General features: G+C 67.2%; 99 protein-coding genes, 1 tRNA gene, 5 pseudogenes and 1 riboswitch. Of the genes and pseudogenes, 45 read left to right on the top strand and 60 right to left on the bottom strand.

Annotated elements, in window-relative coordinates; all coding sequences use genetic code 11:
- Positions 1-53: 53 nt before the first annotated feature.
- From AB0H61_RS30815 to mtnC, 7 genes and pseudogenes are all read left to right on the top strand, one after another.
- The gene (locus AB0H61_RS30815) at positions 54-1835 is read left to right on the top strand and encodes an NTP transferase domain-containing protein (RefSeq protein ID WP_357311240.1); all 1782 of its coding nucleotides are present in this window, start codon (positions 54-56) and stop codon (positions 1833-1835) included.
- 108 nt (positions 1836-1943) lie between these two features.
- Complete coding sequence (locus AB0H61_RS30810; protein WP_357311239.1) at positions 1944-2108, top strand: hypothetical protein; 165 nt, start codon at positions 1944-1946, stop codon at positions 2106-2108.
- 363 nt (positions 2109-2471) lie between these two features.
- Positions 2472-4206, top strand: a pseudogene (locus tag AB0H61_RS30805) (sulfatase-like hydrolase/transferase).
- A 182-nt stretch (positions 4207-4388) separates the two neighbouring features.
- Positions 4389-4739, top strand: coding sequence for a DUF1330 domain-containing protein (locus AB0H61_RS30800; RefSeq protein ID WP_357311238.1), 351 nt, complete (start codon positions 4389-4391; stop codon positions 4737-4739).
- A 92-nt stretch (positions 4740-4831) separates the two neighbouring features.
- Positions 4832-6487, top strand: coding sequence for an S-methyl-5-thioribose-1-phosphate isomerase (mtnA, locus tag AB0H61_RS30795; RefSeq protein WP_357311237.1), 1656 nt, complete (start codon positions 4832-4834; stop codon positions 6485-6487).
- Complete coding sequence (locus AB0H61_RS30790) at positions 6484-7059, top strand: cupin (RefSeq protein WP_357311236.1); 576 nt, start codon at positions 6484-6486, stop codon at positions 7057-7059. Before mtnA ends, AB0H61_RS30790 begins: the two co-directional genes overlap by 4 nt.
- Positions 7056-7739 (top strand): acireductone synthase, encoded by a 684-nt coding sequence (gene mtnC / locus AB0H61_RS30785; RefSeq protein WP_357311235.1) that lies wholly within the window; start codon positions 7056-7058, stop codon positions 7737-7739. The genes AB0H61_RS30790 and mtnC overlap by 4 nt, the downstream gene beginning before the upstream one ends.
- A 34-nt stretch (positions 7740-7773) precedes the next feature.
- On the opposite strand, the gene AB0H61_RS30780 is transcribed toward mtnC, so the two are convergent.
- Positions 7774-8709 carry a hypothetical protein gene (locus tag AB0H61_RS30780; protein ID WP_357311234.1) on the bottom strand — a complete coding sequence of 312 codons (936 nt, stop codon included), beginning with the start codon at positions 8707-8709 and terminating at the stop codon, positions 7774-7776.
- Between the two features lie 550 nt (positions 8710-9259).
- A complete protein-coding gene (locus tag AB0H61_RS30775) occupies positions 9260-10099 on the bottom strand; it encodes a helix-turn-helix transcriptional regulator (protein WP_357311233.1) in 840 nt (279 codons plus the stop codon).
- Between the two features lie 1423 nt (positions 10100-11522).
- On the opposite strand from AB0H61_RS30775, the gene AB0H61_RS30770 reads away from it, so the two are divergent.
- Genes AB0H61_RS30770 through narI form a run of 4 tightly spaced genes read left to right on the top strand, consistent with a single transcriptional unit; the run spans position 11523 to position 18445 of the window.
- On the top strand, positions 11523-15230 hold the full coding sequence (locus AB0H61_RS30770) for a nitrate reductase subunit alpha (RefSeq protein ID WP_357311273.1): 3708 nt from the start codon (positions 11523-11525) through the stop codon (positions 15228-15230).
- Position 15231: 1 nt separating this feature from the next.
- A complete protein-coding gene (gene narH, locus AB0H61_RS30765; protein ID WP_357311232.1) occupies positions 15232-17013 on the top strand; it encodes a nitrate reductase subunit beta in 1782 nt (593 codons plus the stop codon).
- Positions 17010-17690, top strand: a complete 681-nt coding sequence (narJ, locus tag AB0H61_RS30760; protein ID WP_357311231.1) for a nitrate reductase molybdenum cofactor assembly chaperone — start codon at positions 17010-17012, stop codon at positions 17688-17690. Before narH ends, narJ begins: the two co-directional genes overlap by 4 nt.
- A complete protein-coding gene (gene narI, locus AB0H61_RS30755; RefSeq protein ID WP_357311230.1) occupies positions 17687-18445 on the top strand; it encodes a respiratory nitrate reductase subunit gamma in 759 nt (252 codons plus the stop codon). The genes narJ and narI overlap by 4 nt, the downstream gene beginning before the upstream one ends.
- A 114-nt stretch (positions 18446-18559) precedes the next feature.
- On the opposite strand, the gene AB0H61_RS30750 is transcribed toward narI, so the two are convergent.
- The 6 genes from AB0H61_RS30750 to AB0H61_RS30725 all read right to left on the bottom strand — a co-directional run bounded on the left by AB0H61_RS30750 (position 18560) and on the right by AB0H61_RS30725 (position 22136).
- On the bottom strand, positions 18560-19012 hold the full coding sequence (locus AB0H61_RS30750; RefSeq protein ID WP_357311229.1) for a VOC family protein: 453 nt from the start codon (positions 19010-19012) through the stop codon (positions 18560-18562).
- A 106-nt stretch (positions 19013-19118) separates the two neighbouring features.
- Positions 19119-19541: a cupin domain-containing protein gene (locus AB0H61_RS30745; RefSeq protein ID WP_357311272.1), complete on the bottom strand. Its 423-nt coding sequence runs from the start codon at positions 19539-19541 to the stop codon at positions 19119-19121.
- Positions 19542-19576: 35 nt separating this feature from the next.
- Positions 19577-19783 carry a type II toxin-antitoxin system VapB family antitoxin gene (locus AB0H61_RS30740; RefSeq protein WP_357311228.1) on the bottom strand — a complete coding sequence of 69 codons (207 nt, stop codon included), beginning with the start codon at positions 19781-19783 and terminating at the stop codon, positions 19577-19579.
- Between the two features lie 56 nt (positions 19784-19839).
- Positions 19840-20175 carry a TfoX/Sxy family protein gene (locus tag AB0H61_RS30735; protein WP_357311227.1) on the bottom strand — a complete coding sequence of 112 codons (336 nt, stop codon included), beginning with the start codon at positions 20173-20175 and terminating at the stop codon, positions 19840-19842.
- Positions 20176-20286: 111 nt separating this feature from the next.
- Positions 20287-21159 (bottom strand): glycosyltransferase family 2 protein, encoded by an 873-nt coding sequence (locus tag AB0H61_RS30730; protein ID WP_357311226.1) that lies wholly within the window; start codon positions 21157-21159, stop codon positions 20287-20289.
- A gap of 65 nt (positions 21160-21224) precedes the next feature.
- Positions 21225-22136 (bottom strand): NAD-dependent epimerase, encoded by a 912-nt coding sequence (locus tag AB0H61_RS30725; protein WP_357311225.1) that lies wholly within the window; start codon positions 22134-22136, stop codon positions 21225-21227.
- 129 nt (positions 22137-22265) lie between these two features.
- On the opposite strand from AB0H61_RS30725, the gene AB0H61_RS30720 reads away from it, so the two are divergent.
- Entirely contained in the window at positions 22266-23225 is a 960-nt protein-coding gene (locus tag AB0H61_RS30720; protein WP_357311224.1) for a helix-turn-helix domain-containing protein, read from the top strand.
- Between the two features lie 59 nt (positions 23226-23284).
- On the opposite strand, the gene AB0H61_RS30715 is transcribed toward AB0H61_RS30720, so the two are convergent.
- Positions 23285-23485 (bottom strand): hypothetical protein, encoded by a 201-nt coding sequence (locus AB0H61_RS30715; protein ID WP_357311223.1) that lies wholly within the window; start codon positions 23483-23485, stop codon positions 23285-23287.
- Between the two features lie 385 nt (positions 23486-23870).
- Here AB0H61_RS30715 and AB0H61_RS30710 point away from each other — a divergent pair, with 385 nt between their 5' ends.
- The 4 genes and pseudogenes from AB0H61_RS30710 to AB0H61_RS30695 form a co-directional block, all read left to right on the top strand.
- Positions 23871-25295 carry a serine hydrolase domain-containing protein gene (locus tag AB0H61_RS30710; RefSeq protein WP_357311222.1) on the top strand — a complete coding sequence of 475 codons (1425 nt, stop codon included), beginning with the start codon at positions 23871-23873 and terminating at the stop codon, positions 25293-25295.
- 42 nt (positions 25296-25337) lie between these two features.
- A complete protein-coding gene (locus AB0H61_RS30705) occupies positions 25338-26054 on the top strand; it encodes a MerR family transcriptional regulator (RefSeq protein WP_357311221.1) in 717 nt (238 codons plus the stop codon).
- A gap of 173 nt (positions 26055-26227) precedes the next feature.
- Positions 26228-26944 (top strand): annotated as a pseudogene (locus AB0H61_RS30700) (TIGR03619 family F420-dependent LLM class oxidoreductase); the annotation flags it as partial.
- Positions 26941-27042, top strand: a pseudogene (locus tag AB0H61_RS30695) (nuclear transport factor 2 family protein); the annotation flags it as partial. The pseudogenes AB0H61_RS30700 and AB0H61_RS30695, both read left to right, overlap by 4 nt.
- 77 nt (positions 27043-27119) lie before the next feature.
- Here AB0H61_RS30695 and AB0H61_RS30690 read toward each other — a convergent pair.
- The 6 genes from AB0H61_RS30690 to AB0H61_RS30665 form a co-directional block, all read right to left on the bottom strand.
- Positions 27120-27884 carry a sirohydrochlorin chelatase gene (locus tag AB0H61_RS30690; protein WP_357311220.1) on the bottom strand — a complete coding sequence of 255 codons (765 nt, stop codon included), beginning with the start codon at positions 27882-27884 and terminating at the stop codon, positions 27120-27122.
- Positions 27881-29122, bottom strand: a complete 1242-nt coding sequence (locus AB0H61_RS30685; RefSeq protein ID WP_357311219.1) for a uroporphyrinogen-III synthase — start codon at positions 29120-29122, stop codon at positions 27881-27883. Before AB0H61_RS30685 ends, AB0H61_RS30690 begins: the two co-directional genes overlap by 4 nt.
- Before the next feature lie 7 nt (positions 29123-29129).
- The gene (gene nirD / locus AB0H61_RS30680; protein WP_357311218.1) at positions 29130-29531 is read right to left on the bottom strand and encodes a nitrite reductase small subunit NirD; all 402 of its coding nucleotides are present in this window, start codon (positions 29529-29531) and stop codon (positions 29130-29132) included.
- Between the two features lie 64 nt (positions 29532-29595).
- The gene (nirB, locus tag AB0H61_RS30675) at positions 29596-32154 is read right to left on the bottom strand and encodes a nitrite reductase large subunit NirB (protein WP_357311217.1); all 2559 of its coding nucleotides are present in this window, start codon (positions 32152-32154) and stop codon (positions 29596-29598) included.
- Positions 32155-32182: 28 nt separating this feature from the next.
- On the bottom strand, positions 32183-33640 hold the full coding sequence (locus tag AB0H61_RS30670; protein ID WP_357311216.1) for a nitrate/nitrite transporter: 1458 nt from the start codon (positions 33638-33640) through the stop codon (positions 32183-32185).
- 316 nt (positions 33641-33956) lie between these two features.
- Positions 33957-35234 carry an MFS transporter gene (locus AB0H61_RS30665; protein ID WP_357311215.1) on the bottom strand — a complete coding sequence of 426 codons (1278 nt, stop codon included), beginning with the start codon at positions 35232-35234 and terminating at the stop codon, positions 33957-33959.
- A gap of 65 nt (positions 35235-35299) precedes the next feature.
- Here AB0H61_RS30665 and AB0H61_RS30660 point away from each other — a divergent pair, with 65 nt between their 5' ends.
- The 4 genes from AB0H61_RS30660 to AB0H61_RS30645 all read left to right on the top strand — a co-directional run bounded on the left by AB0H61_RS30660 (position 35300) and on the right by AB0H61_RS30645 (position 39304).
- A complete protein-coding gene (locus tag AB0H61_RS30660; protein ID WP_357311214.1) occupies positions 35300-35974 on the top strand; it encodes an FCD domain-containing protein in 675 nt (224 codons plus the stop codon).
- A gap of 235 nt (positions 35975-36209) precedes the next feature.
- Positions 36210-37694: an MFS transporter gene (locus AB0H61_RS30655; RefSeq protein ID WP_357311213.1), complete on the top strand. Its 1485-nt coding sequence runs from the start codon at positions 36210-36212 to the stop codon at positions 37692-37694.
- Between the two features lie 156 nt (positions 37695-37850).
- Positions 37851-38369, top strand: coding sequence for a GNAT family N-acetyltransferase (locus AB0H61_RS30650; RefSeq protein ID WP_357311212.1), 519 nt, complete (start codon positions 37851-37853; stop codon positions 38367-38369).
- 68 nt (positions 38370-38437) lie between these two features.
- On the top strand, positions 38438-39304 hold the full coding sequence (locus AB0H61_RS30645) for a hypothetical protein (RefSeq protein ID WP_357311211.1): 867 nt from the start codon (positions 38438-38440) through the stop codon (positions 39302-39304).
- An 11-nt stretch (positions 39305-39315) separates the two neighbouring features.
- Here AB0H61_RS30645 and AB0H61_RS30640 read toward each other — a convergent pair whose 3' ends face one another.
- The 8 genes from AB0H61_RS30640 to dacB all read right to left on the bottom strand — a co-directional run bounded on the left by AB0H61_RS30640 (position 39316) and on the right by dacB (position 49481).
- Positions 39316-40302 carry an SCO2521 family protein gene (locus tag AB0H61_RS30640; RefSeq protein ID WP_357311210.1) on the bottom strand — a complete coding sequence of 329 codons (987 nt, stop codon included), beginning with the start codon at positions 40300-40302 and terminating at the stop codon, positions 39316-39318.
- A gap of 25 nt (positions 40303-40327) precedes the next feature.
- Positions 40328-41344, bottom strand: coding sequence for an SCO2522 family protein (locus AB0H61_RS30635; RefSeq protein WP_357311209.1), 1017 nt, complete (start codon positions 41342-41344; stop codon positions 40328-40330).
- Between the two features lie 28 nt (positions 41345-41372).
- Positions 41373-42290: an SCO2523 family variant P-loop protein gene (locus AB0H61_RS30630; protein ID WP_357311208.1), complete on the bottom strand. Its 918-nt coding sequence runs from the start codon at positions 42288-42290 to the stop codon at positions 41373-41375.
- A gap of 3 nt (positions 42291-42293) precedes the next feature.
- Positions 42294-44210: an SCO2524 family protein gene (locus tag AB0H61_RS30625; protein WP_357311206.1), complete on the bottom strand. Its 1917-nt coding sequence runs from the start codon at positions 44208-44210 to the stop codon at positions 42294-42296.
- Between the two features lie 166 nt (positions 44211-44376).
- A complete protein-coding gene (locus AB0H61_RS30620) occupies positions 44377-45228 on the bottom strand; it encodes a TIGR02569 family protein (protein WP_357311204.1) in 852 nt (283 codons plus the stop codon).
- 139 nt (positions 45229-45367) lie between these two features.
- Positions 45368-46552, bottom strand: coding sequence for an adenylyltransferase/sulfurtransferase MoeZ (gene moeZ, locus AB0H61_RS30615; RefSeq protein WP_357311202.1), 1185 nt, complete (start codon positions 46550-46552; stop codon positions 45368-45370).
- 342 nt (positions 46553-46894) lie between these two features.
- Complete coding sequence (locus AB0H61_RS30610; RefSeq protein WP_357311200.1) at positions 46895-48007, bottom strand: zinc-dependent metalloprotease; 1113 nt, start codon at positions 48005-48007, stop codon at positions 46895-46897.
- A 13-nt stretch (positions 48008-48020) separates the two neighbouring features.
- On the bottom strand, positions 48021-49481 hold the full coding sequence (gene dacB / locus AB0H61_RS30605; RefSeq protein ID WP_357311198.1) for a D-alanyl-D-alanine carboxypeptidase/D-alanyl-D-alanine-endopeptidase: 1461 nt from the start codon (positions 49479-49481) through the stop codon (positions 48021-48023).
- A gap of 177 nt (positions 49482-49658) precedes the next feature.
- On the opposite strand from dacB, the gene AB0H61_RS30600 reads away from it, so the two are divergent.
- On the top strand, positions 49659-50150 hold the full coding sequence (locus AB0H61_RS30600) for an inorganic diphosphatase (RefSeq protein ID WP_357311196.1): 492 nt from the start codon (positions 49659-49661) through the stop codon (positions 50148-50150).
- A 106-nt stretch (positions 50151-50256) separates the two neighbouring features.
- Here the strand turns inward: AB0H61_RS30600 and AB0H61_RS30595 are convergent, their stop codons facing one another.
- On the bottom strand, positions 50257-50496 hold the full coding sequence (locus AB0H61_RS30595) for a hypothetical protein (protein ID WP_357311194.1): 240 nt from the start codon (positions 50494-50496) through the stop codon (positions 50257-50259).
- 295 nt (positions 50497-50791) lie between these two features.
- On the opposite strand from AB0H61_RS30595, the gene AB0H61_RS30590 reads away from it, so the two are divergent.
- Positions 50792-51970 carry a serine hydrolase domain-containing protein gene (locus tag AB0H61_RS30590; protein WP_357311192.1) on the top strand — a complete coding sequence of 393 codons (1179 nt, stop codon included), beginning with the start codon at positions 50792-50794 and terminating at the stop codon, positions 51968-51970.
- Between the two features lie 83 nt (positions 51971-52053).
- A complete protein-coding gene (locus tag AB0H61_RS30585) occupies positions 52054-53541 on the top strand; it encodes an alpha/beta fold hydrolase (protein WP_357311271.1) in 1488 nt (495 codons plus the stop codon).
- A gap of 60 nt (positions 53542-53601) precedes the next feature.
- Here the strand turns inward: AB0H61_RS30585 and AB0H61_RS30580 are convergent.
- The 5 genes and pseudogenes from AB0H61_RS30580 to AB0H61_RS30560 all read right to left on the bottom strand — a co-directional run.
- Positions 53602-53949: pseudogene (locus AB0H61_RS30580) on the bottom strand (LuxR C-terminal-related transcriptional regulator); the annotation flags it as partial.
- A gap of 289 nt (positions 53950-54238) precedes the next feature.
- Positions 54239-55024, bottom strand: a pseudogene (locus tag AB0H61_RS30575) (sensor domain-containing protein); the annotation flags it as partial.
- 62 nt (positions 55025-55086) lie between these two features.
- Complete coding sequence (locus AB0H61_RS30570; RefSeq protein WP_357311190.1) at positions 55087-56769, bottom strand: MDR family MFS transporter; 1683 nt, start codon at positions 56767-56769, stop codon at positions 55087-55089.
- Positions 56766-57290 (bottom strand): MarR family transcriptional regulator, encoded by a 525-nt coding sequence (locus tag AB0H61_RS30565; protein WP_357311188.1) that lies wholly within the window; start codon positions 57288-57290, stop codon positions 56766-56768. The genes AB0H61_RS30570 and AB0H61_RS30565 overlap by 4 nt, the downstream gene beginning before the upstream one ends.
- 68 nt (positions 57291-57358) lie before the next feature.
- Complete coding sequence (locus AB0H61_RS30560) at positions 57359-58180, bottom strand: crotonase/enoyl-CoA hydratase family protein (RefSeq protein ID WP_357311186.1); 822 nt, start codon at positions 58178-58180, stop codon at positions 57359-57361.
- A gap of 191 nt (positions 58181-58371) precedes the next feature.
- Here AB0H61_RS30560 and AB0H61_RS30555 point away from each other — a divergent pair, with 191 nt between their 5' ends.
- The 3 genes from AB0H61_RS30555 (at position 58372) to AB0H61_RS30545 (ending at position 59892) form a co-directional block, all read left to right on the top strand.
- Positions 58372-58692 carry a 2-oxo-4-hydroxy-4-carboxy-5-ureidoimidazoline decarboxylase gene (locus tag AB0H61_RS30555; protein WP_357311184.1) on the top strand — a complete coding sequence of 107 codons (321 nt, stop codon included), beginning with the start codon at positions 58372-58374 and terminating at the stop codon, positions 58690-58692.
- A gap of 49 nt (positions 58693-58741) precedes the next feature.
- On the top strand, positions 58742-59218 hold the full coding sequence (locus AB0H61_RS30550; protein ID WP_357311183.1) for a YbaK/EbsC family protein: 477 nt from the start codon (positions 58742-58744) through the stop codon (positions 59216-59218).
- Positions 59219-59340: 122 nt separating this feature from the next.
- A complete protein-coding gene (locus AB0H61_RS30545; RefSeq protein WP_357311181.1) occupies positions 59341-59892 on the top strand; it encodes a flavin reductase family protein in 552 nt (183 codons plus the stop codon).
- 85 nt (positions 59893-59977) lie between these two features.
- Here AB0H61_RS30545 and AB0H61_RS30540 read toward each other — a convergent pair whose 3' ends face one another.
- The gene (locus AB0H61_RS30540; protein ID WP_357311179.1) at positions 59978-61333 is read right to left on the bottom strand and encodes an aminotransferase class V-fold PLP-dependent enzyme; all 1356 of its coding nucleotides are present in this window, start codon (positions 61331-61333) and stop codon (positions 59978-59980) included.
- Positions 61334-61381: 48 nt separating this feature from the next.
- Positions 61382-61495: riboswitch (SAM riboswitch) on the bottom strand.
- A 129-nt stretch (positions 61496-61624) separates the two neighbouring features.
- Here AB0H61_RS30540 and AB0H61_RS30535 point away from each other — a divergent pair.
- The 3 genes from AB0H61_RS30535 (at position 61625) to AB0H61_RS30525 (ending at position 68225) form a co-directional block, all read left to right on the top strand.
- Positions 61625-62269: a LysE family translocator gene (locus AB0H61_RS30535; RefSeq protein ID WP_357311177.1), complete on the top strand. Its 645-nt coding sequence runs from the start codon at positions 61625-61627 to the stop codon at positions 62267-62269.
- Between the two features lie 518 nt (positions 62270-62787).
- Positions 62788-66870 (top strand): Pls/PosA family non-ribosomal peptide synthetase, encoded by a 4083-nt coding sequence (locus AB0H61_RS30530; RefSeq protein ID WP_357311175.1) that lies wholly within the window; start codon positions 62788-62790, stop codon positions 66868-66870.
- Positions 66870-68225: a M1 family metallopeptidase gene (locus AB0H61_RS30525; protein ID WP_357311173.1), complete on the top strand. Its 1356-nt coding sequence runs from the start codon at positions 66870-66872 to the stop codon at positions 68223-68225. The genes AB0H61_RS30530 and AB0H61_RS30525 overlap by 1 nt, the downstream gene beginning before the upstream one ends.
- Positions 68226-68247: 22 nt before the next feature.
- Here the strand turns inward: AB0H61_RS30525 and AB0H61_RS30520 are convergent, their stop codons facing one another.
- The 3 genes from AB0H61_RS30520 to AB0H61_RS30510 all read right to left on the bottom strand — a co-directional run bounded on the left by AB0H61_RS30520 (position 68248) and on the right by AB0H61_RS30510 (position 69408).
- A complete protein-coding gene (locus AB0H61_RS30520) occupies positions 68248-68436 on the bottom strand; it encodes a hypothetical protein (RefSeq protein WP_357311171.1) in 189 nt (62 codons plus the stop codon).
- 71 nt (positions 68437-68507) lie between these two features.
- Positions 68508-68984: a DUF2752 domain-containing protein gene (locus AB0H61_RS30515; RefSeq protein WP_357311169.1), complete on the bottom strand. Its 477-nt coding sequence runs from the start codon at positions 68982-68984 to the stop codon at positions 68508-68510.
- A 46-nt stretch (positions 68985-69030) separates the two neighbouring features.
- Entirely contained in the window at positions 69031-69408 is a 378-nt protein-coding gene (locus AB0H61_RS30510; protein ID WP_357311167.1) for a glyoxalase superfamily protein, read from the bottom strand.
- A gap of 87 nt (positions 69409-69495) precedes the next feature.
- Between AB0H61_RS30510 and AB0H61_RS30505 the strand changes: the two genes are divergently transcribed.
- Both AB0H61_RS30505 and AB0H61_RS30500 read left to right on the top strand, forming a co-directional pair.
- Positions 69496-69765, top strand: a complete 270-nt coding sequence (locus tag AB0H61_RS30505; protein ID WP_357311165.1) for a hypothetical protein — start codon at positions 69496-69498, stop codon at positions 69763-69765.
- Positions 69766-70027: 262 nt separating this feature from the next.
- Complete coding sequence (locus AB0H61_RS30500) at positions 70028-71083, top strand: alpha/beta hydrolase (RefSeq protein ID WP_357311163.1); 1056 nt, start codon at positions 70028-70030, stop codon at positions 71081-71083.
- Between the two features lie 102 nt (positions 71084-71185).
- Here AB0H61_RS30500 and AB0H61_RS30495 read toward each other — a convergent pair whose 3' ends face one another.
- Both AB0H61_RS30495 and AB0H61_RS30490 read right to left on the bottom strand, forming a co-directional pair.
- The gene (locus tag AB0H61_RS30495) at positions 71186-72331 is read right to left on the bottom strand and encodes an acyl-CoA dehydrogenase family protein (RefSeq protein WP_357311161.1); all 1146 of its coding nucleotides are present in this window, start codon (positions 72329-72331) and stop codon (positions 71186-71188) included.
- Positions 72332-72403: 72 nt separating this feature from the next.
- A complete protein-coding gene (locus AB0H61_RS30490; RefSeq protein ID WP_357311159.1) occupies positions 72404-73210 on the bottom strand; it encodes an SDR family oxidoreductase in 807 nt (268 codons plus the stop codon).
- Between the two features lie 380 nt (positions 73211-73590).
- On the opposite strand from AB0H61_RS30490, the gene AB0H61_RS30485 reads away from it, so the two are divergent.
- The 3 genes from AB0H61_RS30485 to AB0H61_RS30475 all read left to right on the top strand — a co-directional run bounded on the left by AB0H61_RS30485 (position 73591) and on the right by AB0H61_RS30475 (position 76228).
- Positions 73591-74628 carry a nitronate monooxygenase family protein gene (locus AB0H61_RS30485; protein WP_357311157.1) on the top strand — a complete coding sequence of 346 codons (1038 nt, stop codon included), beginning with the start codon at positions 73591-73593 and terminating at the stop codon, positions 74626-74628.
- Positions 74629-74831: 203 nt separating this feature from the next.
- Positions 74832-75623 (top strand): enoyl-CoA hydratase-related protein, encoded by a 792-nt coding sequence (locus AB0H61_RS30480; protein ID WP_357311155.1) that lies wholly within the window; start codon positions 74832-74834, stop codon positions 75621-75623.
- Between the two features lie 38 nt (positions 75624-75661).
- Positions 75662-76228, top strand: coding sequence for a PadR family transcriptional regulator (locus tag AB0H61_RS30475; protein ID WP_357311153.1), 567 nt, complete (start codon positions 75662-75664; stop codon positions 76226-76228).
- 302 nt (positions 76229-76530) lie between these two features.
- On the opposite strand, the gene AB0H61_RS30470 is transcribed toward AB0H61_RS30475, so the two are convergent.
- Both AB0H61_RS30470 and AB0H61_RS30465 read right to left on the bottom strand, forming a co-directional pair.
- Positions 76531-77259: a crotonase/enoyl-CoA hydratase family protein gene (locus tag AB0H61_RS30470; RefSeq protein ID WP_357311151.1), complete on the bottom strand. Its 729-nt coding sequence runs from the start codon at positions 77257-77259 to the stop codon at positions 76531-76533.
- A 278-nt stretch (positions 77260-77537) separates the two neighbouring features.
- Complete coding sequence (locus AB0H61_RS30465) at positions 77538-77963, bottom strand: nitroreductase/quinone reductase family protein (protein ID WP_357311149.1); 426 nt, start codon at positions 77961-77963, stop codon at positions 77538-77540.
- A gap of 114 nt (positions 77964-78077) precedes the next feature.
- Here AB0H61_RS30465 and AB0H61_RS30460 point away from each other — a divergent pair, with 114 nt between their 5' ends.
- Positions 78078-78692, top strand: a complete 615-nt coding sequence (locus AB0H61_RS30460) for a TetR/AcrR family transcriptional regulator (protein WP_357311147.1) — start codon at positions 78078-78080, stop codon at positions 78690-78692.
- A 246-nt stretch (positions 78693-78938) separates the two neighbouring features.
- Here AB0H61_RS30460 and AB0H61_RS30455 read toward each other — a convergent pair whose 3' ends face one another.
- The 3 genes from AB0H61_RS30455 to AB0H61_RS30445 all read right to left on the bottom strand — a co-directional run bounded on the left by AB0H61_RS30455 (position 78939) and on the right by AB0H61_RS30445 (position 81787).
- Positions 78939-79355: a hypothetical protein gene (locus AB0H61_RS30455; RefSeq protein WP_357311145.1), complete on the bottom strand. Its 417-nt coding sequence runs from the start codon at positions 79353-79355 to the stop codon at positions 78939-78941.
- A gap of 1060 nt (positions 79356-80415) precedes the next feature.
- A tRNA-Thr gene (locus tag AB0H61_RS30450) sits at positions 80416-80491 on the bottom strand.
- Between the two features lie 90 nt (positions 80492-80581).
- On the bottom strand, positions 80582-81787 hold the full coding sequence (locus tag AB0H61_RS30445) for a DNA polymerase III subunit delta' (RefSeq protein ID WP_357311143.1): 1206 nt from the start codon (positions 81785-81787) through the stop codon (positions 80582-80584).
- 208 nt (positions 81788-81995) lie between these two features.
- Between AB0H61_RS30445 and AB0H61_RS30440 the strand changes: the two genes are divergently transcribed.
- Entirely contained in the window at positions 81996-82541 is a 546-nt protein-coding gene (locus AB0H61_RS30440; RefSeq protein WP_357311141.1) for a DJ-1/PfpI family protein, read from the top strand.
- A 127-nt stretch (positions 82542-82668) separates the two neighbouring features.
- Here AB0H61_RS30440 and topA read toward each other — a convergent pair whose 3' ends face one another.
- Together topA and AB0H61_RS30430 are read right to left on the bottom strand one after the other, a co-directional pair.
- Positions 82669-85503 (bottom strand): type I DNA topoisomerase, encoded by a 2835-nt coding sequence (gene topA / locus AB0H61_RS30435; RefSeq protein WP_357311270.1) that lies wholly within the window; start codon positions 85501-85503, stop codon positions 82669-82671.
- A gap of 364 nt (positions 85504-85867) precedes the next feature.
- Positions 85868-86074, bottom strand: coding sequence for a cold-shock protein (locus tag AB0H61_RS30430; RefSeq protein WP_019044597.1), 207 nt, complete (start codon positions 86072-86074; stop codon positions 85868-85870).
- A 499-nt stretch (positions 86075-86573) separates the two neighbouring features.
- Here AB0H61_RS30430 and AB0H61_RS30425 point away from each other — a divergent pair, with 499 nt between their 5' ends.
- Positions 86574-88922 carry a DEAD/DEAH box helicase gene (locus AB0H61_RS30425; protein WP_357311139.1) on the top strand — a complete coding sequence of 783 codons (2349 nt, stop codon included), beginning with the start codon at positions 86574-86576 and terminating at the stop codon, positions 88920-88922.
- A gap of 300 nt (positions 88923-89222) precedes the next feature.
- On the opposite strand, the gene AB0H61_RS30420 is transcribed toward AB0H61_RS30425, so the two are convergent.
- The 7 genes from AB0H61_RS30420 to ssd all read right to left on the bottom strand — a co-directional run bounded on the left by AB0H61_RS30420 (position 89223) and on the right by ssd (position 94394).
- Positions 89223-89597: an Rv3654c family TadE-like protein gene (locus tag AB0H61_RS30420; RefSeq protein ID WP_357311136.1), complete on the bottom strand. Its 375-nt coding sequence runs from the start codon at positions 89595-89597 to the stop codon at positions 89223-89225.
- 4 nt (positions 89598-89601) lie between these two features.
- Positions 89602-89931, bottom strand: coding sequence for a TadE family type IV pilus minor pilin (locus AB0H61_RS30415; protein WP_357311134.1), 330 nt, complete (start codon positions 89929-89931; stop codon positions 89602-89604).
- A 35-nt stretch (positions 89932-89966) separates the two neighbouring features.
- A complete protein-coding gene (locus AB0H61_RS30410) occupies positions 89967-90167 on the bottom strand; it encodes a DUF4244 domain-containing protein (protein ID WP_357311269.1) in 201 nt (66 codons plus the stop codon).
- A gap of 447 nt (positions 90168-90614) precedes the next feature.
- Positions 90615-91205 (bottom strand): type II secretion system F family protein, encoded by a 591-nt coding sequence (locus AB0H61_RS30405; RefSeq protein ID WP_357311132.1) that lies wholly within the window; start codon positions 91203-91205, stop codon positions 90615-90617.
- Between the two features lie 66 nt (positions 91206-91271).
- Entirely contained in the window at positions 91272-92063 is a 792-nt protein-coding gene (locus AB0H61_RS30400) for a hypothetical protein (protein ID WP_357311130.1), read from the bottom strand.
- Positions 92060-93247, bottom strand: coding sequence for a TadA family conjugal transfer-associated ATPase (locus AB0H61_RS30395; protein WP_357311128.1), 1188 nt, complete (start codon positions 93245-93247; stop codon positions 92060-92062). Before AB0H61_RS30395 ends, AB0H61_RS30400 begins: the two co-directional genes overlap by 4 nt.
- A 37-nt stretch (positions 93248-93284) precedes the next feature.
- Positions 93285-94394, bottom strand: coding sequence for a septum site-determining protein Ssd (gene ssd, locus AB0H61_RS30390; RefSeq protein WP_357311126.1), 1110 nt, complete (start codon positions 94392-94394; stop codon positions 93285-93287).
- A 516-nt stretch (positions 94395-94910) separates the two neighbouring features.
- Here ssd and AB0H61_RS30385 point away from each other — a divergent pair.
- Positions 94911-95780, top strand: a complete 870-nt coding sequence (locus tag AB0H61_RS30385; RefSeq protein WP_357311124.1) for an HAD-IB family hydrolase — start codon at positions 94911-94913, stop codon at positions 95778-95780.
- A 505-nt stretch (positions 95781-96285) separates the two neighbouring features.
- Here the strand turns inward: AB0H61_RS30385 and AB0H61_RS30380 are convergent.
- Both AB0H61_RS30380 and AB0H61_RS30375 read right to left on the bottom strand, forming a co-directional pair.
- A complete protein-coding gene (locus tag AB0H61_RS30380; protein WP_357311122.1) occupies positions 96286-97032 on the bottom strand; it encodes an oxidoreductase in 747 nt (248 codons plus the stop codon).
- A gap of 106 nt (positions 97033-97138) precedes the next feature.
- A complete protein-coding gene (locus AB0H61_RS30375; protein ID WP_357311120.1) occupies positions 97139-97633 on the bottom strand; it encodes a MarR family transcriptional regulator in 495 nt (164 codons plus the stop codon).
- A gap of 84 nt (positions 97634-97717) precedes the next feature.
- On the opposite strand from AB0H61_RS30375, the gene AB0H61_RS30370 reads away from it, so the two are divergent.
- The gene (locus AB0H61_RS30370) at positions 97718-98581 is read left to right on the top strand and encodes an alpha/beta hydrolase (protein ID WP_357311118.1); all 864 of its coding nucleotides are present in this window, start codon (positions 97718-97720) and stop codon (positions 98579-98581) included.
- An 84-nt stretch (positions 98582-98665) separates the two neighbouring features.
- Here the strand turns inward: AB0H61_RS30370 and AB0H61_RS30365 are convergent, their stop codons facing one another.
- From AB0H61_RS30365 to AB0H61_RS30350, 4 genes are read right to left on the bottom strand one after another with little or no spacing between them, the layout of a single operon-like run.
- Entirely contained in the window at positions 98666-100357 is a 1692-nt protein-coding gene (locus tag AB0H61_RS30365) for an ABC transporter ATP-binding protein (RefSeq protein ID WP_357311116.1), read from the bottom strand.
- Positions 100358-100365: 8 nt separating this feature from the next.
- Positions 100366-101322, bottom strand: a complete 957-nt coding sequence (locus AB0H61_RS30360) for an ABC transporter permease (protein WP_357311114.1) — start codon at positions 101320-101322, stop codon at positions 100366-100368.
- A complete protein-coding gene (locus AB0H61_RS30355) occupies positions 101315-102241 on the bottom strand; it encodes an ABC transporter permease (protein ID WP_357311112.1) in 927 nt (308 codons plus the stop codon). The genes AB0H61_RS30360 and AB0H61_RS30355 overlap by 8 nt, the downstream gene beginning before the upstream one ends.
- 60 nt (positions 102242-102301) lie before the next feature.
- Positions 102302-103909, bottom strand: coding sequence for an ABC transporter substrate-binding protein (locus tag AB0H61_RS30350; protein ID WP_357311110.1), 1608 nt, complete (start codon positions 103907-103909; stop codon positions 102302-102304).
- A gap of 397 nt (positions 103910-104306) precedes the next feature.
- Here AB0H61_RS30350 and acs point away from each other — a divergent pair, with 397 nt between their 5' ends.
- The 4 genes from acs (at position 104307) to AB0H61_RS30330 (ending at position 109309) form a co-directional block, all read left to right on the top strand.
- A complete protein-coding gene (gene acs, locus AB0H61_RS30345) occupies positions 104307-106262 on the top strand; it encodes an acetate--CoA ligase (RefSeq protein ID WP_357311108.1) in 1956 nt (651 codons plus the stop codon).
- Between the two features lie 183 nt (positions 106263-106445).
- Positions 106446-107678 (top strand): Na+/H+ antiporter NhaA, encoded by a 1233-nt coding sequence (gene nhaA, locus AB0H61_RS30340; RefSeq protein WP_357311106.1) that lies wholly within the window; start codon positions 106446-106448, stop codon positions 107676-107678.
- A 106-nt stretch (positions 107679-107784) separates the two neighbouring features.
- Positions 107785-108297, top strand: a complete 513-nt coding sequence (locus AB0H61_RS30335) for a phage holin family protein (RefSeq protein WP_357311104.1) — start codon at positions 107785-107787, stop codon at positions 108295-108297.
- Positions 108298-108373: 76 nt separating this feature from the next.
- Positions 108374-109309, top strand: coding sequence for an alpha/beta hydrolase (locus AB0H61_RS30330; protein ID WP_357311102.1), 936 nt, complete (start codon positions 108374-108376; stop codon positions 109307-109309).
- Between the two features lie 100 nt (positions 109310-109409).
- On the opposite strand, the gene AB0H61_RS30325 is transcribed toward AB0H61_RS30330, so the two are convergent.
- From AB0H61_RS30325 to nth, 4 genes are all read right to left on the bottom strand, one after another.
- Positions 109410-110603 (bottom strand): MarP family serine protease, encoded by a 1194-nt coding sequence (locus AB0H61_RS30325; protein ID WP_357311100.1) that lies wholly within the window; start codon positions 110601-110603, stop codon positions 109410-109412.
- Positions 110600-111319 carry a CoA pyrophosphatase gene (locus AB0H61_RS30320; RefSeq protein WP_357311098.1) on the bottom strand — a complete coding sequence of 240 codons (720 nt, stop codon included), beginning with the start codon at positions 111317-111319 and terminating at the stop codon, positions 110600-110602. Before AB0H61_RS30320 ends, AB0H61_RS30325 begins: the two co-directional genes overlap by 4 nt.
- 70 nt (positions 111320-111389) lie before the next feature.
- Positions 111390-112010 carry a TlpA disulfide reductase family protein gene (locus AB0H61_RS30315; RefSeq protein WP_357311096.1) on the bottom strand — a complete coding sequence of 207 codons (621 nt, stop codon included), beginning with the start codon at positions 112008-112010 and terminating at the stop codon, positions 111390-111392.
- Positions 112011-112015: 5 nt separating this feature from the next.
- Positions 112016-112795 carry an endonuclease III gene (gene nth / locus AB0H61_RS30310; protein ID WP_357311268.1) on the bottom strand — a complete coding sequence of 260 codons (780 nt, stop codon included), beginning with the start codon at positions 112793-112795 and terminating at the stop codon, positions 112016-112018.
- Between the two features lie 145 nt (positions 112796-112940).
- Between nth and AB0H61_RS30305 the strand changes: the two genes are divergently transcribed.
- A complete protein-coding gene (locus AB0H61_RS30305; protein ID WP_054816820.1) occupies positions 112941-113183 on the top strand; it encodes a hypothetical protein in 243 nt (80 codons plus the stop codon).
- A gap of 162 nt (positions 113184-113345) precedes the next feature.
- Positions 113346-114020 carry a Crp/Fnr family transcriptional regulator gene (locus tag AB0H61_RS30300; RefSeq protein WP_011206875.1) on the top strand — a complete coding sequence of 225 codons (675 nt, stop codon included), beginning with the start codon at positions 113346-113348 and terminating at the stop codon, positions 114018-114020.
- A gap of 62 nt (positions 114021-114082) precedes the next feature.
- Here the strand turns inward: AB0H61_RS30300 and AB0H61_RS30295 are convergent, their stop codons facing one another.
- On the bottom strand, positions 114083-114874 hold the full coding sequence (locus AB0H61_RS30295) for an MBL fold metallo-hydrolase (protein WP_357311093.1): 792 nt from the start codon (positions 114872-114874) through the stop codon (positions 114083-114085).
- Positions 114875-115343 lie beyond the last annotated feature (469 nt).

Genomic DNA, 115343 nt, shown 5'->3' with positions numbered 1-115343 from the left:
CACCGACGAATTAGCATGTCGCCCATGCTGTACCTAGCTTCGGGTTGTTCCCGATGACCGCCACCGACGCCATTGTGCTGGCCGGTGGACGCGCCAGCCGCATGGGCGGAATCGACAAGCCCGCGATCGTCATCGGGGGCCGTTCGATGCTCGATTCGGCGCTCGCCGCGGTCGCGGCCTGCGCGCGCACGGTGGTGGTCGGGCCGCATCGGCCGGAGCTGAATCCGCGTGTTCTCCAGGTGCGGGAGGTACCGCCGGGCGCCGGTCCGGTGGCCGCCATCGAAGCCGGGTTGCGGGCGCTGAGCGCCGATGCGGCGCCGCTGGTGGTGGTGCTCGCGGCGGATATGCCGTTCCTGACCGAGGCCGCGATCGCGAAGCTGCTGCGGCACGAGGCCGAAACCGGCGCCGACGCGGTCTTCGCCGCCGACGAATCCGGCAGGCCGCAATATCTGATCGGAGTCTGGCGCCGCACCGCGCTGGTCGCCGCGCTCGACAGCCTGGACACGCTGATCAACCAGCCGATGAAGGCCCTGATTCCGGCGGATACCGTCATGGTCGGTGTCTCCGGTGTGGCCGATGTGGATACCCATGACGAGGTGCGCCGCGCGCGGACCGAGGCCGAGGCCGCAACGCGAGAGACGCAGGTGGGTACCGCGGAATCGGCCCCACTGCCGCCCCTCGAGCTGGATGAGGCCCGGCGCATCCTGCGCACCACCCTGACCCGCCTGACGGCGTATCGGACCGAATTGCGGTCGGTGCGCGGGGCCACGCTCGCGGCCCCGGTGGCCGCGCACGGACCGCTGCCCCGCTTCGATGTCTCCGCGATGGACGGCTACGCGGTCGCCGGTGACGGCCCCTGGCAGCTGCGCCAGGACATCGGCTTCGCGGGCGGCAAACGCCCGGTAGGACTGCTGCCCGGCGAGGCGGTGCGCATCGCCACCGGCGCGCATGTACCCGACGGCACCTCGGCGGTGCTGCGCGACGAGTTCGCCCGGGTAAGCCCCGAGCAGATCCTGTACCGACTCCCGGACACCCCGGCGCGCGAGGACATCCGCCGCCGGGGTGAGGACTGCGGACCGGGCGATCTCGTCGCCGCGGTGGCCACCCCCGTGACGCCCGCGCTGATCTCCGCGGCCGCCAGTGTCGAGGTCACCGAGGCGCTGGTGCGCGGCCCGGTGCGGGCCCGAATCGTGATGACCGGCGACGAGATTCGCAGCGAGGGGCCGCTGCAGATCGGTCAGACCCGGGATTCGATCGGGCCGATTCTGCCGGACATACTGTCCCACTACGGAATTCGCACCGTCGATCGAGTGCACTTGCGCGATACGCCGACCGGTTTCGATGAAGTACTCACCGCGACAACCGATATCGACCTTCTCGTCATCGTCGGCGCTACCGGCGGCGGTGCCGCGGACCAACTGCGCGCCGCGGTGGCACGCGCCGCGGCCACGCTACCGGTGCACCGCTTGCGGCTGCGTCCGGGCGGCTCCACCCTGGTCGCCGAACTGCGCACCGGCACCACGGTCCTCGGCCTGCCGGGTAATCCGTTCGCCGCCGTAGCCACCCTGATGGCGCTGGCCGCCGCCATCGTCGAGGGCCGCACCGGCGCCCAGCCCGCCCGTGCGCTCACCGGCCCGCTGCACAACGCCGCCGACATCACGGCCGCCGTCCCCCGCATCGTCCCCGCGCGCATCGCCCCGGACGGCGGATGGCTGGGCGACCCGCAGATCCGCACCGCCCACCTGGGCGGCCTGATCGATCGCGACGGTCTGGTCATCGTGCCGGCCGAGGCGGTCGACGGCGCCATCGTGGAATTCCTGCCTTTACCGGCCTGAATATCGCCGCACAATAAATATCCGCATTTCCTCTTCCGGTACTGATGTCTGCTCGCTATGGTGTTCTGGTTAGGCGAAACCAATCACCCGGAAAGGACCGAGTGGAAAATGGCTGAAAAGTCGAAGAAGACGCCTAAGAAAATGCCCAAGCAGATGCCGAGGCAGCAGCAGCAACAGCAGCAGCGCCAGGAGCAGCAGGGCATGAACCGAGCTGGCGCGAACGAAGATCAGCGCGAAAGCCAGCAGCGGCGGCCGCAGGACCGCGGCTACTAAAAGTTCGTACTACGGCCGCCGGTGACAGCAGCACCGGCGGCCGCGGCATGTTTTCCGGAATTTTCGAATAATCCGCCGATATCCGAGTATTCATGCACCGAGGCGCAATCGTTATGCCGCGACATCGGATTCAGGATCCACCTCGGCGTGCGACGATCGGGTCCGGGATCGGCACCGCGGGGCAACGCAGATGCCTCAGCCGCGCGGCGCATCACACGAACAGCAGGGCTCCGCAACGCCATCGGCGTAGGTGCGCAGGGCCGATCCGGATGTACGACGGCGAACCCAGCGGCGGGCGCACCGGTTCCGCGCAGCGTGCGTCGAATGCTGGCGAGCAAGCCCTTCTCCGGTTCTGCTGGGAGCATGGCTGTTCCATCTCATGCCCGCGGCTACGAATCCTTCGGCGGCGCGATCGGTCGCACCACCGCCGACTCCACCCCGGAGTGGACCTACCCGCCGACCGCACCGGCGGATACGCCCAACATCATCGTGGTGCTGATCCCGGCTACCCGGGCCTGCGACTGGAACTGGCCGATGACGTGCTCACGCTGCCGGAGATCCTGCGCGGCAACGGATATGCCACCTACGCGGTCGGCAAGTGGCATCTGGTGCGCGACGCCACGATGAACCCGGCGGCACATCGGGATTCGTGGCCGACGCAGCGCGGCTTCGACCGCTACTACGGTTCGCTGGAAGGACTGAACTCCTTCTACTACCCCAACCAGCTGGTGTCGGACTCCTCCGTGGTCGATGTCGAGGAGTATCCGGAGGGCTACTACCTCACCGACGACCTGACCGATAAGGCGATCGGCTATATCAAGGATCTGCGCGCACACGATTCGGCCAAGCCGTTCCTCCTGTACTACGCGCACGTCGCCATGCACGGCCCATTGCAGGCCAAGCCCGCGGATCTGGCGAAGTACCGCGGCCGCTATGCCGAGGGCTGGGACGAGCTGCGGCAGAGCCGCTTCGCCGCACAACTCGCGCAGGGCCTGTTTCCCGTTGGCACCCAGCAGAAGCCGCGCAATACCGAGCCGGGATATGAGGCAGCGGAATGGGATTCGCTGTCCGAGGACGAGCAGCGGCGCTTCGCCCGGTACATGGAGGTGTACGCGGGCATGGTCGACAGCATCGACCAGAGCTTGGGTCGCATCCTCGATGTGGTCGAACAGCTCGGCGAGCTCGACAACACCATCGTGGTCTTCACCTCCGACAACGGCGGCACCGCCGAGGGCGGCCCGGAGGGCACCCGCACCTACTTCGCCCAGTTCGCCCATATCGACGACCCGGACCGGATCGGCGACATCCCGCACGACGAGGAATTGATCGGCACGGCACGGCTCGGCGTGCACTACCCACGCGGCTGGGACCAGGCCTCCAATACCCCGTTCCGCTTCTACAAGGGACAGACCTTCGCGGGCGGGGTCCGGGTGCCGCTCATCGTGTCCTGGCCCAGGGGATTACCGCGCACCGACGGCGACAATGGCATCCGGCACGAGTACGCCTACGTCACGGATCTGGCGCCGACCCTGCTGGATCTGGCGGGATTGTCGCGGCCCACAGTACGTAACGGGCTGCCCGCCAAGGAGTTCGACGGTATCTCCGCCGCCGAGCTGCTGCGCGACCCGCACGCACCGACCCGTCACACCGAGCAGTATTCGGAGATGACCGGGCACCGTGGCTTCTACCGCGACGGCTGGAAGTTGCTGTCGTTGCATGAACCGGGCGCGGATATCGATGCCCCGAACTGGCAGCTGTTCGACGTCCGCGCCGATCCGACCGAACTGCACGACCTGTCGGCGCGGTTCCCGGAGAAGGCCGCCGAACTCGCCTGCGCCAGGACTTCCGCATCGTGATCGGCGGCGACCGGGTCGCCGAACTTCGCGACCAGGTACAGCTGGTGGGTATGTCACCGTGGACCGGCATCTCCGTCGGCGTCGACGCACGCGGCCCGGTCTCCTGGGACCTGCGCGAACGTCGCGGCCCGTTCCGCTATACCGGCGACCTGCGCGCGATCACTTACGCCCCCGGCCCGATTCGCGTCCCGCAACGCACCATCGAGTCGGTGGAGCGCGAGGCGGAGTTCATCGCGGAATGAAAGGTGCACGGGCCGAGTCGCTTACCCGCGAGGTAATTGTCCAGTGGGTGCGCCGGAGTTACGTTCGGCTGGTCGCGCCCGCCGGGCGACGGCGGCAGCCGCCGGGCCGCCCGAGGTCACACCGGCCGCCGCCTCCGGGCCCGCCGCTTCCCGCGGTGCGGCAGACACCGAAGGAGCCCGTCATGTCCGCCTACGGCTTCGCCCACCTCCGCAGTCGCCGACCACACCCCGAGATCCTGGAGTACCTGGAACGTATCCAGGCCACGCTGGATCCGTTCGACGGCCGCTTCGTCATCCACGGCCCGCCGGTCGAAGTCGTCGAGGGCGACTGGCCGGGCAGCATGGTGCTGATCGAGTTCCCGACGATCACGGCGGCGCGGGAGTGGTATCACTCGCCCGCCTACCAGGAGATCCTGCACCTGCGCGCCGATCACATCGACGGCGATCTCCTGCTGATCGAGGGTGTCGGCGCGGATTACGACCCGCGCAAACGTGCCGCCACACTGCGCACCGAGGCCAGCGCGCGAGGCTGAGGCCGACGAGCCGACTTTCGGGCACCGCTCTCGGTCGGATACCGTTTACCAGGCACAATTCAGCCCTGCTCCGCTACAAAAGGATGCGCCTGATGGACGACAGTTCCCTGATCTGGGACGACGGTGCGCTGGTCACCATCGACCAGCGCGGACTGCCGCACGAGGTGCGGGAGCTGCGCCTCACGACGGTTGACCAGATCATCGACGCCATCAAGACGCTGGCCATCCGGGGCGCCCCCGCGATCGGCATCGCGGGCGCCTTCGGCGTTGTCATCGCGACCGCCGACCACACCACCGATGGGGTGGCCGATGTGGCGGCGGTCGAGGCCGAGGCCACCCGGATCGCCGAGGCCCGGCCGACCGCGGTCAATCTGGCCTGGGCGGTGCGCCGGGTCGTCACCAAGGTGCCGCTGGGCGCGGACGCGGTACTCGCCGAAACCCTCGACATGCTGGCCGAGGACGGCAGGGTCAACCGTGCCGCCGCGACCAATGCCGCCGACCTGGTCCGGGATCTGCTCGGTGACCGGCCGGTGCGGGTACTGACGCACTGCAACACCGGCCGCCTGGCGACCAGCGCGTTCGGCACCGCCATCGGCACGCTGCGGGTACTACACGAGCGCGGCGCGCTCACCGAGGTGCTGGTCGACGAGACCCGCCCGCTATTGCAGGGCGCGCGGCTGACCGCGTGGGAGCTGGCCGAGGCGGGCATTCCGCATCGGCTCACCATCGACTCCGCCGCCGCCTGGGCCATGGCCACCGGGCAGGTGGACTGCGTACTGGTCGGCGCCGACCGCGTCACCGCCGATGGCGATGTCGCGAATAAGATCGGCACCTACATGCTGGCGCTGGCCGCCCGTCACCACGGCATCCCGTTCATCGTGGTCGCACCCGAGTCCACCCGCGACCCGGATATGGCGTCCGGTCGCGACATCGTGGTGGAGCAGCGGGCCGCCGTCGAGGTGACCGGATTCGGCGGGGTCGCGACGGCACCCGCCGGGACCGAGGTCTTCAACCCGGCCTTCGACGTGACGCCGGGCAATCTGGTGACCGCCGTCGTGACCGAGCTCGGCGTGGTGCACGGCGCCGCAGCCGGATCGTCCGGATCAGGTGCGGCCATCGCCGGAATCGCCCGCGAGCTGTACCACCGCGGCTGGATGCCGGGCACCGCGGGCAATATCTCGGTGCGGACCGGGGATTCGGTGGTCGTCACCGGTAGCGGCCTGTCCAAGGGCGAGCTCACCGCGGACGATATGGTCACCGTTCGTGTTTCGGACTCGATGCCGGTATCCGAACAGCGGCGCAGGCCCTCGGCCGAGACCACGATCCATACGGCCGTCTACCGGGCCACCGGCGCCACGGCCGTCGTGCACATCCATCCCCCGTACGCGACCACGCTGTCTACCCGCACCGGCGAACCGGACGAGATCGGCACGCTGCGGATCACCGACTACGAGCTCATCAAGGGTCTCGGCGGCACCGATCCCGGCGTGATCGACATCCCGATCTTCCCGAATTGGCGCGATGTCGCGCGCATCGGTGCGGACGTCGAGCGGTATCTGACCGAGAATCTCGACGCCCCACCGGTATTCGGCATCGCGGGTCACGGCATCACCGCCTGGGGGGACACTCTCTCCCAGGCTCGCGACCGCGCCGAATGCCTGGAGGCACTCTGCGAACTGGTGACCCGAACCGGGCGACGGCGCGCCTTCGCCGCGGACGCCGACCTTCTCGAGATTGGATTGACATGACGCTGCTGCAGGTAATGGCCGCCGACAATGCCGCCGAGGTCCGGGTGCGGACCACCGACGACGCGGTGATCGGCGCCGAATTGGCCTCGCACGGAATCGTTTTCGACCGCTGGCCGGTGGTGGAGAATGCCGCCTCGGTCTCCTCGGACGAGCTGCTGGCCCGCTACGCCGACAATGTCGCCGAGCTCAACGCGTCCGGGCGCTACAAGCATATCGATATCGCGCGCATCCACCCGGATGACACCGATCCGGAATGGCCCGCGATCGCCAAGGGCGCGCGGGAGAAATTCCTCAATGAGCACCGTCACGCCGAGGACGAGGTCCGCTACTTCGCGGCCGGGCGCGGCTGCTTCTACCTGCACCTGGGCCAGGAGGTGCTGGCGGTCGTATGCGAGGGCGGCGACCTGCTCTCGGTGCCCGCGGGCACGCTGCACTGGTTCGACATGGGCACCCGCCCCGACTTCATCGCGATCCGGTTCTTCGAGGAGGAGGACGGCTGGGTCGGCGATTTCAGCGGTGACCGGATCAGCGAGGGATTCCCGACCCTCGACGACCTGCTGACCGCATCGTGACCGTCGCGGTCGTACTCGATATCGAGGGCACCACCAGCCCGACCAGCTCGGTGCGGGAGGACCTGTACGGCTACACCCGGGCTCAGCTGCCCGAGTGGCTGGCCGACAATCACACCGGCGTCGCCGCACCCGTCATCGCGGGCACGAGGGAGCTGGCCGGGCGCCCCGACGCGGATCCGGCCGAGGTGGCCGAGATCCTGCGCGGCTGGCTCGGTTCGGATGTGAAGGCCGAGCCGTTGAAGACCGCGCAGGGCATCATCTGCGCCGAGGGCTTCCGCTCCGGAGCGCTGCACGGCGAGTTCTTCCCCGATGCACCGCCCGCACTCGCCGCCTGGCGGGCCGCCGGGCTTCGACTGTACGTCTATTCCTCGGGTTCGGTTCGCAACCAACAGGATTGGTTCGCCTTCGCCCGCGGCGGTGAGCTCGGTTCGCTGATCAGCGGCTATTTCGATCTGTCCACCGCGGGTCCCAAGCGCGAGGCCGCGTCCTACGACAAGATCGCCTCGGCGATCGGCGTCGCGGCCCCGGAGATCCTGTTCCTGTCCGATCATCCGGATGAGCTCGACGCCGCCGTCGCCGCGGGTTGGTCGGCCATCGGAATCCATCGGCCGGGGGAACCCAATCCCGCACGCCCACCGCACCGCTGGGTGGACTCCTTCGCCGAGATCGAGATCCCCTGAGCCGCTGATACGCAGCCCCGCCCTCGGGCGGGGCTCAGGACCCCGTGACCCGCACCGGCGTGCGGACGGCGCCGAGGTGCCCGTGCTGAACTGTCGCGAAGATGCGCCGCGCATGGACCGCGACGGGACTTGTCGACCAGGGTGCCAGTGCGGTGGTGAACATGAGCTCGCACCAGGACAGGGCGGGCACCTCGCCTGCGGCCAGGGTTGCGATGAGCGACATTTCGGTGTCGTGCCCGGCCCAGGCCGCGAGCAGCCAGGACGCATCGAGGCGGCCGAGGAACTCCTCGGAGTCCTCGGGCGAGCCGTGCGGCGTATCGACGGCCAGGTGCACGCAAGCCGCGATGGCGTGCCGCATGCGCGCGTCGAGGCCGACCGCGTCGCGCAGCAGCAGGGCCTCCAGGGCGGCCCGCAACTCCACGCCGGGGTCGATCTGCGGGGTGATCGGGCCGGACGGTCCGGTACCACCAGCATTGCGCGTCATCTGAGCACTCTCCTTCGAATCATTGTTCATAGCTACGGATCGGAGATGGCGCCCATGCCGGTTCTCCGTTTCGCCGTCGACCAGGCTGACCAGCGCCCCCGGGTTCCAATCGAGCCTGCCGAAAACCTGGCACCAGTCCACGGCCGGGTTGTCCGCGGAGACGACCAGATCCAGTGCGAGCCCGGACATCGAGGCCGCACATGCCAGGGTGACCACGTCGATATCGGGTTCGGTGACAGTGAGGTGAAGGGTGGCCTCGGGATGGCCCGAGTCCGCTCGGGCCCGGCCCGCCAGCCAGACGGCCCTGGCCGCGGCCGCCATCGCGCCGGCGAAGCTGTCGCCGTGCGGGTGGTCCGCGTCGCTGTCCAGGAACGGGCCGTACCAGAGCGCGCGTCCCTCGTCTCCGCAGACCGCGAATGTGCCGTTCGTGCAGTCGGCCGCCGCCGCCAGCGTGATGTGAGGTATCGAGCCGACGTCATCAAGCATGTGCAATCAACTCCCCGCAATGTTTCCGCAATCCACAGTTGCCCGTCTCACCGAATCACAACGTTGTAATTAAATCCCGAACTCGGCGATAAACGGATCAAATACGTTCACCGAATGGTTGTCCAGATGATCTCGAACATCTGCCGCACCCTGTGAAGTATGTGCACCGGCCAGTGCAAATACTGACCGGACTCATCACGCATCCGGGTATCGCATATGCCGCGCAAAAGGGTCGTCACCGGCGCCGCTGCCGGTACTGTCACGGCATGCCATTCGTCCAATCAGGTTCCGCCACAGTTCATTCCGGCCCAGCCGGACCCGAAGCCCGGCACTGCCGCCTGCCCGCGGACTTTTCATGGAAAGGTCTATGTTCGAGCCCCCCGCGAAAGCCATCGACGGAGGCCGGATCGACGTCGTGACCTGGGATGCGTGCGAGCACAGCCGCACCGAGGCCGCTACGGCGCGTCGCGCACAGCCCTACTCGCACCCCGATCGCATGCTCGGCCGCGCTCTGCTCGACACCGAAACGGGTTCTCGAGGTGTGGCCGGATCAGTCGGCCCCGCGGGATCCGGCGGCGGATTTCGAAGCCCCGGTGGCCACAGGGCACGGAATGCGGATACCGAGGAAGAATTGGACCCTACCCGGGTGATTTCCGGAATCGACACGGAACATTTGGACGTCCAAGCTGTAGCAGTCACCTGATTCCAGATCACGCAGGTGCATATGCGGTCGATCCCGTCCGTATGCGGTGCCGCCGGCGGCCCACATGCTCCGGAATTCGGCGAACTCGCCGAGTTCGTCGAGCAATTCGGTGGACCACGCGGTGTCGCCGGACTGCCCGATCAGCCCGCGCAACCATTCCACGGTCAGCATGGCCTCGCGCTCCCACTCGACCATAACCCGCTTGGACAGCGGGTTGCCGAAGAACCAGCGCAGGACATTGACATCCTCCACCAAGCCGGGGAATGCCGCCGCATACGAATCATTACAGGACAAGATGTTCCACCGGGTGTCGAGATAGCCGGCGGCGTTCGGCTCGTGGACGGCCAATCCATTGCGCATATCGTCGTTGATCTCGGCACGCAGGTCGTCGACCGAAGGAAACGAATCCGCGGCCAGCCCGGCCAGATCGAAAAGGTGTCTGCGTTCGGCGTCGGCGAGCGGGCTGATCCGGTTCAGATAACGGATCAGCGCCTCGACTACGGCCTTGGTGGGACGATCACGGTCGCCGCCCTCCAGATGGGTGATGTAGCTGGAACTGACGCCTGCGGCAAATGCCAGCTTTTCCCGAGATATGCGCCGGTCGTCCCGAAGTCTGCGCAACAACCCACCGAAGGTGGGCGGTTGCAATAGATTCCTTACCCCGACGTCGGTTGTTTTGCGTGGCACAGCAATCCACTCCTATGAAACTGTAGACGTATCAACAAACTGGGCACTTCTGCATGAATGACAGGTTGAACCGTCCGGGGTGGCACCGGCACGGATACGGCTGGGCTCGGCATGGCTCCAATCGTCAACGATGCGGGCGCATGCCCATAGCGCAGGATAATAAACGATATTGTTTCTTTATATTCGAAGCAAACACAGTGTGTCGGCTACATCACAGCAAAAGGCGGTGCCGTGAATCGGGCACTCGGAGACGGACATTGGCCGCCGCACCGGCCCCAGATACCGGAATTACAGCGCGCCCGGCCCCGGTCCGCGCCAGCCTCCCCAGACCAGGCGGGCACCACCCGGAGTAGGTCTCCCGGACCCCGAACAGGTCGATTTCGGAGAGGGAAAACCATTGCGCCGCAATACCTTCGCGGTCGCGGCGCCATGGCGGCCCGCATCGGGATCGAGTCCACGCCCTTCGCGACACGGCTGTGCGGAGCGCGCGGCTTTCCATTGCGTAGGAATAGATTTCGGGTCCCGGCGGGAGGAGAACAGCTCGATGCCGACTCCTGCCGGACAAGCCCCGTCCGCTCGCCGACCACACCGCGGATCACCTCAGCTATGAACACGGGATCGATTCCGTTGCGCTGCACCAGCTCTCGTCGAGAGTGGCCATCAAGTCGACTGGATGCACCCCTCGAAGCGCCACCGTCGGGTCTTACGCGCTCGATCGGGCCGCGGACCGACGCGACGACAACCGCGTCCCCGCACGGCACACACTCCCGGATCCGAGCGCCATCGAGGTCCCGAGCGAGTCCGTCGAGCGCTCCGCGCGGAGCCGAGCCGGGCGATGCACGACCCGTCATCCAGCCGACGGGATCGAGTGGACGCCCCTCGATCGCCGAATCCGGGGCACGGAACCAGACCGGCCTCACCTGGGACGTCGATTCGCCGGACGAACACCCCATCGATCTGCGACCATCGAGCAGACCGAACGATGGCTAATCATCGGCGAACCGAAAAAGGGGAGTGGGAACCGCCGCGCGGCGACCCGCTCGCCGACCGCCGAAACGCGGCCGGAACCCTCCCGGTGGCCGCCGAAAACGTGTTAACAAATATTAAGCAACGGAGAACCCCCGGTTTCCAAAGCATCACCGGTAAGGCCCCGAAACACCGTCCCGATGTGGCGTTTCGGCCGGTCAGACTGCATCGGCCCTGGTCGCATCGATGAATACGGCGTTTCCGCGCAACCACACAGTGACCGTCACGTTGCGCCGACCTCACAACTCACCGCCCCCATGAGCGCGCTGTGAGAGAATCGTTTGGCCGCGCGTCGCGACCTCCTTACAGTCGGTGCAACAGCCCGACTCAACTGCTCGAAGGGGGCGTCGTGGTTAATTCACGCACTCGAAATTCGGCACCCTCCGACGGGGCGGGTCTGCCATCCTCCGATGCCGGCGACGCATTGCTCCGATTGGGGAAGTACTTTCAGCGCGGTGAGGTCTCGGCCGACCACCGCAGCCTGCACAAGGTCGGCGGCCGTGGTGCCGACGAGTTCTATCGGGACCGCTGGGCGCACGACAAGGTGGTGCGCTCCACCCATGGTGTGAACTGCACCGGTTCGTGCTCGTGGAAGATCTACGTCAAGGACGGCGTGATCACCTGGGAGTCGCAGCAAACCGACTACCCATCGGTCGGCGCGGATAAGCCCGAGTACGAGCCGCGCGGCTGCCCGCGCGGCGCGTCCTTCTCCTGGTACACCTATTCGCCCGCGCGCGTGCGGTACCCGTATGTGCGCGGCGTATTGCTCGAGCTGTATCGGGAGGCCAAGGAGCGGCTCAAGGATCCGGTGCTGGCCTGGGAGTCCATCGTCGAGAACCCCGAGCACGCAAAGCGCTACAAGTCCGCGCGCGGTAAGGGCGGGTTCGTGCGCGCCGAATGGTGGGAGGCCGCCGAGATCGCGGCGGCCGCGCACGTGCACACCATCAAGCGCTACGGCCCGGACCGGGTGGCGGGCTTCTCCCCCATCCCGGCCATGTCCATGGTCAGCCACGCCGTCGGCGCCCGGTTCATCTCGATGCTCGGCGGCTCCATGCTCTCGTTCTACGACTGGTACGCCGATCTGCCGGTGGCCTCGCCGCAGGTATTCGGCGACCAGACCGACGTGCCGGAATCGGCCGACTGGTTCGACGCGGGCTACCTGATCATGTGGGGCTCCAACGTGCCCGTCACCCGAACCCCGGACGCGCACTACATGACCGAGGCGCGCTACCGAGGGCAGAAGGTCGTCGTGGTCTCGCCCGACTACGCGGACAACACCAAATTCGCCGACGAATGGGTGGCCGCCAGGCCGGGAACCGATGCGGCGCTTGCCATGTCGATGGGGCATGTGATCCTGAAGGAGTTCCTCGTCGAACGCGGTACCCCGCGGTTCCTGGACTACATCAAGCGCTACACCGACCTGCCCTACCTGGTCTGCCTGGATGATCCGCAGGGCTGGGACAGCGACGGGGTGTACCACCACGACGGCGCCATGGCCGGAAAATTCCTCACCGCGGCCGATCTCGGCCATACCGACGAGGGCGCGGCGCATAAGCCGGTGCTGCTGGACGACGCGGGAAATCCCGTGGTGCCCAACGGTTCCCTCGGCCATCGCTTCACCGAGGCGGATGCGGGCAAGTGGAATCTGGACCTGGAGGGCGTCGACCCGCTGCTGAGCCTGTACGACGCACCCGGCCGGGACGCGATCGCGGTGCGACTGCCGCGCTTCGACACCGATACCGCGGGTGTGCTGGTGCGCGGCGTACCGACCATGACGGTGGCGGGCAAGCGGGTGACGACCGTCTTCGACCTGCTGCTGGCGCAATACGGCGTCGGCCGTGACGGCCTACCCGGCTCCTGGCCGACCGGATACGACGATGCGACCGAGCCGTACACCCCGGCCTGGCAGGAGGCCATCACCGGCGTGCCCGCCCAGCAGGCCGCACGGATCGCGCGCGAATTCGCCGATAACGCAGACCGTTCCGGCGGGCGATCGATGATCCTGATGGGCGCGGGCACCAATCACTGGTTCCACTCCGATCAGATCTACCGGGCCTTCTTCACCCTGACCCTGCTCACCGGGTGCCAGGGCGTGAACGGCGGCGGCTGGGCGCATTACGTGGGGCAGGAGAAGTGCCGCCCGGTGACCGGTTGGGCCACACTCGCCTTCGGTCTGGACTGGCAGCGCCCGCCCCGCCAGATGCAGGGCACGGTGTTCTGGTATCTGTCCAACGACCAGTGGCGCTACGACCCGTTCACCTCGCAGTCCTTCGCCTCCCCACTCGGCAAGGGCAAGTTCGCGGGCCGGACCGCCGCCGACAATATCGCGCTGGCCAGCCGACTCGGCTGGATGCCGAGCTACCCGACCTTCAACCGCAATCCGCTCGATCTCGTCGACGAGGCCGAGGCCGCGGGCAAGTCGGCGGCCGACTACGTGGTCGACGGGCTGAAGTCCGACGAATTGCGATTCGCCTGCGAGGATCCCGACGCACCGGAGAACTTCCCACGCTGCCTGACGGTGTGGCGGGCCAACCTGCTCGGATCCTCCGGCAAGGGTAACGAGTACTTCCACAAGCACCTGCTGGGCGCGGACTCCAATGTCCAGACCACCGATGCCACCGGGGTGCGGCCGCAGGAACTGGTCTGGCGCGAGGACGCACCGACCGGGAAGCTGGATCTGCTTCTCTCGCTCGACTTCCGGATGACCAGCACCACGCTGTTCTCCGATATCGTGCTGCCTGCCGCCACCTGGTACGAGAAGCACGACCTCTCCTCCACCGATATGCACCCGTTCGTGCACGCCTTCTCCCCGGCGATTTCGCCGCCGTGGGAGGCGAAGACCGATTTCGACGCCTTCCACCGCATCGCCCGCGGCTTCTCCTGGATGGCCGAAAAGCATCTGGGCAAGCGCAAGGACGTCGTCGCGGTGCCGCTGCAGCACGATTCGCCGGACGCCCTGGCGCAGGCCGGTGGCCGGGTGCTGGACTGGAAAGCCGGTGAGTGCGAACCGATTCCGGGTAAGACCATGCCGAAACTGGTGGTGGTCGAACGGGATTACCCGAAGCTGGCCGAGAAGATGGCGGCGCTCGGGCCGCTGATCGACACCCTCGGATTGACGACCAAGGGCGTGACCACCCATCCCACGGAGGAGGTCGCGTACCTGGCCGGCGTCAACGGCACCGTGGTTTCCGGTGTGGCGCAGGGCCGTCCGTCGCTGGCCAAGGACACCCACGCCGCCGAGGCCATCCTCGCGCTGTCCGGCACCACCAATGGCAGGCTCGCGGTGGAGGGCTTCGAGGCACTCGAGCGACGCACGGGCACCAAGCTGGCGGATCTGGCCGCCGAACACGAGGGCAAGCGAATCACCTTCGCCGATACTCAGGCTCGGCCGGTGCCGGTGATCACCTCACCGGAGTGGTCCGGCAGCGAGACCGGCGGGCGGCGGTATTCGCCGTTCACCATCAATACCGAACGGCTCAAGCCGTGGCACACGCTCACCGGACGCCAGCACTTCTACCTGGACCACGACTGGATGATCGAACTCGGCGAGCAAATGCCGATCTTCCGGCCGCCGCTGGATATGACCGCGCTGTTCAGTGAGCCCGGTGTGGGCAATGTCAGCGACAAGGGCGTCACCGTGCGGTATCTGACGCCACACTCCAAGTGGTCGATCCACTCCGCCTACCAGGACAACCTGCACATGCTGACGCTCTCGCGCGGCGGTCAGTCGATCTGGATGTCGGAGAAGGACGCCGCGAAGATCGGCGTGGCCGACAATGATTGGATCGAGGCGATCAACCGCAACGGCATCGTTGTCGCTCGGGCCATCGTGTCGCACCGGATGCCCGAGGGCACCGTGTTCATGTACCACGCGCAGGACCGGGCCGTGGATGTGCCGCGTATCGAGGGCACTCCCGAGGTCGGCGCGGCGCGCGGTAAACGCGGCGGCATCCACAATGCTCTCACCCGAATCATGATCAAGCCCTCGCACCTCATCGGCGGGTACGCGCAGCAGTCCTTCGCGCTGAACTACCACGGGCCCACCGGAAATCAGCGCGACGAAGTCACCACTATTCGGCGTCGCTCGCAGGAAGTGGAGTACTGACATGCGTGTCATGGCACAGCTGGCCATGGTGATGAACCTGGACAAATGCATCGGCTGCCACACCTGCAGCGTCACCTGCAAGCAGGCGTGGACGAATCGCGGTGGCACCGAATACGTCTGGTTCAACAACGTGGAAACCCGCCCGGGACAGGGCTATCCGCGCCAGTACCAGGATCAGGAGAAGTGGAAGGGCGGCTGGACGCTCACCAAGCGCGGCAAGCTGACGCTGAAATCCGGTTCCCGGATGAAGCGCCTGCTGAATATCTTCGCCAACCCCGACCTGCCCACGGTGACGGACTACTACGAACCGTGGAGCTACGACTACGACAACCTGCTGTCCTCGCCGCCGACCGACACCACCCCGGTAGCACGGCCGAAATCGCTCATCACGGGCGAGGATACGCAGGTCACCTGGGGCGCGAACTGGGACGACGACCTCGGTTCCGGCCCGGAACAGGTCGGCAAGGACCCGCTGCTGTCGCGGCTGTCGGAGCAGGTGAAGCTGGAGTTCGAACAGACCTTCATGTTCTACCTGCCGCGCATCTGCGAGCACTGCCTGAATCCGTCGTGCGCGGCGTCGTGCCCCTCCGGCGCGATCTACAAGCGCGCCGAGGATGGCATCGTGCTGGTCGATCAGGACAAGTGCCGGGGTTGGCGCCAATGTGTCACCGGCTGCCCGTACAAGAAGATCTACTTCAACCACAAGACGGGTAAGGCGGAGAAGTGCACCTTCTGCTACCCGCGCGTGGAGGTCGGGATTCCGACGGTCTGCTCGGAGACCTGCGTGGGACGGCTGCGCTACATCGGCGTCATGCTCTACGACGCGGACAAGGTGCAGGAGGCCGCCTCGGTCACCGAGACCAAGGATCTGTACCCCTCGCAGCTCGGGGTCTTCCTCAACCCGCACGACCCGCGGGTGATCGCCGAGGCCGAGCGCGCCGGGATTTCGCCGGAATGGATTCAGGCGGCCCAGGATTCGCCGGTGTACAAGCTGATCGTCGATTACCAGATCGCGCTGCCGCTGCATCCGGAGTACCGCACCATGCCGATGGTCTGGTACGTGCCGCCGCTGTCACCGGTGGTGGATGTGCTGTCCGAGACCGGGCACGACGGGGAGAACGCGTCGAATCTGTTCGGCGCCATCGACGCGCTGCGGATTCCGGTGGAATACCTGGCCGAGTTGTTCACCGCGGGCGATGTCGGACCGGTGCGCGCCGCATTGCAGCGGCTCGCGGGCATGCGGGCGTTCATGCGGTCGGTAAATCTCGGTGAGGAGCCGGATCCGTCGATCGCCCCGTCGGTCCGGCTGGAGCCCGAGCAGATCGAGGCGCTCTACCGCCTGCTCGCCATCGCCAAATACGAACACCGGTATGTGATTCCGACCGGTGCCGGATCCGAGGCGCACCAGCTCGACGCGCTCGCCACCGGATGCAGTCTGGACAACGACGGCGGACCGGGGATGACCGCCTTCGACCAGATGGTGGAGAAGTTCCACCTCACCGACACCAATGGCGCTGCGCCGGAGGAGAAGTCGAACCGGATCAACCTGCTGAACTGGGACGGTAAGAGCACCGCGGGATTGCTGCCCACCGCCGCAGCGGCGGCGAACGGCGCGGGTTCGAACGGCGCCAACGGCAGCGGGTCGAACGGCGCGAACGGCGCGCAGAGCAACGGCAGCAACGGGGCTGCCTCGAACGGCTCGACGGACCATGCGGGCAACGGCGCCGCGCATGGTTCGTCGGCCGACTACAGCGCAACCGCGGCCAACGGGATGCCGCGATGAGTCTGCTGAAGATTCGGCGTCGCCCCGAACCGACCGTGCAGATGTCCGAGCGGGATCGCCGCCTGGTGTGGCGGCTGGCCGCCCTGCTACTCGACTATCCCGGCCGCGACACCCTGGCAATGATCGACGAATTGTCCAGTGCGGCCGCGCAACTGCCCGATCACGTGCGTCCGCAGATCGACGGGCTGCTCACCCACCTGCGCGTGACATCGCCGATCGAGCTGGCGGCGAGTTACGTCGAGACCTTCGATCTGCGCCGCCGCGCCAGCCTGCACCTGACGTTCTACGCCTACGGCGACACCCGCAAGCGCGGTATGGCGCTGCTGCGGTTCAAACACGCCTACCGGCACGCGGGGGTGGAACTGGGCGATCACGAACTGCCGGACCATCTTCCGGTGCTGCTCGAGTTCGCCGCCACGGTCGACCCGATCGGCGGTGAGCGCCTGCTCGGCGAGCACGTGCCGGTGATCGAACTGCTGCGACTATCGCTGTCCGACAGTGGTTCCCCGTACGCCGGGGTACTCGGCGCGGTGGTGGCCACACTGCCACCCCTGACCACGGCCGACCGGCGTCGCATCGCCGAACTCGCGGCCCAGGGTCCGCCCGAGGAAGAGGTCGGGCTGGAGCCCTTCGCCATGGACCCCACGATGTTCGCCCAGTCGGAAGGCCGCCGATGAACTTCACCCCGCATCTGCCCACCGAGCTGTGGCTGATCCTGCCGTACGTGGCCTTCACCTCCTTCGTGCTCGGCCACATCTGGCGCTACCGCAACGACCAATTCGGCTGGACCACACGCTCTTCCCAGATCTACGAGAGCCGCCTGCTGCGACTGGGCAGCCCGCTGTTCCACTTCGGGATGCTCGGCGTGATCGGCGGGCATGTGCTCGGCGTGCTGATTCCGGAGTCCTGGACCGCCGCGGTCGGCATCTCCGAGCACACCTATCACGTGATCGCGGTCGGAGCCGGTTCGGTCGCGGGTCTGGCGGTGCTGGCGGGCGTCGGCATCCTGCTCTACCGCAGGCTCACCGTGACAGCGGTGCGCAAGGCGACCACGGGCAATGACAAGCTGATGTACGCCCTGCTCGCGGGTGCGCTGGTGACCGGCCTGCTCAATACCTGGGGCAGCAATCTGCTGTGGGGCACCTACAACTACCGCGAGACCGTATCCCCGTGGTTCCGTAGCCTTTTCACGCTGAATCCGGAACCCGAGCTGATGGTCGATACGCCGTGGACCTTCCAGCTGCACGGTCTGGTGGTGCTGGCGCTCATCGGGCTGTGGCCCTACACGCGGCTGGTGCACATGTTCAGTGCGCCCATCGGCTACCTCACCCGGCCGTACATCGTGTACCGCCACAAGCAATCCAACGCCCCCGACACCCGGCGCTACGCCGGTGCGTGGGATGCGCCGGTCACGCCGGAACGCTGGCGCTGAGAACGCACTTCTCACCCGAACCGGCCCTGTAGTCACGGCGACTACGGGGCCGGTTCGGATTCGTCGTCCCGGGCATTCCGGTATTCACCGGGACGGAGACGGTGAATTCGGTGGTCAGGCCCGATCGTAGGCGTCCTGTAGCACCGCGAGGTCGAGCTTCGACATGGTGCGCAGCGCGGTGCCGACGGCTGTGGTCTTGGCCGGATCGTCCCCCATCGTCAGCTTCGGCAGAGCGGCCGGGACCACCTGCCAGGACAGGCCGTAACGGTCGGTCAGCCAGCCGCAGGGGCCGGGCTCGCCGCCCTCGGTCAGGGCGTCCCAGAGCCGGTCGACCTGCTCCTGCGTATCGACGACGACCTGGATCGAGGCCGCATCGGTGAACGGATGGCCCGGGCCGCCGTTCATCAGGGTGTACGGGTGGCCGTCCAGTTCGATCGACACGATGAAGGCCGAGCCGTCCGGATGCCGGGTGATATCGACGATCCGTGAATCGTCCACCAGCTCGACGTAGCGGTTGGCGGCCTGCTCGGCGTCGGACTCGAACCAGAGGAAGGTGTTGACGGACATGATGTGCTCCTTGCGCTGTGGGTGACTTGCTGTCACCCTTCGGTCGGAGCCGATTCCCCCGCCTCGACACATCTCGGCATTTTTCTCAGAGATTTTTTTCGGGCTGTTATGCCGCGGGTCGAGCACAATCCGGAGCGGGCGCATCCTCGAACAGCGGACTCCCGATCGGCACCGCGTACGCCACGTCCAGCACCACGGGTTCGGTGCCGAGGTTCTGCCCGATGTGGACATTCCACGCACCCGCTGGTTCATCGATGAAATCCCCGGTCCGATACACCGTGGCCACGCAATCCGGTCCGGGATGCGTCAATGTCCCCGCCCGCACGAACCCGAACACCGGTCCGTCGTGAAAATGCCACCCGGTCGCACCGCCCGGCGCGATGGTGATCTCCCGAACCACCAGATCCGTCCCCGCCACCATCGGCGACAACCCGGCGGGAATCTGCGCCCGGCCCAGCGTCACCGCCGTGACACCCGTACCGGGCGTCGCCCCCGCCTCCCCGAACAGTGAGGTACCGACCAGAGCCATTCCGATCGTCACCGCGGCCACGCGCGGAAATCGCGTCATCGCTGCAGCCTAACCATCACCCTCAGGTCTATCTCCCCCGTAGCCACCATTTCGCGCATTCGCGCGACGGCCGCGGCCCGCCATCGGCGGTTCACGATCTCGCGCAGCGCCGCGTCGACGGTATCGCGTTTCGTCGTGGTGCCCAGGTGGCGGGCGGCCTCGGCGAGCGCCTCGTCGTCCACATCGATGACTGTTCGAGCCATGCCGTGCCTCCCCTCGATGCTGCCAGCCGGATCCACGCAAGGCCAGCTTGCCCTCGTTACGCCTTGGCCGGGAGCGATCGGGCGTAGGCGATGCCGCGATCGACCCATTCGCGCAGGGTGGCATCGTCCGCGACGGCGTCCGCGGTGACGCGCAGCCAGCCGTCCACCTCGCGGCCGCCCATCACCATCGAGTGCACGAACTCGCGCTCCAGCAGGTCGTTGCCGTCTTCCGGGTCGATGCGTACCAGCAGCCCGCCCTTACCGCTGGCCGCGACCGCCATATTGCCGCCGATCAGGAACGCCAACCCGCCGAACATCTTCTTCTCGGTCAACTCGGGTCCGGGCTCGATCAGCTCCCGGATCCGCTCGGCCAGCTCCTCGTCGTATGCCATGGACTCATTGTGTGCCAGGCCACCGACAGGATCCGGACTCTTGATGCGCTACGCCCCCAACGCGGCACAAGACCTCGCCGCCGGGATCGGCCTCGATGAGCAACCGTTCACCTAGCTGCCGAGGCGCTGAGCGATCGCGGTCCGCAGCACCGACAACCCACCGCGCACCACCAGCCCTACCGCGACCAGCGGGGCGAACACCAGCCACGGCGAGTGCCGGTGATAGTCGCAGTAGAACCGCAGCGCGCTGCGGTGATGGCTTCGGATCTTGCGGAACGGCGCGGACCGCATACTGCCGCCTTCACGATGGCGGATCTCGACGTTCGGGTCGAGCACGACCCGCCACCCGGCTCGGTGCATATCGAGCGCCATCTTGGTTTCCTCGAAATAGAGGAAGTAGCGGGTATCGAACCCGCCGACGGCGTCGAATGCCTCGCGCCGGAACAACATGCAGCAACCGGAGATCCAGTCGACATCGCTGATCGCGGTCACCGGATCGCCGAAGTACGCCCGGGTCGCGGGATTGCCTGGCCACACACCACCGAGCAGGGCGTGCGCAATCCCCACCGCGAGCGACGGGAACCGACGCCCACTCGGGTAGGGCGTTCCGTCCAACCGGGCTATCCGCGGCCCGATCATGCCGATCGTCTCGTCGGACCGGGCGGTGTCGACGAGCAACGCAATCGAACCCGGTGCGAGGTGAGTATCAGGATTGGCGACGAGGATCCATTCGGCATTCGTCGCGGCCGCGCCCTGGTTGATCGCGGCGGCCAGGCCGACGTTCTTGCGGTTGCGGATCACCGTCCCACCGAACTTGTCGACGATATCGGCGCTGTTGTCGGTCGAAGTGTTATCGACGCCGATCACCGTGAGCGTCAGTGGCTCGACTGCCGCCGGAAGCGATTCCAGAAAGGGCGGCAGATCCTCTGCGCTCTGGTAGGTGACGAGAACCAGGCCGACGGTCTTGTCATCGCGAGCGGGCATGGCCGCGAACCTAGCACGCCGCAGTGCGTTCTGCGGGGCCGATCCTGAACCTCCGGACAGCCCCGTCAGGCGGGCGGCACGACAGTCTTCAATACGTCGTCCAGTGCGGTGGCGGAGACGCCGAAGGTGGTGCGCATGGCGCTGTCGTCGACGGTGAACTCCCGGTGCGACATGTGGTAGGTCTCGAAAAGCTCGGGCCAGAAGGGATCTGCGTTACCGAGCAGGGTGAGTTCGCGGTCCGTCATGACCTCCAGCCGGGGCGCGGTGACGCCCGCGAGCTCGGCCAGCCGGGTGGCGGCCGCGCGGACGGTGGTGGTGATGACCGGGGCGTGCCAGGCCTGACCCCACGCCCGGTCGTCACGGGCGACCGCGACCAGCGCGGCCGCGGCATCCTCGATCGCGGTATAGGGGTGCGGGAGGTCGAGGGCCTGCGGGACGAGGGCGAGTTGCTCGCCCAACACCTTGGGCTGCACCAGCAATGAGAACACCGAGACCGCACCGGCCCCGAGGAACTGCCCCGCACGGACCTCGGTGACCCGGATCCGGCCCGCATCGTGGGATGCCTTGGCCTCGTGCCACATCCGGGCCCGCACCCGTCCCTTGTGTCCGGTCGCGGCCAGTGGCGAATCCTCGGTCAGCGGTCCGTCCGCCGGGCCGTAGCCGTACAGGTTGCCCAGCATCACCAGGTTGGCGCCGGCCTGTTCGGCGGCTGCCCTGATCGCGCCGAACAGCGACGGAACCTCCTGCGGCCAGGTGTGATACGCGGGCATCGCGGTATTGAAGACGGTCTCGGCGCCGCGCGCCAGCTCGGCGAGCGCCGTCGCATCGGTGGCGTCGGTGGCCACCAGCTCGATATGCGAGTGTTCCGGACCCGCGCCGCTGCGGCTGACCATCCGCACTCGATCGCCGGATTCGGCGAGCAGCAGGGCGGTTGCCGTGGCGGTACCACCATGGCCGACGATGACATGCAAAGGCATGCGATTTCCCTTCTGAGACAAGGCGATTTGGGCGATCGATGACTTTCGCCGATCACCTGACCTCAACATTGCCCGGCGGGTGCGAGGTAGGCTAGTGGCCCGCTTGCCATCTATCCCAAGGATTCGGCCATGAAGACCGTCGCGGTTGTCGCCGTCCCTCCGGTGAAGGCCTTCGACCTGGCCATGCCCGAAACCCTGCTCGGCTCGGTGATCGTGGATGGTGAACCCGGCTACCGAATCGTGGTCTGCACCGCCGAACCCGGCGTGGTTCCAGCGGCACTCGGCGGGTTCGATGTGGTGGTGCGGCACGGCCTGGAGTTCCTCGATGAGGCCGATATCGTGATCGTGCCGAGCACCGGCGCCCGGGGCACCGCCGACGCGGCCACCCTCACCGCGCTACGCCGCGCCGTCGACCGCGGGACACCGGTCACCTCGATATGCAGCGGTGCCTTCGTGCTGGCCCAGGCCGGGCTGCTCACCGGACGCACCGCGACCACGCACTGGGGACTGGCCGACGAACTCGGCGCGCGCTTTCCGGAGGTAACCGTCCGCACCGACGCGCTGTTCATCGAGGACGGGCCGGTGACCACCGCCGCGGGCGCCGCGGCCGGAATCGACCTGTGCCTGCACCTGATTCGCACCGACTACGGCGCGACGGTCGCCAATGCCGCGGCGCGTGCCGCCGTAGTGACCCCCGTACGTCCGGGCGGCCAAGCCCAGTTCGTCGACATCCCGCTGCCACCCGAGAACGGCCTGTCGCTGGCGGCCACCCGCGAATGGGCCCTGGCGCGCCTGGACACACCGCTATCCCTCGATGATCTCGCGACCCACGCGCGCACCAGCGTCCGCACCCTGACCCGCCGCTTCCACGAGGAAACTGGCCTCAGTCCACAGAAATGGCTGCTGCACCAGCGTATCCAGCGCGCCCGCGAACTCCTCGAATCCACCTCACTGCCCATGGATCAGGTGGCCCGGCACAGCGGCATCGGCTCCGCGGAATCCCTGCGCCAGCACATGATCCGCCACGTCGGCCTCCCCCCGAGCTCCTACCGCGCTTCTTTCACCCGCACACCCAGCCAATCCGCCTAGTCCGCGCGCCTCCCGGATCCGGCGACCGAGTGCATATGCCAGCTCGGCGGCGCGGTGCATCACAACCCAGCTGTTCGGGTCCGCCCGGCTATCTCGTCCATGAGCATCCGCAAAGTCAGCGAATGCTTCTCCGGCGGCAGCGCGAATCTGTGCGCCACCGGCGGCGATGCCCCTTCGTAGCCGAGCGCGATAGCGGCCCGGCCGCGTACCCACCCACGTATCTGCGTGTCTTTGAATCGGTCGGCGGCATCGGCGGCCATGTCGTACCAGCGGACGGCGTTGTTTCCGTCGGATCCCGGGATCTTTTCGCAAACAATGTCATGAGGCGGGCGGCGACCGCCCACATGCGCGGGCTGTCCAGTTGCTGTTGCAACACAATCAGATCGGCGGCCAATCAGCGTTGGATCTCGGCGGCTCCGGCACTCGTGTAGTCGGTGCCGGAGGAATTCTCGACTCGCCGACCTGGTTGCCGGATCAGATCGCCGGTGCCGACGCCCATGTTCTGAATCATTCCCGCACCCGGTCTGGAAAGGCGCCGGAACTCCCCGTGTGGCAACTGTGGCCGTGGGATTGAACATCGGAGGAGCGACTCGGACAGCCCTCGACTTGACCTTGCCCCAAGGGCAAGGTTCGACGATGGTTCGCATGAACGACAACGCACTGCACACCATCGAAGCCCAGATCCGCGAGCAGGTCGCCGCCTACTGCGCGTCCAGCAATGTCCCCGGTTTCCTCGCCGGCGTCTACCACCGCGGCGAGCAGATCATCGTCGCCCACGGCACCGCGAACGTCGCCACCGGCGCGCCGATGCTCGAAGACACCGGATTCCTCTACGGCTCCGTCACCAAGGTCCTGACCACCACGCTGGTCCTACAGCAGGTCGACCGCGGGGTCCTGGACCTCGACGCACCGGTCGTGAAGTACCTACCCGAATTCGCACTGAACGTCCCGGGCGCGACAGACCAGATCCTTGTCCGGCACCTGATCTCGCACACCAACGGCATCGACGCGGACCTGTACTTCCCCGATGCCAAGGGGCGCGACGCCGTGAAGACCTACGTCGATGGCCTCGCGAGCAGCGCCGGCACCCTGTTCGAACCCGGCGAGCAGCTCAGCTACTCCAACGGCGGCATGATCGTCGCGGGCCGCCTGCTCGAAGTCGTGACCGGCCTGTCGTTCCACGACCTGCTCGCACGCGATATCTACGCACCCGTCGGTATGAAGGACTCCAGCACCTCGGCCGAGCAGGCCATCCTGCGCAGCACCGCGGTCGGCCACTTCAATGACCTCGAGACCGGGGCGGCCAAACCCACCGGCATGTTCACGCTGCCCGACACCTGGGGGCCGGCCGGCGGCACGCCGATCGGCACCATCGCCGACCTGCTTGCCTTCGGACGCACCCACCTCGCAGGCGGTGTGTCCCCCTCCGGCGAGCGGGTCCTCTCGACCGAGTCGACCGCGCTGATGCAGCAGGTCGCCTACGACATGGCCAGCCCGAACGTCCCGCCCATCGGCCTGGGTTGGGTGCTGTATCCGTTCGGCGACACGACCGTCCTCGCCATGTCGGGTGCGTCGCCCGGCGGCGTCTCCATCCTGTTCGTCATACCCGAACACGACCTGGTCTTCACCGCCTTCGGCAACACTCCGGGGGCGGTCATGCTGCAGGACCAGCTCCTGCAGTGGCTCCTGAGCAAGCACCTCGACGTGCAGGTCGCCACTCTGATCACCGAATCGGAGGCCGATGTCGACCTCACCCCCTACGTGGGCACCTACCGCTCCAATCAGCTCCGCATCGACGTCAGCATCGTCGACGGTCAGCTCGAGGAGCGAACGACCTACGAACCGGCGGACGAGTCGCAGGAGCGGATCTTCACCGAGTTCGCCGGCGGCATGACCTCCGCCCCGCCGCAGCGCTACGTGCCGATCCGGCCCGGCCTGTTCGCGCCCGCCGGATACCCGATGGAGGCGTTCGACGGATATCTGCGACTGCTGCTCGTCTCCTACCACGACCTCCACGACGGCAGAACACGCTTCCGCAACGGCGGCGGCCGCCTGACCCGTCGGGCCTGACCGGCCCGAATGACCTGACTGCCGAGTGGAAGGATGTCGAGCATGATCACAATCGGCCGACTCGCGGACTATGCCGGAGTGACCATCAAAGCAATCCGCCACTATCACGAGCGCGGTCTGCTCGCCGAGCCAGACCGCGACTCGTCCGGCTATCGCCGTTACACCGCCCAACACGCCATCGACCTCGTCAAGATCAGGACCTTGGCCGATGCGGGCATGCCACTGGCCCGCATCAAGGACCTCTTCGACGCCGACCCGGCCGCGCTCACGGCAGCTATCGCCGAGATCGACAAGGCACTCGAAGACCGCATCGCGCGGCTGCGGCGATACCGCCACCAACTCACCCAGCTGCGCGGCGGCGACGGACTTTTCGTCTCCCAGGAAGTCGTCGACTATCTCGAAGAATTGCGCGAACTCGGCGTCAGCGAGCGTCAGATGCACCTGGAGCGTGACGGCTGGATCCTCATGCAAACAGCCTCACCCGAGGACGCCGCCATGTGGATCGCCGAAAAACGCCAGTTCATCACCGATCCCGAGTTCCGCGTCCTCTACCTCGAATACGACGCCGCCTACGATTGGTCGCCGAACGACCCCCGCCTCCCCGCCCTCGCGGACCGTACCCGGAACTGGTACGCCAACCACCACGCCCCATCCGACACCCGCCCCATCCACAACCCGACTATCGCCCGGCTGGCCGCACAGTCCCAGCCCGGAGCCTCATCCCCGGCCTGGGACCGCCTTGCCCAACTCATGAAATAGCCCCGATCACCACCGCGCCATAACGACTTCCCGAATTGAACCTCGGCCGCGTTCAAGCGATCTCCGTGAAACAACCGTTCTGCACGGACATTCTTCACGGATTTCGAGCGGTTTCCGGCGATCCGGGCGCGACAGTGTCCGCGTAGCCCAGGTACCGCTGTCAAGGGCGCCGCGGTAAGCCGTTCATCGAGACGTTCGTGCTGTGCACGGCATTGGCGGCGGCCACCAGCACGGTGCGGGTGACACCGTTCGTGCTCGAACTGGCGATCCGGCCGCCAGTGCTGGTCGCCAAGCAGGCCGCGTCGCTCGCGGTGCTCAGCGGGAACCGATTGTCGCTCGGCGTCGGGATCAGTCCATGGCCCGAGGATTTCGCCCTGCTGGGCCTGCCGTTCGAGCGTCGCGGAAAGCGGATGGACGAGGCCGTCGAGGTCGTGCGCGGCCTGTGCGCGGGCGGATTCTTCGAATATCACGGCGAGTGCTACGACATTCCCGCCGTAGAACTGACACCGACACCGACCGAACCGATTCCGATCCTGGTCGGCGGGCACAGTGATGCGGCGCTGCGCCGGGCGGTGCGGCTGGGTGACGGCTGGATGCAGGCGGGCGGCGACGCCGAAGAACTCGACCGGCTGCTGCGGCGGATTCGCGAATTGTGGAGCGAGCGGGACAATCCCGCACCCTTCCAGATCCATGTCGTTTCCCGGGACGCCTTCGATCCCGACGGCGTGGCGCGGCTGGCCGAGGCGGGCGTCACCGACCTGGTCGTGGGGTTCCGCAGCACCTATCAGCCGGGCCCGGATACCCGGACACTCGCCGAGAAGATCGACAGCCTGAATCGGTACGCGGACACGGTGATCCATGCGTCGCAGGAACAGGAGGCTGCCCGATGACATCCGAATCTCCGGCGCGGGCCGCCGGTCTCGCCTCACAGGCCGCGGTGCGCGCCAAGCGGAAGGACGACTGGCTCGCGCTGTTCGCCGCGGACGGCCGGGCAGCGCCTATTGGGAGATCGACCGGGCCCGGACCGCCCTGCTCGATTGAGCCGCCTGGCGGAAAACAGCACACTCAGCGCACGTGCGTTTGCACCAATTCCCGTGCGGCCGTGCGGTATCGATCGGCGATGAGACGAACCACCGCGGGGTGCACACCGATGGGTTCGGCGACACCGTCCGCACCGGCCTCGTGCAGCCGCTGTTGGAACAGTCCGTGCGCCAGCAGATACGAGGCGATGAACACCCGTTCGGCGCCCGACTCCCGCAACGAGGCAACCACCTCCGCGACCCGCGGCGCGCCGGTCGCGACATATCCGATCCGCACCCGTTCGCCGAGCCGTTCCGCGAGCATGGCCGCCGCGCGCCGAACATCCTTGCGCGCCCTGGCATCCGAGGAACCGGCGGCGGCGAAGACGACCGCGTCACCGGGCTGCCAGCCCGCGGCGCGCAACCGCATCTTCATGATCCGCGCGAGCGCCGGATCGGGTCCCATGGCCGGGGTGACCGCGACCGCCGGATGCCCGCTCTCGGCCACCTCGCGTGGCACATCCTGGTAGACGTGGTAACCGGACGCCAGGAACGCCGGAACGACCACGGCCGGAACGGATTCCGATGTCGCGTGCAGATCGCGCAACACCTCCGACGGCGACGGCCCGAGCACGTCGACGAAGGCGGTGCGCACGGGGGCGGTAGCGACCGCCTCGGGCTGCTCGCCGCCGCGCCCCGAAATCGCGGCGCCGAGTTCCCGTGTGACCGCCTCGGCGAGCGCGGCGATCATTTCCACACCCCTGGTGCTTCGGGTGCCGTGCGCCACCAGCACCAGGGCGGGCGTGGTCACCAGGTTCCCATCGTCTGGACGTAGCGCGGTGCCCGGACCGGTGCGCCGATACCCGGCATCGGCTGCCGCGGCGCCTCGGCGGGCCGCGGGTAGTTGTCGGTGCATTCGGCGGCGTCCAGCGCGAGCCGGTAGCCGCGCTTGACCACCGTCTGAATCGCCTTGGGGGTGCCGAGTCCGGCGCGCAGCCGGGCGATCGCGGTCTCCACGGCGTGGGTGTCGTCACCGCCGCCGGGCAGCGCGGCGAGCAGATCCTCCCGCGAGACGACCCGTCCGGGCTGACGGGCCAGCGACCGCATCAACGCCATCGGGGCCGGTGCCAGCTGTCGCACCGTTCCGTCGACGACCACGCAACCGCCGCGCACGCTGATCTGATGACCCGCGGCCTGAATCCGGTTGGCGCGCCGCGGCAGTTCCTCCGCGACATGCCGAGCCAACGCGCCGAGACGGGCCCGGCCCGGCATCGAGGTAGGCACGCCGAGTTCCTCGAGCGGGGCCGCGGTGATCGGGCCGACGCAGGCGGGCAGCACCCGGTTACGCAGGGCCTGCAGTACGCCCTCCAACAGCCCGGTTTCCTTCGCGCGCATCAACATCGAGGCCACGGCCGGCGCGCTGGTGAAGGTCACGCAATCCAGATTCGCCGTGACGATGGCCTCGATCAGCTGATCCATCGGACCCTGATCTTCCGGCGGAGTCCACCGGTAGACCGGCACCGGCACGACATCGGCCCCGGCACAACGCAGCACCTCGCAGAAGTCGGGTACCGGCTCCCATTCGGTGGTGGCGCCGTGCAGCTGCACGGCGATACGAACGCCCTCCACGCCCTCGGCGAGCAGGTGGTCGAGCACCTCGGCGGAAGACTCCGAGGCGGGTGACCACTCCTCACGCAGTTCGGCGGCACGGATCGCACCCTTGGCCTTGGGACCGCGGGCCAGCATCCTGGTCCCGGCCAAGGTGCTGCGCAGATCTTCGGCCAGGCCCCAACCCTCGGCCGCCTCCATCCAACCGCGGAACCCGATTCCGGTGGTGGCGACGGTGAGCTGCGGCGGTTCGGCGACCAGTTTGCGGGTGACCCGCTCCAGTTCCGTATCGTCGGCCAGCGGGATGATGCGGATGGCGGGCGCCGAAACGATCGTGGCGCCGCGTCGGGTCAGCAGGGTGGCGAATTCTTCGGCCCGCCGAGCGGCGGTGACACCGACGGTGAATCCGGCCAGACAGGCGCCCGCGTCAATTGTTGTCATGAGGTGTTCATCCGTCCGAGGATTCGAGCCCGGACGCCACCGGCTCGTTGGAAACCGAAACGATGCCGTCGTCCACACGCACCGCGTACACCGGCAGCGCTGCCGACTCATCGTCCAGGCAGGACCCGTCGAGCAACGAGAACGCCTGCTTGAGCAGCGGCGAGGCCACGACGGGGACACCGCCGCGATCGCCGACGATTCCGCGCGACATCACTGCCGCCCGGCCCAACGGATCAATATTGCCGACCGCGTAGAGCGAGCCGTCGGAGAGCACGAAGAGGGCGGCCTGCCGGCCACCTTTCAGCAACACGGCGACCCCGCGGCCGGGGATCAAATAGTCAAGTCGGCACGCCTGCGTCCAACCGGTGGCCGTAGCTGGTGAAATGCTGGGTGTATCGATAACGGTCATCGGGTTCCTCCTCCGAACGCCTTAATCATTGGTACAGGCGTCCTGTTTCCACGCGGTTAAGCACTCATTTCCCGTGCGTGGCTGTGGTGGATCCCACTCCAGCCGCCACCGGCATTTCCGGCAGACCCAGCAGTACCGGCACCTTGCGCTCACCGCTGTCGTCGAACGAGATCGTCGGATCGGCCTCCTCGGGCGCGTTCACGAAGGAGACGAAGCGCGACAGCTTCCCTTCGTCCTCCAGCACCGCCGCCCATTCGTCCTTGTAACCGTCGACATGCTTGGCCATCGCGGCCTCCAGGTCCTCGGCGATGCCGAGGCTGTCCTCGCACACGACCTGCTTGAGGTAGTCGATACCGCCCTCGAGCGCTTCCTGCCACGGCGCGGTGCGCTGCAGCCGATCCGCGGTGCGGATGTAGAACATCAGGTACCTGTCGATGTACTTGATCAGCGTCTCGTCGTCGAGGTCACCGGCCAGCAGCACCGCGTGCTTCGGGGTCAGACCACCGTTACCGCCGACGTACAGATTCCAGCCGTGTTCGGTGGCGATGACGCCGACATCCTTGCCCCGGGCCTCCGCGCACTCGCGGGCGCAGCCGGACACGGCCAGCTTCAGCTTGTGCGGGGAACGCAGGCCGCGGTAGCGCTTCTCCAGCAGCACGGCCATGCCGACCGAGTCCTGCTGGCCGTAGCGGCACCAGGTGGACCCGACGCAGCTCTTGACCGTACGCAGCGACTTGCCGTAAGCGTGACCGGATTCCATGCCCGCGTCGACGAGACGCTTCCAGATCAGCGGCAACTGCTCGACGCGGGCGCCGAACAGGTCGATGCGCTGTCCGCCGGTGACCTTGACATACAGGCCGAATTCCTTGGCGACCTCACCGATGGTGATCAGCTGCTCGGCGGTGACCTCACCGCCCGGCATCCGAGGCACCACCGAGTAGGTGCCGTTCTTCTGCAGGTTGGCGAGGAAGTGGTCGTTGGTGTCCTGCAGTGCGGCCTGCTCGCCGTCGAGGATGTGGTCGCTCGAGGTGGAGGCCAGGATGGAGGCGACCGTGGGCTTGCAGATATCGCAGCCGGATCCGGTGCCGTACTTGGCGATCAAGGCGGAGAAGGTGCGAATGCCGGTGACCTGGACGATCTGGAACAGCTCGGCGCGCGACTGCGAGAAGTGCTCGCACAGCGCCTTCGACATCTCCACACCCGACTGCTCCAGCAGCTTCTTGAGCATGGGAACGCAACCGCCGCAGGAAGTTCCGGCGTTGGTGCAGCTCTTGATGGCGGGCACGTCGCAGGCGCCCTCGGCGATGGCGCCGCAGATCGAACCCTTGCTGACGTTATTGCAGGAACAGATCTGCGCGTCATCGGGTAGCGAGTCGGCGCCGAGTTCCGCACCAGCCGGGGAGATCAGCGCGGCGGGCTCGGCGGGCAGCGGACGGCCGACCAGGGGGCGCAGCGCCGAGTAGGCGGTGGCGTCGCCGACCAGGATGCCGCCCAGCAGGATCTGCGCGTCATCGGAGACGACGAGTTTCGCGTAAGTGCCCTTGGCGGCGTCGTGCAGCACCACCGACAGCGCACCCTCGGTGGTGCCGTGCGCGTCACCGAAGCTGGCGACGTCGACGCCCATCAGCTTGAGCTTGGTCGACATATCCGCGCCGGGGAATTCGCCGGTGCCACCGAGCAAGCGGTCCGCGACGATCTCGGCGGTGGTGTAGCCGGGCGCGACGAGGCCGTAGCAGACGCCCTCGACCGCAGCGCATTCGCCGACGGCCCAGATATGCGGGTCCGAGGTCTGGAGCCCGAGGTCGGTGATGATGCCGCCGCGCGGCCCGACCTCGAGGCCCGCGTCCCTGGCGATCTGGTCCCGCGGGCGGATACCCGCGGAGAAGACCACCAGCGAGGCATCGATCTCGAAGTCGTCGGACAGCGTGACCTTCAGCTTGCCGTCGCCGACCGCCTCGATCGAGGAGGTACCGACACCGGTGTGCACGGCCAGGCCGAGGTCGGTGACCAACCGCTCCAGGATGGCGCCGCCGCCCTCGTCGACCTGGGCGGGCATCAGCCGGTCGTTGTACTCGACCACGTGCGGGGTCATACCGAGCAGGCGCAGGGCGTTCGCCGCTTCCAGGCCGAGCAGACCGCCACCGACCACGACACCGATGGCGCCGGGGCCCGCGGCCTCGGCGGTCGCCCGGATTCCGTCCAGGTCCTCGATGGTCCGGTAGACGAAGCATTCGGGCAGGTCATGGCCCGGCACCGGCGGCACGAAGGCGTAAGAACCGGTGGCCAGCACCAGCGCGTCGTAGGCGATGGTGTCGCCCGCCGAGGTGGTGACCTTGCGGGCCTCGCGGTCGATGGCATCGGCGCGCTGTCCGAGCCGCAGCTCGACCAGATCGTCACCGCTGTACTCATTGCCCGGCAGCGCAAGCGAGTTCGGGTCCCAGGCCCCGACGTACGAGGACAGCCCGACCCGGTCGTAGGCGGGCAGCTGCTCCTCGCTGAGCACGATGACCTGCCACCGGCCCGCCTCGTCACGAGAGCGCAGCGCCTCGACGAAGCGGTGCCCGACCATGCCGTGGCCGATGACCACGGCGGTCTTGCGAGCGGGTTCGACTGTGGGGTTCATGAGTGACCTCCCTGGTTCGGTTCGGGCGTCAGGCGCGAGCCGACGAGTTGGTGGACGTGGTGGCGGCCTGCTCGGCCTCGAGCACCAACGCTTCAGCCTCGACCACGACATCGGAGTCGGCGGCGGTGGGGCGGCGCAGGAAGACCAGCCAGGTCACCGCGGCACAGGCCACGTAGAAGGCCATGAATACCCAGAACGCGGTGGTCGCCGAGGCGGTCGAGGCGTAGGACGTGCGCAGCACCAGGTTGATGCCGACTCCGCCGAGCGCCCCGATGGCGCCGACGAATCCGATCAGCGCGCCCGAGGTGTTCTGGGACCAGGCGGCCTGGGTGGCCGGGGTCGCGTCCAGACTCTTGGACTTGGCGTCGAAGACCGACGGGATGATCTTGGTGACCGCCCCATTGCCGACACCGGAGAGCACGAACAGGGCGATGAATCCGATGACCATCGCGGTCATCACGCCGCCGGTGGCGACGCCCTTATTGCCGTCGGCGACCGTGCTGGCCACACCGACCAGGAGCGCGGCGGCCATCATCGCGCCGAAGACGTACAGGCTGACCTTGCTGCCGCCGATCCGGTCGGCCCACTTGCCGCCGTACGGGCGGGCCAGCGAGCCGAGCAGCGGGCCGATGAAGGCGATCTGCGCGGCGTGCAGCGCGGCCTGGGCCGCAGTGTCGCCACCCGCCTTGAAGCTGATCTGCAGCACCTGGCCGAAGGCGAAGCTGTAGCCGATGAACGATCCGAAGGTGCCGATGTAGAGGAAGGCGATCGCCCACGACTGCGGCACCTTCAGCGCCGTGATCATGTAGGACAGGTCGGCCTTCTGGTTCGTCAGGTTATCCATGTAGAGCGCGGCGCCGACACCGGCCAGCGCGACGAGTACCAGGTAGATCGCGCAGATCAGCGAGGCATAGCCATTGCCGAGGGTGGCGATGACCAGCAGGCCGATCAGCTGGATCACCGGCACGCCGATATTGCCGCCGCCCGCGTTCAGGCCGAGGGCCCAGCCCTTGAGCCGCTGCGGGTAGAAGGCGTTGATATTGGTCATCGAGGAGGCGAAGTTGCCGCCGCCGAGTCCGGCGAATGCCGCGATGACCAGGAAGGTCGTGTAAGAGGTGCCCGGCTGGTTGACGAAGTAGAGCGTCAGCACCGTCGGGATGAGCAGCAGGAGCGCACTGAAGATGGTCCAGTTGCGGCCGCCGAAGCGGGCGGTGGCGACGGTGTAGGGGATCCGCAGGATCGCACCAACCAGGGTTGGGACCGCCACCAGGAAGAACTTGCCCGCCGGGTCGATGCCGAACTTGTCGGTGGGCATGAACAGCACCATCACCGACCAGATCGACCAGACCGAGAATCCCACATGCTCGGCGAAGACCGACCAGATCAGGTTGCGCTTGGCGACATCCTTACCGCCGGCCTCCCAGGCGTCGACATCCTCGGCATCCCAGTGCTCGATGTTGCGGTTACGCGTGAGCGTGCTCAACAAGGGCCTCCCAAAATCGGTTGGCCCCAACGGTAGGAAATGGGTATTGCCGAAATGCTGCGGGAAATGACCGCCAAATCAACGGTTGCTCACGATTCCCCGGTATTGGGGGTGAGTTTCGGCCGAATGTTTCAGCGGTGTGACAGGGCGGTTTCCACAGGTGACAAACACCCCACCTCGAACTCGAGGTCCCGTGAGGTGTGACGCGGACAGCATGCCGCCACCCGCCCCATCCCGCAACCCGAACCGCGAGATTTTCGCGCTACTTTTTCCATGTTCAATTGGCCGATGCTCCCGGGTCCCTCCGCGGTCACCCGCGCTACCGCCTCCGGGCCGGTCGCTCGCCTCGCAATGCGTCCTCGAGCATGCGCGGCTTGCACGCCTGCCATGCCCCGGCCAGTAGCACCAGGACCGCGACGCTCAACATCGCGAACGGCGCGAGCCAGCCGCCGGTGGCGGTGTGCAGCATGCCGAACAGCAGTGGGCCGAGGCAGGCCACCGCGTAGCCGACGCCCTGGGTGAATCCGGAGAGCGCGGCCGAACCCTGTGCGGTGCGGGTGCGCAGATTGATCAGTGTCAGCGCCATCGGGAAGGTGCTCGGCCCGAGGCCGAGGATGACCACCCAGAGCACGGGCGCGCTCATGGGCGCGATCAGCAGCCCGGCGAAGGCGATGAAGAAGAAGGCCGCGAACAACACCACGATCGGGAAGGGATTGCGGAACCGCGCGACCATGGTCGGCGCGGTCAGCGCCGAAACCAACCCGACGAGCGCGAACAGCCCGACCATGGTGCCGCCGAACGCGTCGCTCGCACCGGCCTCGGCGAGGATCTTGGGCAGCCAGGCGAATATCGCGTACGTCGTCAGCGAGGTCATGCCGAACATGCCCGCCATACCCCAGGCCATGGGCGAGCGCCACGCCTTGCCCCTGGGCTCGGCCGCAGCGCCGGGCAGCGCGGTGGTGTCCACCTTGTGGCGCCCGCGCCGGTCGCGCAGCACGATGAGCCACGGGATGGCGGCGGCGAAGCCGAGCAGCGCCCACAGTCCCAGCGAGATGCGCCAGCCGTGCGACTGCGCGACCGGCACCGCGATCAGGGCGGGCACGACGGTGCCGAGTTGGACCATCGTGATGTAAAGGGAGCTGATCACCGCGAGGCGATCCGGGAAATACCGCTTGACCAACGGCGGGATGACCACATTGCCGATGCCCATCCCCGCCAGCGCCAGTGCGGAGCAGAGCAGAAGTTCGCCGGTGCCGCCGACCGTGGCCCGGATCAGCATGCCGAGCCCGGCCATCAGCATGGCGGTCAGCGCGGTGCGCTCCAGCCCGAGGCGATCCACCAATACCGGGGTGAGCAGGCCCGACAGCGCGAACATGGCGGTCGGGATCATGCCGAAGACGCCGACGATCGCGGTCGAGTACCCGATATCGGCGCCGATCCGCTCGGCGAGCGGGCTGAAGGCGGTGACGGCGACGCGCAGGGTCAGCGCGGACATCACAATCGCGGTGAGGACGAGGAGTCGCCCCTCGACGATCGAACGCTGCTGGACGGGGGTGGAATCAGGGCGAGTCGTGGTGTCCGGGAGGGTCGCTGGCACCGAGAAATCATAGGATGACCCCATGATAGGAGACAACAATTTGTGATGGGCGGTACTCTGTTTCGGTGCAACCAGTCCGGCGCACCAGCCTCATCGCCCAGGTCACCGAGCAGCTGCGTGCCGAAATACGTTCGGGCCGTTGGTCTATCGGCTCCCGCATTCCCACCGAACCGGAGCTCACCGAGCTCACCGGGACGGGTAGAAATACCGTCCGCGAGGCCGTTCAAGCCCTCGTGCACGCGGGCATGCTGGAGCGACGCCAGGGCTCGGGTACCTATGTGATCGCGGTCTCCGAGGTCGGCGGCACCCTGGCCAAGTACTTCGCGGACGCGGAGGAACGCGATGTACTCGAGCTACGCCAAGCGCTCGATACCACCGCCGCCGCGCTGGCCGCGCAACGCCGCGACGACACCGATATCGCCAATCTCAAACGGTTACTGGAAGAACGCAGCCAACACACCTGGGGCGAGGGAAATCTGACGGCCATCGCCGCCGATGTGGAACTGCACCGCGCGATCGTGGTCGCCAGTCACAATGCGGTGTACCTCGAGTTCTACGACTCGCTGCTGCCCACCATCGAACAGGTGATCCGTTCGCGGACCTCGAAATCGGACGACTCGTACGATGCCGAGCACAACGAACTGGTGCAAGCTGTCATCGATGGGGACGCCGAACAGGCGGCGCAGGCGGCCCGCTGCTTCCTGGGTTCGCTCATCGCGGAGTATCCGGAGCCCCGATAGGCAGACGGCCGCCGCGGGCCTTCATGCGGCACACGACGCGGCAGCGCCCCGGAAAGTCGCCCGCCAGAAGAATCCGGCCGGTCCCGCATTTCCACCGCAAGGTAACCAACTGGTCACCGACCGCACTTCCCCCATGTGAGTCGGATTTGCCGGGAACGCAACGGAAGGCCATCGGGACGCAATAACTGGCTTCTACCTTTGTCTCGACCGTAGCGAGGCAATCGAGAGGAAGCCGATGACTGCCACAGTAGCTGCCACCGGCCAGCAGTCGGACACACCGGCGTTCAAGCACCAGAGCCGCGGACGCTGGCTCGACAAATGGGAGCCCGACAACACCGAATTCTGGGAATCAGGCGGCAAACTCACCGCCCGTAAGAATCTGATCTTCTCGGTATTCGCCGAGAATCTCGGCTTCAGCGTCTGGGTCATCTGGGGCACCGTCGTCACCAGCATGGGCCTGGCCGGATTCGACTTCTTGGCCGGCCTCGGCAAGGGCAATCCGACCGCGGTCAGCAACGCACTGCTGTTGACCTCCACCCCGACCCTGGTCGGCGCCGCACTGCGGATTCCGTATACCTTCGCCATCCCCAAATTCGGCGGGCGGGCCTTTACCGCGTTCAGTGCGGCGATGCTGCTCATCCCGACGCTGGGTCTGGCCTACTTCGTCAACCAGCCCGGCACACCCATGTGGGTGTTCATGGTGCTCGCCGCACTGGCCGGCTTCGGTGGCGGTAACTTCTCCTCCTCGATGGCCAACATCTCGTTCTTCTTCCCGGAGGGCAAGAAGGGCGCCGCGCTCGGCATCAACGCCGCGGGCGGTAACCTCGGCGTCGCGCAGACCCAGCTCGTACTGCCGCTGCTGATCACCCTGGGCACCCACCTGATGGCCAAGGATCCGGCGGGCTACCGCTTCGGTATCACGCTGTCGGTGCTGGTCTGGGTGCCGTTCGTCCTGGTCGCCACCTTCGGTGCGCTGCGCTACATGGACAGCATCAGCACCGCGAAGTCCGACGGCAAGTCCTACAAGCTGGCGCTGACCAACCGGCACACCTGGGTCATGTCGTTCCTCTACATCGGCACCTTCGGTTCCTTCATCGGGTTCTCCTTCGCGTTCCCGACGCTGATCAAGGCCAACTTCCCGGAGCTGACCAAGATCGGCTGGATCACCACCCTCGGTAACCTCGCCTTCCTCGGCGCGCTGGTCGGCTCCTTCAGCCGTCCCTTCGGCGGCTGGGTCTCCGACAAGGTCGGCGGCGCCAAGATCACCGTCATCGTGTTCGGCGGCATGTCGGTGGCATGTGGGCTGATCATGGCGGCGCTGGAGATGAAGAGCTTCCCGCTGTACCTGGCGGCGTTCCTGATGCTGTTCGTACTGACCGGCATCGGCAACGGCTCCACCTACCGGATGATCCCGTCGATCTTCAGCGCCGAGGCCAAGAAGTACGCCTCCGAACACGGCATGGACATCAGCGAGGCCACCGCCTCGGCCCGGCGTCAGGCCGGCGCCGCCATCGGTGTCATCGGTGCGATCGGCGCCTCCGGCGGCTACCTGCTGCAGCAGGCACTTCGCCTGTCCAACATCAACTTCGGCAGCATGAACCCCGCCTTCTGGACCTACGCCGCCGCCTTCCTGGTAATGGCCGGGGTCACCTGGTTCTTCTACCTGCGTTCCTCGTTCGCCATCGGCCGCGTGCCGTCCCTGGCGTACGCGAAGGTGTAACCCCACTCGACACGAATCCGAATGCCGCGCTGAGCCCTCAGCGCGGCATTCGGCCGTCCTGGGCCATTCGGCTGTTTACGAACCCCTCGGCGCCGGAACGCTTTACGCTGGAGTTCGGACTCACATCGGGGCGAGAGGTGAGCGTTGGACATCGGGATGGGGGGGCCGATGCTGAGACCGGCGAGAGTGCAGGACCTCCGAACGATCTGCACACTGGAACAGCAACAGTTCCCCGGCCTGTCGTGGTCGTATGTGACGCTTCGCCAGCTGTTCGACCTGCACGGATCGCACTGGGTGGTGGCCGATGTCGACGGCGGCGTGCGCGGCTACGCACTGGTGGGCATCGGCGGCGCGCAGCGCGGCTGGGTGCTGGGACTCGCGGTGGACTCGGAGTACCGGGGCCGTGGCATCGCGCGGGCGCTGCTGGAGCAGGCCGTGACGAATTGCCGTGCCGCACTGGTCGATTCCGTGTACATCACGGTCCGGCCGACCAATCAGGCGGCGACGAATCTGTACAAGAAGGCCGGTTTCACCCGGATCTCGCACGAAACCCAGTATTTCGGCGCGGAAGAACCGCGCGACGTCCTGGTGCGCCGAATCACCCACGGCCCGAGGACGATCGCCGACCCCGATGATCAACGCTGGATCAAGCGCCTGCGCGACCCCGGTTGGTAGCCGAATCTCATTGCTATGGTGGGTATCACAGGATGGGGGGACGGTCCGGCCCCGGGGGGAGATGAGCGATGAGCGAATACGCCGACCAACTGGCATCCTCCCCTTTCGTCGCCTCGATGACGACCCGGATCGATCGCCACGCCGCGAAATACTCGGAAGCGGTGGGCCAGTACTTCGAAACGCCCGGCGGGACCCGCGAGCGCGATGCCGAACAGCACCTGCTCGACGATTTCAACGCCCACGTCGAGGCCGTGGTTGCCAAATACGTACCGCCGGGTAGTCGCAGGCAGGGCGACAGTCTGGTCTTCCGGCACATCTATGCTGCCGCCAGGAAGCCGGACGCCGAGGACGAGGACGCGCGCGGGGTATCCACGGAGTTCCTCGCGGCGCTGCTCGCCGCCGAGGTCGAGTTCCGTGGCCCGCTCCGTCTGAGCCGCACCCAGCGCACTCTGCTCGCCGACGTCTACGAGCGGCTCGGCGAGTTCGTGGCCTCGGCCGGGCTGCCCGCCCACGCCGCGCTGGCCTTCGGCCGAGCGGGCGGACTGCACCGCCAGAACGAGGACGACGATGCCGAGGACCGCTGCGGGCTCGCCAAGGCCAGGGCCCGAACCCAGGCCGTGCAGCCGCCGTGGCACCGGATCGGCCGCTGGATTTCGGCCGTGTCCTGTGGCTATGGATACCGGCCGTTCCGGCTGCTCGGCTGGATGGGCCTGCAACTTGTGCTGTTCACCACCGCGATCACCGCACTCACCGGGCGGGCCTTCGCCGACGCGGCCTACCTGTGCATGACGAATTACCTCAACCCGGCCGGACTCAGTGAGGCGAAGGATCTCGGCGCCGCCGCCGAAATCCTTCTCATCATCGAGGCCTATGCAGGGATCGTCTCCACCTCGGTATTCTTCGCGCTGCTGGTGCGGCGGTGGTTCCGGATCTGATCGGGTGTCGCCTACCAATCCGTGGTGCTGAGCTTGCTCACGCGCAGCGCGGCCAGCGTCGCCACGGTCATCCGGTCGCGCAGATGACCGATGCGGGCCAGCCACTGTTCGGTGAAACCCGGCTCCTGCTGCAATTGCGCCCACAGCACGCGCATCGGCTCCGCGACATGCGCCCCCGGCATCCACAGATGCGCCAACTGCTCGAGTACCGGCGCCAGGATCTGCACCGATTCCGAACTCGCCGAAGGGAACCGATCGGCCTCCTCCACGGCGGCAGCGGTGGCCGTGAGCAGCCAGTCGTGCGCCGCCAGATCCTCGCAGAAACGGCGCGCCTCGGCCAATTCGCCGGTGTCGCGCACCAGCACCCGCACGGTGCGCACCGTCTCATCGGCCACGTGGAAGGACACCTGCGGGGCCGGTACCTCGGCAATGCGCGCGATCCACCGCAGCCGCGTGGTGGCGCCCAGAATCGGCGGATGCTGATCCAACCGGGCGTCGCGGCGGATCCGCCGGAGCAACCGCTCCCCGATCGAGGACAGATCCAGTGTCTCCGGCGGTGGTGTGGCGTTGAGGAACCCGTCCGCCAATCGCGCCGGGATGGTGTCGTCGACCTTGGACACCACCTCGGTCACCCCGACTTGGGCGAGGTAGTGCGACCAATCCCGGCGGCGCTTCTCCGGCGCGACAACCGCCATGGTGCGGGCCGAACTCTGCAGAATCCGGCCACCGACGACCACCGCGTTCACCGCGACGGTCCCGATGGCGCGAACACCGCCGTTGGTTCCGGTCGCCAGCGTGCAATCCACGCCGACCGCGGTGGTCGGTGAGGCGGCGATCGGAATGGGCCGCTCGCGGAACAGCACCCGGCGCCCGGGCACCAGCGCGAGCAGATCCGCCGCCAGCGAGCGACTCAGCGCCCCGGAATCCGGCACCAGACACGTACGCACCTCACCGAGTACGACAAGCGGGTGCGCCGCGGGATCCACTGGATCGGTCATAACAGAGATTCGCCGCCCGTCCGGTTCAGGATCCGTACAGCAGATGATGCGATATCCGATCGGTGACCAGCCGAGGCACACCGATCCCCTCGTCGCGACCCCGGGCGATCATCTGCTCGAGAATCTCCTCATCGATATCGATATGCCCGAGAATGACCTTGACCGCATGCTCGATACCCAGATAGCGGTGCGGCAGGATCGACAGTGCCCGATAGGCGGCGAAGGGCGCGGGCTTTTCGGTCAGCTGAATCACCCCTGGCATATCCCACCACTTCTCCGGCCAACGGCGGCCCACCTGCCACGGCACCGGATCCACCACCGCCGCACCCGCGTCGCGTAGCATACCCAGGCGCAACAATTGCCACACCGAGGCGAGAAACGGGCAGGACCACTTCGTATAGGTCTCGGGTACGCCGTTCACTTTTCGCGTCGGCTTGTTCCACATCTCGACGTCGAGAAATATCGAATGTTCACGCCGCCCGAGTTCCTCGGCGGGCATGTACGGCTTGTTGTGCATGGCCAGCATCGGCTCGCTGTCGGAGGCCCGCCGTCCATTGCACAACCAGCCCGACTCGGTCGTCGGCGGACGACCGCCGTTCGAATTCCGCTGCGGCTCGGCCACAATCCGCGAGGCCACCAGCTCGGCCAATTCGATCCGTTCCTCGGTCGGACTGCCCTCCGCCCACACCGGCATTTCCCAGCAAGCGGCCTCCCGCGCCAGATAGTCGATCGTCAGACCACACTCGGCGGCAATGGTGAGGAGCCGATCCAGAATCGGGGCCGGACTCGGATCCGGTCGGAAGTAGTCATCGATCAGAAAGCAGGTACTCACCCGCGCCTGCGGACCGAATTGCGCGCGAGCGCCGTAGGTGAAGGCCTCGACGAGCGGCGCGACCGCTTCGAATTGCGCCCTGATGCGCTCCTCACCATTGGTGAGGTGATCCATGTAGAAATGCCCGACCTCGATCGATAAATGGGACAGCCCGACCTCATCGATCTTGGTGCTGGCCGTCGCCTCGCTATACCCTGCGCTGTGGCTCATTGAATTGAACCTCTCTCGGACGATTCGGTCAGACCCGTTCCCACGACGCGCTGTCATCGAGTCGACGCGCCAACTCACTGAAGGCCACCGCGGTCTCCGCGTTGGCGATTTTCGCGGTCACGTCCTTATCGAGGATGATCTGCTCACGCCACAGCAGCACCGGCTCGATCGGCGTAATCCCGAGCGTGGCACTGGAACCGAGCTGATTCCGGTTGGCCAGGTCACGCAACGCCCTGTTCTGTTCCTGCACCCAGGTCGCCTGGGCGGGCCCACCGCTGCCGTCGCCGCGATTCGGATCGCCGACCGCGGTGCGCACGTAGCGAATCGATCCGAGCAGCTTGGCCCGATCGTGGCCGTACTCGGTTCCGGTGTGCACCAACCCGTGCGGCCCGTGCACCAGACCATTGGCCGCCACGATGTGCTGGCGGGTCCAGCGATGGAACACCAACCAGCGCACCGTCTTCAATCGCAGCTGCGGCAATGTCGTTGCCTTCAACACCAATTGGGCTGCTACCGATCGACCCGCGCTGAGATCCACGATGGAGACCTTGAATTCGTCCTCGAGCGCGACGAGCAGATCCGCGCACCGCTGCACCATGCCGTCATCGATGGTCGCGAACTCCGCGCCACCCTCGTCGCCGGGGAACAGCACCAGGCGCCCGGCCCGCGCCGAAACCTTGCGCAGATCGATCCGATCGGTGGTGGCGCGCACGTCGAACTGCGAGGCGACACCGTTGAGATCGAGCAGATAGGAGTGCAATCCGATGCCGCCGGGCACCCCGCGCTCCTTGCCGCCGATCTCGAACAGCGCACCCGCGGTGGGCGAGCCGAAATCGAAATCCACATAGGCGACGTTCTTGCCCTTGAGACTGAGCCGATAGGCCAGATTGCAGCTGGTCACCGACCGGCCGGTGCCGCCCTTGTCGGAGATCGCGAATACCAGCATCGTTCAGAAGCTCCTCGTCGCGTCCAGTCGGGCATAGGCCAACTCCTCGAGCCTGATCAGGGCCATGGTGGCGATGCTCACGGCGGTGCCCGGCTTCTCGTCGACCAGCGTGCGCGCCCGATCCAGCTGTTGCTCAACATCTTCCAGCGCCTGCCGCTTACCGGAGGTGTCGTCGAGGATGACGCCGAGCCACTCTTGATTGAGCAGATGTTCGGCCTCGTTGAGCAGTTCGACGGCACGGTTCACCATCGTCGGCGGTCGCAACGGCAGGGAACGGTAGGTGCGGTCGGCGGTGACGAGACATTCGATCATGCGCTCGGTCATGTACCAGGACACCAGGGCATCCTCCTCCCGCGCCTCGATCCGTTCGAAGGCGCGCGCCGGGTAATCCCAGAGCCCGTCGGAGGTCCCGCCGCTCATCTTGCGCCGATGCAGATGGTCCATAATCGATTTCGCCAGTTCGAGCAGCCGGTCCCGGGCGGTGACATCGCCGGAGAGCCTGGCCGCCTGCAACACGCGCTTGAGCAACACCGCCGCGTAATCCGCGACGACCCATTGCAGGAGCACGCCGCCCGCCTTCTCGGTGCCGACCAGCGACAGCGGCACGCCCGGCGAGTGCAGGGCCACCGCGGGGTCATCGCGGGTGGCCCGCCTGGTGATCCGGCCGCGTCGGCACAGCTCATCGAAAATCGTTACCGCCCTGGACAAATCGTCCTCGTTCGCGGTTCGACCGACCAGGTCCTGGATCAGCACGGCGGAGACCATGGCGCTGAAGTAATCGGATTCCTCACCGTCGGAAGTGCGCCACGGAATGTCCTCCAGCGGCCAGCGACCGGGGCCGAAACGGGCGACGGTCGACCAGTACTGCTGCGTGAGATACCAACGGATCTGCAAGGATTCGGCGAGTTTGCGCTGGGTGTCGTCGAGTAGATCCAGTTTGCGGGTGCGCTGTGAGGTGAGGTCGTTGATGCCGTCCAGTGCGATGATCGTGAAGTACAGATAGGGTCGCGGGTCGCCGATGCCCTCCTGCCCGGCGATGCGAAACGATTGGTAATCGTCCAGGGCTCCGGCCTTCTGGACCACACCCCAGCTCCAACCGCACTCGAAGAGCATGTCGTCGCGCCACAGTTTGGTGCCCGGCGTCTGTGCCAGCGTGACATCGCTGCGCAGCTGGGTCCGGACCGGCTCCAGCGCGCGGTTGATGTTCTCGATCATCATGCCCGTCGGCAGTTCGGCCTGATTCAACATGCCGATAATCGTTTGTCCCACAGTCGATCCCGGCGCGATGGTGTTGACCACGAAACTGCGTAGCAACCCGATCATGGCCGCAGTCAGGCGGTGGCTGATCTTCCCCGTGAGCACGTTGATGCGTTCGTTGAGCTGGTTTGCCTCCGGATAGGCCTGGGCCCGTACGAAGCCGAGGAAGACCCGGAGAAAACCGAGCGACGCGATGGAAAGGGTCAGCGACATCGAATAGGAGTCGACGACTTCCACCGCGAGTTGTTGTTCTTCGAGCCCGCTCTCGTCCGAGGTCCGCAGGTAGCTGCCCGCGGCGAAGATCGGATCGCCGCCGATATCGGTATAGGTCTCGATATAGGTCTCCAACAGCCCGACCAGGGCCTCCCCGACCACCGCGGCCGGACCCGAGCGTTCCAGCAACCATTCGAAGTCCGGATCGCCCGGCGGACCGCTCGCCAACGCTCGCAATGCCGCCAGGACATCGTCGGCCATATCGTCCGGCCGATCGAGCGCGAGCGTCGGAATCTCGGTCGCGGGGTACAACAGGCACAGCAACTGTTCAGCATCACTAATGGAATTCGAACCCGCACGCCCGCCCCACAGCCAGACCCCGTCGCGATAGCACGCGGAAATCATCGACTGCCAAATACCCAGAATCTGTTGCCGTGGCTGAATTCTCATCCTGCCGCCCGTCCTCACCCCTTGTCCGGGCCGCGCTGGACCACGTCCGAAATCCAGCGTCGGCGATAAACGTAAGCTAGCACGGTCACTTCGGTCCCGCTCGACGCTCCGCAAATATGGGTACAGCACCGCAGCGAACCCACGCGGAGCAGCGAGTCGATGGGCTTCAGAGCATCAGACGGACCATATCCGCGGTACGCGCCAACCCCGGGAACGCGTCCGGGGTGGAGCGTGGATGGAGCGCATGTACCGCGAGGCGAAACATGACCGCGCGCAACAGCATTTGCGGCCATTCGGGCAGATCGGACCAACGGTCCAGCAGGCCGTCGTCGGCGCCGCCCCAAGCGAGTGCGTCGACCACGATAACGCCTGCCGCCCACGGAGCCGGACGCCAGTAGGGGGTGATGTCGGTGAGACCCGGGGTGTGAGCGCCCGCGAAGAGCACGGTGCCGAAGAGGTCGCCGTGCACGAGCTGCGCCGAAGTCTGTACCGGCTTGCGCAGCGTCGCCAGTTGGCCGATCAGTTCCATCGAACGCTGACCGTCCGGGGAGGTCGGCGGCGGTGTGCCACCGGCGCGCAGGCTGCGCAGCGGTACCGCCTCCCAGGCGGCCCGGTCGGCGGCCACGAAGACGTCCACATCGACCCACGGCGCCACCGGCGGCTGCACCAGGAACCGAGGCCGCTCCAGTTTCTCCGTCGCCTGGTGCAGCCGTAGGGACACCGAGACGACCTCGTCGTGCCGCGGCTCCGGCGAGCCATCCAGGAAAGTGTCGGCTCGCCAGCCGGATACGACGTAACGGCCGTCGGTGGCGCGGACCGGACGGGCAATGCGTAGGCCGTCCACCTTCAGCGCCTCACGCACCTTCGCCGACCAGGCCGCCCTGGCGTGGTCGGCGACCGGGCTGAGCACCACGTCACCCAGACGCCAGCCACCGTCCCAATCTCCCAGCGAAACCGGGGTCACTTCGCGCAGACCGAACGTGGCGCGCACGTGCTCGGGGGGTTCCACAGAAGTCACGGCCGTACCGTACCGCCGCTCAATACCCGCTAAACGACGCCGCGCCGTCCGATCGGCGGTCGGTGGCGCCGTTCAGCGGTCTTCCGCCTGATCGGCGATCGGCGAACTCTCCGAACCCTTTCCGATCGCGCGCAACGGGTCAGTAGACGGGCAGCGACGTGTCGACCTGGTTGGCCCATGCGACGATGCCGCCCTGCACGTGGGTGGCGTCGGAGAATCCGGCCTTCTTCAGCGCGGCAAGCACTTCGGCCGAGCGGATACCCGTCTTGCAGTGCAGGACGATCGGGCGGTTCTGCGGCAGATCCGCGAGCACCTCACCGGAGAGGATGCGGTCCTTCGGGATCAGCTTGGCGCCCTCGATATGCACGATGTCCCACTCGACCGGCTCGCGCACATCGATGAGCTCGATCTCCTTACCCGCGTCGAGCAACTCCTTCAGCTCGCGCGCGGTAATGGTGGAACCGGCCGCGGCGGCCAGGCCCTCGTCGGAGACCACGCCGCAGAACGCCTCGTAGTCGATCAGCTCGGTAATCGGCTGACGCTCCGGATCGCGACGCAGCTTGATGGTCCGGTAACTCATATCCAGTGCGTCGTAGACCATCAGCCTGCCGAGCAGCGGATCGCCGATGCCGGTGATGAGCTTGATCGCCTCGGTCACCATGACCGAGCCGATGGAGGCGCACAGCACGCCGAGCACACCGCCTTCGGCGCAGGACGGAACCATGCCCGGCGGCGGGGCCTCCGGGTAGAGGTCGCGGTAGTTGATGCCGCGGTCGTCGGGGGCGTCCTCCCAGAAGACCGAGACCTGCCCCTCGAAGCGGTAGATGGAGCCCCAGACGTAGGGCTTGCCCGCCAGCACCGCCGCGTCGTTGACGAGGTAGCGGGTGGCGAAGTTGTCGGTGCCGTCGACGATCAGGTCGTACTCGCGGAACAACTCGACCGCGTTATCGGGTTCCAGCCGGATCTTGTGCAGGTTGACCGTGATGCCAGAGTTGATCTCGAGGATCGAATCGCGGGCGCTGTCGGCCTTGGGGCGGCCGATATCGGATTCACCGTGAATGATCTGGCGCTGCAGATTGGAGGCGTCCACCTCGTCGAACTCGACAATGCCGAGCGTGCCGACACCCGCGGCGGCAAGGTACAGCAGGGCGGGCGAACCGAGGCCACCCGCGCCGATCACCAGCACCTTGGCGTTCTTCAGCCGTTTCTGCCCGTCCACGCCCAGATCCGGGATGATCAGGTGGCGACTGTAGCGGGCGATCTCGTCCGTCGTCAGCGCCGCGGCCGGCTCGACGAGCGGCGGCAGGGACTTGGGTGATGACACGTCCAGGACTCCTCGAATCGAATTGGCCGACCACAGCGCGGCGATAACGCTTGATGCAACGCAGGCGATCGAACCGTTCTTCCCGAACTATCCTCGCGCACCCGCAAGCCGCAACGGCAGCCACCCCACCAGCCCGCACGGCAGGGCTTCCCACGACCCGTTCACACCGCAGCACCAACCTCCCCCGCCGACCAACCCCACACGGAGCGAGTCTTACGAGCGACCCGTTCGCGGCCGTCTCGCGGCCGAGCGGCCGAAGCGCACGCGACGCAGTCGCAAGTCTCGGCCGCTCGGACGCGAGACATCCAGGGCCGCGAACCCGCCGCGCCCGCGCGGCCAAAATCACAGCACGCGGGTGATCCAGCGGTCGGGGTGCTCGATTTCGTCCGGCCGGGGCAGGGTTTCGCCGTCGGTCCAGATGGCGTTGAACTCCCGCATGCCGACCCGGCCGACCACATGGTCGACGAATGCCTTGCCGCGCACGTACTGGGCGACCTTGGCGTCGATGCCGAGCAGGGCGCGCAGTATCCGTTGCAGCGGGTTGGTCGGGCGGGTGCGGCGCTTGTCGAAGGCGGCACGGATCTGTTCGACGGTCGGGATGACGGTCGGGCCGACCGCGTCCATCACGTGGTCGGCGTGACCTTCCAGCAGGGTGCCGAGCACCAGCAGCCGGTCGAGTGCCTCGCGCTGGGCGGGCCCCTGGGTGGCGCGCAGCAGGCCGACGATGCCGCGTGCGGCCGGATCGTCCGGGGTGCTGCCGCGACGACGCTCGCGCAATTCGTCCACCAGCCGCGACAGCATGTCGGTCAGCGGTTCGTCGCCGACCGAGCCGAGGGTGTCGACATTGCGTCGCATGTAATCGGCCAGCCACGGCGCCGAGGAGAACTGCACCCGGTGTGTCACCTCGTGCAGGCAGACCCAGAGGCGGAAGTCGGTGGGCGAGACGCCGAGTGCCCGCTCGACGGCCATGATGTTCGGTGCGACGAGCAGTAGCGTCCCGTCCTTGCCGGTGAACGGGTCGTACTGGCCGAGGATCGCGGTGGAGAGAAAGGCCAGCATCGCGCCCGCCTGCACGCCCGCGGGCTTGCCCGCGAGCAGGCTACGGGCGGAGTTCTCCCTGCCGGTGCCGGTCAGCAGGGACATGGAGTCGGCGGCGGCCGCGATCCAGCCGGGCCGATCCACCACCCGGGCGGCGGGCACCGGGCGATCGTCGAGCAGCCCGCTCACCTCGCGAACCGGGCCTTCGGCCCGCACCGAGGCGGTGGCCAATTCGTCGACGACCTGCTGGGCCGAGAAGCGCGAGGTTCGCGGACCCGCGGGCACCAGGGCGGCGCCGGTGCGCGCGGCCAATCTCCAGTCGACGGCACCGGACAGCCCGGAGCGACGCCGCTCACCGCGATCCTCACTCGGACCGGCGGAGATGGACTCGCCTGATTTATCAGCGCCTTCGAACATGGTCAACCACCCGTCACGAGCATCCGCAGTTGCGCAGCGTGCCTGCGATGGCGTCCAAGGCGGGCCTGCTCACCTCGGGCGGCCGATCGTTGGACATCAGCGCGAAGGTCAGCACCCGGCCGTCACGATCGAGCACATATCCGACCAACGTGCTGGCCACCGAGAGAGTTCCGGTCTTGGCCCGCACCCAGCCCGCGCCACCCCGATTCTGGGTGACATAACGGCTGGTCAGCGAGCCGGTCGCACCTGCGACCGGCAGATCGTCCAGCAGCGGCGCCAACATCGCGGCGAGCCGGTCGTCAGCGGGGCGGGCCTTGGTGTCGGTCGGCGTCCGGAGGGCGTCGCCGACGGGCCGGGCCGCGGTCGCGAGAATCGTAGCCAGCATCTGGGCGGGCACCCGATCGTCGACCGAAAGTCCGCTGCTGTCGTGCATGTCCATTCCGCTCAGGTCGAAACCGGCATTGCCCAATGTGGCGGATATCGCGGCGACCGCGCCCGTGAACGAGGGTTCGTTGCCGGTGGCGAGGGCGATCTCCCGGCCGACGGTCTCGGCGAGCACATTGTCGGAGTGGACCATCATGTCGCGCAGCCGGTCGCGCAGCGGCGCCGAGCTCACCTTCGCGACCTCCACGGCGCCCGATGCGGCGTTGCCGATCCGGACCCGGCCCGGGTCGAGTCCCAGTTCGGTGGCGAGCCGCCGTCCGGCATCCAGTGCGGGGGTCTCGGTGCGCGGCGAGTACTCGACGAGCGGATCCAGCCTGCCGCCGTCGATCATCACCGGATCGATCGGGGCGATGGAGCCTTCGGGGACGTCGATCGCGAACCAGCCCTGCGCCATGGTGGGGCCGGTGTAGGCCGAGGTGTCGACGATGATGGTGTCGACGGCGCGCCCACTGGATCGGATCTGTGTGACCAGGTCCGACAGCCGAGGACCGTTCGGGTAGTAACCCTTGCCGTCGGGTTGCGCGGTCAGCGTCGGATCGCCGCCGCCGACCAGCACCAGTTCGTTGGGGGTCGCGCCGGCCACCACCTTGGTGCTCACCCGGTGGTCCGATGGCAGCGCGAGTAGCGCCGCGGCCGTGGTGAGGATCTTCGCGGTGGAGGACGGGATCATCGGCCTGGCGGCGTCGCCGCTCCATAGGGTGGTGCCGCTGTCCGCGTCGGTGACCATTCCGGCGAATGCGCCGAGATCCGGATTCGCGATCACCGGCGCCAAGGCCGCGGCGATCCCGGCGGGGCTCGGGGCGGGCGCGCTCGCGGGGGCCGGAGCAACCTGCGGGAACGGTCGAACGGGGGCGGGCGGCTCGGCGATGGTCAGTCCGCCGTGCCGGAATTCCGGTGTCCACGGTTTGACGACGATCAGCCCCGCCGCGCCGATCCCGAGCACCAAAACCAATGTCAGCCCGAATCCGATCCACATTCTGCGGCGCCGCCGGGCGGCCAATCCACCGATGTTCCGCTTACTACCACCCATCACTGGCCCGCCGTCTCCCTGACTCCGCTGCCCTGCACCACCTGGCGCACCCGTGCCCTTCAAAGTATCGGCCCTACCGATCACACTATCCTCGTACCGCTACCGTTCCCCCGAATAGCCTGGCGAGTCGGCGATCGCGCCTGCTGAGCCAATCAATGCACCATAGAAGGAGATGGCGTGGAGTTCGACGTCACTATCGAGATCCCCAAGGGTTCCCGCAACAAGTACGAGGTCGATCACGAGACCGGCCGTGTTCGGCTCGACCGCTTCCTCTACACCTCCATGGCGTACCCGGCCGATTACGGCTTCATCGAGAACAGCCTGGGTGAGGACGGTGACCCGCTGGACGCGCTGGTCCTGCTCCCGGACTCGGTGTTCCCCGGCGTGATCGTGGAGGCCCGCCCGGTCGCGATGTACAAGATGGAGGACGAGGCGGGCGGCGACGCCAAGGTGCTCTGCGTTCCCGCGGGCGATCCGCGCTGGGACCACATCCAGGACCTGGCCGATGTGCCGGAGTTCGAGCTGGCCGCGATCAAGCACTTCTTCGAGCGGTACAAGGATCTGGAGCCCGGCAAGTTCGTCAAGGGTTCGGAGTGGGTCGGCCGTGCCGAGGCCGAGGCCGAGGTCGAGGCCTCCTTCAAGCGCCTGCAGGCAAACGGCGGCCACTGAGCACCGAGAGGAGCGGGAAGTCCGGTACGCCGGGCTTCCCGCTTTTCTGTCTCTGAAATGCGAAAAGAGGCACCCGGCTCGGCCGGATGCCCCTTCTCTGGCGAAATCAGTAGTAGATGTAGAGGTCCCAGCCACTCCAGGTCTCGACGCACTCCCAGTAGTAGCCGCCGGTGCTCGGCGAGGCGCCGTCGGCGCTGCACGCCGTGTAGGTGGCGTAGGTGCCGTAGTAGTAGCCGGTCGCCGCTGCGCGGTACTCCGGTGCTGCGGAGGCCGATGCAGCCGTCGACACCCCGGCGACGGCTGCGGTGGCCAACAGACCGGCCGCGAGGAAGGACTTGATTCGCATTTCACTGCTCCTGGAAAGCGCTGTTGTTCTGACGGGTTCACGGTATGGACACGCAATCCGTCGCACAGCCACCCCTAGGGCTCGATCGAGACCGCCCTCGGGCGAATCCACCTCACCCCCCTTGGGTGGGGTCGCGCCCCCCGGGCGGTAGTGCTGGCACTACCCCGTCGGACCGGCTACCGGTACCGGAAATCCGGGTGCGAGCGTCATGGGCGGCAACGCGGTGCGTTCCTACGCTGGAAATGGCCGGGACACAATCCATGTCACCGGCCGGAACAGGAGGAACTCACCGCTTATGACCGCATTCCGGCGTCACTCGACCAGAGCCGCGCTAGCGGGAATCGGCGCCGTCGCACTGCTCGCCGCTACCGCGTGCGGCAACGACACCCGCGACGACATCGCCGAGGCTTCCGCGCCCGCCCTGCGACAATCCATGGAAACCCTGGTGCGGAGCGGGTTCCCCGGCGTCCAGGTGGTGTTCGGGGGTCCCGATGGCAGCCGGACGGTGACCGCCGGTGCGGGCGATCTGCGCACCGGAGCGCCGATCACCGACGACGCACGGGTCCGAATCGGCAGCAACACCAAGACATTCGTGGCAACGGTGGTCATGCAGTTGGTCGCCGAGGGCAGGGTCGACCTGGACGCGCCGGTGGAGCGGTACCTGCCGGGAGTGGTGCGGGGCAATGGCAACGACGGTAACCGGATCACCGTGCGGCAGTTGCTCCAGCACACCAGTGGTCTGCCCGACTACCTCGCCGGTGGCGATCCGGAATCCTGGCACGAGGCGAATACGGCACAGCTGCGGCCCGATACGGACGCCGTGCGGTGGCGGCATTACACCCCCGAGGAGCTGATCGGGGCCGCGATGACCATGCCGCCGAACTTCGAACCCGGCGCGAAGGCCGTGTACACCAATACCAACTATGTGCTGCTCGGCATGCTGATCGAGCGGGTGACCGGCCGATCGACCGCCGACGAGATCAATGGCCGGATCATCGAGCCGCTCGGCTTGCGCGATACGTATTTCCCGGCGGCGGGGGAAACCGGGATCCGCGGCCCGCATCCGGTCGGCTATCAGGAAGTCGACGGTACACGCGTCGACTTCACCGAGGTGGATCCGTCGTGGGCCGATACCGCCGGGGCGATGGTCGGCACCGGCGCGGATCTGAACCGCTTCTTCATCGCGCTGCTCGACGGCACCCTCGTGCCGCAGGCACAGCTCACCGAAATGCGACGAACGGTGCCGTTCGACCGGATGCCCGGCGCCGGTTACGGACTCGGCCTCATCCGGCTGCCGGTCTCCTGCGGCAAAGAGGTGTGGGGGCACGGCGGCAGCATCCCGGGCTTCGAAACCCGCAACGGCGTAGCCTCCGACGGCACCGCGGTCACACTGACCGTCAATCAGCTACCGACCAGCCAACAGGCGGCCGATGCGGTGCAGACGGCCTTCGACGCCGCGGTGTGCACCGGATGACCGGCCTCGAATTACCCGGCGCCCCCGGACAACTCCGCGCCCCGGCGCGGCCGATCAGCAAGAAAGGTTCGACAGTGCATCAGATGAAGGCGGTGGCGGCCGCGCTGGCCGTCACGGGACTGGTGGGCGGCATGGGTGCGGCGGCCGCCGCTCCCCCGGCGGATGCCCTCGATCACTTCTACGGCCAACGGCTCGACTGGCGGCCGTGTGACGATCCGGTACTCGATCCGGCGGGCGCCGAATGCGCCGACGTCATGGTGCCGCTGAATTACGCCGAACCGCGCGGCGCGACCATGACGGTGGCGATCTCCCGGATCGCGGCCACGGACCCGGCCCAGCGCCGCGGCGTCATCCTGTCCAATCCCGGCGGTCCCGGCGGCAGCGGACTCGACTTCATGGTCGGCGTCGGCGCCGCGATGACCCCGGACGTCCGTGCCCGCTACGACCTGATCGGCATGGATCCGCGCGGCGTCGGGCGATCGACGCCGGTGAACTGCCATTGGCCGCGCGGCTTCGGACTACAGTCGGCGGGCGTCGACGCGGTGGGCTATGCGGAATCCGTGGTGGCGCAGGGTGATCTGGCGCTGCGCTGCGCGACCGCCGAGGGCGAACGGCTGCGCCACATCTCCACCCGCAATACCGCGCGCGATATGGATGTGATCCGCGGCGCGCTCGGCGAGGACCGGATCAGCTACTTCGGCGCCTCCTACGGCACCTACCTGGGCTCGGTCTTCACCCAGATGTTTCCCGAGCGCAGCGACCGCATGGTGCTGGACAGCACGGTCGATCCCGATCGCTACGGTCCGGTCGGCATGGTGCAGGACATGAGCGCACCGAACGAAGCGGTGCTAGACCTGTGGGCAGGGTGGGTGGCGGCCCGCGACGACACGTACCGCTTCGGCACCACCGGGGAACAGGTTCGAGGAGCCGTCCTCGACCTGATCCAGCGGGCGTCGGCGCGGCCGATCCGGCTGGGCGAATTCGAGATCGACGACCACACGCTGCCGATGGTGCTGTTCGTCGGGCTCGACGACCCGCGCAACTATGAGCTGGTCGCGAACCAACTGCGCCAGATCGCCGATGCCGCCGAGGGATATCCGGTACAGCCCGGCGCCGAGCTGGACACGATGCTGGCGTTCATGCTCGAGGCACGGCCGCAGGACAGTTCGGCGCAGATGGCCATCATGTGTGGCGACGTCAGCGCACCCCGAGATCCCGCCTGGTACTGGCGAAATATCGAAGCCACCAGGACCACCCAACCGGTATTCGGCGCCTTCGCCAATAACATCACGCCCTGCGCCTTCTGGGCGCCACCCGCGGAAACCCCGACGGTGGTGCGCAATTCGGTGCCGACGCTGATCGTGCAATCCACCGGTGACACCCGCACCACCTATCCGGGTGCGGTGGCGATGCACCGGGCGCTGAGCGCGTCGCGCATGGTCACCCTGCGGGATGTGCCGATTCACTACATCTTCGGGCGGTATCCGAACGCGTGCGTCTACGACGCGGTGAACACCTATTTCCGCGACGGCACCCTGCCCGCGGAGGACCGCACCTGTCTGCCGGATTAGCGCCACGATACGGCCGCGGCGCTCGCACCCCGGTGGTCGGGCGCCGCGGCCGTCGCGTATTCACGCGTTCAGATAGGCGAGGACCGCCAGCACCCGCCGGTGCCCGACATCCTCGGCGGACAGGCCCAGTTTGGCGAAAATGCTCCGAATATGTTTGTGCACAGCACCTTCGGTGACCACCAGCCGCTCGGCGATGGTCGCGTTGTTGTGGCCCTCCGCCATCAGCGCCAGCACTTCCCGCTCCCGCGTCGTCAACGCGGCCAGCGGGTCATCGGCCTTACGCCGCACCAGCAACTGCGAGATGACCTCCGGATCCATGGCGGTACCGCCGTCGGCGACCCGGCGCAGCGAATCCAGGAACCGGTCCACCTTGCCGACCCGTTCCTTCAGCAGATAGCCGACGCCGGATGCCCGCGAGCCCGCCGCCCTCGGTCTCCTTCGCGCCGCCGATCCCGTCGTCGGTGATCTCGACGCTCAGCGTCTCCGCGGTACCACCCAGAACAATCGAAATATGGTCGGCAACGGAATGTTTGGTGGCGTTGGTGAGCGCCTCGGCGATGACGAAATAGGCCGCGGCCTCCACCGCCGCGGGTCGTCTGCCCACCCCGTCCGGGTCGATCGCGCACGGGATCGGGCTGCGCGCGGCCAGCGCGGAGACGGCGCTGGCCAGACCGCGATCCGACAGCACCGGCGGATAGACGCTACGCACCACATCGCGTAGTTCGGCCAGCGCGGCGGTGGCGGTGTCCTGCGCCTTGCGCACCAGACCGTCGGCCGCCCGCGGATCCTGATCGCGCAGTTGGTCGGCGAGGCCCAGTTGCATGATCACCGCGGCGATCCTGGCCTGCGCCCCGTCGTGCAGATCCCGCTCGATCCGGCGCAATTCGGCGCCGTGCGCGTCCAGTGCGGCGGCCCTGGTCGCGGTCAGTTCGGCTACCCGGTCGGCCAGCACCGCGCCCGCACCGGGGCCGAGGAGTAGCCGGGCGGCCCGCGCCTGCCAGCCCGCGAAGACCGGGATCTGTAATGCCAGTGCGCCGACCGGCACCGCGATCAATACGCTGAGCAGCGCGGTCGTCCACGAGTCGACCACGAATCCGAAGTTGGCCGTCCCGGGCAGCAGCTGCCAGTACAGCGGAATGAGCAGCTGATTGATCGCACTCACCGGCAATGCGAACGCCAGGATCGCCGAGACCAGCCCGGTCGCCGCGTGCAGCACCAACCAGCCGATATCGCGCCGGTTGGCCGGATCGGCGAATACGGTGGTGAGTTGCTGGTTCAGGTTGCCGGTCAGCGGCCGGTACACCGCCTCGACCGGCGTCCCGAGTCTCGCGGCGGCCCGGCGACGTTCGAAGCCGAACAGGGGGCGCAGCATCCGGATCGCCTCCGGTATCGCCGGGATGCCCACCCCGATCAGGCTCATGGCGGCGACCACCCCGAGTCCGATCACGGCGAACAGCGACAGCAACGAGGTCGCGGCGCCCACCGCGAGATAGCCGAGCGCCGCGGGCAGCCGCCGCAGCCGATCCCCCGCGACCTGTCGAATCGTCAATGCTGCGGCACCGAATCCGATTTCGATTCCTGGCCGTCGGCCGCCTGGATGCCACTCACCATCCGCAGCGGCACTTCCTTCCAGAACAGCACCAGAATCAGCGCGATCAACGCGACACCGGTCGCCGACAGGAATACCGCCGACATCGAATTCGCGAAACCGACCTGGAACGGGCGGGCCAGCTCCGGGCTCAGCTGCTGGATGATCGAACTGTCCTTCAGCACCGCACCCGCTGCCGAGGTGTCCTGTGCGAGTAGACCTTTCGCCAGCGCGGCATCGGCCGGGTTGCCGCTCTGCGCCCCCGCGACGACGGCCCGCTGGAACTGCGGATCGGTGGCCGCCGAGCGCATCTCGTCGGAAATATTCGGGGTGAGCTGGGCGAAGAGAATGGACAGGAATACCGCCACACCGAGCGTGCCGCCGATCTGGCGGAAGAAGGTGGCCGCGGCGGTGGAGACGCCCATATCCTGGGGCGGCAAGGCGTTCTGTAGTGCCAATGTGAGCGGCTGCATCAGGTTGCCGAGGCCGAAGCCGGTGCAGGCCATGAAGATCATGGCCAGCCACAGCGGGCTGTCGGCGTCCAGGAAGTGCAGCAGGAACAGTCCGAGGGTCAGCATGCCCGCACCGATGATCGGAAAGATCCGATAGCTCCCGGTGCGTGAGATCAGCTGTCCGGATACGACCGAGCCGGTCATCAGGCCGAGCACCATCGGCAGCATCTGCAGACCCGCCATGGTCGGGCTGGCACCGCGCACCACCTGTAGATATTGCGGCAGCAACGAGATGCCGCCGAACATGGCCGCACCCACCGCGAACGAGATCACCACGCCCAGCGCGAAGGTGCTGTTGGCGAAGATCCGCAGTGGGATCAAGGCCGTATCCCGCAGCCCCTTCTCCACCGCGATGAATCCGAGGACGCCGAGTCCGCCGATGACGTAGCAGGCGATGGAACCGGCACTGCCCCAGCCCCATTCGCGGCCCTGTTCGGCCACGATGAGCAACGGCACCAGGCCGATGGCCAGCACGAGCACGCCCCACCAGTCGACCCGGTCGGTGGAGTTCGGCTTCTTGGGCAGCCGCAGCACCCGCGACACCACGGCCAGCGCGATCAGGCCCACCGGCACATTCACCAGGAACACCCAGCGCCAGCCACTGACCCCGAGGATGGTGTCCTGACCGGCCAGCACGCCGCCGAGTACCGGGCCGATCACGCTTGAGGTGCCGAATACCGCGAGGAAATACCCCTGGTAGCGGGCACGTTCCCGGGGGCCGACGATATCGCCGAGAATGGCCAGCGCGAGCGACATCAGCCCGCCCGCGCCCAGCCCCTGGAATGCGCGGAAGGCAGCCAACTGATACATCGACTGCGCCAGCGTGCACAGCAGCGACCCGACCACGAAGATGCCGATCGCCGCCATGAAGAACGGCTTGCGGCCGAACATATCGGAGAGCTTGCCGTAGAGCGGCGTCGCCAGGGTGGCGGTGATCAGGTAGGCCGTGGTCGCCCACGCCTGCATCGAATAGCCGTTGAGATCATCGGCGATGGTGCGGATCGCCGTCGACACGATGGTCTGGTCGAGGGCGGCCAGCAGCATGCCGAGCATGAGCCCACTGAGAATGGTCAGGATCTGCCGGTGGCTGAAGCCCGCGGGTGAATCCGCGTTCGCCGGTGCCGTCACGAATCGTTCTCCGTCCCCTTGATTTCCACATCCCCGTGACGAATGGCCGTGACCATGCCGGGGCGGGCCCGATCGAAGTCGTCGACGAACTGCCGCAGCAATTCGGCGAACAGCGACAGGTTCTCGGGCGTCCACTCCGCCGTCACCCGGGTGAGGTTCTCGTGGCGGCGTCTGCGGATCTGTTCGGCGACCGCGCGACCGCGCTCGGTCACCGCCAGCACGGTGGCGCGGCCATCGGCCGGATCCGCCATGCGCTCGACCAGCTCACGCTCCACCAGCTGTGCGACCTGACGGCTGACCGTCGAGGCATCGGAATACACCGCCTCGGCCAGCGCGCCCGAACGCATCGGACCGTCCTGCAACAGACGGAACAGCACCGCGAACGCTGCCGGATCGACACCGTCCTTGGTTCGGATCTGCGCCGCGGTGCGCTCCCGGATGCGCTGCAACCGGGTGAGCTGAACCGCGATCGTGTCGATCGAACGCTCGTCCGCGTCCACCGCCACCACCTTTACTTGCATCAATCAATTAGTTGTTTGATGCAAGTATGTGGTTGCGCTGACGGAGAAGGCAAACGGTTGGTCGACCTCTACCGCCCCTTGAACTGCGGCTCACGCTTCTCGAAGACGGCCTGGATCGCCTCGGTCAGATCCTCCGAAGGCAGGAAGGCGGAGTTCCACACGGAGACGTAGCGCAGGCCGGTGGCCACGGTGTCCTTGGTCCGCTGATCCAGCACATCCTTGGCGCCCTGCACCACCAGCGGCGGGTTCGCGGCGATCTCCCTGGCCAGCGCGTGCGCGGCGTCGAGCACCGCGTCCTGATCGGCGTAGACGTCGTTGACCAGGCCGATCTTCTCGGCGCGCGCGGCATCGATGTCCTTGCCGGTAAAGGTCAGCTCGCGCAGATGGCCCTCACCGATGATGCCGGGCAGCCGGTGCAGCGAACCGATGTCGGCGACGATCGCCACCTTCGCCTCGCGCAGGCTGAACTTCGCATCCGCGCTGGCCAGACGGATATCGACGGCCGCGATCAGATCCAGACCGCCACCGATGCACCAGCCGGAGACCGCGGCGATGACCGGCTTGCGACAGTCGGCGACCGCGGTCACCGCGGCCTGCATCCGGCGCACCTCGGTCAGGAATTCGGTCCGCGGCGCGGCGAAGGCGCGATCGGCCAGCAGCGCGCCGAAGGTGCCCGCCATCGCTGGCAGGTCGAGGCCGTAGGAGAAGTGCTTGCCAGAGCCGGTCAGCACGATGGCTCGTACTTCGGGGTCGGCATCGAGGCCGCGGAAGACTTCCGGCAGTTCACGCCAGAAGTCCGGGCCCATCGCGTTGCCCTTGCCGGGACCGATCAATGTCACCTGCGCGACGTGGTCCTTGGTTTCGACGGTGAAAGCCTGCCAATCAGTCATTTGTACAGCGTAAACGAGAACGGCGGATCGCGCGCCGCCGGATCCGGGTAGCGAGTCCGGCAAACGCCACGAAGACGCCCGACGCACGTGTTAACCCTGTGCAAATTCAGTGCACCGCACTGGTTCCGGCGACACCGATCGACGCATGATGGTCAAGTCAGCAAACTTTGTTTCCCGGCTCGGAGATCACCATGCTGATGCATCAAGGAATCGGCTTGGACCGCTTCAATTCCCTGGCGCACGGTCGCGCCATCCACGCCCTGTTCGAATGCTGCGGCAATGTCACCTGGGCCGCCAAGATCGCCGACGCCCGACCCTTCGCCGACCGAGACGCACTACTGGCCGAGGCCGATATCGAGCTGCTGGCCCTCTCCCCGGCGGACCTGGATCGGGCGTTCGAGGCGGTTGCGCCGGAACAGGTCTCGAAGCCCGATGTGACCGAATTGGCGCGGATCACCCGGGCGCGCATCGACGAGATGCTCGGGCCCAGTGAGGGCTATCCCGAGTACTGACCGATCGACTCACCCGGCGCACCACCCGCGATCGCTCTACCCTGGTCCCATGCGCAGGTCATCGTTACCTCCAGTCGCATGCCGGGTCGCGGACACCTTGATCGCGCGCGGCCATCACGGCGTCATCGTCAGCCAGCCCGCCCCGACACCCACCGCGGCCGATGCCGCGCGGGCGCTCGGCGTCGACCTGGGTGCCATCACCAAATCGCTGGTCTTCCTGCTGGACGAGGATCCGGTGCTGCTGCTGGTATCCGGCGCCCACCAGGTCGATCTGCGCCACACCGGCGAACGGCTGGAGGGCACGCTCACCCGGGCCCCGGCCGAGATGGTGCGCCAGGTCACCGGACAGCCGATCGGCGGCATCGCCCCGGTCGGTCATCCCACCAATCTGCCCACCTGGGTCGATAACGCGCTGTCCAGGCACCAAGAGGTATGGGCGGCCGGTGGACACCCGAATACGGTGTTCCGCACCTCTTTTCGGGAGTTGGTCCGCATCACCGCGGGCCTGCCGATCGACGTCGACTGAATTCCGCTGTACCGGGACGTGGCGGTGCGGACATTCAGGTGGTGCGCCACGTGACGTATCGAACATCAACCGAACAACAGCGCACCGACCCACCGCCCACGATCCCGGCGTACTTTCGTCATGTGACCGAAGCACCGCGGCCCGACACCGGCCTGGAGATCCCCGACGATCTGAGCGGTATCACCGCCGAGCAGTACCGCGCGTCGATGCGCCACTACCCGGCGGGGGTTACCGTGGTCACCCTGTCCTCCCCGAACGGCCCGGTCGGATTCACCGCGACCTCGTTCGCGTCGCTGTCGCTGGAACCTCCCCTGGTCTCGTTCAATATCGCGAACACCTCCTCCAGCCTGGCGGCCATGCTGCGCGCGGACTCCGTGGTGATCCACTTCCTCGGCGAACACCAGCACCACCTGGCCCAGCGCTTCTCCCGTTCCGCCGAGGAACGCTTCACCGACCGCTCACTGTGGACCACCCTGGACACCGGCGAACCGGTCCTGCACGGCACGCCGATCTGGGTCCGCGCCACCGTGCAACAACTCATCCCCATCGGCGACCACACCTTCGCCGTCGGCCTGGTCACCCGGGTACACGACAACACCGACGAAAAACCGGCCGCCGCCCCCCTCCTCTACTACAACGGCCGATACCACCGCCCCACCTCACTCGACCAGTGAGATCTATCCTCCGTCGAGCTCTTCGAAGGCAACGTCCAGCGGAAATGGACCACTCAGCCTGAGCGCGTCCTGGTGCCGAGGCGGCTCAGCTGATCAGGCAGGGGGCGGCGCCTGTGCCGTCGTCGACGCCGGTGAAGGGGCGGGTTTCGGGGGTGGGGTTCCAGAGGCCGCCGGTTTCGGCGTAGTTCCAGGTCGCACCGCGCTGGACGAGGGTTGCGATGGCTTCCACCAGACGGTCCACATCGGCCGCGGAGGTGCCGAGGCCGATGCTGGTGCGCAGCGCGCCATCGAGACCGAGGCGGGCGAGCAGGGGGTGGGCGCAGAAGCGGCCGTCGCGGACACCGATGCCGTGCTCGGCGGAGAGGTAGGCGGCGACGTGGCCGGGGGCGAAGCCGTCCAGGGTGAAGGCGACGATACCGACGGTGTCGGGGCTGTCGGACCAGATGCGCAGCAGTTCGACGCCGGAAATGGCGCTCAGGCCGGCTCGGAGCCGATCGGCGAGCTGTCTTTCGTGGCCGATGAGGGTTTCCGGATCGATTTCACAGAGCGCGTCACAGGCGGCCGCCAGCGCGGCCGCGCCGAGCACGTTCGGGGATCCGGCCTCGTGCCGTTGCGGCGCGGGCGCCCATGCGGCGGTGTCGGTACCGACCTCGCGGACCGCGCCGCCACCCGCCAGATAGGGCTCGGCGGCGTCGAGCCAATCGCGACGGCCGACGAGCACCCCCGCACCGAATGGCGCGTACAGCTTGTGCCCGGAAAAGGCCAGGTAGTCGATTCCCGTATCGCGCAGGCTGATCCGCCGATGCGGGGCGAGCTGGGCGGCGTCGACGAGGATGCGGGCACCGCACTGATGCGCGATGAGGGCCAACCGTTCCAGCGGCAGCACCTCACCGGTGACATTGGAGGCGCCCGTGACCGCCAGCAGCGCGGCGGGCTTACTGCACAGTTCGGCGACGAGCAGCCGGATGGTCTCTTCGATGGTGTCGGCGGCGCGCACCACCCGGCGGCCGCGCCGGGTCCACGGCAGGAAGTTGGCGTGATGCTCGGTGTCGAGGACCACGGTGTCGCCGGGGACGCAGGCGGCGAGCAGATTCAGCGAGTCGGTGGTGTTCCTGGTGAAGACCACCACCTGGTCGTCGTCGGCGTCCAGAAACCGCCGCACCGAACCGCGTGCGGCCTCGTAGCACTCGGTGGAGATCCGGGAGGCGTAGCCCGCGCCCCGGTGCACGCTGGCGTAGAACGGCAGCAGCTGCTGCACCCGGTCGGTGACCCGGGCCAGCGCGGGCGCACTCGCGGCGTAGTCGAAGTTGGCATAGGTGGTGGTCCCGCCCTGCACCAGCGGCACCTGGAGGTCGTCACCGGAAACCCGCGCGAGGGCGGCACAGCTCACCGACTCCGTCGGCCGAAGTTCCCGTGCGGTCCGGTCCACAACAGCAGTCATCACGTAAATCCCGTCGGCTAATGGGACCCGCAATCAGGAGATTCGTCGAGTCCGCGCTTGCCGCACCCGGTCGGGTGTCGGCCCGGTCGTCACCCGGAGCACCCCACCGCGGAGGAGGGTTGCCGACCAGCTAGCCGGGGCTTGACGCTGGTACTCATGACCTGTCCCGAGATTGGCAGACGAACCGCCGCCCTGTCAACCGCCTTTCGACGCGGGCCCGCGACAGCGGCGCTTATCGCGGGTAAGCGATAGTCGTTTGCGCATTCACCCGATCTGCGATGCGATCGATGGGTGACGCTTTCCCTGCTGCTCGGCTTCATCGGACTGTGCGTCCTGCTTTCGGTGACGCCCGGACCGGATTCGTTTCTGGTGCTGCGCTTTTCGATCCAGGACGCGCGCCCCGGCATCGCCGCCGCGATCGGTTCGGCGCTCGGCGGGATCGTCTGGGCGGTGGTGGTGGCGGCCGGTGTCGCGACACTACTCGAGCAGTCGGCGACGGCATACCGGGCACTGAAGGTGATCGGCGGAATCTACCTGGTGTATTTGGGAATTCGCGCTCTCGCGGATCATCGTAAGCAGCGCAGGGCCGCCGTGGTCGGTACCGAGCCGGAGTCCGCGCACACACGGCAGGGGTGCACCGTGTCGATCCGTTCGGCCTTCACCGCCGGGGTGATCTCGTGCATGTTCAATCCGAAGGTCGGGCTGTTCTATCTCGCCGTGCTGCCCCAATTCCTCACCGACGTCACGTTCGTCAACACCCTCGCACTCGGCGCCATCGAATGCTGTATCGCCGCAGTCGAAATGATCCTGCTCGCGCTGTTGGCCTCGCGCGCGGTCGCCTTGTTGCGACGCCCCGCCGTGCGGGACCGGCTGGAGCGGATCTCGGCGGGCGTCCTCGCCGTACTCGGCGTCGGGACCGCCGCCTCGGCCGCCTGATCCGACGCGGGCCGCGCCTGCCCGCAGTCCGCGCACAACCGCCCGACCTGCCGAACATCCGGCGAACTCGTGGCCCGATATCGAACGCATGGAATGGCGATCGGGGACAACCGATCCCGAGCCGGATGCGCGAGCATGAGACCACTCGGGATCGGGCCGATCGCGAAGCGCGGCGACATCGTGATACCGACCACACTCGTCACCCGATCCAACTCCGGCAACCTGGCCGATCAGGACCTGCCCGGTGGGCGTCAGCAAACCGACAGCAAGGTCCCACTTCGGGTGCGAGACATTCAGCCGACCGCTATTCGGGCGAGCGCACCGCCCCGAACGCGAGCCGAGCAGCCGTTCCGCGACCAATCGAGACGGACCGACCACCCGGTTCGATAAACGCCGCTCCCCTGATACCGCGGGTACCGTAGACACTTGGTCACCGTGGCGTTTGCCCATTGGTAACCCTCTTGTGAAACAACGAACGCGAAGAGCTAGGCAGGTCTATGAGAGGTGGGCAGGACGTCATGCTGCAGCCGCAGGTCGACGCCGCTGCGGGCGAGAGCCCGGAGTCGGAACAGTCGCGACCCGATCCGCTACTGCGCGCCACCCTCACCCCACCCGTGCGGACCCTGGTCGACATCCTCGCCGCCACCGCCCTGACCCACCCCGACGCACCCGCCATCGATGACGGCGACGCGGTGCTCAGCTACACCGAGTTGCTGGCCGAGATCGACGCGGACGTGGCCCGCCTGGCCGCCGCCGGGGTGCGCGCGGGCGACCGGGTCGGCGTCCGGATGCCGTCCGGCACCAGGGAGCTCTACGTCACCATCCTCGCCGTGCTGCACGCGGGCGCCGCCTACGTCCCGGTCGACGCCGACGATCCGGACGAGCGCGCCCGGCTGGTCTTCGGCGAGGCGCGGGTGACCGCGATCGTCACCGCGGATGGCATCGAAACAACTTCTGCCGCAACTGAATCGAACGGCGACACCACCGGCGCCCCGGAACCGGACGACGACGCGTGGATCATCTTCACCTCCGGATCCACCGGAACACCGAAAGGTGTTGCGGTCACACATCGCAACGCGGCCGCCTTTGTCGACGCGGAGGCCCGGCTCTTCCTCCAGGACGCCCCCATCGGCCCCGGCGACCGCGTGCTGGCGGGCCTCTCGGTCGCCTTCGACGCCTCCTGCGAGGAGATGTGGCTGGCCTGGCGGCACGGCGCCTGCCTGGTACCGGCGCCGCGCGCGCTGGTGCGCACCGGCGCCGATCTGGGGCCCTGGCTGGTGCGCCGGGAGATCAGCATTGTCTCCACCGTCCCGACCCTGGCCGCCACCTGGCCGGCCGAGGCACTGGACCCGGTCCGGCTGCTGATCTTCGGCGGCGAGGCGGTGCCGCCGGAACTGGCCGAACGCCTTGCGGGTAACCCCGCGGCGGCGGCGCGAGCGACGGGCCCGGAGGCGGTAGCGGAGCGTAACCACGCAGGGCACCGCGAGGGCCGCCAATCGAACACGGCGCGAGCGACGGGCCCGGAGGCGGTAGCGGTTCGCGAGGTGTGGAACACCTACGGCCCCACCGAGGCCACCGTTGTCGCCTGCGCCGCGCTGCTGAACGGGCAATGGCCGGTGCGGATCGGCCTGCCGCTGGACGGCTGGGATCTGACCGTCGTCGACGCCGCCGGAAATCCGGTGGCCGAGGGCGAATCCGGGGAACTCGTCATCGGCGGCGTCGGCCTGGCCCGGTATCTCGATCCGGCCAAGGACGCCGAGAAGTACGCGCCGCTGCCCTCGGTCGGCTGGGAGCGCGCCTATCGCAGCGGCGATCTGGTCCGCAACGACCGTGCCGGTCTGGTCTTCCTCGGACGCGCCGACGACCAGATCAAGCTCGGCGGCCGTCGCATCGAGCTCGGCGAGATCGATAACGCGCTCCAGCATCTGCCCGGTGTGACCGGCGCCGCCGCGGCGATCCGAAGCACCAAGGCGGGCAACAAGATCCTGGTCGGGTATCTCACCGGACCGGATGCCGATTTCGATACCAAGGCCGCCAGAGCCCAACTGGCCGAACAACTTCCGGCGCCTCTGGTCCCGCGCCTCGCTGTTGTCGCCGAATTGCCGACCCGCACCTCGGGCAAGGTCGACCGGGACGCGCTGCCCTGGCCGCTGCCCAAACAGAAGGACGCCGACGCCGACGCCGGACTCACCCCGACCGCGCAGTGGGTCGCCGGACTCTGGGATTCGATCCTCGGCGCCGAGGTCACCAGCCCGGATACCGATTTCTTCGATGTGGGCGGTGGCTCGCTGGCCGCCGCGCAGCTGGTCGCCGCGCTGCGCGAACGGTATCCGCGCGTCGCGGTCGCCGACCTCTACGACCATCCCCGGCTCGGCGCCCTCGCCGAATACCTCGACGAGAGCGCGCCCGCGGCCGCGGTCACGGAACGCACCGTGCGCCCGACCCCGCTGCCCGCCCAGATCTTCCAGGTGCTGGCCACCGTCCCGCTGACCACCCTCACCGGACTGCAATGGCTCACCTGGCTGGCCATCGTCGGCAATATCGCGGCGTGGTCCGGCTCACTGCCGTGGCTGCCACAGCTGTCCTGGTGGTGGGCGCTGGTCGCCTTCCTACTCTTCATCTCCCCACCCGGTCGGATGGCGCTGTGCGTCGCGGGCGCCCGCGCGCTGCTGCGCGGTGTCGAGCCCGGCACCTATCCGCGTGGCGGCGCGGTACACCTGCGCCTCTGGGCCGCGGTGCGGCTATCCGAGGCCAGCGGCGCCGAAAACCTTTCCGGCGCGCCGTGGATGGTGCCCTTCGCCCGAGCGCTCGGCGCCACCATCGGCAAGGGTGTCGACCTGCACACGCTGCCACCGGTGACCGGCATGCTGGAACTCGGCGACGGGTGCAGCGTGGAGCCCGAGGTCGATCTGTCCGGCTATTGGATCGACGGCGATCTGGTGCACATCGGCCCGATCGCCGTCGGACCGGGCGCGGTGATCGGCTCACGCTCGATCCTGCTGCCCGGCACCAAGATCGGTAAGAATGCCGAGATCGCCCCCGGCTCCGCGGTATCCGGCAAGGTCAAGGCCGATCAGGAGTGGGCCGGGTCGCCCGCCGTCAAGGTCGGCAAGGCCCAGCACCGCTGGCCCGATCACACCCCCGCGCGTGCCGCGCACTGGGTCGTCATCTTCGGTATCACCTCCATGGTGCTGGCGTCTGTACCGATCCTCGGTCTCGCGACCGGCGGCGCGTTCATCGCCTGGTGGATCCGCGATACCGCGACCCTGACCGCCGGACTCGGCCGCGCCTTCGCGATCCTGCCGATCGCCACCCTGGTCAGCCTCGGCGTCTACGCCGCGGTGACCATCGTCGCGGTGCGGCTGTTCAGCATCGGATTGCGGGAGGGCTACCACCCGGTGCGCAGCCGGATCGGCTGGCAGGCGTGGGCCACCGAACGGCTGCTGGATTCGGCGCGCACCTTCCTGTTCCCGCTCTACGCCAGCCTGCTCACGCCGATCTGGCTGCGGCTGCTCGGCGCCAAGGTCGGTAAGCGGGTCGAAGCCTCGACCGTGCTGCTGCTGCCCAAGTTCACCACCGTCGCCGACGGCGCTTTCCTGGCCGACGACACCATGATCGCCGGCTACGAGCTCGGCGGCGGCTGGCTGCGTATCGGCGAGGCCAAGGTCGGCAAGCGCGCCTTCCTCGGCAATTCCGGTATGACCGCACCCGGGCGCCGGGTTCCGAAGAACGGCCTGGTCGCCGTGCTCTCGGCGGCGCCGTCCAAGGCCAAGGCCGGTTCGTCCTGGCTCGGCAGCCCACCGGTGCGGCTGCGCCGCGCGTCCGAGAGCGGCGATACCGGGCGCACCTTCGATCCGCCGCCGCGACTGCGCGTCGCCCGGGCCATCGTGGAAACGTGCAGGCTCATCCCGGTGCTGGTGACCTTCGCGATCGGACTCGGGGTGCTGTTCACCCTCGCCTGGCTCGCGCAACTGTTCGGCCACCTGCCCGCCGCACTGCTCAGCGGCGTGGTGCTGCTTGCCGCGGGGGCCGTCGCCTGCGGCAGCGCGGTCGCGGCGAAGTGGTTGCTGATCGGCCGGATTCGGGCCGAGGAACATCCGCTGTGGAGCTCGTTCGTCTGGCGCAACGAGGTCTCCGACACCTTCGTGGAGACGGTCGCCGCCCCCTGGTTCGCGCGGGCCGCCACCGGTACACCTGTACTCAATTTGTGGCTTCGTGGACTCGGCGCGCGGATCGGCCGCGGGGTATGGTGCGAGTCCTACTGGCTACCGGAGGCGGACCTGGTGACACTCGGCGACGGCGCGACCGTGGAACGAGGATGCGTGGTGCAGACCCACCTCTTCCACGATCGAATCATGGCCATGGACACCGTGGCGCTGGGCGCGGGCGCGACCCTCGGCCCGCATTGCGTCGCCCTGCCCGCCGCGGTCATCGGTGCGGGCGCGACCATCGGACCGGCCTCGCTGGTGATGCGCGGTGACGTGGTGCCGCCGTCCACTCGATGGTGGGGCAATCCGATCGCGCCCTGGTCGAGCGAGCTGCCGAGCGTCTCGGAGACGGACATCGATTCGGAAGCGAGCGAAGCGAAAGCGACCCGCTGATGCCGAACAAGTTCTACGAAGCGCCCATCGACGAATACCTACCGCAGAACGGCAATCGGGGCTATCGGGTATCGCGGTACGAGCTCGCGCTCGTCTACAAGGTATCCAGCAATCGGCTCAGCGGACGAGCCGAGATCACCGCGGTCACCACCACCGTCCAAGCCCGCTTCGCGCTGGATCTGTCGCAATCCCTCACCGTCGCCAAGGTTTTCGTCAACGGAGCCAAGGCCGCGAAATACGTCCATCAGCACGGCAAACTGGTTGTCACTCCGCAGCAACGGATTCCGGCGGGCGGCGTACTCGCGCTGGTCATCCAGTACGCGGGGGTGCCGAAACCGGTGCGCGGTCCGTGGGGCGAGGTCGGTTGGGAAGAGCTCACCGAAGGCGCCCTGGTGGCCAGCCAACCCAACGGCGCCGCGTCCTGGTTCCCCTGCGACGATCACCCGAGTTCCAAGGCCAGCTATCGGATTTCGATCACCACCGATACGCCGTACTACGCGCTCGCCAACGGCACACTGGTCGGCAAACAGACCAAGGCCAGCCAGACCACCTGGACCTACGAACAACTCGAACCGATGTCCAGCTACCTGACCACCATCCAGATCGGGCACTACCGCAAGTACCGCGTCGGATCCGCGCACAGCCCGGTGCCGATGCAGGCGGTGGTACCGCCCCGGCTGCGCGGCAATTTCGAACACGATTTCGCGCGACAGCCGCAGATGTTGGACCTGTTCGTCGACAAATTCGGGCCGTACCCGTTCGAGGGCTACACCGTGGTGGTCACCGACGACGAGCTGGAGATCCCGATCGAGGCGCAGGGCATCTCGGTCTTCGGCGCGAACCACTGCGATGGACGCCGCGGCTCCGAACGCCTGGTCGCGCACGAACTCGCGCACCAGTGGTTCGGCAACAGTCTGACCATCCGGCAGTGGCGCGATATCTGGCTGCACGAGGGCTTCGCCTGTTACGCCGAGTGGATCTGGTCGGAGGCTTCGCGCGGGCCGACGGCGGACCAGCAGGCCAGGGCCGCACGGCACAACCTGTCCAGGCAGCCGCAGGACATCATCATCGGCGACCCCGGTCCGGCGCGCATGTTCGACGATCGGGTGTACAAGCGTGGCGCGCTCACCCTGCACGCGCTGCGGCTGGAACTCGGCGATCCGGCCTTCTTCGACCTGATCCGGGAGTGGACCATCCGCTATCGGCACGCCTCGGTGACCAGTGAGGAGTTCACCGATCTGGCCGGGCATTACAGCCTCGTGCCGTTGCGACCGCTGTGGGACAGCTGGTTGGGTGCGGAGCCGCTGCCACAGTTGCCGCCGCACGGCGGGCAGGCCAATACCGTGCCGCGCTGAGCTTTCAGAAGGCGCTGAGCTTTCAGAAGACGAGGTATCGGACGGCGAGTTCCTCGACCAGTGGATCGTCATCGGCGACGCTGTCGAGTGCGTCCAGGTCGGCCTCGATCGCGATCTGCCGCGGATCGTCCTGCTCGAAGTCCAGCGCGCCGTCCTCGGCGAGCTGACGCACGAGCTTGGCTCGAACGCGTTCCTTCAATGTGTCGCTCACTCCGTTCGCTCACTCCATTCGCTCATATTCGAAGCTTGCAGGTCGAAGCGCGGAAATCGGTCGCGGCGGAATCAGAGTGGGGCGAGCCAGCTGCCCCACGGGGTATTGCGGAATACCGAGTACACCGCGATCAATGACAGCAGCACCCACATCGTGCTTCGTTCCATCTTCGGCAGCACCAGCCGCTGACCACGCCACGCGTGCACCGCCCACGCACCGACCCACAGCGCGAGGCCGAACAGCAGCGGTATCGCGATCAGATTGCTGTGCAGCGAATCTATGATGCGGCCGTCGGTCAAATTGTGCACCGCCCGCATGCCGCCGCAGCCCGGGCAGTACATGCCGGTCAGCGCGTAGAAAGGGCAGATGCCGTAGGAGCCTTCCACATGCGGATCCCGGAAGTGCAGCAGCACCACCGCCCCGATGCCCGCACCCGCCGCCAGCAGCGGTAGCGGCATGGCGCGCCAGCCGCGGTACTTCGGCGGCTTCAGGTATGTCCCCATCCCCGAGTGCGCGGCCGATCCGGTTGCGACGTGCGTGCTCTCCACAAGATCCAACGGTAGCCGCGCGGTGCATGTCCACGCCACCGGGCGCCTACTCCGGCTGGGCGAAGCGCAATCTGTTGCCGAACGGATCGGCCAGCTCGAAGCCGGGTCCGCCGGGGCCATCCTCCGGGCAGCCGGGTTTGGCGTAGCGGTAGTCCCTGGACGCGATTTCGTCCCGCAGCGCGTACACATCGTCGACCGCGATCCACAGAACCGTGCCCGGGGTGCCGTCCCCGTGATGCTCGCTCAGGTGGATCTTCGTTTCCGAGCGCGACAGTTGGGCGTACAGCGGGAAGTCGTCGCCGAAACGGTGCTCCCAATCAACCTCGAAACCGAGGTAGTCGCAGTAGAACTCGTAGGCCTTGGCCACGTCGAACATGCGCAGCACCGGTATCGCCGCGGCCAGCCGGATCCCCTCGGTTGCCATGCCGCGATCATCGCACCCGGCACCGACAGACCGTCGAACATGATCGAACAGGACCCACATTTCCGCAGCTCGAATACAATTTCCGACGTGGATGCCGCTGGTGTTACCCGGCTCGACGGATTCGGGGTCAGCACGGCTCGCAGGCTCGAATTCGGGCATGTGGGTCACTGGTACGCACCCCCGAACGGCGATACCGCAGGTGTGGTGGGAGTGGAGATCGACCCCGGCGACGGATCCTCGGTGGTGGTGTTCGTCCAGGCGCCGCATCGACGCGACGTACCCGGCGATTTCCACCCGAACGACCAGGTCTGCCTGGTCCTTCCCGATGCGATCGCCGAGCTCTTCGCCCCCGACTGAGCGCCGCACGTCGACCCCGAACCGCACCGGCCCCCGGATCCTGGGGGCTGGACGACCGGTAGCGCTTGTTGCCGTCCCGGCGATATATCCGATGTGACGAACAGCCCGGGCTCGCCCCGATGTCTACCTCGATATGCGGTGTTCGCCGTACCGAATATCGGGTATCCATCTATTCGAGCCAGGATTTCCGCCATGGGGCGCTTGCACTAGCTAGCACTCTGCTTGCACTGTACTGTGGCGGCTGACACAAAGGAGTGCTCGAATGCTGGTCACGTCGATGAAGACGCTCGCGGGGGTGCGTGCCACCGAACCGCTCACCGCGGCCTACCGCGCCGGATTGCGTAATCGCACCTATGCCACGACCTCGCTGAACAAGCCCACCGCTCCGTGCGAGGTCATCCCGGTCACCACCGTCGACGGCGCCCGCCTCCGAGTGCACGCGTACGGCCCCTCCACCGGCGAAACCATCGTGCTGGTCCACGGGTGGAGTTGCAGCCTCGAGTACTGGAATCCCCAGATCAACGCCTTCGCCGACCGCTACCGCGTGGTCACCTACGATCAGCGCGGCCACGGTGAAAGCGAACTGGGCCGCGCCGGTCTGGGAGCCGCGAGCCTCGCCGACGACCTGGCCGCCGTCCTCGACGCCACCCTGGCACCCGGCAAGCGCACCGTCCTGGTCGGACACAGTATGGGCGGAATGACCTTGCAGGCGTGGGCGGCTCGCTACCCGCGGCAGGTGGCCGAACGCGCCTCCGAAGTCGTGCTCGTCAACACCGCGGCCAGCGAGATCCGGCACGAAACCGACATGCTGCCGGTGCTGAACAAGCCGCTGTCGGTATCGCAGCGGCCGCTGACCGTACTCGGCAATGTCGTCCGTATGCCGTCGACCGTCGCCGAAACCGTGCTCTTCTCCCCGCTGCCGCTGCCCGGCGGCTGGTTGGTCAACGCGGTCTTCAAGGATCGGGTGATGAATAAGAACGCCACCGCCGACGAAGTCGACTTCGCCCTCGGCATCATCCGTTCCTGCCGACCGCTGACCAGGGGTTTGCACGCCGCCGCCCTGCTCGATATCGACCTGGGCGACTCCGCCGCGCACCTGACCGTCCCGACCACCGTCATCGCGGGCTCCGGCGACCTACTGCTCCCCGAGCGCCTGTCCCGCAAGATCGTCGACCTCCTCGCGAGCACCGGCGCCCTTGCCGACTACCACATCTGGCCCACCGGCCACCTCGGCAATATCGAAGCCGCCGACCGCTTCAACGCCGAACTGGCCCGAATCGTCGAACGCACCGACCACCAGACCGCCACCGCGGTCTGACCCCGTTCCTGGGCCGGTCAACGGTGCCCGGCCCAGGAGCAACTCCTTTGTACGCCGGCGACTGCGCCAATCGTGGCCGGTCTGCGGCGGTCGAGGGATTGGTCAGGAGGCGAGAAGTGAGCGGCCGATGATCTCTTTCATGATCTCGGTGGCGCCGCCGTAGATGGTCTGGACACGTCCGTCCACGAAGGCCTTCGCGACCGGGTACTCGTTCATGTAGCCGTAGCCGCCATGCAGTTGCAGGCACCGGTCTGTGACTCGTTTCTGCAGTTCGGTGGCCCACCATTTGGCCATGGAGGCGTGCACGGCGTCGAGTTCACTGCTCGAGTGATCGACGATGCACCGGTCGATGAAGCTGCGGGTGACGGCGCACTCGGTGGCCATCTCGGCGATCTCGAAACGCACGTGTTGCAACTTGGCCAGCGGTCGCCCGAACGCTTCACGCTCCTTGACGTAGCGGGTGGTGATGTCGAGCATGTGTTCCGCCACCGCGATCGCGGCTGCGGCAATGTGGAGCCGCTCGGTGGCCAAGTTGGTGACCAGGTGCAGGAACGCGCCGTTGAGTTGTCCGAGCAGGTTCTCTTTGGGCACTTTGACGTCGTTGAAGAACAGTTCCGCTGTGTCCTGGGCCTTCTGGCCGAGTTTGTCGAGGTTGCGGCCGCGTTCGAAGCCGTCCATGCCACGCTCCACCACGAGCAGCGACAGGCCTCGTGATCCGCCCTCGGGGGTGGTTTTGGCGACCACGATGATCAGGTCGGCGAGGATGCCGTTGGAGATGAAGGTCTTGGAGCCGTTGAGCAGCCAGTGATCGCCGCGGTCTTCGGCGTGGGTGCTGATGCCTTGGAGGTCGGAGCCGCCGCCGGGTTCGGTCATGGCGATTGCACCGATCGTTTCGCCGCTACAGAAGCCGGGCAGCCAGCGCTTCTTCTGTTCCTCATTGCTCAGGCCGATCAGATATGAGCCGACCATGTCGTTGTGCAGGCCCAGCGCGAGCCCAGGCGTGCCCGCGCTGGCGAATTCTTCGGCGATGATTGCGCTGTAGCGGAAGTCGGTGGTGCCGCCGCCGCCGAATTCTTCCGGCGCGGACAAACCCAGCAGGCCTTGGCGGCCGGCGGCGAGCCAGACCTCACGAGAGACCGCGCCGTCCTTTTCCCATTGTTCGTAGTGCGGCAGCACCTCTTTGGCGAGAAAAGTGCGTACGAGGTCACGGAAGTCGTCATGTTCGGTGTCGAAGATTTGTCGTTGCATGTCGGATCTTTCTGCGGTGGTGGCGGTGAGTCAGTGAACTGAAAGCGTTGGTGGCCAGTGCTGTTCGAAGGCCTACTGTTGCGTGGCCGCTGCCAGGAAGCGTCCGGCTTCCTGGATCTGCAGAATGCTTTCGCCCGAGCCGCCGCCGTCGCAGGGGATGATCGCCCCGGAGATATAGCGGGCCGCCGAGGACGACAGGAACATCGCCAGGCCGGCGACATCGTCCTTCGTGCCCAGCCTCCCCAGTGGCACCGTCTTGATGGCAGTACCGTCGTCGTGCGGAGTCAATCGCGCCATCCCCTCGGTGCCGGCGATCGGGCCGGGCGCGATCGCATTGACGCGGATGCCCTTGGCGCCCCATTCGAGTGCCAGCACGCGGGTCAATTGGTCGACACCGGCTTTCGCGGCACACACGTGAGCTTGGTAGCGGACCGGGATCCAGGCCTGCGGGGCAGTGATGTTGATGACCGACGCGCCGGGAGCGAGATAACCGAACCCGGCGCGCATCACATGGAAGGTGCCGTTGAGGTCGATGTCGACGACCGCTTTGAAACCGTTCGACGACAGCGTCGAGGCCTCAGCGAGGAAGTTGCCCGCCGCGCCCGAGAGCAGGATATCGATGGCTCCCCACTCGGTGCGGATCGACTCGTAAACCTCTTCCACGGCCTGCATGTCGCGCACGTCGGCCACGAAGCCGCCGACCGGCACGCCGTAGCTGTCGAGCTGCGCGATCGCGGCGTCGACGTTGGCGCGTTTGCGGCTGACCACCACCACGGCGGCCCCATGGGCGGCGAACGCTTCGGCGATGCCGAAGTTGATGCCGGTCGTGCCTCCGAAGATCACGACCTTTTTACCGGTGAAGTCGAACTGAATGTCCATGCGCGGCTCTCCTTGACGCGTCGAACGTGGATGCATCGCCTGGGTTCGCAACGGCAGATTCGGGGTTGGTCCAGGCGGTGTCCAGGAGAGTAAGTGCACCGACGCCGATTGTGCAACAAGTTGCATAAAGATTGTGCCGCCGGTCACATCTACTTCTCGTCCGATTCGCCCACGTCGGCAAACGTGCTGATCAGGACCCCGGTCGGACTATTGCACCTCGGGGATGGTCCGCGGACCCGGGCCCGCGGGAACGCAGAAAGTGATTGATGCCACACTCTTTATGCAACTTGTTGCACAAGATCTCGCGTGGAAATAGTGTCCGGTTCACGCGCAGTTCCCGGCGGCGTCTTCGCCGCGCTCTCTGTCTCGGAGGATTCACAATGGCTCTACCGCCGTGGCTTTCCAGCCGCCTTTCCCTGCCAGTGGTCGGGTCGCCGCTGTTCATCGCCTCAGGGCCCGAGCTCGTCATCGCCCAGTGTCAGGCCGGGGTGATCGGGTCGTTCCCGGCGTTGAACGCTCGCCCGGCGGCGATGCTCGGCGATTGGCTGGCCCGCATAACCGAGGAGAACGCCGCGTACCGGGCGGCCGACCCGGGCGCGATCGTGGCGCCGTTCGCGGTGAATCAGATCGTTCACCGCTCCAACGAGCGCCTCGACCACGACATGGCCGTCATCGTCGAGCATGAGGTGCCGATCGTGATCAGCTCGCTGGGTGCGCGCGAGGAGATCAACGACGCGGTCCACTCCTACGGCGGCGTCGTCTTCCACGACGTCATCAACGACAAGTTCGCACGCAAGGCGATCGAGAAGGGTGCCGACGGCCTGATCGCCGTCGCCGCGGGAGCCGGTGGCCACGCCGGCACCCAGTCGCCGTTCGCATTGATCCAGGAGATCCGCACCTGGTTCGACGGGCCGCTGCTGCTGTCGGGAGCTATCGCCCACGGCCGCTCCATTCTGGCCGCACAGGCCGCCGGCGCGGACCTCGCCTATATCGGCTCGGCGTTCCTGTCCACCGCCGAAGCCAACGTCGTGCCCGACTACAAGCAGATGATCGTCGACTCCAACGCCGCCGACATCGTCTACAGCAACCTGTTCACCGGCGTGCACGGAAACTACCTGCGCGGCAGCATCATCGCCGCGGGCCTGGACCCGGACAACCTGCCGAAGTCCGATCCCTCGAAGATGAACTTCGGATCCGGGGGAAATACCGACGCCAAGGCGTGGAAAGACGTCTGGGGTGCGGGACAAGGCATCGGCGCGATCACCGAACGCCGTACCACCGCAGAATTCGTCGCCACCCTCACCCAGCAATACGACCAAGCCCGCCGCGACCTGGCATCCACGCTGGCGCGCACCGGACAGCCTGCCGTACCGAGCCCCGCAGCCATCAGCGAAGTGATCACGCAACCCACGCGGTAGGGGTCGCATGCGATCGCGAACAACCAAGGCTGACAACGGATCCGACCTTCGATCTCGGCTGTGCTACCCCGCCGTCGACGCCCGTCGCGACAGCCTCGCCACCGCTTCAGGTTTCGATGCAAGTATCCGGCGTTCGCAACCGCCATCACCTGCGCTCACTTACCGACACCACCACTATGAAATCGAGGAGGAGGCGACAACCGATGAACGACAATCTTCCCGTGATCGACACCCACACGAAGGGCGCGACCACCATCATCCGGTTCAACCGGCCCCAGCAGTTCAACAGCATCGACACCGCCACCCGCAACCAGCTGCGGCATGACCTGGCTGCCGCATCCGCCGATCCTGCCGTGCGTGCGGTCGTCCTCACCGGCAGCGGTCGCGCGTTCTGCGCCGGACAGGACCTGCGAGAATTGCAGAACGCTCCGGAAGGAATCGTCCTGGGCGACCTCGTGCGCGAACACTTCAACCCAATCGTGCGGCTGCTGGTGAGCATGCCGAAGCCGGTGATCGCGGCCGTCAACGGAACCGCCGCAGGAGCGGGGATGGCGCTGGCGCTGGCATGTGACCTGCGCATCGCCACGGAGTCGGCGGCCTTCACCACCGCCTTCGCCGGAATCGGGCTGTCCTGCGACACCGGGATGTCATGGACCCTGCCCCGTATCGCGGGCCGAGCTGCCGCGCTGGACCTGCTGATGCGTCCACGCGTTATCGGATCCGCCGAAGCCCTGCGCCTGGGCATCGTCCACCAAGTGGTCGCCGACACCGACTTCGAATCCAGCTGGCGTTCGCTATCGAACGAACTGGCCGCAGGCCCGACGACGGCGCTGGCCTCGATCAAGGCTTCGGTCAACCACACCTGCGGAACGACCCTCGAGGCCGCCGTGGATTTCGAAGCCAACCAGATGACCCGCACGCACCGCACCCGTGATCACAAGACGGCGGTGGCAGCGTTTCTGGCCAAGTCCGCCCCGGTATTCGCCGGCTACTGACAAACCCGCTTATAGGCGACCTCTCTAAGATTCGGCGAATGGCACTGCAGTTCGCGATCCTCACAGCGTTGGCCGAACGCGAATCCAGCGGCTTCGAGTTGGCCAAACGCTTCGATCGCCTCTACGGATACTTCTGGTCGGCCTCCCATCAGCAGATCTACCGGGAACTCGATCGGCTCCACGCCACCGGCCTGGTCGCCGAAGCGCCACAACCTGAACGTCCTGGGCGCGGCCAACCCAAACGCTTCGCCATCACCGAGGCGGGAACAATCGCCCTGCGCGATTGGACCGGCGAGATCGACGAACCGACGCACCACCGCGAATCCCTGATCGTGAAAACGCGGGCCGCGGCCTCGGTCGGCGACTTCGACGGGCTGCGCGCAGTGATCGCCCACCATCTCGCCGTGCACGGCAGCGACCTGGTCAAACACACAGAGATCGAGACCCGCGACTTCTCCAGCGTCGACACCGACGCCGACGCCCTGCGACATCTCGTCCTCAAAGCCGGAATCGCGATGGAACAACTCTGGGTCGACTGGTGCCGAGAAGCGCTGGACACCCTCGACACCATCCAAGCCCGACCAGCCACAGAACCCACGATCTAGCCCCCTCGGCCATCCCTCCGAGGTGGCCGAGCTGTGGGGCCGTCCGGCCAGGACCGTTTGCGGCGTCGAACCCACGGATGACTGCAAACCGCGCACCGGACCTGTGGTGCGTGGAAGTTCTACCCGAGCCGGACCTCGGCGGTCGCGAGGCAGAAGATCTTGCGTCCAGCGGATTTCGCGACGATGACGCGGTACAGCGACCGATTCAGCCGTCGACCTAGATATTTCGTGGACCGCCTTCTCGATTACGAAACGTCCACGGCTGCAGGCCCGCTGACGGGGCACTGCAGCCGCGTAGCCTTCTATCGGCCGGTGAACCGCGCCGGCCGCCGCTCCAGGAACGACAACATGCCTTTCTGGGCGTCCTCGCTCTTGACCAGCCGACGCAGCACGTCACGGATGGCGTCACCCTCGACGACTTCGCCCTCGGTCACGCCGAGCCGGGCCGAAGCCATCGTTGCTTTGATACCGAGTGGCGCCTGCTCGCTGATCCGTTCCGCCAGTTCCACTGCCCGATCGAGCTGGCGGCCCGGTTCGACGATCTCTTGGACGAGTCCCAAGCGCAGCGCTTCGTTCGCGTCGAACGGATCTCCGGTGAGCAGCCAGCGCATCGCGTTGCCCCACCCCGCCTCACGCGGCAGCCGGAAAGTGGCTCCACCGAGAGGAAAGATCCCGCGCTGCACTTCCATCTGCGCGAACTGGGAATCGGCTGCGGCAATGCGGATATCCGCGGCCAGCAGCAGTTCGATCCCGATGGTCATGGACCATCCGTGCACGGCCGCCACAACCGGAGTCGTCCGCGCCGGTCCGGTGGTGGACACCGGATTCAACTCGTCCTCGGCCCAATCCACGCTGCTATCGGTGATCTGCGGCAGCACATCGGCCAGGTCGAGGCCGCCGGTGAAGTTCGCGCCGTGACCGTACAGAACGCCGCAACGGAGTTGGTCGTCGGTTTCCAGCACGTAGTAGGCATTTCCGAGCGCATGCAGCAGATCCATATTGAACGCGTTACGTTTGGACGGGCGGTTCAACTCCCCCCCCCCCCCCGCAGAACTCCAATTCCGACCGGGGGATGTGGATGGGAAACGGGAATTCGATCGCCGCACCATTCGCGTCGTCGTGCGTCCACTCGTCGACCACGATGTAATCGGCGGCGCGCAGCGGGGGTGCCGAGATGCCGCAGGCGAGCGGGCATGTGCTCCAAATTGGCTGTGCGGCTTGGGCGTTCGTGACGGGTCGCCGGTTGGTATCGCAGACGTCACGGCTGGTCTCCAGGTCTTTCCAGAGATGAGGCGACGGCCTCGGCGCGCTAGGCCGGATCGAGCGCAAGTACCGGGATCCGGCGGTGCGCCCGGCGCCGGTAGTGGGTGAACCCCGGGTAGATGTCGATGCCCCGCTGGTAGTAACGCTCGCGCTGCTCTCCGTGCAGCTCGTGGGCTATGACTTCGCGCGAGACGCCGCCGATCACGATTGAGGCTCGCGGGTTGCCGCGCAGGTTGTGGTACCAGGCCGGGTGGTGCGGACGGCCAAAGTTCGAGGCGACCACAACCACCCGGTCGCCGTTGACGAGCCCGAGCACCACGTGGGTCCGCTCCCGGCCGGTCTTCGCTCCGGTCGTTGTCAGCATCGCTACCTCGACATCGCCGAGCCAGGAGGTCAGGGTCGTCTTGCCCGAGGTGCGCCGGTACACGAAGCGGTCGAGCGGCTCCTGGATGTGACCGTACAGCCACGCCATGGGGCGAGTACCCGCCGTCCGTCTGATCACCCGCGGGAAAACACCAGCTTGGTCGTAGCGCTTCATCTGACATGCCTCATAAACGCAACGTTTTGTAGCATTAATATTAGCACCGTGAAGCAACGCATGGAAGCGTCGACCACGTCCCGGCGGCCAGGCGGACGGAGCGCGCGGGTCCGCGCGGCCGTGATCGCGGCGACGCTCGAGGAGCTCGCGGCGCACGGATACTCCGGTCTCAGCCTGGACAGCGTCGCCACGCGAGCAGAAGTGCACAGGACATCGATCTACCGGCGGTGGCGGACCAAGGAGATGCTCGTCCTCGACGCGATGCTGGAGCAGGCGGCCGAGACCGTGGCGGTCCCCGACACCGGCTCGCTGCGCGGAGACCTGCTGGAGCTCGCCCAGCGCTCGGCCGCGATCCAGACCTCCCCTGCCGGCGAGGCGGTCGTCCGCGCGGTCGCGGGCGAAGCGCCGGGCAACCCGGAGCTGGCCGCGGCAAACGCCCGGTTTTGGGCGGAGCGTCTCGAGCTCGACCGGACGATCGTGGAGCGGGCCAGGGGGCGCGGCGAGATCGGTCCGCGAGCGGACCCCGGACCGGCGATCGAGGCGCTGCTCGGCCCGCTCTACTTCCGTCTGCTCGTCACCGGAGAGCCACTCGATCCAGGCTTCATCGAGGGCATCGTCGACCTTGTCCTCGCGGGCTGCCTGTGGAGCGGTCGCTCACGGTGAGGAGCGGTCGTACCGTCCCCCAATGCACCGATCCGGAGCCGAGTCGGGGCCCTCCCCGGAGAATGCCGAGAAGGACCCTACCGTGGGGTCGGTGTTGTGGTCGGCGCGCTTCTCATCTGACAGCCGCTCCGGTGCGGTCGCGATCCTGCGCGAAGCGCAAATTCGGCAAATCTTCTCACCTGAAAAACTACTCAGCTGAGTTACCGGCCTTCTTCTTTCTGTTCTGTTTACCTCCAGGGACCGAGCTCAACTGGATTTCCGAGATGTCGGGGCGACCACGCCTGGAAATCGCTTCTGGAAACGCTCGATCTCCTCCTCGTCGAGTTCGGCGGACGAACTGGCCCAGGGGATGGAAGCAGGATCGCCGACATTCGGTCGCCCACCATATTGATAGAATTCTGCCAACGCAGCATCTATAGCATTCTCAATGAATCTGTCCGGCTCTGATTTCGCCGACGGATCAAAAACGCAACTGATCTCCAGAACTTTCCGTAGCTCCGGCAGGTCGTCTGTGGTGAGTTCCTCGTTGTATTCCAACCACTGCGCTACCAGCTTGAAAGAATCGAACCAGTCTTCCTTCACGGAGAAGTGTGCGGGTTCGTCCCCGATCTCGAGTGCCATACGCTTGGCGTAGATCGCGACGAGCCGGACCGCATCGTCCATTGTGCCGTATATGTGGACACTTCCCCGAAATATGGTCATGAGGTGATGTATACACCGGCCCGGCTCAGCCGACAACCTGTCACATCGCCCCTCCAGTGCCCGCGAACCGTGCAGAAGTGGGTTGCGCCACCAGTCGGCGCCAGGATACTGTGGAATCGTTCGATTCCACAGGGGGGTTCTCGATGATGCTCGTAGTCAAGCGTGTTCTGACCGGTTCCATGTTGGCTGGATTACTGGTGATGCCAGCAGTTCCGGCTAATTCCGTTCCGGCGAACGACTGCGGTCGATAGTTCCGGCGCGTTCGCGAGCGAATTCGAATTTGCGAAGCCGAAGAAGACTGTAACCGTGAAATGCTACCTGATGAATCTACAGAATGAAGCGACGGGCGACGTCGTGTATGGCACTGGCAAGGATAAGGCAGCAGCCCAGGCCGATGCGAACACCAAGGTACCTCGGGGACACAAGCTGAAGCACTGCGACGTGGTCCGCTGACCCATACCCGTCGACCGACCCGGGATCGATTCCGGGTCGGTCGTCGCGAAGCGTCGGCGATCGTCGCTAGTGGAAGTTCGGGCGCCGCCCAAATTCTGTCCTGCCGCTGCAAGATCACTTGCTGCACATAGAATTCCGATACCTGCGCCAGCTGCGCGATGAAACTCGACCGGCTGATGCTGCGCTGATGCATCACCACCGCCGCTCGCCGCATTCGGACCGGCTGCTTGCTACGCCGCGCTATCTAGGCGAGGTTGCGGCGTCTCGGGCGATAGTGCTTTGACGAACACATCAGGCTTTCGAGCCACCGGCACCACCTTCACAGGCAGCAACGCCGATCACCGGCCGATGTTCAACCCCGGCCGAGGTACGCGGTCAGACTCTCCCCGAGCCCTCTCCCACACGCGCCCGAGTGGAACCATTGCAAGTGCAGTCACTCGAACACACCTTCGGCTCGCCAGAAGTGTCGAGCACGACGAGTGGCGTCATAGTGGTGAACACACCGAATCTTTGTTCGACCAGCAAAAAGGCCCCTGCATACGTTTCCACATGTCAGGGGCCTACTTTATGGAGCCGCCTGGGGGAATCGAACCCCCGACCTTTTCATTACGAGTGAAGCGCTCTACCGACTGAGCTAAGGCGGCGTGCCTTTCGGCAGCGCGAGTCTATCGTCTCGGGGGGCGGATCGCGAAAACGGGAGGTGAGGTGGGGGTCGGGGGCGCTTCGGCTGGGTGTTATCGGGATTGGGCGGCCATGAGGGCGGCGACCATGGCGGCCAGGGCGAAGCGGGGTTTGACGTTGAGGTCGAGAGCTTCGCGGCAGGCGAGGACGGCCTCGATGGAGCGCAGCAGACCTTCGGGGCGGACGCGGTCGGCGAGGTCGTGGATCTGGTCGGAGAGGTCCGGATGGGTGAGGCTGACACCGGAGCCGTTCCGGGCGGCGCCGAAACTGATGGCGAGGGCGTCGCGGTAGACGCCCGCCACGTCGATGAGGGCGCGGTCGAGGGCATCGCGTCCGGTTCGGGTGGCGCGTGACTTCTGGCGGCGTTCCAGATCCTTCAGTACGCCCGCGGAGCCGCGGGTCGCGCTCGCGGCGCCCTTGCCGGTGCCGCCCGCGCCGAGGGCAGTGGCGAGTTCCTCGCGTTCCCGTTCGTCGCGGGTAGCGCTCATCTGCTTGGCTTCGTCGTCGGCGGATTTCACCAGCTCGTCGGCGGCGGCGTAGGCGGCGCCCGGGCGGGAGACCGCGCCGACCAGGGCCAGAGCTCGCTGCCTCCGCGCCCTGGCTTCCTCGTCGGTGGCGAGTCGCCTGGCCCGGCCGACATGCCCGCCGCTGATGGAGGCCGCCCAGCGGGCGGTCTTCTCGTCCAGCTTGTCGCGGTCGCGCAGCACCTTGGCGATCGCGGGGACCGACGGCGTGACCAGGTGCACGTGCCGACAGCGTGAGCGCAGGGTGATCGAGATGTCCTCGGGATCCACCGACGGCGCGCAGAGCAGGAAGACCGTGCGATCCGGCGGCTCCTCCACCACCTTCAGCAGGACATTGCCGGCGGCCTCGGTGAGCCGGTCGGCATCCTCGATGACCACCACCTGCCAGCGCCCGGTGCTCGGCCTGCGCGAGGCGATCTGCACGATCTCGCGCATCTCCTTGGTGCTGATGCTCAGCCCCTCCGGGATCACCCGTCGTACATCGCCGTGTGTGCCCGCCATGGTCGTGGTGCAGGCGTGGCAGGTGCCGCACCCCGGCGTCCCCGGATCGGTGCATTGCAGCGCCGCCGCAAAGCACAGTGCCGCAACGGATCTACCCGATCCCGGCGGTCCGGTGAACAACCACGAATGCGTCATCGCCCCTTCGATCACGCCCGCGCGAGCCGCGATCGCGGCAGCCGTCAGCTCGGACTCGACCGCATCCTGGCCGACCAACCGATCGAAGACACCCGCCACGCCGTACACCCTAACCGCCCCCACCGACACGACTCACCGCCGTCCGCCGAGACGGGCCGGAACCGATCTCCGCAGCACAGGGCCGTAGTGCCTACGCCGATCCCCGTCGTCCGACCCGCGTCGACCCGACGCGCCCGGCCGCGAAACAGACCGGCACGGTCTTGACCCGGTTTCCGGGGCAGCGGATCCTCGAGGCGGAGGTGGAATCGTGAGAATTCTGTTGATCGCCGGAGACGCCGCCGAAGACCTCGAGGTCATGTACCCGTACCAGCGACTGCTGGAGGCGGGCCACGAGGTCCTGATCGCGGCCCCCACCGTCAAGAAGTTGCAGTTCGTGGTGCACGACTTCGTCGACGGCTTCGACACCTACACCGAAAAGCCCGGGCACAGTTGGCCTTCCGATATCGCGTTCGCCGATGTGGATCCCGCGACCTGCGGCGCGCTGGTACTTCCGGGCGGGCGCGCACCGGAGTACCTGCGCAATGACCGGGACTGCCAACGCCTGGTGCAGCATTTCGCGGAGAAGGGCAAGCCGATCGCCGCACTCTGCCACGGACCGCTGATCCTCGCCGCGGCCGGCGTCCTCACCGGCCGATCCTGTAGCGCCTACCCGGCGTTGGCGCCCGATATCGAGGCGGCGGGCGGCAAATTCGTCGATAGCGAGGCCCACGTGGAGGACAACATCGTCACCGGCCGGGCCTGGCCCGACCATCCGGCGTGGATGCGGGAATTCCTCCGGCTGCTCGACGACTAGCCGCGCGAGAACGTGCTGTTCTGGCCGTCGAGCTCTTCCCGGATGATGTCGGCGTGCCCGGAATGGTGCGCGATTACGGGAATTCGCGTACTCGGCCGTCCGATCGCATCGAACGGCCGAGTCCGGATCAGGACTTCTTCGCGACCGTCTTCTTGGCCGCCGTGGTCTTCTTCGCGGCGGTCTTGGTCGCGGTCGTCTTCTTGGCGGCCGTCGTCTTCTTGGCAGCGGTCTTCTTCGCCGCCGTCTTGGCCGTTGTCTTCTTGGCCGCCTTCTTCACCGGCCCGCGCGCACGCCGATCGGCGAGCAGCTCCGAGGCCCTGGCGTCGGTGATCGATTCGACCTCGTCGCCCTTGCGCAGGCTGGCGTTGGTCTCACCGTCGGTGACATACGGACCGAACCGGCCGTCCTTGATCACCATCGGCTTACCGGTGGCGGAGTCGTTTCCGAGCTCACGCAACGGAGCGGCGCTGGCCGCCTGCCTGCCGCGCCGCTTGGGCTCGGCGTAGATCTTCAGCGCCTCGTCCAGGGTCACCGTGAAGATCTGGTCCTCGCTGGCAAGCGAGCGAGAATCCGTGCCCTTCTTCAGGTACGGCCCGTAGCGCCCGTTCTGCGCGGTGATCTCCTCACCGGAGGCCGGGTCGGCGCCGACCACGCGCGGCAGCGAAAGCAGTTTGAGCGCGTCGTCGAGGGTGATCGTCGCCAGATCCATCGACTTGAAAAGCGAGCCGGTCCGCGCCTTCGGGGCCGCCGCCTTCTTCGCCGTCTTCTTGGCGGGCGTCTGCGCCTCCTCGGCGGGCGGTTCGGGCAGGATCTCGGTCACATAGGGACCGAAACGTCCTTCCTTGGCGACGATTTCGTTCCCGGTCTCCGGATCGGCGCCGAGTCGACGGCCCTCCTGCGGCGTCGAGAACAGCTTCTCGGCGACCTCGGAGGTCAGCTCGTCCGGCGGCAGATCATCGGGCAGATTGGCCCGCTGCGAGACCGCATCACCTTCGGGGTCATCGGGATTGGCGACCATCCGCTCCAGGTACGGACCGAACCGGCCGACCCGCACCACAACGTCGCGGCCCTCGTCGTCGGTGAACAACTTGATCGAATTGACCTCGCGGGCGTCGATATCGTCGAGTTGCTCGCCGACCATCTTCTTGAGCCCGCCCGAACGCGCGACCGACCCCTCTACTCCGTGATCGCCACCGAAATAGAAGCTGGACAACCAGTTTCCGCGCTGCTCGCGCCCGCCGGCGATGGCGTCGAGATCGTCCTCCATCGCGGCGGTGAAGTCGAAGTCGACCAGCCTGCCGAAGTACGCCTCCAACAATCCGACCACCGCGAAAGCCACCCACGACGGCACCAGCGCGCTGCCGCGCTTGTACACATATCCGCGGTCCAGGATCGTCTTGATGATCGACGAATAGGTGGACGGGCGTCCGATGCCGAGCTCTTCGAGCATCTTGATGAGCGAGGCTTCGGTGTAGCGCGCGGGCGGATTCGTGCTGTGCCCATCCGGATTCAGCTCGACCGCGGTGACGCCCTGCCCCGCTTCCAATGCGGGAAGCCGGGATTCGGCGTCATCGGACTGGCCGCCCGCCTCCTCGTCCACACTCTCCACGTAGGCCTTGAGGAAGCCGGGGAAGGTGATGGTGCGACCCGATGCGGAGAACACGCACTCCTCACCGGTACCCGCGACACCGTTGATCCGCAGCGTCAGCGTGGTGCCGCGCGCGTCGGCCATCTGGGAGGCGACCGTGCGCTGCCAGATCAGCTCGTAGAGCCGGAATTCGTCATTGTCCAACCGCGAATGCAGCTGTCCAGGGGTCTGGAAGGTGTCGCCGGACGGGCGGATCGCCTCATGTGCTTCCTGCGCGTTCTTCACCTTGCGGTTGTATTGACGCGGCGTCGGCGAGACGTACTCCGCACCGTAGAGCTGCGTCGCCTGCGAGCGGGCCGCGGCGATCGCCGACTGCGACAACGTGGTCGAGTCGGTACGCATATAGGTGATGTAGCCGTTTTCGTAGAGCCGCTGCGCGACCCGCATGGTGCGCTCGGAGGAGAAGCGCAGCTTGCGGGCCGCCTCCTGTTGCAGCGTCGAGGTCATGAACGGCGGGTACGGCTTGCGCGCGTACGGCTTGGCCTCCGCCGAGGAAACCACCAGGTCAGCACCGTCCAGCGCCTCGGCGAGGCGGCGCGCATAGGCCTCATCCAGCACGATGACGCCATTGGTCGCCTTCAGCTGCCCGTCCGACCCGAAATCACGACCGGTCGCGACCCGGGAACCTGCCACGCTGACCAGCCGCGCACCGAAGGTCCGCGGGTTGGTGGCATCGCCGTTCTCGCCCGCGCCCGCGTCGAGCTTGGCGGCGATATCCCAGTACTCGGCCGAGCGGAACGCCATCCGCTCGCGTTCGCGCTGCACGATGACCCGGGTCGCGACGGACTGCACCCGGCCCGCCGACAGCCGCGGCATGACCTTCTTCCACAGCACCGGGCTGACCTCGTAGCCGTACAACCGGTCCAGGATGCGGCGGGTCTCCTGCGCGTCGACCAGGTCCGGGTCGAGTTCACGGGTATCCGCGGCGGCGGCCTGGATGGCGGGCTCGGTGATCTCGTGGAACACCATGCGCCGGACCGGCACCTTGGGCTTGAGCGTCTCCAGCAGATGCCAGGCGATGGCCTCGCCCTCGCGGTCGGGGTCGGTGGCGAGATAGAGCTCGTCGGCGTCCTTGAGCAGACTCTTGAGCTCGGTGACCTTGGCCTTCTTATCCGGGCTCACCACATAGATCGGCTCGAAGTCGTTGTCGACATCGACACCCAGGCGCGCCCAGGGCTGACCCTTGTACTTGGCCGGAACATCCGCGGCACCACGCGGGAGGTCCCGGATATGACCGACCGAGGCCTCGACCGTGTAGTTGCGACCCAGATAGGGCGCGATCTTGCGGGCCTTGGTCGGGGACTCGACGATCACGAGACGACGCAGGGGACGGCCCTGGTCGGCTGCACCGCGGTCTCGTGTTGCCACCGGCGAATACACCTTTCCTTTTCGACCCGCGCGATGCTGTTACGCGCATTGCGCGGCTGGGGCAAGCAGTGGCGACGGCTTCTGTCGCTACCAGACACGTTTATACCCTCACGCAGGCTGTGGTCGAGCGCTTGCGACCCGAACCACTGAGCGTACGTGGTCACCGAGGTTCAGTATGCCGTGTCTCTGACCACACTTGCCGCGCGACGTGGTCGCGCTCGGCGTGTATCAACTCGTGCCTTACCCCAGATATAGCTCGTCCCTCACCCCGTTACCGGTGGTGAGGGACGAGCTGTGGATCGTCGCGCGTTCAGGAGAGCGCGCGAACTCCGGTGGCCTGCGGGCCCTTCGTGCCCTGGCCGACCTCGAACTCGACCTTCTGGTTCTCCTCGAGGGTGCGGAAACCCGTCCCCTGGATCTCGGAGTAGTGGACGAAGACGTCAGCGGAGCCGTCCTCGGGCGCGATGAAGCCGAACCCCTTCTCCGCGTTGAACCACTTCACAGTTCCCTGTGCCATTCTGTTCCTTCTCTTTTCTTACCGGAACGGCGGACAACTGGGTTCGTCCACCGGGTCCGTTCCGACCGCTGTACTGTTGGTTCCCCCTGCAGGAAAGCACCAAGCACACCGTTCGCAACATCGATCCTGCTGACGGTTTGGACTTTGGATCCGTCCCTCGAACACAGAAGCTTGCGACCAGGAACCAGTGAACCATGTCTCCGAGCAATTCAACAGTCGAGTTACCGACAATTTGCAAAAAAGTTGATCTTGCGAATGCGCAGGTGAGGGACACAATGCTCAAATCCGTACTTCAGGTTCGTTTGCCTCTCGATAACCGAGCGCTCGTTCAGCAAACACACTGTGACCCAGGTCGCTATTTGGTATCGAAATGGCAGGTGGGACTTCCCAACCACACACGTTTCACACCTTCTCCGCGTGTCGAGGCCTCCACGTTGTGAATCCGACCCACCAGGCAACGCGGACGAACCCCAGCAACCTCCCGAGCTACGGGACATCGTTGCTGAATCGTGTCCTGACCGGAGCACCCGATTCCGACCAACGGCTCACCCATGTCGTCGAGCTCCCCGCACGAGCGGCAGGCACCGCGACCTGGCCCGATTGGGCAGCATCCGACGTGGTCGAGGCGCTGCGCGGCACCGGCATCGACACACCGTGGACCCACCAGACCAGGACCGCCGAGCTGGCGGCGGGCGGCACCCACGTGGTGGTCAGCACCGGGACAGCATCCGGTAAATCCCTCGGCTACCAGCTGCCGGTACTGAACGCGCTGCTGGAGGATCCGCGGGCCACCGCGCTCTATCTCTCGCCCACAAAAGCATTGGGCGCCGATCAGTTGCGCGCGATCGGCGCATTGACCCATGAAGGGGCGCTGCGCGATATTCACCCGGCCACCTACGACGGCGATACGCCCGCGGAGATCCGGCAATGGGTACGCGCCAATGCCCGTTGGGTCTTCACCAACCCCGACATGCTGCACCTCGGCATCCTCCGATCGCACCAGCGCTGGGCGCGGGTCCTGCGCAGGCTGCGCTACGTAGTGATCGACGAATGCCACGCCTACCGGGGCGTATTCGGATCCCACGTGGCGCTGGTGCTGCGCAGGCTGCGCCGCATCGCCGCCCGCTACGGCGCCGATCCGATCTTCATCCTCTGCTCGGCCACCACCGCCGAACCAGCGGCCGCGGCGTCACGGCTGATCGGGGCACCGTGCGTCGCGGTCACCGAGGACGGCTCACCACGGGGGCCACGCACCGTCGCGCTCTGGGAACCACCCCTGCTCACCGCCCTGACCGGCGAAAATGGAGCGCCGGTCCGACGCTCGGCGACCTCCGAATCGGCCAGGATCATGGCCGATCTGGTGGCCGAGGGAGCCCGCACACTCACCTTCGTGCGTTCGCGCCGGGCTGCCGAACTCACCGCGATGGACACCCGGCGGCTCCTGGCCGAGGTGGACCCGCAGCTCAGCGCCCGGATCGCCGCCTATCGAGCCGGTTATCTCGCGGAGGACCGGCGGGAGCTCGAGGCCGCGCTCGCCGACGGTTCCCTACTCGGCGCCGCCACCACCAACGCATTGGAGCTCGGGGTGGATATCGCGGGCCTCGACGCCGTCGTGATCTCGGGTTTTCCCGGAACGGTCGCCTCGTTCTGGCAGCAGGCCGGGCGGGCCGGACGACGCACGCAGGGGTCACTGGTCCTGCTGGTGGCCAGGGACGATCCGTTGGATACCTTCCTGGTCCACCACCCGGAAGCGCTGCTGGACAAGCCGGTCGAGGCCACCATCACCGATCCGAACAATCCCTATGTGCTCGGTCCCCAACTGCTCTGCGCGGCCCTCGAGCATCCGCTCACCGATGCCGAGGTCGATGAATTCGGCGCCCGCGAAGTTCTCGCGGAACTAGCAGGTCAGGGCCTGATTCGACGCCGCACCACCGGGGGCGACGGGCCGGCGCGCTGGTACGTGACCGCCGATGCGCAGCCGCACGACGCGGTAGACGTGCGCGGCGGGATCGGCACGCCCGTGGCGATCGTCGATGGCGAGACCGGCCGTCTGCTCGGCACCGCGGATGCCGGACGGGCGCCCGCCACCCTGCATCAGGGTGCGGTGCACTTGCATCAGGGCGATACCTACGTGGTCGACGAGCTCGACCTGGAAGGTGGGGTGGCTTTCGTACACGCCGCCGAACCGGGGTGGACCACCAGCGCGAGGCAGCTCACCTCGATCGCCGTGGACGCGATCACCGAACAGCACCGGCATGGTGCGGTGACCAGCGCATTGGCGCAGGTCAGGGTGACAAGTCAGGTGATCGGATATCTGCGCACGCTGATCACCGGCGAGGTGCTCGACCTGGTCGAACTGGAGCTGCCCGCGCAGATGCTGCCGACCCGCGCGGTCCTCTATACCGTCACACCGGAACTCCTGGCCGCCGCGGGCATCGCGCCGCAGCAGGTGCCGGGCGCCTTGCACGCGGCCGAACATGCCGCGATCGGCCTGCTGCCGCTGGTCGCCACCTGCGATCGGTGGGATATCGGCGGGGTCTCCACGGCGGAACACCCGGATACCGGCCTGCCGACGATCTTCGTCTACGACGGACAGCCAGGTGGTGCAGGCTTCGCCGAGCGCGGGTTCGGGCAGCTGCGCCGCTGGCTGTCGGCCACGCTCGCGGCCATCGAATCCTGCGCATGTGCGACCGGGTGCCCGTCCTGCGTCCAGTCACCCAAGTGCGGCAACGGCAACCATCCACTGGACAAGGCGGGCGCGGCGCGCCTGCTGACGGCGGTACTGGCCGAGCTCAGCTACCCGGCGGCCGACATTCGACCAGGTGAAAGCCCGGAAATCGATTCGTGACAGCCCCGCGCCCGGAGCGTGACCGGCCGACGACCCGACCGGCGATCACCAGGTGTGGGCTGGCCCGATCGCCCCGCAGCGGACCTCCCGGCCCCGGGCGTGTCGCCTGGTCGAATAAAAAGGATCAGATTCATGTTAACTGAGCCATTGCCACATCATTTCGCGATCTACATGCGGATTCATTGGACGTATTTCCACCACTGTTTCTGAAATTGATGCAATACCGCAATTATTCGATCATCAGAATTACCGAAATTACACCGCCGCGGGCTACCACTGGCCAGTGTCGGTAGAGCGCACTCATACTTCATCCACTACGGGTCCGGCTCTGGCAACCGCATGAACCGTACGGTTACCCAACAGACCTATTGGTACATTCCCTTCCACCGTCACCAGCACATCCCACTGCGTCACTTCGCACCGCCGGATCCGCACTCGCATATGCCGCACCACCTCCCCCGCTTCGGCGCATCCCGCCTCGGCCCCCAATTCCAATGCACCCGCCGCGGCAAGCGCACCGAGATCAGCCGCCGCCTGCGCTCGATGCCGCGCGACCGCCACCGCGCCGACCTGTCCTATCAACAAGGTCACCGCGATCAACGTCGACAGCGCGAGGCACCCCAACACCGTCGCCCCACCCCGCTCACCTCCCACCGACCCAGCCCGATCCACCATTGCCTCACCGCACGCCCGGTTCTCGGGTGGCGACCGCGTCGGCCCGCAGGACCAGCAGCGGGAGGAGGGGCGAGCGGGCGGAGACGACCGCGACGAAACGATCGCCTTCGCCGCGCACCGAGATATCCGCGCCGGGTGGCGCCACCTGCCGTGCCGCCGACATCGCATTCGCTCGGTCCCCGCGGGCGGCGAGCCGTGCCGCCTCGCGAGCGGCGTCGACACAGCGCACCTGCGTCGACGCCGCCAGCAGCGCACCGAGGCAACAGAGCATCGCGACCACGATCGAGGCCACCGCGATCGCGGCCTCCACCGTCACCGCACCCCCGTCATACACGAGATCCGTTGTACTACAACGTTGTACGAACGCGATCAGACGGCCGTATTCAGTGCCTTGTCGATGATCTTCGTCAGTGCGTTCACGATCGAATCCCCGGTCACCACCCCGTACAGCACCGCACCGAACGCGGCCGCCGCAATGGTGCCGATGGCATATTCCGCCGTACTCATGCCCTCGTCGGCCACCACAACCCGCACCAGTCGCGTCCGAATCCCCAGTGACGCCGCCCGCACCCTCGTACGGAGCGCCCGAAGCACCGGGCGACCGGGCCGCAACGATCGAGCCGCACCGCGAACACCGACCGCGCCCGCGGCATGTCCGGCCGTGCTCGACACCGCACCCACCGGCCTGTACGACGCCATCGACACCCACACCTGGCGAAGCGCCGTCGTGGACCACAACCCCGCAGCGCGCACCGCCACCAACCGCCGCCCCTCTCGCCTCGCCGTCATTCCGATTCGCACCGTTTTCCCCTCTCCTTCCGGCCCGCGCGGCCACTCCACGCGGACAAGCCCTTTCGGCCGCCGACCACGCCCGCCCCGTCCGCCGTCGTCGCGCGGGGCAGGCCTCGAATAGGAAGACTGCGGTGGTCAAACGGTTCAGCGGAACCGGACTCGCCGAGGTCCGACGCGTGTCAGCCGCTCCGGATGGGGTGGGCGGGAGGGTGGCGGTCGGCGGGTTCACAGGAGTCCATCGCCGAGTACTCGGCTGGCCAAGCCCAAGACGACCGGCACTATGCCCAGGCACAGGAAGGCGGGGAGGAAGCAGAGGCCGAGGGGTCCGCTGATCAGAACGCCCGCGCGTTCGGCACGCGCGGCCGCCGCATCCTCTACCGCAGCGCGACGCTGTTCGGCCAGTTCGCCGACGGCAACCGCCAGTGAGGCGCCGGAGCGGGCCGATCGTCGCGCCATGCGGGCCAGCGACTCCACTTCCTCGGCGCCGGGGCGGCCGTTGGCATCCTGCGCCGCACGCTCCCAGGCCGCCGTCGCATCCGCACCGAGGGCCAGGAGATCGGCGGCCCGGAAGAGGGCTGTGCGCAATACTTCCGGTGCGCTCGGCGCCACCGCCCGTGCCGCGCCCGCCATCGGCAGTCCCGCACGTAGACAGGCAGCGAGCAGATCGAATACCGAGGCCACCGCCAGCGGATCGCCCACGGCGCTCGGCACCGGTCCGCGCGCCGCGGATTCCGGTCCGGTCCCGCGCAATATCCGTAACCGCCGTCCCACCGCGACCCGGCCGGGCAGCACCATCAGCGCACCCGCGAACAGCATTATCGAAACCGCGGTACACATCCCCGAACCCCCTCGAACCGGCGCTTCTCAGTTGATTCCCGCAGTTCATACGAGCACCTTCTCGGTAATGGCATCGGTCCACAGCAGGCCCGCGCAGACCAGACCGGTCCCCAGGGGTAACAGCACCGTTCCTGCCGAGGACGCGAACAGCACCTGTAATGGCGCCGCGCCCATGAGCTGGCCGAGGCCGATGCCGAGCAGCGGGAGCCCGGCCAGTACGGCAGCGGTGGCACGGGCACCCGCCAGGGCCGCGCCGGTCCTGGCGCGGAAACGGATGCGCCCCACCAGATCGGCGCGTGCCGCGGCAAGCAACTCGGCGAGCGCGAGGCCGTGATGTTCGGCGACCTGCCACGCATCGGCGATCCGGTCCAGTTCCACGGCGACAACGGCATCCGGCCGACGCAGCCCGTCGGCGCCGGACCCGCCGAGGCGACTGCGCGCCGCGCCGACTGCGAACACCTGCGCCGCGACGCCCGACGACTCACGCGCGGCCACCGCGGCGGCCGCACTCGGATGCGCGCCCACCCGCAGCTCGCCGATCACGGCCTCCAGTGCGTCCAGCAGTTGGGCACCGGCCACCGTCCGCCGCCGCTCCCGCCTCGCGCGCCGGACCCGGACCGCCATGGTCCCCGCGACCAGCCCGACCGCGAGGAGCGGACCGGCACCGAGAATGAGACCCGCCATCGGGATGATTCCGAAACCCAGGCGAAAGATACTGCCGTGCACCGCCTTTCGTTCCAGCGTCGGGCCACCGAACAGGGCAGCGCGACGACGGACCGCGCTCGGCTCGGGCGTCACCAACAATGCCAGCGCGAGGCAGACCGACGCGCCGATCATCGGTCGAGCCGTTCGGCGAGCAGGCGGGTCAGCGTAGCGGCGGCCGGGGCGGGTCCTCGGTCGGCACGCCAGGCGGGGGTGATGTTGACGCGGCCGTGCTCATCACGTTCCAGGGCACCGATTTCCCGGAGGCCGCGGGTGCCGTCGGAGCACCGATGCACATGCAGGACCACCTGGACGGCGGCGGCGAGTTGGCTGTGCAGTGCGGAGCGGTCCATGCCGCCGAGTGCCGCGAGGGCTTCCAGGCGGGCGGGGACCTCCCTGGGCGAGTTCGCGTGAACGGTGCCCGCTCCGCCGTCGTGGCCGGTGTTCAACGCGGTCAGCAGGTCGACGACCTCGGCACCGCGCACTTCGCCGACGACGATTCGGTCGGGGCGCATGCGCAGCGCCTGACGGACCAGATCGCGCACGGTCACGGCGCCGACGCCCTCCACATTCGCGGTGCGCGCGACCAAGCGCACGACGTGCGGGTGCGGTGGTGCGAGTTCGGCGGCGTCTTCGACGCAGACGATCCGTTCATCCGCGGCCACCTCGGCGAGCAGAGCGGACAGCAGTGTGGTCTTACCCGCGCCGGTGCCGCCGACCACCAGGAATGCCAGCCGTGCTCGAATAATGCTCTCCAGCAAGACCTTTGCTTCAGTGGGGACCGACCCGGCGGCTACCAGCGCATCGAGACCCTGGGTGGCCGGGCGGAGTATCCGCAGCGATAGGCAGGTGCCGCCGTGCGCGATCGGAGCCAAGACCGCATGCAGGCGGACGCCGAACGAATCCCCCAGTGCCGCTTCCATTCCCGAGAGCCGACCGTCCACCCACGGTTGCGAATCATCGAGCCGCCGTCCCGCCGACAGGGCCAGTCGCTGGGCCAGCCTGCGCACCGCGGCCTCGTCCGGAAAGGTGACCGAGGACTTCTCCAATCCGCGCCCGCGATCGATCCACACCGCATCCGGCGCGGTGACCAGCACGTCGGCGACGCGCGGATCGTGCAATAGCGGCTCCAGTACGCCCGCCCCGGTCATCTCGGTCTGCAACAGCCGCAGCGCCCGCAGCAGATCGGTATCACCGAGCACCCCGCCCGCCTCGGCCCGGATAGCAGCCGCCACCCGCGCGGGATCCGGTTCATCCGGCCGTCCCGCCAACCGCTCCCGCACTCGATCCAGCAGTTCCCCGGTCACCAACGCACTCACCGCGACCCCCTCCCCGCCCGCACACCGCACGCCTCGCTCATCGCAGTCCCTGTCCGGCCGGTGCCGAAAGCACCGACAGAACGGCGTCGGCGGCGTCACGGAGGGGACCGCGGCGCAGGGTCAGGCCACCGCGTTCCAGACGGGCGGGCAGACCTGCCTCGGCTCGGACCGCGGCGAGAAGCGGAAGGTCGAGGAGTTCGGCGACCTCGGCCCCGCGCAGTCCACCCGGGGCGGGACCGCGAACTATCAAGCCCTGATTGGGATTTCGGTGGCGGATGTGAGCGGCCACGGATTCGGCGGCCGCCACCGCGCGCAGGCGGGCCGGGACCACGAGAACGACAAGATCGGCACAGTCGAGCATGCGTTCGGCGTGCGGGCCGCGTTCGCCGGATACGTCGCAAATCACGAGATCGCCTGCGGCACGGCCTGCTTCGATGACCGCATGGACCGCGGCGGCGCCGATCTCGCCCGGCAATCGACCGGCACCGCCGCGGCCGCAGGCGAGAACGGCCAGCCCGGGCGCCGCGGCGGGGAGGGCGCCGTGCAGCGCTGCCGCCGAGACGCGGCCATCCTCGATCACCAGGTCCGGCCAGCGCAGCCCGGCCGTGGATTCGATGCCGAGTAGCAGGTCGATGCCGCCGCCGAGGGGTGCGCCGTCGACGAGAACGGTGTCGGGGCGGAAACGTTCCGCGGCGGAGCGCAGCGCGGTCGCGGCGGCGAGGGTGGATGCCCCGGCACCGCCGCCCGCGCCGACCACCGCGACAACAACGCCGTCGCCCGTGCGGTACTCACCGTGCTCAGCAAACTTCTCGATAAGCCCCACCGCGGCACCGGGCAGCGCGATGACGCGCTCGACGCCGACCGCCGCCGCGGCCTGCCAATCGGGCAGCTCCGGCTCCCCTTCCGTCACCAGTACGACGCCGACGCGTCGGAGATAACCGGCGTCCGCGCAGGCGTGCGCGGCCATTGTGTCCACGATCACCAGTGGTGCGGTGGCCCACGCGTGCCTGCCGATCGGGAGTTCGCGCTCGTCGAGACCGCGTTCGGCGGCGGCCGCAATGCGGCGTACCTCGTCGCGGAGGCGGGTATCGCCGATGAGTACGAGTGTGGGCGGGCCCGTGACCACCTGCGTTGCATCGAGATCCATGCGGGTCAGCGTGGTCCAATACAGCCCCGCTCAGAAGCCCTCGTATGCCGAATGTGGATAACTCGCGGGGTGTGGATAAATCCGAACCCCGAAAGAGGGCGAGACCGTCCCCTGAATAGAGGACGGCCCCAGCCGGGGGGGGAGGAGGCTGGGGCCGTCGGGTTCAGCCCCGGGGGGTCGGGCTGAACGCGCCTGGACTATGTCCAGGTGCCATGAATACTACACCCAAGCCCCGGCCACAGTGCAAGTCTGTTATTCGAGAACTTTGTCCTCCTCACCGGCCCGGCGTCTCGCGGGCAAACCCCCGCCGCACCGCCCCGCACCCCACCCGATCACCGCCGACGGCGATCCCCACCCGCCCGGAACGGATGCCCGAATGTCGCCCACCGATACGCTCCCGACCGACACGAGAGAGGCGCCTCCGGCGAGCGAAGGCGCTCATCGACACAGCCGGACGGAGTCCGTCGACAGCCCGCGCGCGCCGAGCACAGGACAGGCACCGCCTATTCTGAACTGGTGACGGGCGAGGGCGACGCAAGACCAGTTCCGGACCAGCAGGCGCGGGGCGCCGCGGCAGGGGACGAACCCACCTTCCGAGGTGAGCGCGTCGCCGCGTTCTTCGATCTGGACAAGACGGTGATCGCGAAGTCGAGCACCTACGTGTTCAGCAAGCCGTTCTTCGCCCAGGGCCTGCTCAATCGCCGTGCCGTGCTGGAGAGCAGTTACGCGCACTTCCTGTTCCTGCTCTCCGGCGCCGATCACGACCAAATGGAGCGGATGCGCGCCCATTTGACGAATATGTGCGCCGGCTGGGATGTCGAGCAGGTGAAATCCATTGTGGCCGAGACACTGCACGAACTCGTCGATCCGCTGATCTACGCCGAGGCCGCCGATCTCATTGCCGACCACAAGATTCGGGGCCACGATGTGGTCATCGTGTCGGCCTCGGGTGAGGAGATCGTCGGGCCGATCGCCGATGCGCTCGGCGCGTCGCATACGGCGGCCACCCGCATGGTGGTCGAGGACGGCAAATACACCGGCGAGGTCGAGTTCTACTGCTACGGCGAGGGAAAGGTCACCGCGATCGAAAAGCTCGCCGCCACCGAGGGTTACGACCTATCGCGGTGTTACGCGTACTCGGATTCGATCACCGATCTGCCCATGCTGAGCGCGGTCGGGCATCCGACCGCGGTGAACGCCGACCGCAACCTGCGCCGGGAGGCGACCGCCCGCGGCTGGCCGATTCTGACCTTCTCCAACCCGGTGTCGCTGTGGGCGCGATTCCAGGCCCCGTCGTCGACCACCCTTGCGGCCACCGCGGCGGTCGGCGTGAGCGCGGTGCTGGCCGGCGCGATCAGTTACCGGCTGCTGCGCAAGCGCCGCTGAGTCTTAGCTGTCGCATCCGGTACGCCCACCTCCGCTGTTCGGGGGCGCAGCCGACTGTTTGCCGCGGCGCTACAAGCATGGTTCCCGGCCTCCCCGCGACCAGGGATTCAACCACGAAACGCCGACAAACACGCCGTGTATTCAATGTTTTCCCAGCCCTTGAAGTGAGTCCGGTCACAGTGGTAGAAAGGAGCTACGGAAGGACGGAAGGCCAAGGCTGGACCGGAAGAGAAGGTCAAGTCTCCCGACCCACCCTTCCCAGCACGGACACCAGGTACCCACGCGGAGCACGCCGCGACAAGGGCAGAAGCGTTGTGGGCCTGCGAGATTCGGGTTGATGGCGGCGAGCGCCTCGCACAGGTTGCGGGGATGAACCGCTGGAATTCGGATAGTCGCCGAGGCCGCAGAACACAACCCACCCAGCACGCTTGGTAACCCGGTAGTCCGTGCTAGCGGGCGGTGAGGTCGATAACGACAACGCCGCCCGCTTTGATGTGCGCGGCCGTTATCCGACCGCCGAATCGGCGATCGAGGTGGCCTCCCGCGCCCCGTCCTCGAGGGCGCCGCAGCACAGAATTGTCCAGCCCCCCACCGCATCCGGATCCCCGGTGCCGAATCCGGCGGCCGCATCCAGATAGGCCTGTCGCCGCCGCAGCCAGAACACCTCGGGCACGCCGAGGCTGTGCGGGTCCAGTCCACTTGCCACGGCGACAAGCCGCGACGCCGCCCGCGCCACGATGCCGTCGGCGGTACCAAAGGGGCGCAAAGTCAGCAGCTCGCCGTGCACCACGGCCGCGACTACCGGTGCGGGCGCGGTGGACCCCAGCACCGTCTGCGCCAGCAGGTCCAATCGTTCGGAGACACCGCGATCGGCGCGCGGCCGACCGAGCAGTTCCTCGTCCGGCACCAGATCGGCGGCGGCGAGCAGATGGAGCCGAGCCAGCGCCTGCAAGGGCGCACGCTGCCAGGTACTCACCAGATTCCGCAGGGCATCGCCGTCCAGCGCCTGCCCCACCCGCAGCGAACCGGCCAGAATCGGGTCGGCGACCCGCCCGTCGGCGGGGATATCGGTGCTGCCACCCTCGATGGCGGCCGAGGACCGCGCGGCACGCACCGCGGCCTCGGCGGCGGTCGTCGGCCAACCGCGCCGGTTCGCCTTGTGCCGATGGACCGCGGCGAGCGCATCGCGGGCACGGTCGGCGGCATCACGCACACCGGGCAGATCGACGAGGGGCTGTAGCGGGTCGGTCACGGAATACGAGGCTAGCGGCCTCCGGCCACCGGACCTGCCGCCGCACCCGAATCCGCCCGCGGACGCGCTCGATGCTCTCGACCCGAACGACCGAACGACGCTGTGGTCAACGTGCGGCGTCCCGAATGGGACGGTCCGGCACCGGCCGGTCCGCGATGGCGCATTCGATATCGATCAGCGTCGCGAGCTGTTGCGGTGATAGCAGCGCGGTGAAGCGATCGTGAACCGAGGCGAGATGGGCGGGGGTCGCGTCGTCCAACGCCCGCCGACCCGAGGACGTGAGCAGGACATCGTCGCCGCGTCCGTCCCGTTCACAGGGTTCCCGCGCGATCAGCCCGCGCTGTTCCATCCGGCCGAGTTGCCGCGACAGTCTGCTGTGCGGCCAGTGCAGCGCGTGCGCGAGACCACTCACCCGGATGCAATTGTCCGCGGTGGACAGCTCGGCCAGGGCGGCGAGCACCTCGTAATCGGGCATCGACAGGCCCGAATCGCGTTCCAGGTCGCGGGCGACTTCGGCGTCGACGCGTTCGCGCAGGCGGCGGTAGGCGGCCCACGCCTGCCGCGCATGAGCGCTGATTCTCGCATCCGGTGACTCGGCCATGACCCCATCGTACCGGTTTTGTTTACATGTAACGAATAACCCGCTACGGTTTGCGTTACACGTAACGAACTGGAGGCGAGAACCGTGGGAACCAATGAACGCATCGTCGAGGTGAACGGCGTCGATCTGTGTGTGGAGAGTTTCGGCGACCCGGCGCACCCCGCGATCCTGCTCCTGCACGGAGCGGGCGAATCACTGCTCGCTTGGGACGACGAGTTCGCCCAGCGCTTGGCCGCGGGCGGGCGGTATGTCGTTCGCTACGACAGCCGCGACGCGGGCCGGTCGACCACCTATCCGGTTGGAGCGCCCGCATACGGGCTGCGCGATCTGGTCGCCGACGCCGCCGGGCTGATCGAGGCGCTCGGAGTGGGCCGGGCCCACCTGGTCGGCATGTCGCAGGGCGCGGCCGTGGCCCAACTCGTCGCGCTCGAGTATCCGGAGCGGGTCGCCTCACTCACCCTTGCCTCGGGGACGCCGGGCGGGCCCGGGCACGAGCACCCCGGCCTTCCCGGAATGACCGAGGAACTGTCGGCCTTCTTCGCGGGCGAGGGCCCCGCGCCCGACTGGGCCGATCGGTCAGCGGTCGTCGACTACCTGGTCGAGTCGATGCGTCCGTTCGCGGCGGCGACGCGACCGTTCGACCTCGAGGCGCAGCGACGGTCGGCCGAGCGGGTCGTCGACCGGGCGGCCGATATCGGCGCGCAGCTCACCAATCCGTATCTACTCGACGCCGGCGCGCCGTGGCGGGACCGGCTGGGCCGGATCAGCGCACCGACCCTGGTGCTGCACGGCACCGAGGATCCGCTGTTCCCGATCGGGCACGGCCGGGCGCTGGCCGCCGAGATTCCGGGCGCGCGGTTCCTGCCCCTCGACCACACGGGCCACGAGGTCTTTCCGGCGCACACCTGGGACACGGTCGTCGCGGAGATCCTCGCGCACACCGCCTGACCGCCGAAACGGCAGGGGGACTACCGCTTTCGGCCGCCACCGAGACGTGATCGGCCCGGATCGGTCTTCCGCGGGTGTTTCCGCTCAGCCCACCAGCAGCTCCCGCCCCGGGATCGCGTCGAGCAGTCGCCGTGTGTACTCCTGCTGCGGATTATCGAAGACCTCCGTGGTGGTCGCGGCCTCGACCACCCGGCCCTGCTGCATCACCAGCACATCGTCGGCGATCTGCCGGACCACCGCGAGGTCGTGGGTGATGAACAGGTAGGACAGCCCGAGCTCGGCCTGGAGATCATTGAGCAAGTTCAGGATCTGGGCCTGCACCAGCACGTCGAGCGCGGAAACCGCCTCATCGCAAACGACCACTTCGGGGGACAGCGCGAGGGCCCGGGCGATAGCGACGCGCTGGCGCTGCCCGCCGGAGAGCTCATTCGGGTAGCGGCGCAGCACCGTCGACGGCAGCGAAACCTTGTCCAGCAGTGCGCGAACCGCCGCCTCACGCTCCTTGGCGGTTCCGATCCGATGCACGCGCAGCGGCTCCTCGACGGTGCGGAAGATCGAATACATCGGATCCAGCGAACCGTAGGGATCCTGGAAGATCGGCTGTACTCGACGTCGGAACGCGAACGCGCCCTTGCGATCGAGCTTCGCCACATCCTGGCCGTCGAAGGTCACCGATCCGGAGCTGGGCTCGAGCAGCCCGAGCACCATCTGCGCCACGGTCGATTTCCCGGAACCCGACTCGCCGACGATCGCGGTGGTCGTTCCACGTGCGAGCCGGAACGAGACCTCGTGCACGGCGGTGAAATCCGACGACTTCCACGGCTTGGCGCCGCGTATCGGAAATACCTTGGTGAGGTCGCGCGCTATCACCACGTCGTCGGGCACCACCGCCAGTTCGGCATCGGATTCCGCCGCCCGTTCGGCCACCTGTACCGCCTGCTCGCGGATATCGGCGCGCTGATGCACCGAGGAGAGCCGCTGCGAGGCGAGCGAGGGCGCCGAATTCACCAGCTTCTTGGTGTAGGTGTGCTGCGGTTCGCGCAGAATCTTCAGCGCCGGACCGGATTCCACCACGCGCCCGCGATACATCACCACCAGGTGCTCGGCCCGCTCGGCAGCCAATCCCAGGTCGTGGGTGATCAGCAGGACCGCGGTACCCAGCTCGCCGGTGAGCCCGTCGAGATGGTCCAGGATCTGCCGCTGCACGGTGACATCGAGCGCGGAGGTCGGCTCATCGGCGATCAATAGTTTGGGCCGGCACGACAGTCCGATGGCGATCAGCGCCCGCTGGCGCATACCACCGGAGAATTCGTGCGGATACTGATTCACCCGCCGCGTCGCATCGGACATGCCCGCCTCTTCGAGCAGCTCGATCGAGCGCTGTTCGGCCGCGCGTCCCTTGGCGATGCCATTGGCCTCCAGGGTTTCCCGGATCTGGAAGCCGATTTTCCACACCGGGTTCAGATTCGACATCGGATCCTGCGGCACCAGCCCGATTCCGTTGCCGCGCATCGCGAGAACGTCCTTCTTCGATGCCTTCGTCAGATCCTTGCCATCGAACAGGATCGAACCGGAGGTGACCTGCCCGGTGCCGGGCAGCAGGTCGATAATGGCGTGCGCGGTGGTGGATTTCCCGGAACCGGATTCGCCGACGATCGCGACGGTCTGGCCCGGATACACGGCCAGATTCACATCCCGCACCGCGGGCACCCGCTTGCCCTCGGAGGTGAAACAGACATTGAGATCCTTGATTTCGAGCAGCGGATCAGTCGACATCGCAGCGGTCACCTTTTCCTCGCCTTCGGATCCAGCGCGTCACGCAGCGCATCGCCGAGCATGATGAAGCTGAGTACAGTGATCGCCAGGGCGGTCGCCGGGTAGAACAGGATGGCCGAGGTGCGGATCTCGGTTTTGCCCCTGGCGATATCGGCGCCCCAGGACACGATGTCGGGCGGGAGTCCGACCCCGAGGTAGGACAGTGTCGCCTCGGTGACGATGAAGACGCCGAGCCAGATGGTGGTGACCACGATCAGCGGCCCGGCGGCGTTCGGCAGCACATGGCGGACCAGGATGCCGAATCGCGACACCCCCAAGGCCTTCGCCGCGGTGACGTACTCGCTGTTCTTCGCCTCGATCACGGCGCCCCGTGCGATGCGGGCCGCCTGCGGCCAGGTGAACGCGGCCAGGATCACGATGACGCTGAACATCGTCGCGGGCCGCAACATCTGGAGCAGCACGATGGCGGCGAGCACCATCGGGATGGCATAGAAGACTTCGGCGATCCGCGAGACGAACGAATCCAGGGCTCCGCCGTAGAACCCGGACAGCGCGCCGAGCGTGCCGCCGATCGAGACGAACAGCGCCGCCGCACCCAATCCGACGAGCACCGAAGCCCGCGCGCCGTAAATGGTCCTGGCGTAGACGTCGCAGCCCTGCTTGTCGAACCCGAACGGATGGCCCGCGCGCGGTTTGTCCATGCCGTATTCGCCGATGCACAGGCGCGGGTCCTGATCGGTGAACAGGGTGGGCCACAGCACGACCAACACCACCAGCCCGATCAGCAGCACGGCGGTCAGGAAGATCGGATTACGCCGCAACTGCCGCCACGCATCACCCCAGATGCTGGTCGGGGCGCCGGATTCCACGACCCGGTCGGTGGCGAGTACCTCCACCTCGTCCGGCGGAGCGACGAAATACTCCTGGCCGCGCCGGGCGGGCGCGGTCTTGTCGAGGTCAGGCATAACGGATCCTCGGGTCGAGCGCGGCGTACAGCAGATCGACGAGCAGATTGGTGAGCAGGAAGATCACCACGAGCACCGTCACGAAGGAGACCACTGTCGGCGGTTCAACCCGGATGATCGCCTGGTACAGCTTGCCCCCGACGCCGTTGATATTGAAGATGCCCTCGGTGACGATGGCGCCACCCATCAGCGCGCCGAGATCGGCGCCGAGGAAGGTGACCACCGGGATCATCGAATTGCGCAGAATGTGTACGGTGACCACGCGGCGACGCCCGAGCCCCTTGGCGGTAGCGGTGCGCACATAATCGGCGGACATATTCTCCGCCACCGAATTCCGGGTCAGCCGCAGCACATAGGCAAACGACAGCGACCCCAGGACGATAGCCGGGACAAGCAGTTCACCGAAGCTCGCCTGACCGGTCACGGTCACCGGCGCGATCCCCCATTTCACGCCGAGCAGGTACTGCGCGAGATAGCCGACCACGAAGATCGGGACGGCGATGATGACCAGGCTGGCGACCAGCATGGTCGAATCGAACAGCTTGCCCTTGCGCAACCCGGCGATCAGGCCGAAGGCGATACCGAACACACCTTCGATGAGGACCGCCATGAATGAGAGTCGGATGGTGATCGGGAAGGCCCTGGCCAGCTCCTCGCTGACCGGCCGACCCGAGAACGCCGTCCCGAAGTCCAGTGTGACAATGCCTTTCAGGTACAGCAGGTATTGCACGATGAACGGCTGATCGAGGTGATAGCGCGCCCGCAGCTGCGCCTCGACCGCGGGCGTCAGCGGTTTCTCACCGGCCAGCGCCTTGATCGGATCACCCGGGATCAGGAAGACCATCGCGTAGATGAGCAGCGTCGCGCCGAGGAAGACCGGAATCATCTGAAGCAGGCGCCGCACGACATACCAGGTCATGTTGCCTCCGGAATGTGGTGAGCCGAGCCGCCTTTCGGGCGGCCCGGCTCGGTGGGGCGGCTACTTTTCGATGTTCTCGAAGTCGAATAGCCCGTTCCAGGCGAGATCGGCCTTCTTCGTCTTCTCAGAGCGTCCGGCGACGCCGACGTAGTCGAGCACCGGAATGTCGGCCATATCGCGGATCAGCAGGGTCTGGGCCTGCGCGACGATCCGGTAGGACTCCTCCTGGGTCGGCGCGGCGAGCGCGGCGTCGAGCAGGCGGTCGAATTCCGGGTTGTTGTAGTTGACGTTATTGGTCTCGGAGTAGCTGTAGTACTGCGAGGTGAGGAATTGCAGCATAGTCGGGTAGTCACCCTGCCAGCCGTAGCGGAACGATTTGCCGATGCTCTCGGCGTTCACCTCGTCGCGGATGTTCTTGAACGTGGGGTACGGAACGGCGACGGCCTCGATCCCGAGGGTGTTCTTCACGCTGTTGGCCACCGCCTCCGTCCATGCCTGATGGCCACCGTCGGAGTTGTAGGCGATTTCGTAGCGGCCCGACCAGGGCGATATGGCGTCGGCCTGCGCCCAGATCTTCTTGGCCTCATCGGGGTTGTATTTGAAGACCTCGGATCCGGGCAGATTTCCGTTGAAGCCGGGCAGGGTGCTGGCGGTGTAGTCGCGGGCCGGGATGCGGGTGCCGTGGAAGATCTTGTCGCAGATCTGTTCCCGGTTGATGGCCATCGAAATGGCGCGGCGGCGCAGCAGGCCCTCCTCGCCCGCGAAGTGCGGGACGTTGGACTGGACACCGATATGCTGGTTCTGCGCGGTGGGCTTGGTGATCGCGCGGTCGCCGAGATCCTGCTTATAGACCGCCAGAGCGCTGTCGGGCACGGTATCCAGCGCGTCGAGGTTGCCCGCCTGCAAATCCGCGTAGGCGGTGTCGAAGGATTGGTACATCACGAACCGCAGGCCCTTGTTCTTGGCGGGACGGCCACCGGGATAGTCCGGGTTGGGTTTCAGATCGATCCGGGTGTTGTGCTGCCAGGCGTCGGGAGTGGCGAACATGTAGGGGCCGTTGCCGATCGGGCTCTCCCCGTACTTCTTCATATCCTGGAAGGCCACCTCGGGTAGCGGGTAGAACGGCGCGTAGCCGAGTTCGCTCTCGAAATCGATGGAGGGCGCCTTCAGCTCGACCGTGAAGGTGCGGTCGTCGACCACCTTCAGCCCCGACATAGTCTGCGCGGTGGGTTTTTCCGCAGAGACCTCGTCGAAGCCGAGGATCGGGGTGAAGACATAACTCTGCAATTGCGCGTTGGTGCCGAGCGCGCCGTAGTTCCACGCGTCCACGAACGACTTGGCGGTGACCGTCGTCCCGTCGGTGAACTTCCAGTTCGGTTTGATGGTGATCCGGTAGTTCTTCCGATCCGTGGTGACGATCGACTCGGCCATCTCGTCATGTGCCGTGCCGGTGGCGTCGTAGTACTTCAGTCCGGCCCACAGCCGGTCGACAACCCGGCCACCCATATTCTCGTTGGTGTTGGTGGGTACCAACGGATTCTGGGGCTCGGCACCGTTGGTGGTGACGATATCGGCGTCGGCACTGTCGTCCGACGAACAGGCGGACAACCCGAGGCTTGTGGCCAGCAGTACTGCCGCGGTCAGCGCGATTGCTCTGTTGAATCTCAACGCGTTCTCCCGATTTCGGTATCGAGCGGACCCGCGACGCACGCATCGTCACACACCAGCGCACCTCGATTCGATCCGCCCAGGAATGCATCGGAGGTTAACCACCCGAGACAGAGCTGTCATCGGATCGACAAAGGTTCGTTCCACTTGTTACCAATCCGGCAACACCACAGAAACACGAAAAAGTTCACGCGGAAATCACCGAACTACCGCAACATTGCCTTCATCGAGGCCACCCGGTATCCGGCGTGCGTAGCGTCGCGCCACCCGGCTCCCGCTGGATGAGACGGTTTGGAAACCCGGTGGACACACCCGACGCGGTGTCAGTCACAGTTGGATACTGTCGAACCGGCTGCGTCGAATCGTGCGCTCAGGCTACGTGGAAAGAAGAGACGAGATGACCGAAACCACCGCCGATCACAAGGACTCGTACCCACCGAACCCGGAATTCGCCGCTCGAGCGAACGCCGATGCCGCACTGTACGAGCGGGCCGCGGCCGATCGCGACGCGTTCTGGGCCGAACAGGCGAACCGCCTGCATTGGCAGCAGCCGTGGTCACAGGTGCTCGACTGGTCGGACGCGCCGGTGGCGAAGTGGTTCGTCGACGGCAAACTCAATGTCGCCTACAACTGCGTGGACCGGCATGTGCTCGACGGCCACGGCGACCAGGTCGCCATCCACTGGGAGGGCGAACCCGGCGACTCCCGCGACATCACCTACCACGAGCTGCTGGCCGATGTCAGCCGCGCCGCCAATTACCTCACCGAACTCGGTCTGGAGGCGGGCGATCGGGTTGCCATCTATATGCCGATGGTGCCGGAGGCGATCGTCTCGATGCTCGCCTGCGCCCGGCTCGGGCTGACCCACTCGGTGGTATTCGCGGGCTTCTCCCCCACCGCGCTGCGCCAGCGCGTCGACGACGCCAGCGCCCGGTTGGTCATCACCACCGACGGGCAGTGGCGCCGTGGCAAGGCAGCCCCGCTCAAGGCCGCCGTCGACGAGGCGCTCCACGCCGATGGCGAAAATGGGCACGGTGTCGAGCACGTGCTGGTGGTGCGTCGCACCGATACCGAGGTGCCGTGGACCGAGGGCCGCGACCTGTGGTGGCACGAGACCGTCGCGCAGGCCTCCCCCGAACACGAGGCCGAGGCCTTCGATGCCGAACATCCGCTGTTCATCCTCTACACCTCCGGCACCACCGGAAAACCCAAGGGCATTCTGCACACCTCGGGCGGCTATCTGACCCAGGCGTCCTACACCCACCACAATGTCTTCGACCACAAGGCCGGACAGGACGTGTACTGGTGCACCGCCGATATCGGCTGGGTCACCGGACACAGCTACATCGTCTACGGGCCGCTGTCCAACCGGGCGACCCAGGTGGTCTACGAGGGCACGCCCAACTTCCCCGACGAGCACCGGCACTGGCAGATCGTCGAAAAGTACGGCGTCACCATCTATTACACCGCGCCCACGCTGGTGCGAACCTTCATGAAGTGGGGGCGCGAGATCCCTGCCGCACACGATCTGTCCAGCATCCGGCTGCTCGGTTCGGTGGGCGAGCCGATCAACCCGGAGGCGTGGCGCTGGTATCGGGAGGTCATCGGCGGCAACCGGACGCCCATCGTGGACACCTGGTGGCAGACCGAAACCGGCGCCATCATGATCTCCCCGCTACCCGGCGTCACCGCCGCCAAGCCCGGCGCCGCCATGACCCCGCTGCCCGGCATCTCGTCCCAGGTGGTGGACGAGGAGGGTAAGCCGGTGCAGCTCGGTGAGACCGAGGCCAACGGCTACTTGGTGCTGGATCAGCCGTGGCCGTCCATGTTGCGCGGCATCTGGGGCGATATGGAGCGCTACCGAGCCACCTACTGGGAGCGCTACGCCGAGCAGGGCTGGTATTTCGCCGGTGACGGCGCCAAGCTCGACGCCGAGGGCGACTTGTGGGTGCTCGGCCGGGTGGACGACGTCATGAATGTCTCGGGCCACCGCATCTCCACCGCCGAAGTCGAGTCCGCGCTGGTCGGACATTCCGGCGTGGCCGAGGCCGCGGTGGTCGGCGCCAGCGACGCCACCACCGGCCAGGGCATCGTCGCCTTCGTTATCCTCACCGCCGAGGCCGAGGACACCGGCGACGCGCTGGTGGACGAGCTGAAGGCGGAGGTCTCCCGCGAGATCAGCCCGATCGCCAAGCCGCGCGAGATCCATGTGGTGCCGGAACTGCCCAAGACCCGCAGCGGCAAGATCATGCGTCGCCTGTTGCGCGATGTGGCCGAGGGCCGCGAATTGGGCGATACCTCGACGCTGGTCGACCCGAACGTCTTCGAGGCGATCCGGGCGGGCCGCGGCTGACACCGCGAGGCGCATAGACCCTACGGCCGGTGACGGGATTTGTCACCGGCCGTATCCGTTAGGATTACGTAAGGCGCGCCGGGAAGTCTGGTCGGCATACGGCCGTGTACCCCGACATCCGATTCGGTATCTGATTCGAGGCTGCACGTCCGCGGACTCGACCACCCTGCCGAAAGGTCTCCCGTGATCAGCCAAGTGCGCTCCGAGCTGACCCGATACCTGCGTACCGAAACCGTCGGTGGCGCACTTCTTCTCGTCGCCGCGGCAGCGGCGTTGTTATGGGCCAACTCGCCGTGGGGCGACAGCTACGTCACCATGACCGAAACGGTGCTGCCGATCAAGGCGCTGCACCTGGAACTCACCCTCGCCGACTGGGCCAAGGACGGCCTGCTCGCCGTCTTCTTCTTCGTCGCGGGTCTCGAACTCAAACGCGAACTCGTCGTCGGTGAACTCGCCGACGGTAAACGGGCCGCACTGCCGATCATCGCCGCGGTCGGCGGCGTGCTGACGCCGGCGCTGATCGCGTTCGTCGTCGGCTTCGGAACCCCCGGCATAGACCGCGGCGGCTGGGCCATTCCGGTGGCCACCGATATCGCCTTCGCGCTGGCCGTACTCGCGATGACCGGCTCCCGCATTCCGGCGAGCGCACGCGTATTCATGCTCAGCCTCGCGGTAGTCGACGATCTGCTCGCCATCATCTTGATCGCGGTGCTGTTCACCACCGCGCTGTCCGTGTTGTGGTTGCTGGCCGCCGTCGCCTGCTTCGCGGGCTGGGCGCTGGCCCAGCATCGGCGCATCCGTACACCGCTGGTGTACATTCCGCTCGCGCTGACAGCCTGGTATGCGCTGCACGAGGCGGGTATCCATCCGACGCTGGCCGGTGTCGCGCTCGGTCTGTTGACCCGCGCCGAAAAGGATCCGGGCGAGGACCGAGCGCCCGCGACCAGGCTGGAACATCTGGTGCAGCCGATCTCGGCCGGACTGTGCGTACCGCTGTTCGCACTGTTCGCCTCCGGAGTCCCGTTGGATGCCAAGGTGTTCGGTGAACTGTTCACCGACAGGCTGTCTCTCGCCATCATTCTCGGCATGCTGCTCGGCAAGACCATCGGAATCTTCGGGATCAGCTGGCTGGCAATCCGGTTGGGCGTCGCGAAACGGCCCGCCGGTCTCGGCTATCGGGACATGTTCGCCCTGTCGGTGCTCGGCGCCATCGGGTTCACCGTTAGCCTTCTTGTGGCGGAACTCGCGCTGGCCGATGTCGGCGACGGCTCCGCCGTCGAATTGGCGAAGGCCGCGGTGCTGGTGACGTCAATGGCGGCGTCGCTCGCCGGTTCGGCGCTACTGTTGCGGCGTGGGCGCGTTCATCAGGCGCAGCGCGACGCGGGTGCGCTACAACCGGAAGAGGGCGCCGCGTGAGCGACGGGTCCGAAGATGGTGGCTTGCGTAACCACGCAGGGCACCGGGAGCGCCGCAGATGGAATGGAGTCGAGGTAGTGCCGGGACAGGGAGAAGGGTCGACCAAGTGAGTTTCACCCAAGGCGGTAATGGGTCACAGCGTGGCAACGGCGCCGATGCGCACCACCGGTCGCTGACCTCCATTCCCCTGAGCGACGCCAACCCGATCGGATCGGCGAGCTTCGGCAGCCTGGTCCGCGACGCCACCGAGCAGATGTCGACGCTCGTGCGGGCCGAGGTGGAGCTGGCCAAGGCCGAGGTGACCGGCGAGATCAAGAAGGGGCTGCACGGTAGCGTCTACTTCATTCTCGCGCTCACCGTGCTGCTGTTCAGCTCCTTCTTCTTTTTCTTCTTTCTCGGTGAGCTGCTCGATATCTGGCTGGCGCGCTGGGCGGCCTTCCTGATCGTCTTCCTGCTGATGGTGGCGACGACCGCGCTGCTGGCGCTGCTCGGCTACCTGCGGGTGAAGAAGTTGCGGGCGCCCGAGAAGACCATCGACTCGCTGAAGCAGGCGCGCAATGTGCTGCCGAGCGGATTCGGCGCGGGCGCGCACGAGGAACGCCTCACGCTGGAGAAGTGATGTCGCCGCACCGTCATCCGGGCCAAGCGCCTACAGCGCGCGCACCCCGACCGCCCGCGCACTAGGCTCGGTCGGCGTGTCGTCGAACTTGCCTCCGGATCCGTCCACCGTCCGTTACGACGGACCGTGGACGCATCGGGACGTTCGAGCCAACGGCATTCGATTCCACGTGGTGGAGGCGACGCCGGATCGGCAGGACGGTCCACTGGTGGTGCTGCTGCACGGGTTCGCGGACTTCTGGTGGTCCTGGCGGCATCAGCTGACCGGCCTCGCCGAACTCGGCTTTCATACGGTCGCGGTGGATCTGCGCGGCTACGGCGACAGCGACAAACCACCGCGCGGCTACGACGGCTGGACGCTGGCCGGCGATATCGCCGGACTGGTCAGGGCGCTCGGATACACCGAAGCCACCCTGGTCGGGCACGCCGAGGGTGGGCTGGTCTGCTGGACCACCGCGGTATTGCATCCGCGGCTGGTGTCGTCCATCGCGCTGGTGAGCTCCCCGCATCCGGCGGCGCTCAAGGCCGCGGTGCTGCGCGACGGCGGTCAGCGACGGGCCTGGCTGCCCAACTTCCTGCGCTACCAATTGCCCAGATACCCCGAACATCTGCTCACCGCACGAGACGGATTCGAGGTGGAGCGGCTGCTGCGGCAGCGATGCGGCGGGGCCTGGTCCGGCACCGCCGAATTCGTCGATACCGCCCGGCGCATGCGTTCGGCGATCCAGATTCCCGGCGCGGCGCACTGCGCGCTGGAATATCAGCGCTGGGCGTTCCGCAGTCAGTGGCGTCCGGACGGCCGCCGGTTCATGGCGACCATGCGCGATCCGATCGATATCCCGGTGCTCGCGCTGCGCGGCGAGGCGGATGATTACCTCATGCGCGCGACCTTCCACCGCGGGCAGCAGTGGTCGCCACGGCGGCGGCTGGTCACCATTCCCGGCGCGGCCCATTTCGCGCATCAGGAGAATCCGGACGTGGTGACCGCGGAGTTGGCGAAATTCCTCGCCTGATCGGTCCGTTGTTGCCGATCGTAGATCCGTATGGATCTCAGGCGATTCCGATCAGACCGTAAGTGCCGTCGGCAGTGTCGACTGCCGACGGCCCTTCGACTCAGCTCAGAACACAGGCTCCGGTATTGATCGGCGCCGTCGCGCCGATCGCGGCCTCCAGATCCGGGCGGACCTCGTCCAGGGTCAATACGTAGCCGGTGTCGTCATCGGTCACCGCGGCGCCGAATACCACGCCGAGCACCTGACCCTCGGTATCCACCAGCGGTCCACCGGAATTGCCGGCGCGAACCAGCCCGCGCACCGTATAGACCTCGCGCTCCACCGTGCCGTTGCGGTAGATGGTCGGTCCGGTCAGGTCCAGCGTCTCGCGCACCCGGGCCGCGCTGGCCGTGTACGGACCGCCGCCGGGGTAGCCGAGCACGATGGCACTCTCGCCGGAACGCGCGGGCTCCGGCGCCCGCGGCACCACCGGTGCGGTCAGGCCGGGTACCGCGAGCACCGCGACGTCCTTGGACGGATCGAACAGCACCACGGTCGCGTCCAGCGGACCGCGCGGGGTATCAACGGCGACGCTGGTGGTACCCGCGACCACGTGGGCATTGGTCATCACCCGCTCCGGCGCGATCACGAAGCCCGAACCCTCCAACGCCCGCTGGCAACTGGGTGCCACACCGCGAATACGCACCACGCTCTGCTGCAGCGAGGCGGCGACCGGGCTGGCCAGCACGCTCGGATCCGGCGGCTCGACGGCCGCGATAGGCGCACGGCCGAACGGGCCGATGACATCCGGCAGCCCCGAGGTGTTGAGCAGCTTGGAGAACTCGTTGGGAACTCTGCGCAGCCAATTCGGCGCGACCTGGTTGACGTCGGTCAACACCCTGGAGCCATTGATCGCGGTCGCGATCGCTGGCTGCGACGAGGTGGCCAACGGCAGCGCGAGCAGCCATGCGGTAACCAGCACGGCCACCGCTTGCAGCACCGCGCCGACCACGCTGTCCACGCTGCGGGTGAACGGGTGCCGCATGCTGCCGCGGGCCGCGCGGCCGAGCACCATGCCCGCGACCTCGCCGACGATCACCAGCAGCACGATCAGCAGTACGCCGGTGAGCACCCGTTTCCGGCCCGCGTCCACGTGGACGAGAATGTGCGGGGCGATCAGGATGCCCGCGACCGCACCGAGCACCACGCCGAGAAAGGCCAGCGCCGAGGCCACCGCGCCCTGCCGCCAGCCGGAGGAGGCGGCGAGCAGCGCGAGCAGCACCACCGCGATATCGAGCCAGGCCGAGGAGCTCATAACGTCATTCCCACGGCCGCCAGCGAGGATTCCAGGTCACGCACGTCGTTGTGGTCCCATTCCAGTTCCCAGCCCGCGGCCTTGAAGATGCCCGCGAGAATTCCTCCGGTGAGCCCCCAGACCAGCAGGCCGTCCACCTGGAACGCCGGGCTCTGATAGCCGAGGCTGCCGCGCACCTGGAAGCGGTTGGCCGGGTCGAGCAGTTCGGCCAGCGGCACCCGCACCACCCGCTCGGTCTCGCTCTGATTCACCACCCGCACCTCACTCGGCGTGCGCCAATAGGCGATCACCGGGGTCACATCGAATCGGGACGGTGGCACGAACAGTTTCGGCAGCACCGCCAGCGGTTCGATGCCGGATCGCTCGAGGCCGGTCTCCTCGTGGGCCTCGCGCAGCGCGGTATCGATCGGGCCGGTGTCACCCTCGTCGACCTCGCCGCCGGGGAACGCGACCTGCCCGCGATGCTGCCGCATGGTCGACGCACGCTGGGTCAGCAGCACGTCGGCGTCGGCGGGCAGCTCGCCCGGGGTATTCGGATCGCCTTCGAGCGCGCCGCCGAACAGCACGAGCACGGCGGCCTGGCGCGGCTCACCCTTGATGGTCATCGCACGGCGCAGTGCCCGCGCCAGCGACAGGGTCTCGGAGGCGTCGCCCGAGCCGGGTTCTACGACGCGGCGCAGCCACGGCGGGATATCGGAGGGGGCGGGCGTGGTCATGCCACCCCCTCGGCCGTGTCGACCCCGGTGAACGTGGGCACCATCACCTCCGCAAACGAGACAAGCACTGTCATGCCGCGACCCCAAGGCGTGCCGCCACGGTATCGGCGATGTCGTCGACGCTCGTGAACGTCCGCACCACTACCTCCGCCACGGACCCGTCCGGACGCAGCAGCACCGAGATCGGCAGCACGGCGGGCGCACCGACGGCGGTGCGCACCCGGGCGTTCGCATCGAGCACGCCGGGCAATCGCACATCCAGCCCGGCCGACCGGGCCAATGCCTTGGCCTCATCCGGATCGCTGTGCACAGTCAGCACGGTAACCGCGCCACCGGCCCGCTGGGCGTACTGCTGCATATACGGCAGTTCCTGCGCACACGGTCCGCACCAATAGGCCCACAGGTTGAGCAGCGCCGGCTTTCCGGCGAGCGCGGCGGCCAGGTCGACCGGTTCACCGTCGGCCAGGCACCCGAGGGTGATACCTGCCAGCGGACCGCTGCCGACGGCGCCGGCGGCGGGCCGCGGGCAGGGCGCCAATCCCGCCTCGGCTCGCAGTTCCCCGGAGATCTGCGAGCTAACCCGCGCCTGATGATCGGGAGCCGGATCCTTCGATTCGCGCGGCCACAGCGCGACCGCCAATGCCACCACCGTGATCACCCCCGCCAACGCCAGCCGAACCGCAACGGGCACCCGTGTCACCTGCCGACCATCCCGAGCAGATGCTCGCGCTCCGGCCCCTTCACCAGCTTGGCTGCGGCGTCGGGGTCGGTCGGCCCGATCCCGAACGAGGGGCAGTCATCGGCCAGCACGCAGATCCCACAGGCCGGCTTGCGGGCATGGCACACCCGCCGACCGTGAAAGATCACGCGATGGGACAGCAGTGTCCACTCCTTGCGTTCGATGAGCTCGCCGACGATGTGTTCGACCTTCACCGGATCTTCCTCGGCGGTCCACTGCCAGCGGCGCACGAGGCGACCGAAATGGGTGTCGACGGTGAGGCCGGGAACCCCGAAGGCGTTGCCGAGAATGACATTGGCAGTCTTGCGGCCGATGCCCGGTAACTTCACCAGTTCTTCGATCGTGTGAGGCAACTCACCATCGTGATGTTCCAGCAATGCCTGCCCGAGGCCGATGAGCGAGCTCGTCTTGTTGCGGTAGAAGCCCGTCGGCCGGATGTATTCCTCCAGTTCGGCGCGGTTCGCCTCGGCATAGGCGCGGGCGTCGGGGTACTTCGCGAAGAGTACTGGGGTGGTGAGATTCACTCGCTCGTCGGTGCACTGCGCGGAAAGTATTGTGGCGACCGCCAATTCGAGCGGAGTGGTGAAATCCAGCTCACAGTGCGCATCGGGAAAAGCACGGGCGAGAGTGCGGTTCATCCGGCGCGCCCTGCGGACCAGCCCGAGCTGGGTTTCCGCTTGTCGCGCCCGGGATTTCCGTTTCGGGGCCGCCTTCGCGGCGGGTTGCGAATCGGTCACCTCGGCGGCGGGCACAGGCCCGCTGACAGCGTCGGTGGAGGGGGTGACACGCACGCGTCCACCATACGGAACTGGTAGCCGACGGTGCCCGGTCAGATCGACTGCCGTGTTCCATCTGAGACCTTCACAGTGTTTACTCCTCGATATGCAAGGACTCGCTGTGGTGCTCTTCCCAGTGGTGTTGATGCTGTTCGCACTGCTTATGGAGCGGGTCGAGAATCGGCTCCGCAAACTTCTCGAACCCGAGCCAGAGGTTCAGCAGTACCTGGACAACGCAAGCAACGCCGAGGTCAAGGAGCTGACCAAGCTCGGACTGCCCGCGGCGGTAGCCAGGATGCGCAAGCGCCGGTCGCGGGGTGAAGAATTGGATGTCGCCCGGGCCAGCTGAGTTGCGGCCCACCCAAACGTTGCCTGCCCTACCTCCAGCACACCACGCAATTCACTCGTTACGTGGTGTCTGTCACTACGCGATCACAACTCCGCGTAGACTGCGCTGTTGGCCGAATCGCTTCGGTCCAGGACAGAGCCATTTCCCATAAGGAGCACATTCGTGGACGAGGCCCTCGCCAGAGCAGGCATCTTCCAAGGCGTTGAGCCCACCGCGGTGGCGGCACTCGCCAAACAGCTGCAGCCCGTGGATTTTCCACGCGGTCATGTCATCTTCAATGAGGGTGAGCCCGGCGATCGGCTGTACATCATCACATCCGGCAAGGTGAAGATCGGCCGCCGTTCCCCGGACGGCCGCGAAAATCTGCTGACCATCATGGGCCCGTCGGATATGTTCGGCGAGCTCTCGATCTTCGACCCGGGCCCGCGCACCTCGACCGCCACCACGGTGACCGAGGTACGCGCCGTGACGATGGACCGGGACGCACTCAAGTCCTGGATCGATCAGCGACCCGAGATCGCCGAGCAGTTGCTCCGGGTGCTTGCCCGGCGTTTGCGCCGTACCAACAACAACCTGGCCGACCTCATCTTCACCGACGTCCCCGGCCGGGTCGCCAAGGCACTGCTGCAGTTGGCCCAGCGGTTCGGCACCCAGGAAGCGGGCGCGCTGCGGGTCACCCACGACCTCACCCAGGAGGAGATCGCCCAGCTGGTCGGCGCCTCTCGCGAGACCGTGAACAAGGCCCTGGCCGACTTCGCGCACCGCGGCTGGCTGCGGCTGGAGGGCAAGAGCGTGCTGATCTCCGACTCCGAGCGTCTCGCCCGGCGCGCACGCTGACGGCATAACGAAACCCGCGGGTTCAGCGCTCCACTGAACCCGCGGGGTTTCGGTGCGTGTTGCTATCCCTCGATGCGCAAGTACTCGAGCTGGGCCTGCACCGAACTTCGGGCAGCCAGCCAGAGTCTCTTGTCGACATCGGCGTACACCTTGCGTACCACCGCCATCGCACCCGCGTCCGGGCCGAGCTCGCGAAGCGCGGCCCGGACCTGATCGAGACGCTCCTGGCGGTGCTTGATGTAGTACCGGGCGACCGGCTCCAGATCCGGGTGGTCCGGACCGTGCGCGGGCAGCAATGCCTTACCCGCGCCCGCCGCGACCAACTTGTCGAGCGAGGCCAGATAGTCTGCGAGGGTGCCGTCGCTGGAATCCAGCACCGTGGTGCCGGAACCGAGGATGGTGTCGCCGGTCAGCACGGCATCGTCGAGTACGAAGCTGACCGAATCACCGGTATGCCCGGGGGTCGGGAGCACCCCGATATCGAGCCCGGCGGCCTCGATCTTCTCACCATCGGTCAGCGGCGCGTCCGAACCGTGCAGAAATGCGCGGTCCTGCGCGCGGACCGGCGTCCCGGTCAGCTTGATCAGCCGTTCGATGCCGCCGGTGTGATCGTGATGCCGGTGCGTGATGAGGGTGAGCGCGATCCGGCCGTCGGTGGCCCTGGCAATGGCCTCGACGTGCGCCTTGTCCTTCGGTCCCGGATCGACCACCACATAGTCCGACTCACCGGGCGCGCGCAGCAACCAGGTATTGGTGCCGTCGAGGGTCATCTGGCCCGGGTTGTTCGCCAGCAGCACCGCCGCTGTCGGAGTCACTTGCCGTAGCTGCCCGTACGCGGGATGAGTCAGCGTCATCGCATTACCTCGGTTCACCTGTCTGTCAAGCGTATTCAACGCTAATGCGCCGACTCGACCGGCGCATCCAGCGCCCCCCGATGCAACACCACCACTCCCCCCCGCGATGCAACCCCACCATCCGCATCTTCGCAGCCCCGCCCGAAGCGAGCCTTACAAGCGACCCGTTCGCGACCATCCCGCCGCCGAGCGACCGAAGCACATGCGACCCTGTCACGACCTACTCAGCCCCGCCCGAAGCGAGTCCTACAAGCGACCCGATCGTGGCCGACTCGCTACCGAGCGACCGAAGCGCACGCGATGAAGTCGCGAGTCTCGGCCGCTCGGACGCAACATCTATAGGCAGCGAACCTGCGCCCTAACTGTCCGTCCCCGACCCGGCCCCGCACGGAGCGAGTCTTACGAGCGACCCGTTCGCGGCCGTCTCGCTGCCGAGTGGCCGAAGCGCATGCGACGAAGTCGCAAGTCT

The sequence above is a fragment of the Nocardia sp. NPDC050710 genome (assembly GCF_040654375.1).
Taxonomy (GTDB): Bacteria; Actinomycetota; Actinomycetes; order Mycobacteriales; family Mycobacteriaceae; genus Nocardia.
Note: the sequence above shows the minus strand (reverse complement) of the source record. Positions and strands in the feature narration are given on the sequence as shown.

Bases quoted from the DNA above. Each gene is read 5' to 3' on its own strand.
- AB0H61_RS30815 (WP_357311240.1), top strand. From the start codon at position 54: ATGACCGCCACCGACGCCATTGTGCTGGCCGGTGGACGCGCCAGCCGC.
- AB0H61_RS30810 (WP_357311239.1), top strand. From the start codon at position 1,944: ATGGCTGAAAAGTCGAAGAAGACGCCTAAGAAAATGCCCAAGCAGATG.
- AB0H61_RS30800 (WP_357311238.1), top strand. From the start codon at position 4,389: ATGTCCGCCTACGGCTTCGCCCACCTCCGCAGTCGCCGACCACACCCC.
- mtnA (WP_357311237.1), top strand. From the start codon at position 4,832: ATGGACGACAGTTCCCTGATCTGGGACGACGGTGCGCTGGTCACCATC.
- AB0H61_RS30790 (WP_357311236.1), top strand. From the start codon at position 6,484: ATGACGCTGCTGCAGGTAATGGCCGCCGACAATGCCGCCGAGGTCCGG.
- AB0H61_RS30780 (WP_357311234.1), bottom strand. From the start codon at position 8,709: ATGCTTGATGACGTCGGCTCGATACCTCACATCACGCTGGCGGCGGCG.
- narH (WP_357311232.1), top strand. From the start codon at position 15,232: ATGCGTGTCATGGCACAGCTGGCCATGGTGATGAACCTGGACAAATGC.
- narJ (WP_357311231.1), top strand. From the start codon at position 17,010: ATGAGTCTGCTGAAGATTCGGCGTCGCCCCGAACCGACCGTGCAGATG.
- narI (WP_357311230.1), top strand. From the start codon at position 17,687: ATGAACTTCACCCCGCATCTGCCCACCGAGCTGTGGCTGATCCTGCCG.
- AB0H61_RS30750 (WP_357311229.1), bottom strand. From the start codon at position 19,012: ATGTCCGTCAACACCTTCCTCTGGTTCGAGTCCGACGCCGAGCAGGCC.
- AB0H61_RS30745 (WP_357311272.1), bottom strand. From the start codon at position 19,541: ATGGCTCTGGTCGGTACCTCACTGTTCGGGGAGGCGGGGGCGACGCCC.
- AB0H61_RS30740 (WP_357311228.1), bottom strand. From the start codon at position 19,783: ATGGCTCGAACAGTCATCGATGTGGACGACGAGGCGCTCGCCGAGGCC.
- AB0H61_RS30735 (WP_357311227.1), bottom strand. From the start codon at position 20,175: ATGGCATACGACGAGGAGCTGGCCGAGCGGATCCGGGAGCTGATCGAG.
- AB0H61_RS30730 (WP_357311226.1), bottom strand. From the start codon at position 21,159: ATGCCCGCTCGCGATGACAAGACCGTCGGCCTGGTTCTCGTCACCTAC.
- AB0H61_RS30725 (WP_357311225.1), bottom strand. From the start codon at position 22,136: ATGCCTTTGCATGTCATCGTCGGCCATGGTGGTACCGCCACGGCAACC.
- AB0H61_RS30720 (WP_357311224.1), top strand. From the start codon at position 22,266: ATGAAGACCGTCGCGGTTGTCGCCGTCCCTCCGGTGAAGGCCTTCGAC.
- AB0H61_RS30715 (WP_357311223.1), bottom strand. From the start codon at position 23,485: ATGGCCGCCGATGCCGCCGACCGATTCAAAGACACGCAGATACGTGGG.
- AB0H61_RS30710 (WP_357311222.1), top strand. From the start codon at position 23,871: ATGAACGACAACGCACTGCACACCATCGAAGCCCAGATCCGCGAGCAG.
- AB0H61_RS30705 (WP_357311221.1), top strand. From the start codon at position 25,338: ATGATCACAATCGGCCGACTCGCGGACTATGCCGGAGTGACCATCAAA.
- AB0H61_RS30685 (WP_357311219.1), bottom strand. From the start codon at position 29,122: ATGACAACAATTGACGCGGGCGCCTGTCTGGCCGGATTCACCGTCGGT.
- nirD (WP_357311218.1), bottom strand. From the start codon at position 29,531: ATGACCGTTATCGATACACCCAGCATTTCACCAGCTACGGCCACCGGT.
- nirB (WP_357311217.1), bottom strand. From the start codon at position 32,154: ATGAACCCCACAGTCGAACCCGCTCGCAAGACCGCCGTGGTCATCGGC.
- AB0H61_RS30655 (WP_357311213.1), top strand. From the start codon at position 36,210: ATGACTGCCACAGTAGCTGCCACCGGCCAGCAGTCGGACACACCGGCG.
- AB0H61_RS30650 (WP_357311212.1), top strand. From the start codon at position 37,851: ATGGGGGGGCCGATGCTGAGACCGGCGAGAGTGCAGGACCTCCGAACG.
- AB0H61_RS30645 (WP_357311211.1), top strand. From the start codon at position 38,438: ATGAGCGAATACGCCGACCAACTGGCATCCTCCCCTTTCGTCGCCTCG.
- AB0H61_RS30640 (WP_357311210.1), bottom strand. From the start codon at position 40,302: ATGACCGATCCAGTGGATCCCGCGGCGCACCCGCTTGTCGTACTCGGT.
- AB0H61_RS30635 (WP_357311209.1), bottom strand. From the start codon at position 41,344: ATGAGCCACAGCGCAGGGTATAGCGAGGCGACGGCCAGCACCAAGATC.
- AB0H61_RS30630 (WP_357311208.1), bottom strand. From the start codon at position 42,290: ATGCTGGTATTCGCGATCTCCGACAAGGGCGGCACCGGCCGGTCGGTG.
- AB0H61_RS30625 (WP_357311206.1), bottom strand. From the start codon at position 44,210: ATGAGAATTCAGCCACGGCAACAGATTCTGGGTATTTGGCAGTCGATG.
- AB0H61_RS30610 (WP_357311200.1), bottom strand. From the start codon at position 48,007: ATGTTCGAAGGCGCTGATAAATCAGGCGAGTCCATCTCCGCCGGTCCG.
- dacB (WP_357311198.1), bottom strand. From the start codon at position 49,481: ATGGGTGGTAGTAAGCGGAACATCGGTGGATTGGCCGCCCGGCGGCGC.
- AB0H61_RS30595 (WP_357311194.1), bottom strand. From the start codon at position 50,496: ATGCGAATCAAGTCCTTCCTCGCGGCCGGTCTGTTGGCCACCGCAGCC.
- AB0H61_RS30590 (WP_357311192.1), top strand. From the start codon at position 50,792: ATGACCGCATTCCGGCGTCACTCGACCAGAGCCGCGCTAGCGGGAATC.
- AB0H61_RS30585 (WP_357311271.1), top strand. From the start codon at position 52,054: ATGAAGGCGGTGGCGGCCGCGCTGGCCGTCACGGGACTGGTGGGCGGC.
- AB0H61_RS30565 (WP_357311188.1), bottom strand. From the start codon at position 57,290: ATGCAAGTAAAGGTGGTGGCGGTGGACGCGGACGAGCGTTCGATCGAC.
- AB0H61_RS30560 (WP_357311186.1), bottom strand. From the start codon at position 58,180: ATGACTGATTGGCAGGCTTTCACCGTCGAAACCAAGGACCACGTCGCG.
- AB0H61_RS30555 (WP_357311184.1), top strand. From the start codon at position 58,372: ATGCTGATGCATCAAGGAATCGGCTTGGACCGCTTCAATTCCCTGGCG.
- AB0H61_RS30550 (WP_357311183.1), top strand. From the start codon at position 58,742: ATGCGCAGGTCATCGTTACCTCCAGTCGCATGCCGGGTCGCGGACACC.
- AB0H61_RS30540 (WP_357311179.1), bottom strand. From the start codon at position 61,333: ATGACTGCTGTTGTGGACCGGACCGCACGGGAACTTCGGCCGACGGAG.
- AB0H61_RS30530 (WP_357311175.1), top strand. From the start codon at position 62,788: ATGCTGCAGCCGCAGGTCGACGCCGCTGCGGGCGAGAGCCCGGAGTCG.
- AB0H61_RS30525 (WP_357311173.1), top strand. From the start codon at position 66,870: ATGCCGAACAAGTTCTACGAAGCGCCCATCGACGAATACCTACCGCAG.
- AB0H61_RS30510 (WP_357311167.1), bottom strand. From the start codon at position 69,408: ATGGCAACCGAGGGGATCCGGCTGGCCGCGGCGATACCGGTGCTGCGC.
- AB0H61_RS30500 (WP_357311163.1), top strand. From the start codon at position 70,028: ATGCTGGTCACGTCGATGAAGACGCTCGCGGGGGTGCGTGCCACCGAA.
- AB0H61_RS30495 (WP_357311161.1), bottom strand. From the start codon at position 72,331: ATGCAACGACAAATCTTCGACACCGAACATGACGACTTCCGTGACCTC.
- AB0H61_RS30490 (WP_357311159.1), bottom strand. From the start codon at position 73,210: ATGGACATTCAGTTCGACTTCACCGGTAAAAAGGTCGTGATCTTCGGA.
- AB0H61_RS30485 (WP_357311157.1), top strand. From the start codon at position 73,591: ATGGCTCTACCGCCGTGGCTTTCCAGCCGCCTTTCCCTGCCAGTGGTC.
- AB0H61_RS30480 (WP_357311155.1), top strand. From the start codon at position 74,832: ATGAACGACAATCTTCCCGTGATCGACACCCACACGAAGGGCGCGACC.
- AB0H61_RS30475 (WP_357311153.1), top strand. From the start codon at position 75,662: ATGGCACTGCAGTTCGCGATCCTCACAGCGTTGGCCGAACGCGAATCC.
- AB0H61_RS30465 (WP_357311149.1), bottom strand. From the start codon at position 77,963: ATGGCGTGGCTGTACGGTCACATCCAGGAGCCGCTCGACCGCTTCGTG.
- AB0H61_RS30455 (WP_357311145.1), bottom strand. From the start codon at position 79,355: ATGGACGATGCGGTCCGGCTCGTCGCGATCTACGCCAAGCGTATGGCA.
- AB0H61_RS30430 (WP_019044597.1), bottom strand. From the start codon at position 86,074: ATGGCACAGGGAACTGTGAAGTGGTTCAACGCGGAGAAGGGGTTCGGC.
- AB0H61_RS30420 (WP_357311136.1), bottom strand. From the start codon at position 89,597: ATGGTGGATCGGGCTGGGTCGGTGGGAGGTGAGCGGGGTGGGGCGACG.
- AB0H61_RS30405 (WP_357311132.1), bottom strand. From the start codon at position 91,205: ATGCTGTTCGCGGGTGCGCTGATGGTGCTGCCCGGCCGGGTCGCGGTG.
- AB0H61_RS30400 (WP_357311130.1), bottom strand. From the start codon at position 92,063: ATGATCGGCGCGTCGGTCTGCCTCGCGCTGGCATTGTTGGTGACGCCC.
- ssd (WP_357311126.1), bottom strand. From the start codon at position 94,394: ATGGATCTCGATGCAACGCAGGTGGTCACGGGCCCGCCCACACTCGTA.
- AB0H61_RS30375 (WP_357311120.1), bottom strand. From the start codon at position 97,633: ATGGCCGAGTCACCGGATGCGAGAATCAGCGCTCATGCGCGGCAGGCG.
- AB0H61_RS30365 (WP_357311116.1), bottom strand. From the start codon at position 100,357: ATGTCGACTGATCCGCTGCTCGAAATCAAGGATCTCAATGTCTGTTTC.
- AB0H61_RS30360 (WP_357311114.1), bottom strand. From the start codon at position 101,322: ATGCCTGACCTCGACAAGACCGCGCCCGCCCGGCGCGGCCAGGAGTAT.
- AB0H61_RS30355 (WP_357311112.1), bottom strand. From the start codon at position 102,241: ATGACCTGGTATGTCGTGCGGCGCCTGCTTCAGATGATTCCGGTCTTC.
- acs (WP_357311108.1), top strand. From the start codon at position 104,307: ATGACCGAAACCACCGCCGATCACAAGGACTCGTACCCACCGAACCCG.
- AB0H61_RS30325 (WP_357311100.1), bottom strand. From the start codon at position 110,603: ATGAGCTCCTCGGCCTGGCTCGATATCGCGGTGGTGCTGCTCGCGCTG.
- AB0H61_RS30320 (WP_357311098.1), bottom strand. From the start codon at position 111,319: ATGACCACGCCCGCCCCCTCCGATATCCCGCCGTGGCTGCGCCGCGTC.
- AB0H61_RS30305 (WP_054816820.1), top strand. From the start codon at position 112,941: ATGCAAGGACTCGCTGTGGTGCTCTTCCCAGTGGTGTTGATGCTGTTC.
- AB0H61_RS30295 (WP_357311093.1), bottom strand. From the start codon at position 114,874: ATGACGCTGACTCATCCCGCGTACGGGCAGCTACGGCAAGTGACTCCG.